The sequence below is a fragment of the Neohoeflea coraliihabitans genome (assembly GCF_019334345.1).
Taxonomy (GTDB): domain Bacteria; phylum Pseudomonadota; class Alphaproteobacteria; order Rhizobiales; family Rhizobiaceae; genus Pseudohoeflea; species Pseudohoeflea coraliihabitans.
Genome location: NZ_JAHWQX010000003.1, coordinates 171,645 through 285,365, shown reverse-complemented (window position 1 = coordinate 285,365; position 113,721 = coordinate 171,645). Strand labels below are relative to the sequence as shown.

101 protein-coding genes, 1 tRNA gene and 3 pseudogenes (2 of these 105 running past the window's edge) are annotated in these 113,721 nt (G+C 63.5%); 50 read left to right on the top strand and 55 right to left on the bottom strand.

The features are described 5' to 3' along the window. The 3 genes from KY465_RS12410 to KY465_RS12400 all read right to left on the bottom strand — a co-directional run. A protein-coding gene (locus KY465_RS12410) for a GMC family oxidoreductase (RefSeq protein WP_219202023.1) crosses the window boundary here: on the bottom strand, positions 1-1,395 show its 5' portion. It extends 213 nt beyond the left edge of the window; the window shows 1,395 of its 1,608 coding nt (coding positions 1-1,395); the start codon lies at positions 1,393-1,395; its stop codon lies beyond the left edge, outside the window. A 177-nt stretch (positions 1,396-1,572) separates the two neighbouring features. Next, the gene (gene murI, locus KY465_RS12405; RefSeq protein WP_219202022.1) at positions 1,573-2,388 is read right to left on the bottom strand and encodes a glutamate racemase; all 816 of its coding nucleotides are present in this window, start codon (positions 2,386-2,388) and stop codon (positions 1,573-1,575) included. Then, positions 2,381-3,235, bottom strand: coding sequence for an RNA methyltransferase (locus KY465_RS12400; RefSeq protein WP_219202021.1), 855 nt, complete (start codon positions 3,233-3,235; stop codon positions 2,381-2,383). The genes murI and KY465_RS12400 overlap by 8 nt, the downstream gene beginning before the upstream one ends. A 240-nt stretch (positions 3,236-3,475) precedes the next feature. Between KY465_RS12400 and KY465_RS12395 the strand changes: the two genes are divergently transcribed. The 3 genes from KY465_RS12395 (at position 3,476) to KY465_RS12385 (ending at position 5,858) form a co-directional block, all read left to right on the top strand. Then, complete coding sequence (locus tag KY465_RS12395) at positions 3,476-4,687, top strand: NADP-dependent isocitrate dehydrogenase (RefSeq protein ID WP_219202020.1); 1,212 nt, start codon at positions 3,476-3,478, stop codon at positions 4,685-4,687. A 131-nt stretch (positions 4,688-4,818) separates the two neighbouring features. Continuing rightward, a complete protein-coding gene (locus tag KY465_RS12390) occupies positions 4,819-5,250 on the top strand; it encodes a hypothetical protein (protein WP_219202019.1) in 432 nt (143 codons plus the stop codon). After that, positions 5,247-5,858: a DedA family protein gene (locus KY465_RS12385; RefSeq protein WP_219202018.1), complete on the top strand. Its 612-nt coding sequence runs from the start codon at positions 5,247-5,249 to the stop codon at positions 5,856-5,858. The genes KY465_RS12390 and KY465_RS12385 overlap by 4 nt, the downstream gene beginning before the upstream one ends. 21 nt (positions 5,859-5,879) lie before the next feature. Here the strand turns inward: KY465_RS12385 and KY465_RS12380 are convergent, their stop codons facing one another. From KY465_RS12380 to recA, 3 genes are all read right to left on the bottom strand, one after another. Further along, a complete protein-coding gene (locus tag KY465_RS12380) occupies positions 5,880-6,062 on the bottom strand; it encodes a GyrI-like domain-containing protein (protein WP_219202017.1) in 183 nt (60 codons plus the stop codon). A gap of 570 nt (positions 6,063-6,632) precedes the next feature. After that, complete coding sequence (gene alaS / locus KY465_RS12375; protein ID WP_219202016.1) at positions 6,633-9,299, bottom strand: alanine--tRNA ligase; 2,667 nt, start codon at positions 9,297-9,299, stop codon at positions 6,633-6,635. A gap of 479 nt (positions 9,300-9,778) precedes the next feature. Further along, positions 9,779-10,870: a recombinase RecA gene (recA, locus tag KY465_RS12370; protein WP_219202015.1), complete on the bottom strand. Its 1,092-nt coding sequence runs from the start codon at positions 10,868-10,870 to the stop codon at positions 9,779-9,781. Positions 10,871-11,074: 204 nt separating this feature from the next. Between recA and KY465_RS12365 the strand changes: the two genes are divergently transcribed. Next, a complete protein-coding gene (locus KY465_RS12365) occupies positions 11,075-11,977 on the top strand; it encodes an IS1595 family transposase (RefSeq protein WP_219202014.1) in 903 nt (300 codons plus the stop codon). 20 nt (positions 11,978-11,997) lie between these two features. Here the strand turns inward: KY465_RS12365 and KY465_RS12360 are convergent, their stop codons facing one another. Together KY465_RS12360 and KY465_RS12355 are read right to left on the bottom strand one after the other, a co-directional pair. After that, entirely contained in the window at positions 11,998-12,507 is a 510-nt protein-coding gene (locus KY465_RS12360; RefSeq protein WP_219202013.1) for a hypothetical protein, read from the bottom strand. Further along, positions 12,500-12,790, bottom strand: a complete 291-nt coding sequence (locus KY465_RS12355; protein ID WP_219202012.1) for a hypothetical protein — start codon at positions 12,788-12,790, stop codon at positions 12,500-12,502. The genes KY465_RS12360 and KY465_RS12355 overlap by 8 nt, the downstream gene beginning before the upstream one ends. A gap of 254 nt (positions 12,791-13,044) precedes the next feature. Between KY465_RS12355 and KY465_RS12350 the strand changes: the two genes are divergently transcribed. Together KY465_RS12350 and KY465_RS12345 are read left to right on the top strand one after the other, a co-directional pair. Beyond that, positions 13,045-14,004 (top strand): carbohydrate kinase family protein, encoded by a 960-nt coding sequence (locus KY465_RS12350; RefSeq protein ID WP_219202011.1) that lies wholly within the window; start codon positions 13,045-13,047, stop codon positions 14,002-14,004. A 125-nt stretch (positions 14,005-14,129) separates the two neighbouring features. Further along, on the top strand, positions 14,130-15,041 hold the full coding sequence (locus tag KY465_RS12345; RefSeq protein WP_219202010.1) for a pseudouridine-5'-phosphate glycosidase: 912 nt from the start codon (positions 14,130-14,132) through the stop codon (positions 15,039-15,041). Positions 15,042-15,173: 132 nt separating this feature from the next. On the opposite strand, the gene KY465_RS12340 is transcribed toward KY465_RS12345, so the two are convergent. Together KY465_RS12340 and cckA are read right to left on the bottom strand one after the other, a co-directional pair. Next, on the bottom strand, positions 15,174-15,821 hold the full coding sequence (locus KY465_RS12340; RefSeq protein WP_219202009.1) for a YiaD family glycine zipper/OmpA-like lipoprotein: 648 nt from the start codon (positions 15,819-15,821) through the stop codon (positions 15,174-15,176). A gap of 106 nt (positions 15,822-15,927) precedes the next feature. Beyond that, positions 15,928-18,573, bottom strand: a complete 2,646-nt coding sequence (cckA, locus tag KY465_RS12335; protein ID WP_219202008.1) for a cell cycle histidine kinase CckA — start codon at positions 18,571-18,573, stop codon at positions 15,928-15,930. Between the two features lie 318 nt (positions 18,574-18,891). Here cckA and KY465_RS18800 point away from each other — a divergent pair. Beyond that, positions 18,892-19,167: pseudogene (locus tag KY465_RS18800) on the top strand (flagellar biosynthetic protein FliO); the annotation flags it as partial. Positions 19,168-20,811: 1,644 nt separating this feature from the next. Here KY465_RS18800 and dksA read toward each other — a convergent pair. Continuing rightward, positions 20,812-21,231, bottom strand: a complete 420-nt coding sequence (dksA, locus tag KY465_RS12325) for an RNA polymerase-binding protein DksA (protein WP_219202006.1) — start codon at positions 21,229-21,231, stop codon at positions 20,812-20,814. A 300-nt stretch (positions 21,232-21,531) separates the two neighbouring features. Between dksA and KY465_RS12320 the strand changes: the two genes are divergently transcribed. From KY465_RS12320 to KY465_RS12305, 4 genes are all read left to right on the top strand, one after another. Then, on the top strand, positions 21,532-22,065 hold the full coding sequence (locus KY465_RS12320) for a SixA phosphatase family protein (protein WP_219202005.1): 534 nt from the start codon (positions 21,532-21,534) through the stop codon (positions 22,063-22,065). 112 nt (positions 22,066-22,177) lie between these two features. After that, positions 22,178-23,653, top strand: a complete 1,476-nt coding sequence (locus KY465_RS12315) for a YcjX family GTP-binding protein (RefSeq protein ID WP_219202004.1) — start codon at positions 22,178-22,180, stop codon at positions 23,651-23,653. After that, entirely contained in the window at positions 23,650-24,759 is a 1,110-nt protein-coding gene (locus KY465_RS12310; RefSeq protein WP_219202003.1) for a YcjF family protein, read from the top strand. The genes KY465_RS12315 and KY465_RS12310 overlap by 4 nt, the downstream gene beginning before the upstream one ends. 117 nt (positions 24,760-24,876) lie before the next feature. Then, on the top strand, positions 24,877-25,416 hold the full coding sequence (locus tag KY465_RS12305) for a hypothetical protein (RefSeq protein WP_219202002.1): 540 nt from the start codon (positions 24,877-24,879) through the stop codon (positions 25,414-25,416). A 2-nt stretch (positions 25,417-25,418) separates the two neighbouring features. On the opposite strand, the gene folK is transcribed toward KY465_RS12305, so the two are convergent. The 3 genes from folK to folP are packed head-to-tail and all read right to left on the bottom strand — an operon-like array spanning position 25,419 to position 27,205. Next, complete coding sequence (gene folK / locus KY465_RS12300; protein ID WP_219202001.1) at positions 25,419-25,934, bottom strand: 2-amino-4-hydroxy-6-hydroxymethyldihydropteridine diphosphokinase; 516 nt, start codon at positions 25,932-25,934, stop codon at positions 25,419-25,421. A 7-nt stretch (positions 25,935-25,941) separates the two neighbouring features. Next, on the bottom strand, positions 25,942-26,319 hold the full coding sequence (folB, locus tag KY465_RS12295) for a dihydroneopterin aldolase (protein ID WP_219202000.1): 378 nt from the start codon (positions 26,317-26,319) through the stop codon (positions 25,942-25,944). After that, a complete protein-coding gene (folP, locus tag KY465_RS12290) occupies positions 26,312-27,205 on the bottom strand; it encodes a dihydropteroate synthase (protein ID WP_255561645.1) in 894 nt (297 codons plus the stop codon). The genes folB and folP overlap by 8 nt, the downstream gene beginning before the upstream one ends. A 132-nt stretch (positions 27,206-27,337) precedes the next feature. On the opposite strand from folP, the gene KY465_RS12285 reads away from it, so the two are divergent. Then, on the top strand, positions 27,338-27,955 hold the full coding sequence (locus KY465_RS12285) for a DUF922 domain-containing Zn-dependent protease (RefSeq protein WP_219201999.1): 618 nt from the start codon (positions 27,338-27,340) through the stop codon (positions 27,953-27,955). A 33-nt stretch (positions 27,956-27,988) separates the two neighbouring features. Here KY465_RS12285 and KY465_RS12280 read toward each other — a convergent pair whose 3' ends face one another. From KY465_RS12280 to KY465_RS12270, 3 genes are all read right to left on the bottom strand, one after another. Then, on the bottom strand, positions 27,989-29,014 hold the full coding sequence (locus KY465_RS12280) for an NAD(P)/FAD-dependent oxidoreductase (RefSeq protein WP_219201998.1): 1,026 nt from the start codon (positions 29,012-29,014) through the stop codon (positions 27,989-27,991). Positions 29,015-29,133: 119 nt separating this feature from the next. After that, positions 29,134-29,454, bottom strand: coding sequence for a 2Fe-2S iron-sulfur cluster-binding protein (locus tag KY465_RS12275; protein ID WP_219201997.1), 321 nt, complete (start codon positions 29,452-29,454; stop codon positions 29,134-29,136). A gap of 349 nt (positions 29,455-29,803) precedes the next feature. Further along, the gene (locus KY465_RS12270; protein ID WP_219201996.1) at positions 29,804-30,172 is read right to left on the bottom strand and encodes an Hpt domain-containing protein; all 369 of its coding nucleotides are present in this window, start codon (positions 30,170-30,172) and stop codon (positions 29,804-29,806) included. A gap of 448 nt (positions 30,173-30,620) precedes the next feature. Here KY465_RS12270 and KY465_RS12265 point away from each other — a divergent pair, with 448 nt between their 5' ends. After that, positions 30,621-36,572 (top strand): apolipoprotein A-IV repeat region-like domain-containing protein, encoded by a 5,952-nt coding sequence (locus KY465_RS12265; RefSeq protein ID WP_219201995.1) that lies wholly within the window; start codon positions 30,621-30,623, stop codon positions 36,570-36,572. Positions 36,573-36,672: 100 nt separating this feature from the next. On the opposite strand, the gene KY465_RS12260 is transcribed toward KY465_RS12265, so the two are convergent. The 4 genes from KY465_RS12260 to KY465_RS12245 all read right to left on the bottom strand — a co-directional run bounded on the left by KY465_RS12260 (position 36,673) and on the right by KY465_RS12245 (position 40,834). Next, complete coding sequence (locus KY465_RS12260) at positions 36,673-37,269, bottom strand: ABC-type transport auxiliary lipoprotein family protein (RefSeq protein ID WP_219201994.1); 597 nt, start codon at positions 37,267-37,269, stop codon at positions 36,673-36,675. Positions 37,270-37,371: 102 nt separating this feature from the next. Beyond that, positions 37,372-38,742 carry an MlaD family protein gene (locus KY465_RS12255; RefSeq protein ID WP_219201993.1) on the bottom strand — a complete coding sequence of 457 codons (1,371 nt, stop codon included), beginning with the start codon at positions 38,740-38,742 and terminating at the stop codon, positions 37,372-37,374. Positions 38,743-38,799: 57 nt separating this feature from the next. Next, positions 38,800-39,669, bottom strand: coding sequence for an ABC transporter ATP-binding protein (locus KY465_RS12250; RefSeq protein WP_428983019.1), 870 nt, complete (start codon positions 39,667-39,669; stop codon positions 38,800-38,802). A gap of 1 nt (position 39,670) precedes the next feature. After that, entirely contained in the window at positions 39,671-40,834 is a 1,164-nt protein-coding gene (locus tag KY465_RS12245) for an ABC transporter permease (protein WP_219202725.1), read from the bottom strand. A gap of 115 nt (positions 40,835-40,949) precedes the next feature. Between KY465_RS12245 and dgcA the strand changes: the two genes are divergently transcribed. The 3 genes from dgcA (at position 40,950) to KY465_RS12230 (ending at position 45,767) form a co-directional block, all read left to right on the top strand. Continuing rightward, a complete protein-coding gene (dgcA, locus tag KY465_RS12240) occupies positions 40,950-41,933 on the top strand; it encodes an N-acetyl-D-Glu racemase DgcA (RefSeq protein WP_219201991.1) in 984 nt (327 codons plus the stop codon). Positions 41,934-42,088: 155 nt separating this feature from the next. After that, entirely contained in the window at positions 42,089-44,401 is a 2,313-nt protein-coding gene (locus KY465_RS12235; protein WP_219201990.1) for an NADP-dependent malic enzyme, read from the top strand. 130 nt (positions 44,402-44,531) lie between these two features. Further along, complete coding sequence (locus KY465_RS12230) at positions 44,532-45,767, top strand: DUF2865 domain-containing protein (protein WP_219201989.1); 1,236 nt, start codon at positions 44,532-44,534, stop codon at positions 45,765-45,767. Here the strand turns inward: KY465_RS12230 and KY465_RS12225 are convergent. From KY465_RS12225 to KY465_RS12210, 4 genes are all read right to left on the bottom strand, one after another. Next, positions 45,760-46,980, bottom strand: a complete 1,221-nt coding sequence (locus KY465_RS12225) for an MFS transporter (RefSeq protein WP_219201988.1) — start codon at positions 46,978-46,980, stop codon at positions 45,760-45,762. The two genes, KY465_RS12230 and KY465_RS12225, sit on opposite strands and share 8 nt — an antisense overlap. A gap of 79 nt (positions 46,981-47,059) precedes the next feature. Beyond that, a complete protein-coding gene (locus KY465_RS12220) occupies positions 47,060-48,748 on the bottom strand; it encodes an NAD+ synthase (RefSeq protein WP_219201987.1) in 1,689 nt (562 codons plus the stop codon). Positions 48,749-48,818: 70 nt separating this feature from the next. Next, on the bottom strand, positions 48,819-49,676 hold the full coding sequence (locus KY465_RS12215; RefSeq protein WP_219201986.1) for a DODA-type extradiol aromatic ring-opening family dioxygenase: 858 nt from the start codon (positions 49,674-49,676) through the stop codon (positions 48,819-48,821). Between the two features lie 59 nt (positions 49,677-49,735). After that, complete coding sequence (locus tag KY465_RS12210) at positions 49,736-50,170, bottom strand: GFA family protein (RefSeq protein WP_219201985.1); 435 nt, start codon at positions 50,168-50,170, stop codon at positions 49,736-49,738. A 174-nt stretch (positions 50,171-50,344) separates the two neighbouring features. On the opposite strand from KY465_RS12210, the gene KY465_RS12205 reads away from it, so the two are divergent. Then, positions 50,345-50,854 carry a GNAT family N-acetyltransferase gene (locus KY465_RS12205; protein ID WP_219201984.1) on the top strand — a complete coding sequence of 170 codons (510 nt, stop codon included), beginning with the start codon at positions 50,345-50,347 and terminating at the stop codon, positions 50,852-50,854. A 52-nt stretch (positions 50,855-50,906) separates the two neighbouring features. On the opposite strand, the gene KY465_RS12200 is transcribed toward KY465_RS12205, so the two are convergent. From KY465_RS12200 to rpiA, 6 genes are all read right to left on the bottom strand, one after another. Beyond that, the gene (locus KY465_RS12200) at positions 50,907-52,286 is read right to left on the bottom strand and encodes a class II 3-deoxy-7-phosphoheptulonate synthase (RefSeq protein ID WP_219201983.1); all 1,380 of its coding nucleotides are present in this window, start codon (positions 52,284-52,286) and stop codon (positions 50,907-50,909) included. Positions 52,287-52,446: 160 nt separating this feature from the next. Continuing rightward, on the bottom strand, positions 52,447-53,097 hold the full coding sequence (locus KY465_RS12195; RefSeq protein WP_219201982.1) for a gamma-glutamylcyclotransferase: 651 nt from the start codon (positions 53,095-53,097) through the stop codon (positions 52,447-52,449). An 11-nt stretch (positions 53,098-53,108) separates the two neighbouring features. Continuing rightward, positions 53,109-53,777 (bottom strand): hypothetical protein, encoded by a 669-nt coding sequence (locus tag KY465_RS12190; RefSeq protein ID WP_219201981.1) that lies wholly within the window; start codon positions 53,775-53,777, stop codon positions 53,109-53,111. Between the two features lie 13 nt (positions 53,778-53,790). Next, complete coding sequence (gene gor / locus KY465_RS12185) at positions 53,791-55,179, bottom strand: glutathione-disulfide reductase (protein ID WP_219201980.1); 1,389 nt, start codon at positions 55,177-55,179, stop codon at positions 53,791-53,793. Positions 55,180-55,292: 113 nt separating this feature from the next. Further along, on the bottom strand, positions 55,293-55,829 hold the full coding sequence (locus tag KY465_RS12180) for a DUF2059 domain-containing protein (RefSeq protein WP_219201979.1): 537 nt from the start codon (positions 55,827-55,829) through the stop codon (positions 55,293-55,295). Between the two features lie 15 nt (positions 55,830-55,844). Further along, positions 55,845-56,549 carry a ribose-5-phosphate isomerase RpiA gene (gene rpiA, locus KY465_RS12175; RefSeq protein ID WP_219201978.1) on the bottom strand — a complete coding sequence of 235 codons (705 nt, stop codon included), beginning with the start codon at positions 56,547-56,549 and terminating at the stop codon, positions 55,845-55,847. 248 nt (positions 56,550-56,797) lie between these two features. Between rpiA and KY465_RS12170 the strand changes: the two genes are divergently transcribed. Continuing rightward, a complete protein-coding gene (locus KY465_RS12170) occupies positions 56,798-57,511 on the top strand; it encodes an HAD-IA family hydrolase (protein ID WP_219201977.1) in 714 nt (237 codons plus the stop codon). Between the two features lie 57 nt (positions 57,512-57,568). On the opposite strand, the gene KY465_RS12165 is transcribed toward KY465_RS12170, so the two are convergent. Continuing rightward, positions 57,569-57,643 (bottom strand) — tRNA-Val (locus tag KY465_RS12165). A 218-nt stretch (positions 57,644-57,861) separates the two neighbouring features. Between KY465_RS12165 and pxpA the strand changes: the two genes are divergently transcribed. The 6 genes from pxpA to KY465_RS12135 all read left to right on the top strand — a co-directional run bounded on the left by pxpA (position 57,862) and on the right by KY465_RS12135 (position 64,342). Further along, on the top strand, positions 57,862-58,599 hold the full coding sequence (pxpA, locus tag KY465_RS12160; protein ID WP_255561644.1) for a 5-oxoprolinase subunit PxpA: 738 nt from the start codon (positions 57,862-57,864) through the stop codon (positions 58,597-58,599). Then, complete coding sequence (locus KY465_RS12155) at positions 58,596-60,080, top strand: hypothetical protein (protein WP_219201975.1); 1,485 nt, start codon at positions 58,596-58,598, stop codon at positions 60,078-60,080. The genes pxpA and KY465_RS12155 overlap by 4 nt, the downstream gene beginning before the upstream one ends. Before the next feature lie 46 nt (positions 60,081-60,126). After that, positions 60,127-61,224 (top strand): ABC transporter ATP-binding protein, encoded by a 1,098-nt coding sequence (locus KY465_RS12150; RefSeq protein ID WP_219201974.1) that lies wholly within the window; start codon positions 60,127-60,129, stop codon positions 61,222-61,224. A gap of 28 nt (positions 61,225-61,252) precedes the next feature. After that, a complete protein-coding gene (locus KY465_RS12145) occupies positions 61,253-62,458 on the top strand; it encodes an ABC transporter substrate-binding protein (RefSeq protein WP_219201973.1) in 1,206 nt (401 codons plus the stop codon). A 94-nt stretch (positions 62,459-62,552) separates the two neighbouring features. After that, positions 62,553-63,488 carry an ABC transporter permease gene (locus tag KY465_RS12140; RefSeq protein ID WP_219201972.1) on the top strand — a complete coding sequence of 312 codons (936 nt, stop codon included), beginning with the start codon at positions 62,553-62,555 and terminating at the stop codon, positions 63,486-63,488. A 2-nt stretch (positions 63,489-63,490) separates the two neighbouring features. Continuing rightward, positions 63,491-64,342, top strand: coding sequence for an ABC transporter permease (locus tag KY465_RS12135; protein WP_219201971.1), 852 nt, complete (start codon positions 63,491-63,493; stop codon positions 64,340-64,342). Between the two features lie 68 nt (positions 64,343-64,410). On the opposite strand, the gene KY465_RS12130 is transcribed toward KY465_RS12135, so the two are convergent. After that, the gene (locus KY465_RS12130) at positions 64,411-65,070 is read right to left on the bottom strand and encodes a GntR family transcriptional regulator (protein WP_219201970.1); all 660 of its coding nucleotides are present in this window, start codon (positions 65,068-65,070) and stop codon (positions 64,411-64,413) included. A gap of 154 nt (positions 65,071-65,224) precedes the next feature. Between KY465_RS12130 and KY465_RS12125 the strand changes: the two genes are divergently transcribed. The 5 genes from KY465_RS12125 to KY465_RS12105 are packed head-to-tail and all read left to right on the top strand — an operon-like array spanning position 65,225 to position 69,819. Then, positions 65,225-66,133 (top strand): 5-oxoprolinase subunit B family protein, encoded by a 909-nt coding sequence (locus KY465_RS12125; RefSeq protein WP_219201969.1) that lies wholly within the window; start codon positions 65,225-65,227, stop codon positions 66,131-66,133. Beyond that, on the top strand, positions 66,130-67,113 hold the full coding sequence (locus tag KY465_RS12120; protein ID WP_219201968.1) for a 5-oxoprolinase subunit C family protein: 984 nt from the start codon (positions 66,130-66,132) through the stop codon (positions 67,111-67,113). Before KY465_RS12125 ends, KY465_RS12120 begins: the two co-directional genes overlap by 4 nt. A gap of 10 nt (positions 67,114-67,123) precedes the next feature. Continuing rightward, entirely contained in the window at positions 67,124-68,221 is a 1,098-nt protein-coding gene (locus KY465_RS12115; RefSeq protein WP_219201967.1) for a phosphotransferase, read from the top strand. After that, complete coding sequence (locus tag KY465_RS12110; RefSeq protein ID WP_255561642.1) at positions 68,218-69,546, top strand: aspartate aminotransferase family protein; 1,329 nt, start codon at positions 68,218-68,220, stop codon at positions 69,544-69,546. The genes KY465_RS12115 and KY465_RS12110 overlap by 4 nt, the downstream gene beginning before the upstream one ends. Positions 69,547-69,579: 33 nt before the next feature. After that, complete coding sequence (locus tag KY465_RS12105; protein ID WP_255561641.1) at positions 69,580-69,819, top strand: biotin/lipoyl-containing protein; 240 nt, start codon at positions 69,580-69,582, stop codon at positions 69,817-69,819. A 91-nt stretch (positions 69,820-69,910) separates the two neighbouring features. On the opposite strand, the gene KY465_RS12100 is transcribed toward KY465_RS12105, so the two are convergent. From KY465_RS12100 to arsB, 5 genes are all read right to left on the bottom strand, one after another. Next, positions 69,911-70,306 (bottom strand): hypothetical protein, encoded by a 396-nt coding sequence (locus tag KY465_RS12100; RefSeq protein WP_219201966.1) that lies wholly within the window; start codon positions 70,304-70,306, stop codon positions 69,911-69,913. Between the two features lie 301 nt (positions 70,307-70,607). Then, positions 70,608-72,347 (bottom strand): hypothetical protein, encoded by a 1,740-nt coding sequence (locus KY465_RS12095; protein WP_219201965.1) that lies wholly within the window; start codon positions 72,345-72,347, stop codon positions 70,608-70,610. Positions 72,348-72,430: 83 nt separating this feature from the next. Next, positions 72,431-73,426: an extensin-like domain-containing protein gene (locus tag KY465_RS12090; protein ID WP_255561640.1), complete on the bottom strand. Its 996-nt coding sequence runs from the start codon at positions 73,424-73,426 to the stop codon at positions 72,431-72,433. Positions 73,427-73,496: 70 nt separating this feature from the next. Further along, on the bottom strand, positions 73,497-75,443 hold the full coding sequence (locus KY465_RS12085) for a L,D-transpeptidase family protein (protein WP_255561639.1): 1,947 nt from the start codon (positions 75,441-75,443) through the stop codon (positions 73,497-73,499). Between the two features lie 220 nt (positions 75,444-75,663). Beyond that, a complete protein-coding gene (gene arsB, locus KY465_RS12080) occupies positions 75,664-76,719 on the bottom strand; it encodes an ACR3 family arsenite efflux transporter (protein WP_219201964.1) in 1,056 nt (351 codons plus the stop codon). Positions 76,720-76,930: 211 nt separating this feature from the next. Between arsB and KY465_RS12075 the strand changes: the two genes are divergently transcribed. The 3 genes from KY465_RS12075 (at position 76,931) to KY465_RS12065 (ending at position 80,575) form a co-directional block, all read left to right on the top strand. Beyond that, positions 76,931-78,538, top strand: a complete 1,608-nt coding sequence (locus tag KY465_RS12075; RefSeq protein ID WP_219201963.1) for a fumarate hydratase — start codon at positions 76,931-76,933, stop codon at positions 78,536-78,538. 185 nt (positions 78,539-78,723) lie between these two features. After that, complete coding sequence (locus KY465_RS12070; protein ID WP_255561638.1) at positions 78,724-79,797, top strand: GGDEF domain-containing protein; 1,074 nt, start codon at positions 78,724-78,726, stop codon at positions 79,795-79,797. 157 nt (positions 79,798-79,954) lie between these two features. Further along, positions 79,955-80,575: a L,D-transpeptidase gene (locus KY465_RS12065; RefSeq protein WP_219201962.1), complete on the top strand. Its 621-nt coding sequence runs from the start codon at positions 79,955-79,957 to the stop codon at positions 80,573-80,575. Between the two features lie 58 nt (positions 80,576-80,633). On the opposite strand, the gene KY465_RS12060 is transcribed toward KY465_RS12065, so the two are convergent. After that, entirely contained in the window at positions 80,634-81,311 is a 678-nt protein-coding gene (locus KY465_RS12060; protein ID WP_219201961.1) for a pyridoxamine 5'-phosphate oxidase family protein, read from the bottom strand. Between the two features lie 51 nt (positions 81,312-81,362). Continuing rightward, the gene (locus KY465_RS12055) at positions 81,363-82,304 is read right to left on the bottom strand and encodes an alpha/beta hydrolase (protein ID WP_219201960.1); all 942 of its coding nucleotides are present in this window, start codon (positions 82,302-82,304) and stop codon (positions 81,363-81,365) included. A gap of 46 nt (positions 82,305-82,350) precedes the next feature. Here KY465_RS12055 and KY465_RS12050 point away from each other — a divergent pair, with 46 nt between their 5' ends. Continuing rightward, the gene (locus KY465_RS12050; protein WP_219201959.1) at positions 82,351-82,836 is read left to right on the top strand and encodes a MarR family winged helix-turn-helix transcriptional regulator; all 486 of its coding nucleotides are present in this window, start codon (positions 82,351-82,353) and stop codon (positions 82,834-82,836) included. A 50-nt stretch (positions 82,837-82,886) separates the two neighbouring features. On the opposite strand, the gene KY465_RS12045 is transcribed toward KY465_RS12050, so the two are convergent. Next, a complete protein-coding gene (locus KY465_RS12045; protein ID WP_219201958.1) occupies positions 82,887-83,252 on the bottom strand; it encodes a gamma-butyrobetaine hydroxylase family protein in 366 nt (121 codons plus the stop codon). 148 nt (positions 83,253-83,400) lie between these two features. Here KY465_RS12045 and moaA point away from each other — a divergent pair, with 148 nt between their 5' ends. After that, positions 83,401-84,420, top strand: a complete 1,020-nt coding sequence (gene moaA, locus KY465_RS12040) for a GTP 3',8-cyclase MoaA (protein WP_219201957.1) — start codon at positions 83,401-83,403, stop codon at positions 84,418-84,420. 98 nt (positions 84,421-84,518) lie between these two features. Beyond that, positions 84,519-85,433 carry a DMT family transporter gene (locus tag KY465_RS12035; RefSeq protein WP_219201956.1) on the top strand — a complete coding sequence of 305 codons (915 nt, stop codon included), beginning with the start codon at positions 84,519-84,521 and terminating at the stop codon, positions 85,431-85,433. Here the strand turns inward: KY465_RS12035 and KY465_RS12030 are convergent. Then, on the bottom strand, positions 85,430-85,651 hold the full coding sequence (locus KY465_RS12030; RefSeq protein ID WP_219201955.1) for a hypothetical protein: 222 nt from the start codon (positions 85,649-85,651) through the stop codon (positions 85,430-85,432). The genes KY465_RS12035 and KY465_RS12030 overlap by 4 nt on opposite strands. Positions 85,652-85,866: 215 nt before the next feature. Here KY465_RS12030 and KY465_RS12025 point away from each other — a divergent pair, with 215 nt between their 5' ends. From KY465_RS12025 to KY465_RS12000, 6 genes are all read left to right on the top strand, one after another. Continuing rightward, positions 85,867-87,057, top strand: a complete 1,191-nt coding sequence (locus KY465_RS12025) for a multidrug effflux MFS transporter (protein ID WP_219201954.1) — start codon at positions 85,867-85,869, stop codon at positions 87,055-87,057. After that, positions 87,054-87,722 carry a molybdenum cofactor guanylyltransferase MobA gene (gene mobA, locus KY465_RS12020; RefSeq protein WP_219201953.1) on the top strand — a complete coding sequence of 223 codons (669 nt, stop codon included), beginning with the start codon at positions 87,054-87,056 and terminating at the stop codon, positions 87,720-87,722. The genes KY465_RS12025 and mobA overlap by 4 nt, the downstream gene beginning before the upstream one ends. Positions 87,723-87,912: 190 nt before the next feature. Next, a complete protein-coding gene (locus KY465_RS12015) occupies positions 87,913-88,707 on the top strand; it encodes an ABC transporter substrate-binding protein (protein WP_219201952.1) in 795 nt (264 codons plus the stop codon). Positions 88,708-88,823: 116 nt separating this feature from the next. Then, positions 88,824-89,621: an ABC transporter permease gene (locus KY465_RS12010; protein WP_219201951.1), complete on the top strand. Its 798-nt coding sequence runs from the start codon at positions 88,824-88,826 to the stop codon at positions 89,619-89,621. Next, the gene (locus KY465_RS12005; protein ID WP_219201950.1) at positions 89,621-90,451 is read left to right on the top strand and encodes an ABC transporter permease; all 831 of its coding nucleotides are present in this window, start codon (positions 89,621-89,623) and stop codon (positions 90,449-90,451) included. The genes KY465_RS12010 and KY465_RS12005 overlap by 1 nt, the downstream gene beginning before the upstream one ends. Positions 90,452-90,558: 107 nt before the next feature. After that, positions 90,559-91,386, top strand: coding sequence for a class I SAM-dependent DNA methyltransferase (locus KY465_RS12000; RefSeq protein WP_219201949.1), 828 nt, complete (start codon positions 90,559-90,561; stop codon positions 91,384-91,386). A 16-nt stretch (positions 91,387-91,402) separates the two neighbouring features. On the opposite strand, the gene KY465_RS11995 is transcribed toward KY465_RS12000, so the two are convergent. Continuing rightward, a complete protein-coding gene (locus KY465_RS11995) occupies positions 91,403-93,883 on the bottom strand; it encodes a penicillin acylase family protein (protein WP_219201948.1) in 2,481 nt (826 codons plus the stop codon). 86 nt (positions 93,884-93,969) lie between these two features. Here KY465_RS11995 and KY465_RS11990 point away from each other — a divergent pair, with 86 nt between their 5' ends. Then, positions 93,970-94,845, top strand: a complete 876-nt coding sequence (locus KY465_RS11990) for an NAD(P)-dependent oxidoreductase (protein ID WP_219201947.1) — start codon at positions 93,970-93,972, stop codon at positions 94,843-94,845. A gap of 9 nt (positions 94,846-94,854) precedes the next feature. Here KY465_RS11990 and KY465_RS11985 read toward each other — a convergent pair whose 3' ends face one another. After that, the gene (locus KY465_RS11985) at positions 94,855-95,877 is read right to left on the bottom strand and encodes a glycosyltransferase family 2 protein (protein ID WP_255561637.1); all 1,023 of its coding nucleotides are present in this window, start codon (positions 95,875-95,877) and stop codon (positions 94,855-94,857) included. Positions 95,878-96,004: 127 nt separating this feature from the next. Between KY465_RS11985 and KY465_RS11980 the strand changes: the two genes are divergently transcribed. From KY465_RS11980 to KY465_RS11970, 3 genes are all read left to right on the top strand, one after another. After that, on the top strand, positions 96,005-97,255 hold the full coding sequence (locus KY465_RS11980) for a glycosyltransferase (RefSeq protein WP_219201946.1): 1,251 nt from the start codon (positions 96,005-96,007) through the stop codon (positions 97,253-97,255). 191 nt (positions 97,256-97,446) lie between these two features. Next, positions 97,447-98,220 (top strand): WecB/TagA/CpsF family glycosyltransferase, encoded by a 774-nt coding sequence (locus KY465_RS11975; RefSeq protein ID WP_219201945.1) that lies wholly within the window; start codon positions 97,447-97,449, stop codon positions 98,218-98,220. A gap of 25 nt (positions 98,221-98,245) precedes the next feature. Then, positions 98,246-99,154, top strand: a complete 909-nt coding sequence (locus KY465_RS11970) for a DUF6492 family protein (protein WP_219201944.1) — start codon at positions 98,246-98,248, stop codon at positions 99,152-99,154. Between the two features lie 18 nt (positions 99,155-99,172). Here the strand turns inward: KY465_RS11970 and KY465_RS11965 are convergent, their stop codons facing one another. The 4 genes from KY465_RS11965 to KY465_RS11950 all read right to left on the bottom strand — a co-directional run bounded on the left by KY465_RS11965 (position 99,173) and on the right by KY465_RS11950 (position 101,604). Then, entirely contained in the window at positions 99,173-99,670 is a 498-nt protein-coding gene (locus KY465_RS11965; RefSeq protein ID WP_255561636.1) for a DUF302 domain-containing protein, read from the bottom strand. Between the two features lie 86 nt (positions 99,671-99,756). Next, the gene (locus KY465_RS11960; RefSeq protein ID WP_219201943.1) at positions 99,757-100,236 is read right to left on the bottom strand and encodes an Lrp/AsnC family transcriptional regulator; all 480 of its coding nucleotides are present in this window, start codon (positions 100,234-100,236) and stop codon (positions 99,757-99,759) included. Positions 100,237-100,333: 97 nt separating this feature from the next. Then, complete coding sequence (locus KY465_RS11955) at positions 100,334-100,975, bottom strand: uracil-DNA glycosylase family protein (protein WP_219201942.1); 642 nt, start codon at positions 100,973-100,975, stop codon at positions 100,334-100,336. A 17-nt stretch (positions 100,976-100,992) separates the two neighbouring features. After that, the gene (locus KY465_RS11950; RefSeq protein ID WP_219201941.1) at positions 100,993-101,604 is read right to left on the bottom strand and encodes a glutathione S-transferase family protein; all 612 of its coding nucleotides are present in this window, start codon (positions 101,602-101,604) and stop codon (positions 100,993-100,995) included. Between the two features lie 190 nt (positions 101,605-101,794). Between KY465_RS11950 and KY465_RS11945 the strand changes: the two genes are divergently transcribed. Next, the gene (locus KY465_RS11945; RefSeq protein ID WP_219201940.1) at positions 101,795-103,330 is read left to right on the top strand and encodes a sensor histidine kinase; all 1,536 of its coding nucleotides are present in this window, start codon (positions 101,795-101,797) and stop codon (positions 103,328-103,330) included. Between the two features lie 33 nt (positions 103,331-103,363). Here the strand turns inward: KY465_RS11945 and cobT are convergent, their stop codons facing one another. Next, positions 103,364-104,380, bottom strand: coding sequence for a nicotinate-nucleotide--dimethylbenzimidazole phosphoribosyltransferase (cobT, locus tag KY465_RS11940; protein ID WP_219201939.1), 1,017 nt, complete (start codon positions 104,378-104,380; stop codon positions 103,364-103,366). A 125-nt stretch (positions 104,381-104,505) separates the two neighbouring features. On the opposite strand from cobT, the gene KY465_RS11935 reads away from it, so the two are divergent. The 3 genes and pseudogenes from KY465_RS11935 to KY465_RS11925 all read left to right on the top strand — a co-directional run bounded on the left by KY465_RS11935 (position 104,506) and on the right by KY465_RS11925 (position 106,344). After that, positions 104,506-105,294 (top strand): adenosylcobinamide-GDP ribazoletransferase, encoded by a 789-nt coding sequence (locus KY465_RS11935; protein ID WP_219201938.1) that lies wholly within the window; start codon positions 104,506-104,508, stop codon positions 105,292-105,294. Between the two features lie 49 nt (positions 105,295-105,343). After that, positions 105,344-105,565: pseudogene (locus KY465_RS11930) on the top strand (DUF1289 domain-containing protein); the annotation flags it as partial. A 77-nt stretch (positions 105,566-105,642) separates the two neighbouring features. Next, complete coding sequence (locus tag KY465_RS11925) at positions 105,643-106,344, top strand: TIGR02281 family clan AA aspartic protease (protein ID WP_219201936.1); 702 nt, start codon at positions 105,643-105,645, stop codon at positions 106,342-106,344. Between the two features lie 13 nt (positions 106,345-106,357). On the opposite strand, the gene KY465_RS11920 is transcribed toward KY465_RS11925, so the two are convergent. Together KY465_RS11920 and KY465_RS11915 are read right to left on the bottom strand one after the other, a co-directional pair. Further along, on the bottom strand, positions 106,358-107,176 hold the full coding sequence (locus tag KY465_RS11920) for a sulfite exporter TauE/SafE family protein (RefSeq protein WP_219201935.1): 819 nt from the start codon (positions 107,174-107,176) through the stop codon (positions 106,358-106,360). A 187-nt stretch (positions 107,177-107,363) separates the two neighbouring features. Further along, positions 107,364-108,194, bottom strand: a pseudogene (locus KY465_RS11915) (extensin-like domain-containing protein); the annotation flags it as partial. 320 nt (positions 108,195-108,514) lie between these two features. Between KY465_RS11915 and KY465_RS11910 the strand changes: the two are divergent. Continuing rightward, positions 108,515-108,919 (top strand): acyl-CoA thioesterase, encoded by a 405-nt coding sequence (locus KY465_RS11910; RefSeq protein ID WP_219201933.1) that lies wholly within the window; start codon positions 108,515-108,517, stop codon positions 108,917-108,919. 25 nt (positions 108,920-108,944) lie between these two features. On the opposite strand, the gene dusA is transcribed toward KY465_RS11910, so the two are convergent. From dusA to KY465_RS11890, 4 genes are all read right to left on the bottom strand, one after another. Next, the gene (dusA, locus tag KY465_RS11905) at positions 108,945-109,901 is read right to left on the bottom strand and encodes a tRNA dihydrouridine(20/20a) synthase DusA (RefSeq protein WP_428983018.1); all 957 of its coding nucleotides are present in this window, start codon (positions 109,899-109,901) and stop codon (positions 108,945-108,947) included. Between the two features lie 425 nt (positions 109,902-110,326). Further along, complete coding sequence (locus KY465_RS11900; protein WP_219201932.1) at positions 110,327-111,310, bottom strand: hypothetical protein; 984 nt, start codon at positions 111,308-111,310, stop codon at positions 110,327-110,329. Then, the gene (locus tag KY465_RS11895; protein WP_219201931.1) at positions 111,310-112,464 is read right to left on the bottom strand and encodes a hypothetical protein; all 1,155 of its coding nucleotides are present in this window, start codon (positions 112,462-112,464) and stop codon (positions 111,310-111,312) included. The genes KY465_RS11900 and KY465_RS11895 overlap by 1 nt, the downstream gene beginning before the upstream one ends. A gap of 90 nt (positions 112,465-112,554) precedes the next feature. After that, a protein-coding gene (locus tag KY465_RS11890) for a TIM-barrel domain-containing protein (RefSeq protein WP_219201930.1) crosses the window boundary here: on the bottom strand, positions 112,555-113,721 show its end. The gene runs 2,223 nt beyond the window's last position; 1,167 of the gene's 3,390 nt are visible here — the last part of the coding sequence; the start codon falls outside the window, past its right edge; the stop codon is at positions 112,555-112,557.

The following is a 113,721-nucleotide window of genomic DNA, read 5'->3' as shown; positions in this document are numbered from 1 at the left end:
ATCGCCGGCCGCCTGCGCCAGCTCGGGTTCACTCTGAAATTCCGCCCCCGGCTTGATCTCGCGCGGCCGGTAGCGCTGCATGGGCTGTTGCGCAACGATGTGCCGCGCCAGCCTTATGGCCCGCCCGGCGACCAGCCGATCCCCGGAGGTGGCGAGATAATTGGGTGCAATGCGCGGCGGCGTGCGCGGATCGCTGTCGACCAGCCCCACCGTGCCGCGGCTTTCCGGCCGCAAATGGCAGATGCTGGCGGTGAAAGCGGGAAAATCGTGCAGCGGCTCCCCGAAGGCATCGAGCGACAGCGGCTGCACGTGAAACTCGAGATCCGGCGTCGCGACATGCTCGGCCGAGCGGGCGAAAACGCCGAGCTGGCTCGGCGCCATCGACAACGGCCCCGAGCGTTTCAGCGCGTATTCGAGGCCGATCATCGCCTTACCCCACAGGGTCGAGGCCATCATGTTCAGGGTCGCGACATTCTCGACACGGAAGGCGCAGCGCAATTGCAGGTGATCCTGCAGATTGCCGCCGACCCCGGCTGCCTCGTGCACCACGTCGATCCCGGCCGCCGCCAGCATCGCCCCCGGCCCGATGCCCGACAATTGCAACAGATGCGGCGAACCGATGGCGCCGGCGGAAAGGATCACCTCGCGCCGGGCCTGAATGCGCCGGATGCCACTCTCGCGCAGCAACTCGACGCCCGTGGCGCGTTTTCCATCGAAAAGCAGGCGCCCCACCTGTGCCTCGGTCAGCACCCTGAGATTGCGGCGCCGGCGCGCCGGGCGCAAAAATGCCTTGGCGGTGTTCCAGCGCCAGCCGCCCTTCTGGTTGACCTTGAAATAGCCGGCACCGAAATTGTCGCCGCGGTTGAAATCATCGCTTTCGGGAATGCCGGCCGCCACGCAGGCCGCCTTGAACGCATCGAGTATATCCCAGCGCAGCCGCTGCCGGTCGACGCGCCATTCGCCCCCCGCCCCATGCGCTGCGTCGGCGCCGTCAACATAGTCCTCGGACTTCTTGAAGTAGGGCAGAACGTCGTCCCACCCCCAGCCGACATTGCCCATCTGCCGCCAGCCGTCGTAATCAGCCGCCTGGCCGCGAATATACAGCATGCCGTTGATCGAGGAGCAGCCGCCGAGAACCCGGCCGCGCGGATACCCCAGCGAACGGCCGTTCAAGCCCGGCTCGGCGGCGGTCCTGTAGCACCAGTCGGTGCGCGGATTGCCGATGCAATACAGATAGCCGATGGGAACATGGATCCAGTGATAGGTGTCGCGGCCGCCGGCTTCGAGCAGCACCACCTGGTTGCGCGGATCCTCGCTGAGCCGATTGGCCAGCGCGCAGCCCGCGGTGCCGGCACCGACGACAAGATAGTCGCACTGAAGGTCGAAATCTGTCATCGCCTTCCGCGTCCCTCCCCGGACTGAGCGCCCGCCGCGACCTGGCGATCGCAACGCGCCCCGCGGCCTCTCGGAGACCGGTTATGACGGCCCGCATTCAGACTGCCAAGTCCGGCCGGCGCGGTAAACCCCGCCGAGCATCGACTTTCGCCGCAAGCGCTCCGTTCAGTGCAGCCTTCAGGGCCGCGACGCATCGGCGATCAGCCCGAAGCCGCGCACCAGGCGGATGAGCGCCGGATCCGGCCGGCCGGTGGTGAAAACCGCCCTGTCGAAGATGCGTTCATTGTCAGCCGGCGCCAGAACGGGCTCCGGCGTCTGCTGCGATACCGCAAGTGCCCGCCGGGCAATCGCTTCCGCCGGATCGATCCAGTCGACCGGCCACGGCGCCGTCTTGCGCATTCGGTTGGCCAGGAACGGATAATGCGTGCAGGCCAGCACGACGATATCGGTGCGCCGGCCGTCCTGCTCGACAAAACAGGGTTCGATCTCCCGATGCACCGCCGCCTCGTCGACATGGCCGCTGCGCATATAGGTCTCCGCCAGACCGGCCAGCGTCTGGCTGCCGACGAGCCGCACATGCACCTGGCCCCCGTAATCGCGAATCAGATCGCGCGTATATTGCCGCCGCACCGTGCCGGGCGTTGCCAGCACCGAAACAAGACCGCTGCGCGTGCGCTCCGCCGCCGGCTTGATCGCCGGCACCGTCCCGACAAAGGTTTCGCCCGGATAGGCCTGGCGCAAGGCGTCGATCACCAGGGTGGACGCGGTGTTGCAGGCAATCACGCTGATCTCCGGCCGGTGCGCCTCGATCAATCGGCCGAACAGCGCGATCAAATGCGCCTTCAGTGCGTTCTCTTCCCACGGACCGTAGGGAAAGGCGGCATCGTCGACCGCATAGACAAAGCGCCGCGTCGGCATCAGCACTCGCGCCTCGCGCAACACGCCAAGGCCGCCAATGCCGCTATCAAAGATCAGGATCGGTGCCTCAGTCATCGCCTCGCGCCACCGCCTCGCGCTCGCCGCCCGCATCACCTGCCGCATCACCTGGCGCGTCACCACCCAATCGCATTTGCCCGTCGCGCCGCATGAAGCCGTCGAGCGACCGCACCACCCCGCGCAACACATCGATCTCTGATTGCGAGAACTCCGGCCGGGTCAGCACGGCGCGCAGATTGGAGATCATTTTCGGCTTCTTGTTGGCCGAGCGGAAATAATTGCGCGCTTCCAGGGCCTGCTCCAGCTGATCGAAGAGTTTCACCAGCATGTCCTTGCGCGCCGGCTGCCGCGCCGGGCCGCTGAACGGTGTCGCCGCTTCCGTCCCGAGCCCCGATTTCAGCCACTCATAGGACATCAGAAGCACGGCCTGCGCGATGTTCAGCGAAGCATAGGCCGGATTGACCGGAAAGGTGACGATGGCATCGGCCAGATCGACCTCTTCGTTTTTCAGTCCGGTGCGCTCGCGACCGAACAGGATGCCGATCCGTTCGCCCGTCTCGTGGCGCCGCCGCAGATCGCGGCTTGCCTCCACCGGCCCGAAAACCGGCTTGAAGCCATCGCGGGCCCGCGCCGTCGTCGCCACGCAATAATTCAGGTCGCCGATCGCCGCCTCCAGCGTGTCGAACACCCGTGTTGCGGCAATGACATGATTGGCATTCGAGGCGGCGCTGGCGGCCTTGGCATTCGGCCAGCCTTCGCGCGGCCGCACCAGGCGCAGATCGGCCAGCCCGAAATTGGCCATTGCCCGCGCCACCATGCCGATATTCTCGCCGAGCTGCGGCTCCGCCAAAATGATCGCCGGACCCTCGGCGATCAGCGCCTTGTTCTTGTCTGTGCCTGCCATGCGCCGCTTTTATCCAGTCCCGCTGCACCGGTAAAGCAGGCAAACCCCGCGACGAGCGCGCAGCATCGCGGCAGGCATCGCGGCAGGCACTGGGGCAGGCCCCCGGTGCGGGCCCCGGGGCCGTCCCTGTGGAAGTGGCCCCCGCTCCTTTGCACTTGCCGCGCAGGGTGCTATAGGGCTGCAAAATCGTGCCGGGGTGCCCCTCCGGTCTCCCTCATTGAAACGAAAGCGGAGCTTTTCATGGCCAAGATCAAGGTTGCCAACCCGGTCGTCGAACTCGACGGCGACGAGATGACGCGGATCATCTGGCAATTCATCAAGGACAAGCTGATCCACCCCTATCTCGACATCGATCTCAAATATTTCGATCTCGGCATGGAGCACCGTGATGCCACCGATGATCAGGTCACCATTGATGCGGCCCATGCGATCGCCGAATACGGCGTCGGCGTCAAATGCGCCACCATCACCCCGGACGAGGCGCGCGTCGAGGAATTCGGCCTGAAAAAGATGTGGCGCTCGCCGAACGGCACCATCCGCAACATTCTCGGCGGCGTTATCTTCCGCGAGCCGATCATCTGCAAGAACGTGCCGCGCCTCGTCCCCGGCTGGACCAAGCCGGTGATCGTCGGCCGTCACGCTTTCGGCGATCAGTACCGCGCCACCGATTTCCGCTTTCCCGGCAAGGGCAAGCTGTTCATGAAATTCGTCGGCGAGGACGGCAAGGAGCAGGAATACGAGATCTTCGATGCCCCGGCCGCCGGCATCGCCATGGGCATGTACAATCTCGACAAGTCGATCGAGGATTTCGCCCGCGCCTCCCTCAATTACGGCCTGCAGCGCAAGGTCCCGGTGTATCTGTCGACCAAGAACACCATCATGAAAATCTATGATGGCCGCTTCAAGGATATCTTCCAGGAGATCTACGAGAAGGAATTCGAAGCCAAGTTCAAGGAAGCCGACATCTGGTACGAACACCGGCTGATCGACGACATGGTGGCCTCCAATCTGAAATGGTCCGGCGGCTATGTCTGGGCCTGCAAGAACTATGATGGTGACGTGCAGTCCGACACCGTCGCCCAGGGCTTCGGCTCTCTCGGCCTGATGACCTCGGTGCTGATGTCGCCGGACGGCAAGACCGTCGAGGCGGAAGCGGCGCATGGCACCGTGACCCGCCACTATCGCCAGCATCAGAAGGGCGAGGAAACCTCGACCAACTCGATCGCGTCGATCTTTGCCTGGACCCGCGGTCTGGCGCACCGCGCCAAGCTCGATGAAAATGAGGAACTGGCCGCTTTCGCCGCAACCCTCGAAAAGGTCTGCATCGACACCGTCGAAAGCGGGTTCATGACCAAGGACCTGGCGCTGCTGATCGGTCCGGATCAGCCCTGGCTGTCGACCACCGGCTTCCTCGACAAGGTCGACGAGAACCTGCAAAAGGCGATGGCCTGACCGACAGGCCCGGCAGCATTGCTGCCCCATAATCAGAAACCCGAAAGGGGCGCGGATGGTATTCGCGCCCTTTTTATTACCCGGCCGGCGTGGCAGGCTTGCCGCCGAGGTAAGCGCAAAGGAGCAGACCGATGCGGCGGCTAAGCGCCACATTCATGGCCCTGTGGCGGTCCAACCGGTGGCTGACCGCGACCTTCGTCATCGCCCTCGCCTTCGCCATCTTCTTCTCGCTGCGCGCGGTCGCCTTCTTCATCTACTGGCACAACCATTACGAGGAGCCGATCGAGGGATGGATGACCGTTCGCTACGTCTCCCATTCCTATCGCCTGCCGCCGCAGGTCATCCACCAGGCCATCGAGCTGCCGCCGGACGTGCGCGACCATCGCATGCTCGTCGAGATCGCGCGGGAGCGAAACGTGCCGTTCGAGACCCTGCGTCAGACCGTGCTGGACGCCATTCTGCAGTGGCGTCAGGACAACCCTGAGGCCGGCACCGGCCTTCCGAGGCCACCGCCCCTGCTCGGCACGCGGCGACAAGATCCGCCGCCCGGCGCGTCCCCATGATCGACGCCGCACTGCCGCTTTTCGAATATTACGGGTTGCCGGCGGCCGCCCTCCTCCTGGCGCTTGGCCAGTTCGGGGTGCCGTTGCCGACATCCTTCGTCCTGTTGATGGCTGGAGCGCTGGCGGCCCAGGGCGATACCAGTCTCCTGACCGCCCTGATCTGGTGCGTCGCAGCCTGCGTGGCTGGCGACCAGGCCGGCTATGCCGTCGGGCGCCTTCTCTCATCGCGTCTTGCCGGCACATCGACCCGCTGGAGCCGCCGCATCCATGCCGCCATGCGCAGGGCCCGCCCGAGCCTCGACCGCTGGGGCTGGCTCAGCGTTTTTCTCAGCCGCTGGCTGTTCACGCCGCTCGGCCCGCCGATCAATGTCGCCGCCGGTGCCGCATCGATGACCTGGCCGGTCTTCACGCTCTGGGATGTCGCCGGCGAGCTGCTGTGGGTCAGCCTGTATCTCGGCCTCGGCCATGTCTTTTCCAGCAATATCGCAACGCTCGCCGAGGCGCTCGGCAACGCCTCCCTGGCGCTCCTCTTCCTTGCCATTGCCAGCATCACCGGATGGCAGCTTTATCGCACCCACGGCCAGCACAAGCCGCCGCAGCCCTGGTAGGGCCCCGGCTAGCGGCACCTCTCAGACGAGAGCCACCATGATTTCGGTTTCAAGGTTTTGCGGCGCCGTATCGGCCGGCGTGTTGAGATAGCGCTCGAAGGCCGGCACACGCTTCGGGTTCTCGCCGCTTTCCACCAGCCAGTTGCCGAACAAAAACCGGTAGGCCTTGTGCAATTCCGCATAGGGGCCGGTGTGCGTCAGCACCGCTTTATTTTATCCTTGGTTTTTCTCGAAACATGGCGAAAAGGGGGCTGAAGCCCCCGCCGGATGTTACTCAATTAATACGAGTATTAACTTTAACAATACAATTATAATTTGTTTAATAGGCATTTATTCCTCCTTTCTAGGCCCACGTAGGGTGTGGGGTATGGCTATTTAGTTAGCCAGGAGGTGCCGATCGGAGGCTTGCAGGATTATTTTTCGCAAACCTTGTCGACGAGGGATGGTCGCGCTCGGACCAAGCGACTTTCATCTAATCGATCCGCGTCAATTGAATCCGTGATTTTCATCAGCTTCGACTCGACCTCGGCCAGCAACGTGTGCAACAGAACATGGGCAAGCTTTAGCTCCCCTGGCGTCAGATCGCGCAGCACGCAGACCAGACCCGGAGACCCGGGCGAAACGTCCGCGATGATCGGATCTGACCGGCTTGTCCACGATGATTTACCCGCCTTCACGTTGTCACGAAGAGCACACAACCACGCGCAGGATACATAAATCTTGCTGTTCTGAAATAATCCGGCTTGCTGCGGCTTTCAGCATTGCCGCGATCCGTCAGGCGCCGGGCAGCGCCGCCAATTGCGCCTTGACCGCCTCCAGCGCCGCCTCCGCCTTGCCAGCATCCGGGCCACCGGCCTGCGCCATGTCTGGCCGCCCGCCGCCGCCCTTGCCGCCAAGCGCCTGAGACGCCGTGCGCACCAGATCCACCGCGCTGACCTTTTCGGTCAGATCATCGCTGACGCCGACCACCACGCTCGCCTTGTTGTCCTCCCCGCGCGCGATGAAGACGACAACGCCGGACCCCAGGCTCTGCTTGCCGGCATCGACGAGCCCCTTCAGCTCCTTGGCCGGCACGCCATCGACGACCTTGCCGAGAAAGCCGATCCCGGCGATCGTTTCGCTCTCCGAACCGCTGCCGCCGCCGCCGAGAGCCAGCTTCTTCTTGGTCTCGCTGAGTTCGCGTTCCAGCCTCTTGCGCTCGTCGACCAGGCTTTCCACCCGCGTGACAAGATCGTCCGGTCCCACCTTCAGCATCGAGGCCAGACGGCGCACGCGCCGATCCTGCTCGTCGAGATAGGCGCGCGCCGCCGCCCCCGTCAGCGCCTCGATGCGCCGCACGCCGGCGCTGACCGCGCTGTCGGACAGCACCCGCAACAGGCCGATATCGCCGGTGGCCTTGACATGCGTGCCGCCGCACAACTCGATCGAATAGGGCCGATTGGCCTTCTCGCCGCGCACCCCGGTGCCCATCGACACGACGCGCACCTCGTCGCCGTATTTTTCGCCGAACAGCGCCATGGCGCCCTCTTCGATCGCCTCGTCAACCGCCATCAGGCGCGTGGTCACCGGGCTGTTCTGCTCGATGATCTCATTGGCCATGGCCTCGACCTCGCGCAGTTCCTCGTCCGTCATCGGCTTCGGATGCGAGACATCGAAGCGCAACCGCTCGGGCGCCACCAGCGAGCCCTTCTGGGCCACATGCGAGCCGAGAACCTCACGCAGCGCCTCATGCAGCAGATGCGTCCCCGAATGATTGGCGCGGATCTTCGAACGCCGTGCCTGGTCGACCGAAAGTGTTGCCGTGGCGCCGACCGTCACGGTCCCCTCGATCACCCGCGCGTGGTGGACGAACAGCCCCTCGCCGCGCTTTTGCGTATCGCGCACCTCAAGCTTGAAATCCTCGCCGGAGATCGTTCCGGCATCGCCGACCTGGCCGCCGGATTCCCCGTAAAACGGTGTCTGGTTGACGATCACATCGACCGTTGCGCCGGCCCCGGTGCTCTCGATCTCACCGCCATCCTGCACCAAGGCCGTAATGACGCCCTCGGCGGTCTCGCTGTCGTAACCGAGAAATTCGGTGGCCCCCAGCCGGTCGCGCAATCCGAACCAGATGGCATCGGTCGCCGCATCGCCGGAGCCCGACCAGTTCGCGCGCGCCTCGGCCTTCTGCCGCTCCATCGCCTCCTTGAAGCCGCTGACATCGACCTCGACGCCGCGCTGGCGCAGCGCATCCTGCGTCAAATCAAGCGGGAACCCGTAGGTGTCGTAGAGCTTGAAAGCGACATCGCCGCTCAGCCGGTCGCCCTCGCCGAGGCTGCCGCTGGCTTCTTCGAGAAGCCCGAGGCCACGCTCCAGCGTCTTGCGGAACCGGGTTTCCTCGAGCTTCAATGTCTCGGAGATCAGGCTTTCGGCGCGGCCAAGCTCGGGATAGGCGCGCCCCATCTCGGCAATCAGCACCGGCAAGAGACGATACATCAGCGGATCGCGCGCCCCGAGCAGCTGCGCATGCCGCATGGCGCGCCGCATGATCCGGCGCAGCACATAGCCGCGCCCCTCATTCGACGGCAGCACACCGTCGGCGATCAGGAACGCCGCCGAGCGCAGATGATCGGCGATGACGCGATGGCTGGCGCGATGCTGGTCATCGGCCGGCACGCCGGTCGCCTCGACCGAAGCGGCAATCAGCCGCACGAACAGGTCGATGTCGTAATTGTCATGCTTGCCCTGCAACAGCGCCGCGATGCGCTCGAGCCCCATGCCCGTATCGATCGACGGGCGCGGCAAGGCGTTCCGCTCGCCGGCGCTGACCTGTTCGAACTGCATGAAGACGAGATTCCAGATCTCGATGAACCGGTCGCCGTCTTCCTCGGCCGATCCCGGCGGCCCGCCCCAGATATGATCGCCATGATCATAAAAGATTTCCGAGCAGGGACCGCACGGCCCGGTATCGCCCATCGCCCAGAAATTGTCGCTGGTCGCAATGCGGATGATGCGATCTTCGGGCAGCCCGGCGATCTTCCGCCACAGATCATAGGCCTCGTCATCGGTATGATAGACAGTCACCAGCAGCCGGTCCTTGTCGATCCCGAATTCCCGGGTGATCAGGTCCCAGGCCAGTTCGATGGCGCGATCCTTGAAGTAATCGCCGAACGAGAAATTGCCGAGCATCTCGAAAAAGGTGTGATGCCGCGCCGTATAGCCGACATTGTCGAGATCATTGTGCTTGCCACCGGCGCGCACGCATTTCTGCGACGACACCGCCGTCGAATAGGGCCGCTGCTCGAGCCCGGTGAAGACGTTCTTGAACTGCACCATGCCGGCATTGGTGAACATCAATGTCGGATCGTTGCGCGGCACCAGCGGGCTCGAAGCCACCACCTCATGACCGTTTCGCTTGAAATAGTCGAGAAAAGCCGACCGGATCTCGTTTACGCCACTCATCGCAAAACCCTTGATGCTGCCTGAACCATCTGCGGCCCGCGGATGGCCCCGAGGCGGCATGATCGTGCGCCGGATCGGCCCTGGCCCGGCGCCTGCCGCTTTTATCGTCGCGCCTGAACGCTGTCTACCCGCCACGCGCGCCGCCCTTGCCGGCCACCCGGACGCCACGCAAGCGCCCGTACCGAAAGCGCTTCGGGCGAAAGACGATCTTGGTCAAAACCAGTTCAAACCCCCTGCTCAAACCGCGGGTTCAAAACCCTGCTCAAACCGCATGCACAACAAACAGCCGCCGGACCCGCCGGCGGCTGAAAATCATGAAATCAAGAAAGCGGATCACGGCGCAATGCAGACAGGCCGATGCAGACAGGCCGATGCGGCCCGGCTGATGCGGTCAGACCAAAGGTTCGGCGCAACGATGCAGCACCGCGCCCGACCGGCTGCCCGATTCCTCGCAGGACCGCACGAAGACGCCGCGCGGCTTAAGAGCCCGCCGCCTCATCGGCGTCGCCGAAATCCTCGTCGCGATCACCTTCGAGAAATTTCTCGGCGATCAATCCGGCATTCTGCCTGAGCGCCAGCTCGATCTCGTCGGCAAGCGCGCCATTGTCGCGCAGGAACTGCTTGGCGTTCTCCCGGCCCTGCCCCAGCCGCTGGCTGTTGTAGGAAAACCATGAGCCCGACTTCTCGACGATCCCGGCCTTGACGCCGAGATCGATCAGCTCGCCGGTCTTCGACACGCCCTCGCCATACATGATGTCGAATTCCACCTGCTTGAAGGGCGGCGCCATCTTGTTCTTCACCACCTTGACGCGGGTCTGGTTGCCCGTCACCTCGTCGCGGTCCTTGACCGAACCGATGCGGCGAATGTCGAGCCGCACCGAGGCATAGAATTTCAGGGCATTGCCCCCGGTCGTCGTTTCCGGCGAACCGAACATCACGCCGATCTTCATGCGGATCTGGTTGATGAACACCACCATGCAGTTCGAGCGCGAGATCGACGCCGTCAGCTTGCGCAGCGCCTGGCTCATCAGCCGCGCCTGCAGGCCGGGCAGACTGTCCCCCATCTCGCCCTCGATCTCGGCGCGCGGCGTCAATGCCGCCACCGAATCGATGACCAGCACGTCGAGGGCGCCCGAACGCACCAGCGTATCGGTAATCTCCAGCGCCTGCTCACCCGTATCCGGCTGTGAGATCAGAAGATTTTCCAGATCGACACCCAGCTTGCGGGCATAGACCGGATCAAGCGCATGCTCCGCATCGATGAAGCCGCAGATGCCGCCCTTTTTCTGCGCCTCGGCGATGGTCTGCAGCGCCAGCGTCGTCTTGCCCGAGCTTTCCGGCCCGTAGATCTCGATGATGCGCCCCTTCGGCAGACCGCCGACGCCGAGCGCGATATCCAGCCCCAGCGAGCCGGTCGGAATGGTCTCGATCTCCACCACCTGATCATTGGCGCCGAGCTTCATGATCGACCCCTTGCCGAACGCCCGTTCGATCTGGGAAAGTGCGGCGTCGAGCGCCTTGCCTTTGTCCACCGCTTTGTCCTCTACCAACCGCAAAGAGTTCTGTGCCATTCCGTCCACCTTTAGGTTATCATGCCGCATCACACAATGCATGCTTTCATGGCTCATATGTACCTGATTTGTTCCGCTCGCACAACCCCGACACAACCCCCTGATTCACTGGAGTTTTTTCGCATTTGTTCTGTTTATGTCTGCAACGGCAGGCTGCGAATTTATCCCCTTGAAACATGTAAGGGGAATGCGTATATATAATTCATGAGCAAGAACCCGAAACTCCCCACGATTCGCCAGTTCCTTGACCGCTTCCCGGATGATGATTCCTGCTTGGATCATCTCATGGAAACCCGATACGGCAAGCGCCACACTTGCGCCAAGTGTGGCAAGGAGGCCAATTTTCACCGGGTTAAGTCACGTCGCTGCTACGAATGCGACTTCTGCGGCTATCAGATTTACCCAACCGCCGGCACCCCGTTTGAGAACACCCGCACACCATTGCGCGACTGGTTCCATGTGATGTTCATGTTCTGCGCTTCCCGCAATGGCGTGTCTGCCAAGGAAGTTCAGCGCACCATTGGCGTGACCTATAAAACCGCGTGGCGCATGTGCAACCTGATCCGCCAGTATATGGGTTATGTCGACGGCGAAGGCCCGCTTGGCGGCAAGGGCGGCGGCATCGTAGAAGTCGATAAGGCGTTCTTTGGCGGCCACGACAAGCGCGGTGAGGATGACAAGGCGGTTGTGATCGGCGCAACCGAGCGCGGCGGCGAGACGATTACAATGGTCATTCCCGGTCGCACGCGCCGCCATGTCATGCCTGCCATCTTCAAATGGGTGAAGCCCGGATCGCGTGTTGCAACCGACGAAGCCCGCGTCTTTGGCGAACTGTCAGAGCTTGGCTATAGGCACGGGACCATCAACCACCGCGCTGGCGAATATGTGAACGGCGACGTTCACACCAATACAATCGAATCATTCTGGAGCCATGTTAAGCGGTCCCTCGCCGGAACCTACGTCACCGTTTCGCCGAAGTGGTTGCAGACTTACCTTTGGGAGTTCGAGTTCCGTCAGAACCTTCGGAAACAGCCGCATTTGATGCTGGAGCTTCTTTTGCAGGCTTTCCCCCGTCCGGTTTCGAAAGGGAAAGAGGAGGCTGCGTAAGCATCGCACTCAAAAGGTTATCAAACCTCTTTAGCGGTTGTTCCAACTTTTTTTGCCGTTCTCTCTCGGATTGATTTCGCAAGGTCGGCAGCGCCTGTTTTCTTTGGCTTCCGTGATATCAGAATAACCATGATGATCGCCACGATGGCACCGCATGCAAAAATAACACATTCTGCCAAATCCCAGAAACCAAAGTTTGGCATTTCACTTGTAAGCCCATGAACGGCTTGAATCGCAGGCGCGATAGCGCCAGCCGCTGTTCCTATTGCCGCCCAAAGAATATCTTTTTCGAATGGTCTGCTATCATCCCCGATGAGCACATCTAGCTCCTCATCAGAAATATCGTGTCGAAGAAGCGACTCGGGCGCCGTCCGCGTAATTGTGTAGTCAAGGCTATCGCCGCCGCCGCCGACCAAAACTGGGGCGTGCGAAGAGCGGGGGCCACCAGAACCACCGGCTCTTGAGGGTGGAGAAAAAGTCCCTCCGGCGCCAGTGGTATCGCCAGACGTTGTTGTCCATTTTTCAGGCATCTGGAGATTTCTGCTGCGGAATGAGTTGTACGTTGTCGTCTATCGCCTTTTGAAGCAATTTGGATAGCTGAAGCGCGTCTTGATAAGGCAAGACAACAGCCGTCCGAAACTGGGCTGGCAATGCCTCCCCATTCTGTTCCGCGAATGCTACCCGCAGTCCCGAATGAGTTATAGATAAGAAAAACTTGTTCGAGAAAACAGCTGGCCCCTGGTACGCAATCTCTAATTCTTCTTGCGAAACCTGCCGAACTTCCGTGTCTTCGAGTTGTTTCTTTTCTGCCATACCAAAGCGCTCCCTGAATCATTTTTGCAGAGAGTGACAGGAATCGATTAGCGTGTGGAGTCATTATCATTTTGGAAACTCCACATGACGAAAAGCCCCGAAACACTGAATCGCTTAACTAGCCGAATCAGCGCGTTGCCCGGCCTACATGGTTCAAGGGGATACATCCGGCAGGCTGCAGGGGCCGACGGGGCTGCTCAACACCGGCCGCAGGTGCGCATGATGACGCCGATTCGCCGGCACCTGCCGCAGCCATGACCCGCATTCTCGCCATTGGCGGTGCCCATATCGACCGCACCGGGCGCCTTCACGCCCGCCATATCACCGGTGCCAGCAACCCCGGCGCCTGGCAGGAGGCGGCCGGCGGCGGTGTCTTCAATGCCGCGCGCAATCTGGCGCGGCTCGGCCATGCCGTCACGCTGGTCTCGCTGCGCGGCGGTGACGCAGCCGGAGAACAGGTCGCCGCGGCGGCGGAAGACGCCGGTATCATCGATTGCCCGATCACTTTTCTCGACCGCGCCACCGCCTCCTACACCGCCATTCTCGAGCCCGACGGCAATCTCGTCACGGCGCTGGCCGATATGGCGATCTACGATCTGCTGTCGCCGCGCCGCATCCAGTCAGCCCGCTTCCAGGCGCAACTCGACGCTGCCGAGCTCCTGCTTTTCGACTGCAATCTGCGCTCCGAAACGCTGCTGGCGCTGAGCGAACAAGCCCGGGCCCGCAACCTCATCTGCGCCGCCATTGCCATTTCCCCGGTCAAGGTCATGCGTCTGCGCCCGCTGCTCGATCGCCTTGACTGGCTGTTCATGAATGCGGCCGAGGCAAACGCCCTTGCGCGACCGGGGGGTGAATCCGGCGAGGCCGACCGCCCGACCGCAGCGGATGACGAACTGGCGGCATTGTGCGGCCTCGGCCTGAAAGGGGGCACGATCAGCCGCGGTCCGCAGCCGCTCAGCGCGTTCAACGGCCAGCAGATGATAAACGCCAAACCACCGCCGCTGCCCGACCTTGCCGATGTCACCGGCGCCGGCGACGCCCTGGCCGCCGGCTTCATCGATGCCTATCTCACCGGTGCGCCACTGTCCGAATGCACACGCCGCGGCATGGCCCTGGCGCGCCTCACCCTTGGCGTGCGCGGCCCGGTCGTTGCCGATCTGACCCGCCAGCGGCTCGACGAGGCCGTAGAGGCCACACCGCAACCGGATATGTGAAGCGCCAGCGCATACAGCCGCACCGCCCGGCGGTCAGCCTTTCCGTCCGCCCGGCTTGCGCCTTGCCTTTCGCCTGGCCTTCATGGCATGGGCGAACCCCCTGCCCTCAAGCCAACGGATTTGTCATGGCCGCACACAATTTTACGATGACCGCCGAGGTTGGTGACGCGCTCGCCGCCGGCAAGCCGGTGGTGGCGCTCGAATCGACCATCATCACGCATGGCATGCCCTGGCCCGGCAACCGCGACATGGCGCTCAAGGTCGAAGCAACAATCCGCGAGGCCGGCGCCGTACCGGCGACCATCGCCGTCATCGATGGTCAGTTGCATGTCGGCCTGAGAGAAGAGCAGATCACCGCTCTGGCGCGCACCGAAGACGCCATGAAGCTCTCGCGCGCCGATCTCGCCTTTGCCATCGCCGAGGGCCGCACCGGCGCCACCACCGTCGCCGCCACGATGATTGCCGCGCATCTTGCCGGTATTGCGGTCTTTGCCACCGGCGGCATAGGCGGCGTGCATCGCGGCGCCGAGCACAGCTTCGATGTCTCCGCCGATCTCGATGAACTGGCGCGCACGCCGGTAATCGTCGTCTCGGCCGGCGCCAAGGCGATTCTCGATATCGAGAAAACGCTGGAAGTGCTTGAGACTCTTGGCGTTCCGGTCATCGCCTATGGTCAGGACAGCATGCCGGCTTTCTGGTCGCGCAGTGCTGGCCTGCCGGCGCCGCTGCGCCTGGACAACGCCGCCGCCATCGCCCGGTTCGAGCGCGCCCGGCGCACTCTCGGAAACCATGGCGGCCTGCTGGTCGCCAATCCGCTGCCCGCTGAAAACGAGATCGCCCGCGAGCGCATGGAAGACTACATCGCCGCGGCCCTGGCCGACGCCAGCGCCGAAGACATCGGCGGCAAGCAGGTCACACCCTTTCTGCTCGATCGGATCTTTCAGCTCTCGGGCGGCGCCAGTCTCGATGCCAACATCGCCCTGGTCATCAACAATGCCCGCCTCGCTGCTGAAATCGCCATCGAACTGGCCGATTGAGCAGGACCGATGGTCGAAAGGCGCCGGGCCCGTCGCAGCCGGCGGCCTGACGCAAACCCTCGCGAAAGACAGGCAGGAAAAGCCCGGGCGGCAAACCGTCCGGGCTGTATCGGCGAGAAAGGCGTTCTGGCTCTAGCTGAGCGGCACGATCCTGATCTCGACGCGCCGGTTGGCGGCGCGGCCTGCTTCGCTGCCATTGTCGGCAATCGGCTGCGATTCGCCTGCCCCGCGCACGTAAAAGCGCTGCGGATTGTTGCCCTGGCTGACCAGATACTGGAACACCGACTGCGCCCGGCGCTGCGACAGGCCAAGATTGTAGCTGTCCGAGCCGGTTGAATCCGTGTGGCCGGTGACATCGACCAGCGACTGGTTGAACTTCTTGAGCACCAGCGCCACCGAGTTCAGCGTGTTGTAGAACTGCGGCTTCACGTCCGACTCATCGGTATCGAAGGTGATGTTCGACGGCATGTTGAGCACGATCGAATTGCCGACACGCGTCACCGACACGCCGCTGCCCTGCAATTGCGCCCGCAGCTCATTCTCCTGGCGATCCATGTAATTGCCGACGGCACCGCCGGCCAGCGCGCCGATACCGGCGCCGATCAGCGCATTGCGGCGATCATCGCCGCCGGCCAGCGTACCGAGCCCGGCACCCGCCAGCGCGCCGAGCGTCGCGCCGCCGGCCGTGTTGGAGATTTTCTGCTGACCGGTATAGGGATCGGTCGTGCAGGCGGCAAGAAAGATGGTCGTGACGGCCACCGTGGCAAGTTTCAGTTTCATCGGACTGTGTCCCCTCAAATGGAATCGCTGGCGATTGTAAAATCAATTGCGGCAGCATTGGGTTCTTGATGCGGCGCTGCAAGGCGCCGCTGCGAGCCTGGCGGGATCACTCCTCCCCCTCCAGCATTTCCTTCACCGCGATCGCCAGTTGCTTGAGCGAGAACGGCTTGGGCAAAAAGCCGAATTTGGCGTCCTCGGGCAGGTTTTTCGCGAAGGCGTCCTCGGCATAGCCGGACACGAAGATGAACTTCATGTCCGGATAATCCTTGCGCAATTCGCGCAACAGGGTCGGGCCGTCCATTTCCGGCATCACCACGTCGGAGACCACGATATCGATGGCGCCGTCAAGTTCCGCCAGAACCTCCAGAGCCTCGACGCCATTCTCGGCCTCGTGCACGACATAGCCGCGCGCCTCCAGCATCCGCTTGCCGCCGCGCCGCACCGCCTCTTCATCCTCGACAAGCAGCACCACCGCAGACCCGCCGGTCAGATCGCCCGGCTCCGTCGCCGCTTTGGCCGCGCCGCCCGGCGATGCCGCGCCCCTGCCCGCGCTCTCGCCATTTGCCACGGCCATGGCGGCATCAGCGCTGCCGGACCGCTGCGTGCCGTCGGCCTCGCCGTCGCCCGCCTCGTCGATGTGGCGCGGCAGGAAGATGCGGAATACCGTGCCCTCGCCCACATTGGATTCGGGGAAGATGTAGCCGCCGGACTGCTTGACGATGCCGTAGACCATCGACAGTCCGAGACCGGTGCCCTTGCCCACCTCCTTGGTGGTGAAAAACGGCTCGAAAATCTTCTCGAGGACATCGGGGGCAATACCGGTGCCTTCGTCCTGCACCTCGATCAGCACGAAATCCCCCGGTTCCATGCCGCGGTAATTGAGCGCCTCGCTCTCCGCCCTGTCGACATTGCGGGTCCGCACCGTGATCGTCCCGCCTTCCGGCATGGCATCGCGGGCATTGACGGCCAGGTTGATCAGCACCTGCTCGAACTGACCCAGATCGGTCTTCACCGGCCACAGATCGCGCCCGAATTCGAGCGCCAGCTTGACATGCGTCCCGGTCAGCCGGTCGATCAGCATGCGCAGATCGCCGATCACGTCGGTCATCGACAACACGGTCGGCCGCATTGTCTGCTTGCGCGAAAAGGCCAGGAGCTGGCGCACCAGAACCGCGGCGCGGTTGGCATTGCGCTTGATCTCCATCAGATCGGCGAAGCTGGCATCCGATGGCCGCAGCGACAGCAGGAGATGATCGGCCGACAAGAGGATGGCCGTCAGCACATTGTTGAAGTCGTGCGCAATGCCGCCGGCCAGCGTGCCGACAGCATTCATCTTCTGGGTCTGCGCCATCTGCGCCTCGAGCGCCTTCTGCTCGGTGGTCTCGACCGCATAGATGATCGCCGTCTCTTCCGGTGTCTCCTCGTTGTGATCGATCACCGCATTGACGTAATAGCGAAAATGCCGCTCGTCGCTGGCCGGATCACGGCCATCGATCGGGGCGATCTTGCCTTGCTTGTCCGCTGCCTGCGCCAGCGCCTCACGGAACGACGGACGGTCGCCGTCGCGCAAAACGTTTTCAAACAGGACACCGCGATCGAGATCGTCGCGCCCGACGACACCCGAGAACATCTGCAGGAAGGGGCCGTTGGTGCGCAGGATCCGCCCGCCGCCATCCACAGAGGCGATGGCCATCGGCGTGTTGTTGAAGAACCGCGTGAACCGCATCTCAGCATGCGCTGCATCAAGCCGGTTCTCGCCTTCCTCGCGCGAGATGACGATCGTCCGGCTCTCGCCCGGCGCGCCGTCACGCGCTGCGGTGACGCGATGGATCATCCGCACCGGAAGGCTCTGGCCGTTGGCCTTGAGAAGATCGAGATCAAGCTGCGCCGTCCGGTTCAGCCCCGGCTCGGCCTGCACCGATTCGATCAGCGCCATGCCCGAGCCCGCCACCAGATCGCGCAGCATCACCTTGCCAGGCGCAAACGCCGTCAGGTCGATGCCCAGCCAGTCGGCGAGCGTGGCATTGATATAGGCGATGCCGCCGTCCCGGTCCGCCGAGAAAAAGCCGACCGGCGCATGATCGAGATAGTCGATGGCGTGCTGCAGTTCCTTGAACACCAGCTCCTGTTCGGTGCGTTCGCCGGTAATGTCGGACAATTGCCATCCCAGCAGGGATTCCCCGCCTTCCGGATTGGGAAATGGCCGCCCGCGCAACCGGTACCAGGCCGGCCGCCCCTGGCCACCGCCGGCAAGCGGCTGCACCATGCGGAACTCTTCCTGGCCCGATCCGCCGGCCCGCATCGCATTGGCCAGCCGGTACACCGCTTCCGACGAGTCCTTGAACCGCGCCAGCAGCGCCTCCACCGACTGCACGTCGGTGTTTTTCGTCTGGCCGGTCAAGGCGCCATAGGCCGCATTGGCGTAGATCACCCGGTCACGGCTGTCGGTGACCAGGACACCTTCCGTGTGCGAATCCATGAAGGCGCGCGCCAGTGGATCGCTCTGGGATTTCGGCGTGATGGCGATGAACCCGATGACCATCGACACCAGGAAGAAGATGCCGATCACGGCGAGCGCGCCGAGAATGGCCAGCATCATCTCATTGTCGAGCCGATCCTGAAACAGGAAGAAGAAGATCGACGTACCGATCATGATCGCGGCCAGCAAAAGCAGGCGCAGGATCGAGCGCGGCTTCGTGCCCCGGTCGACCAGCGGTGTTATCGGCCCGGGACTTGGCGTCGTCTCGTTCATTCTGCGGCTTGCCCTGTCAATCCAATGGTGGGATTCGAATCATATTCCTGAACCCGGTGGTAGCGCAAACAGCCCTTCACAAACACATGTGGACAGCTCTGCCGCCTCATTTCCCAATAACGGCGGCCGCAGAGACCATAAAAAAAGGCCAATTCAAGGCAAATCGTGACGAAATCGTTAAGCTGTGGCCCCGTAACCCTTGCCGCCTGCGTCAAAAAATGTGTCAATACCGTCACAGGGGCAAAAAGGGTCGGGTTGTGGCCGGGTGACATGTGTCACGCGACGGCAATCCAATAACCTGGGGAGAGATGCACGGTGCTGGAACAATTTGGCGGCGAGCAGGCAATCAGCTTCGCTCTGGCGGTCGGGGCAGTGGCCATCGGTCTGCTGGTGCTCGTAATCGTTCTGCGACTGATACGGGCTCGTTCGAATTCGACGTTCATTCGCGGCGGCAACAATCGCAAGCCACGCCTTGCCGTCCTGGACGCCGCAGCGGTCGATACGCGCCGCCGGCTTGTTCTCGTGCGCCGCGACAGGGTTGAACATCTGATCCTGATCGGCGGCCCGACAGATGTCGTCATCGAAAGCGGCATTTCGATCGCCGCGCCGGGGGCCCACCTTGCCCCGACAAATGGCGATGGACCTCTCGCCACCCGTCCCTCGTCGGGAGAAAGCCTCACGGCACGCGCGCAGGCCATGGCGCAGCCGGCACGGCAGCCCCAGCCCCAGCCCCAGCCCCAGACCCAGCCAAAGCAGCAACCCCGGCCGCATACCCATGAACGTCCGGCGGCCCATGCCCAATCGGCAGACCTTGCCCAGTCTTCAGAAAGAGCGGAACCGCTGCAGCCTGTCTTCCCGCCGAAAATGCCGGCGGCAGCCACGCTGGAAGCCTGGCCGGACGACGAGCAGACCCGCTCGGCGCCGCAGCAGGCCCGCCCTGCCCCGGTCCCAGTGCAGACTTCAGTGCAGAGCGCTCCTCAGAGCGTGCCGCAGCCAGAAGTCGAGGCGGAGGCAAAGCCGTCCGATTCGCGCTGGGGAGACACTCCGGAACCGGCGCCGCAACCTGCGCGCGCCGCCGCCCCGACCCGGGATTTCCTGCACCCCGCCGCGCCGACGGTTCAGCTGCGCTCACACCAGTTTCGCCAGGAAAGCGCCGCTGCGAGAGAAGCCGAAAGGCAGCGCGCCAATAGCGCCATCGCCGGACAATACGCCGTGCTGCACAATTCATCAGGCGCGCCCGCGGCCACGAAGGCCACTGACCAACGCTGGCAGCAGCCGCACCCCGCGCCAGATGCTGCACAGGGCTTCGCACCGCAGGCTTATCCGGCACCGGTCCAGCAGGCAGCGTCCCAGCCGCACGGCATGACCCAACAGGATCTCGACGACCGGCAACTCGCAGAGGATTTCGCCGCAAGCATGGCCGAGGCCGAGGCGGCGCAGGCGCACGCAGATCAGCAGGGCCATTCACCCGCATCCGAGCAGGGCCGGCACGCTGCACAAGCGCCGAGCACGGCCGAATTTGCCTCCATTCTCGAACGAGAGCTCGCCGAGGAAATTAGCCAGGACGGCCATGAGCAACAGGCGGCCCGCGATCAGCATCAGCAATATCCGGCGCCCGTCCACTACGCCCAGAATTCCGCTCCGGTCCAGCATGCGCAAACCCCGCAACTTGCGGCGGTCTCAGGCTCGCAATTCAGCCAGGTGCCGGCCACAGCGGAACGCAACCTGCCGAACTCCCGGTTCGATCAATCCTTCCCGACCGCCGACTTCACAACGGTTGCACCCGCCAACGATCATCGCCGGGACATGTCGGCACGCCCCACGCCGCTGCGCCCGAACCGGGCACCAGAACGTCGCTCGGAGCGCCCGCAGGATCGTCTGGAAGAGGAAATGAGCCGCCTGTTGGGCGATCTCGCCCGCCATTCCTGAACAGGAATGCGGCCCGAGCCTGACACCGGCTCGAGACAATCATCCGCCGCCGATCTGCCAATGCAGTTCGGCGGCGGTTTTGTGTGTGCAGTGCGATGCACAGATCGAGCCGGCACAGCTGCTCCGCACGAGCGCGCAGCCGTAAGGATGCATTCCGCAAGACTGATCTGATCAGGTGGGGTGAGAACTGCGAGGGCAAGCCGCCAAGAGACAAGCCGTTGCCTGAAAACGCCGTCGCGAAGGGGCGTATTGATCGAACATCAAATCAAGGCAAGCCAAACGCCATCCATGGCGTCGGACGAAACCGCATTATTCGTCGCGGTAAACCTTTTCCCGCCGCTCGTGACGCTCCTGCGCCTCGATCGACAAGGTTGCGATTGGTCGCGCGTCCAGCCGCTTCAGGCTGATCGGTTCGCCGGTTTCCTCGCAGTAACCATAGGTGCCCTCGTCGATCCGCGACAATGCCGCATCGATCTTCGAAATCAACTTGCGCTGGCGGTCACGCGCCCGCAATTCGATCGCCCGGTCACTTTCCGATGAGGCCCGATCGGCGATATCGGGATGATTGGCGCTTTCTTCCTGCAGATGATCCAGGGTCTCGCGCGCCTCGGCGAGAATATCGTTTTTCCATGCAATCAATTTCGCCCGGAAATAGGCGCGTTGCTTGAAATTCATGAAGTCCTCCTTGTCAGAAGGAACATAAGAGGAAAAATCGATTTCTTCACACATAGCGATTCCTCCGCTACTGACAGTGCGCGTGGTGTATAGCGATACGAACCCGTTGAAACAAGCCTTAAACGCCGGCGCGCGAGAGTTTTAAGCAGTTTTCCGTTTTCGGCTAATCTGTTGAAGATTATGACGATCCCGGTGCATGCAGGGGTGACAAGCATCCTTGCTGGCGTGCATAAACAGGCAAGCTGACGCCAATCTGGTGCGCCGGCAGCGAGCGCCGACGTTACGTGGCAACCGCTTGCGACCAAGGATTGAGAAGGCGGACCGGCAAGGGGCGGCGCAGGCGGAATGCAACAGATGAGCGAAAACGACAAGACTCTGACCATCGGCCTCCTGCGCCATGCCCACGCCGGCTGGTCGCTGCCCGGCCAGCGCGATTTCGATCGCACCCTCAACGCGGAAGGCCGCGCCGAGGCGCAACGACTGGCAGCGCGCCTCGCAGACCACGCCTTTCGGCCCTCGCATGTCTATTGTTCGCCGGCGGCCCGTTGCGTCGAGACGTTCGAGCTTGTTCGCAGTGCCCTTCCAGCCAATGCCGAGATCATCTTCCATCCGCCGCTGTATTCCAGTTCCAGTGACACCTATCTCGATCTTCTCGACACGCATGCCGGACCCGGCAGTGCCGCAAGCGCGATCCTCTTGATCGGCCACAACCCGATGATCGGCGAAACAGCCGAAGCACTGTTCAGCCGCGACGACACATCCGCGCGCCAGGCGCTCGAAACGGGATTTCCGACCGCCGGACTGCTGCTCGCCGCATGCCCGCTCTCGGCGACCGGCATTCGCGGCACGGCCACGCTTTCAGCCTTTCTCACGCCGTCAAACTCCTGAGGACAGAACTTCGCCACCGGCGCATTCTGCCGGCCGCCTCGGCCACCCGCCTTTGGCATTGCCCGCACCCGAACCTATATGAGAATCTGTTCCAGACGGAGTTCCACGACGCGTGCCCCCATCGATTACCAGCCTGTCCGACGAAGCCCGCATCGCGCTCGGCACTCTTGGTGAACGCGCCGGCGGCATCTTCAATGCGCCATCGCTACGGCTTGGCGTGACCGGCCTGTCGCGCGCCGGCAAGACCATCTTCATCACCTCGCTGGTGCACAACCTGATCCACGGCGGGCGCCTGCCGATGTTCGAAGCCGCCTGGGAAGGCCGCCTGTCGAAAGCCTATCTGCAACCGCAGCCCGATGATGCGGTGCCGCGCTTTCAATACGAAGACCACATCGCCCGGCTGGTCACCGATCGTCTCTGGCCAGCATCCACGCGCGCCATTTCGGAACTCCGGCTGGTCCTCGAGTTCGAATCGGCCAGCGGCTGGGGCCGTCTGTTTTCCGGCGGCAAGCTGAATCTCGACATCGTCGACTATCCCGGCGAATGGCTGCTCGATCTGCCGCTGCTCAGCCAGGATTACCGCAGCTTTTCCGAACGCGCCGTTGCCCTGGCGCGCTCGCCGGCGCGCAGCGATCTGTCCGGCGCGTGGCTGGCTCAAGCGGGCGAGATTGCCGCCCACGCAGACGCCAGCGAGGAAAAGGCGCGAGCCCTCGCCGGCGCATTCACCAGCTATCTCGCCGCTTGCAAGGCCGATTCGCGGGCCCTGTCGACCCTGCCCCCGGGTCGTTTCCTCATGCCCGGGGATCTGGAGGGATCGCCGGCGCTGACCTTTGCGCCGCTGCCCGACCTGCCCGATGGCCGCGCGCCCTCCGGCAGCTTTCAGGCGATGATGGAGCGCCGCTTCGAGAGCTACAAGACCGCCGTCGTCAAGCCGTTCTTCCGCGATCACATTGCCCGCCTCGACCGGCAGATCGTCCTGATCGACGCCATGCAGGCGATGAATGCCGGCCGCGATGCGGTGATCGATCTCGAGCGCGCCCTCGGCGAAGTTCTCGAATGTTTCCGCCCCGGCCGCGCGAACCCGATCACGCGCCTGTTTGCGCACCGGATCGACAAGGTTCTCGTCGCCGCGACCAAGGCCGACCACCTGCATCACGAAAGCCATGACCGGCTCGAGGCGCTGGTGCGCCGCCTGGTCGAGCGCGCCGCGCAGCGTATTGGCGCCTCCGGCGCCGGTTTCGAGGTGATGGCCATGGCCGCCGTGCGCGCCACGCGTGAAGCGCGCGGCGAAAGCGACGGCGAGACCCTGCCCTTGATCGTCGGCACGCCGCTCGCCGGCGAGACCATCACCGGCCAGACCTTCGATGGCGCGACGAAAACAGCGATATTTCCCGGGGACTTGCCGACCGATCCGGATTCATTTTTCCAACAGCTTGAATCATCCTCTCAAGCCAGCATTCCGCCGATCAACATCGTTCGCTTCCGCCCGCCGCGCATCGAGACCGATGATCAGGGCGTGAAACTGTCCCTGCCGCACATCCGGCTGGATCGTGCCCTGCAATATCTTTTGGGAGACCGGCTCGAATGACCGCCGACCATGATCCTGCGAAACGGTCCGCCGCCGATGCGCCGCGCGCGCCGCGCGCCTTTGTCCCAACGGACGATGAAGCGCGGCAAACGGCGAGACCCGAAACCGCGCCGCCGCGCCGGCCGACGGTCGTGTCGGGGGCCGTCGCGCTGACCGAGGCCGAGGACGATCCCTTTCTGCGCGAGGCCCTGGAACTGCCGCCGGCCGCCCCGCGGCGCCGCCGCCGTCTGACGCCCGGCAAGATCCTGCTCTCCGCTCTCGGCCTGTTGCTCTCGCTCGCCATTGGTCTCTGGGTCGATCAATTGGTGCGCAGCCTGTTCGACCGTCTTCCCTGGCTCGGCTGGACCGCCCTTGGCCTTGCAGCCATTGCACTCATCGCCTTCATGCTGCTGCTCTGGCGCGAGATACGCGGTCTGATGCGCCTTGCCCGCGTCGCCGAACTGCGCGCCGAGGTTGACAGCGCCGAGGTTGACGGCGGCGGGCCGGTGACAGCCGCCGAGGCGCGCCGGTTAAGCCACCAGGTCAGCACCTTTCTCGGCAACCGGGCCCAGACGGCGCGCGGCCGGGCGGCGCTCAAGGCGCTCGACGGCGAAATCGTCGATGGTCCGCAATTGCTGGCCTTTGCCGAACGCGAACTCCTGGCGACGCTCGACCGCGAGGCGCGCAAACTCATCGTCAACGCCGCACGCCGCGTCTCGCTGGTGACCGCCATCAGCCCGCGCGCCAGCCTCGATATGCTCTATGTCGCCTGGGAGGCCCTGCGCCTGGTGCGCGCCATGGCCATCCTATACGGCGGACGCCCCGGCACGTTCGGCCTGTTGCGCCTGTTCCGCGACGTCATCGCCCATCTCGCCGTCACCGGCACGGTGGCCGCTGGCGACAGCATCCTGCAGCAGGCGATCGGCACCGGTGTCGCCGCCAAGCTGTCGGCCCGCCTCGGCGAAGGCGTCATCAACGGCCTGATGACAGCGCGCATCGGCATTTCGGCGATGGATCTGTGCCGGCCGATGCCCTTCAAGGCGCTGCGCCGGCCGCGCGTCAGCGAATTCTTCACCGACCTCAGTGCCTTCGCCGCAAAAAATTCGGGAACGAAATCCGCCCCCTAACGTCATCGATTGCAATTTTGGGACGCATGGACGATCCTCGGAGAGCAAGCCGTAACGCGCCGTTAACCATCGGCGCGGCATGATCCGGCTTCCTTTTTGTCTCGTACAGGTGTGCCCATGTTTGCACGTATCTCGTCAGTGCCGCTCGCCATGATCGCCGTTCTCGCCACGGCGCCCCTCGCCCCGGCCATGGCGGCCAGCGACGCGGTCTTTTTCAAAGCCGTTGCCGGCGAGTGGAAGGGACCGGGCGAGATCGTCGCGGGGAAATACAAGGGCACGCGCTTTTCCTGCAATCTCGAGGGCTTGCCGGAGTCCGGCAAGCGCGCCGGCATCTCACTCGACGGCAATTGCCGTGTCGGCGTGTTCTCCCAGAAAATGTCTGCGGTGATCACCCGCAAGGGGCGCTCTTATTCGGGCCGCTTTCTCGATGGCGCTGCCGGCGAAGGCCTTGATGTCGTCTCCGGTCGCATCAGCAGCGAGCAGGCCGTCGTCGCCATCAAGCGCAAGAAACTCGACGGCGCGATGGTCGCCAAGCTCCTCGACCCCGAAACACTGAACGTCTCGATCTCGGTCAAGGTCGGCGAAACCATGGTTCCGGTCATCGGCATGACCTTGAAGCGCTCGCAAGGGCGCGTTCAGACCGGTTCGCTGCGCTAGCGTCAGTCAGCGCCCGTCTCGTCACGCCACCAGCGTCCATCCGGCGTCAGTTGCTCTATCCCCTCGCTCGGCGCCTGCTGCGCCCAGGCATCGATGCTTTGCAGACCGACAATGGCATCAGGTGCGATGTCACTCAGCGGCACCATGACAAAGGCACGCTCGGTCATGCGCGGGTGCGGCACCGTCAACTGGTCGGTGTCCGAGCGGACATCGCCATGCAAAAGCACGTCGAGATCGATCGTGCGCGGCCCCCAGCGATCGCCGCGCACCCGGCCGAGCTGCCGTTCGGTCTCGAGACAGCAATCGAGCAATTGCTGCGCATCGAGCTCGGTTTCCACAAGCGCGCAGGCATTGAAGAACCACGCCTGGTCAGTCTTGCCCCAGGGCGGCGTACGGTAAAGCGGCGAGACCCGCACAACGGAGACATCGTCGCGCGCATCGAGCAGTTTCAGCGCCGCTGCCATGCGCTTGCGTGGCGCGCCGATGTTGCCGCCCAGCCCGATTGCCGCGATCGCCATGCCTTGATCAGCCTCCGGTCCGTTCGCTGACCACGGTCACTTCGGCATGATCGAGAATGCCGGCAATCGGCACATTCGGTTTGCGTATCGTGATCTCGGCAGTCTGCACCGGTGGAAATTCGCGCAATACGGCGAGACCGATATCCCTTGCAAGCGCCTCGATCAGGGCCCGCCGCTCACCGGTCACGGTTTTCTCCACGACCTTGAACACCGCGCCGTAATCGACCGTCGAATCCACATCGTCCTCGATCAGCGGCCGCTCCGAGCGAACCGTCAGCTCAGCATCGACGAAAAACCGCTGGCCAAGCTTTTCTTCGGCCTCGTACAGCCCGTGACGGGCGAAGAAGGCGCAATTGACCAGCTTGATGACATAGGTCTCAGACATTGTTTTCTCCCTCGCCACCCGACCGCGCCAGATGCGCCGCGATGACCGCATCCGCCATCTGTAACGCCTGCCGGTTGATCGCCGTTGCATGAACACGAAACACCGCCGCGCCCGCCAGCCGCAAAACGACACTCGATGCCGCCGTGCCGACATCGCGGTTTGCCGCCACCTCTTCGCCGGTCACGGCGCCGATGAAGCGTTTGCGCGAGGTGCCGGCCACCAACGGCAGACCATAGCGGTGAAGCGCCGCAAACCCGGCCATCACCTCGAGGTTCTCATTGACATCCTTGGCAAACCCGAAGCCCGGATCGAGCAGGATATGCCGCTGGTCAAGCCCGGCGCCGGCGGCGATCTCCAGCGAGCGGTCAAACCAGGCGAATTGATCGTCGATGGGATCGGCCAGTTTCTGCCGGTCGCGTCCATTGTGCATCAAAACGAGCCCGGCGCCCGCCTCGGCCGCCACCGCGGCGATCTCCGGGTCCTTCTGCGCGCCCCATACATCATTGATGATCGCGGCACCGGCTGTAAGCGCCTTTTGCGCGGTGTCGGCCCGGTAGGTATCGATCGAGAGCAGCACATCGTCCTGCCCGGCCAGCGCCTCGATCACCGGCAGAACCCGCCGTTGCTCTTCGGCAGCGGACACGGGATCGGCCCCCGGCCGCGTCGATTCACCGCCGATGTCGATGATCTTTGCGCCGGCCTTTACCATCTCACGCGCCGCGGCGATGGCCGCATCAGGCGTGGCGAGGCGCCCGCCGTCCGAGAACGAATCCGGCGTCACATTGACAATGCCCATGATCACGGACCGTGCCCCGACCTCGAGTTCCCGCTGGCCGGCGAGCGGCACGTTTCGGCAGTGGAAACATTCGGCTGTGGCAATGAACAAGTGGCGGCCCCGAAGCGTTGTGGTTAAGTGAGGGTCAATCGGATGCCTGTGGCGATCGCGACCCTTTTCGCGGTTCGTGTTGCATCAGCGGCGCCCATTGCGCAAGATCGAAAGTCTCATGGAGCGAAATGAATGAATCGCCTGGCACGGCCCGCACTGGCGGCGCTCCTAATCCTCGCTCCCGCACCCGCCAGCCACGGCGAGGTTCTGATTTCCAAGTCCTATCAGTATTTTAGCATTGGCGGCCGGACGGCAATGGAACTCGATGAGGAACTGGCGCGCCGGGGCCCGAGCACCAGCAATACGAACACCCGTCATCCCGGGGCCACGCAGATGACCTTCAAGGGAACCGTGAACTACAAGAGCACGGAGGGCGGCCGTTGCCGGATCGACAGTGCCGATATTTCTCTGCACACCAAGCTCATCCTGCCGCGCTGGCGCAACCGCAAGGGGGCAAGTCCCGACCTTGTGACAATCTGGGACGTGCTTTCGCGTGACATCAAGCGCCATGAGGAACGGCACGCCGAGATCGCCCGCCAATATGCGCGCAAGCTGGAAAAAGGCCTCATGGACCTGCCACCCCTCAAGGAATGCAGCGCCATGGAGGCCGCCGCCAACAAGCTGTCGGACAAGATCCTGGATCGTCACGACAGGGCGCAGGCGCGCTTTGACCGGGCGGAAGCGGCAAGCTTCTCACGCCGCATGGCGCGCATGCTCCGCTTTCGCAGCGAATCGCAGGACACCCCTTAGGAGCCGCACCCTGGACCCGAATGCGCGCGCGCCTTACGCCACTCCAAGCTTCTTTTGCAGATTGGTTGACGAGGTGGTGTACTGAAACACCACTTTTTCGCCCGGCGAAACGATACGCTTGACGGCTTGCGTCGCCAGCGCCGCTTCATGGAAGCCTGAAAGGATCAGCTTCAGCTTGCCCGGGTACCAGTTGATATCGCCAATCGCGAAAACGCCGGGAATGTTCGTCTCGAATTTTTCGGTGTCCACCTTGATCAGATTTTCGTGCAGATTGAGACCCCAGTCGGCAATCGGGCCGAGTTTCATGGTCAGCCCGAAGAACGGCAACAGGCGCGTGCACGCAATCTCGACGTCCCCGTCCGGACCCTTGACCAGCGCCGATTGAAGCACGCCGTCCGAGCCCGTCAGTCCCTTGACCTGGCCGATCTGGAAATCGAGCTTGCCCTCTTCCTGCATGGCGAACATCTTGTTGACGCTGTCGGGAGCGGCGCGGAACTCGGCGCGCCGGTGCACCAGCGTCACCGACCGTGCCACAGGCTGCAGATTGAGCGTCCAGTCAAGGGCCGAATCCCCGCCGCCGACGATCAGCAGATCCTGATCGCGAAATTCCTCCATGCGGCGCACGGAGTAGAACACGCTCTTGCCCTCATACGCCTCGATGCCCGGAACGGGCGGCCGCTTGGGCTGAAACGAGCCGCCACCGGCCGCGATCACCACTGCCGGCGCCAGAAACACCTCGTCATCGTCGGTGGTCACTTCGAAGCGGCCATCATCGAGCTTGCGGAAGCCGGTGATCATCCGGTTGAAATGAAACTCGGGCTTGAACGGTTCGATCTGCTCGAGCAGCCGATCGGTCAGTTGCTGGCCGGAAATCTCCGGCCAGGCGGGAATGTCGTAGATCGGCTTTTCCGGATAGAGTTCAGCGCACTGGCCGCCCGGCTTGTCGAGAATGTCGATCAGATGGCATTTGAGATCGTAAAGGCCCAGTTCAAAGACGGCGAACAGGCCAACCGGGCCGGCGCCGACAATCACCACATCGGTTTCGATCGGGCTTGTCATCTGTTTTCTCCGTAGATTCTGCAGGAAGGCGCAACCGGCCACCGCCTGTTAATGGAATGCCGCTCAGACGGCCTCGTTTCAGATCGCAGCCGGCGAAGGCATCGCCCGGCGGTCAGGCCTCACGCCTGGCGCTCGGGCACCCGCACGACAAGGCCGTCCAGCGCATCGGTCACCTTGATCTGACAGGACAGCCGAGAGGTCGGCCGCACGTCATAGGCAAAATCAAGCATGTCTTCTTCCATCGGCTCCGGCGCTCCGACAGTTTCGGCCCAGGCATCGTCGACATAGACATGGCAGGTCGCGCAGGCACAGGCGCCGCCACATTCGGCTTCGATGCCGGGGACCGACTGACGGATGCCATTTTCCATGACCGTCGAGCCATTTTCGGCATCGATGTCGAATTGCGTACCGTCGAACGCAATGATTGAAATTTTCGTCATAGTGAACTCTGCCTGCGCTTGGGGATGCTGTTGGCTGGTTAATTACACTCTCGCCGCCATGAAACAAGGTCGAAAACCACGCCTTCACCCCGCGCGCAGGGAAGGATTTTGCGGCGACGCTGACAAACCTTGTGCCGGTGCGCGATCAGTTCACCCCGGCGCACACCCTGCCACGGGCAGCGAACGAGCCGTCAGGATAGAGAACAGGATCGAGAATATGATGAGGCGTAAATCCATCCGCTCAGGATGGTCGTTGCCAGCCAGCGCGTGAAAGCAATCGGTCTGCGACGGGCGGGCTTCGTTGATGCAAGAGATCGTTGCAGCCCGGGCCCGGACACCGGCCTCAGCCTTAGCGGTCGAGGCCGAGAATGAAATTATCCGCCTCGATGGCAGCCTTGGTGAACGCGGCCAACGCCTTCTTGTCCGAGGGACGGGTCTCCAGCTTCTCCGCCGCGCGTGCCACATCGAACGCCCCGACCCCTTTCGCCGAGCCGCAGATCTTGTGCGCCAGGGCGGTGCGGGCCTCGCCGGCCAGTCCTGCAACTTCGCAGGTGGATTTGCGCAATTGCCGGGCGAACAACGCAAGCACCTCGCTTTCGAGATGCTTGTCGCCGCCGGTTTGCCGCGCCAGATGGACGAGATCGATTGGCCGATGGCCCGAAGGTCGTGCGGAACAGTCCGTTTGTGGAGCTGCAAATGCAATGTTCGGTTCCGACATTGCGCTTCCTTTCTGTGTCACAACGAGAATAGTGTGACCCCTGCCACGCTGACGCCTGGTAAATGCCGGACCATTGTGAGCGCAAGATTCTGAAAGGATGGTTAACGCTGTCTAAATATGGCGTTTCATTGGCATATTCTGAAAATATCACCTTTCTTTTAAAGCCGGGGATAACGCTTCGGCGCTACACCTGTCGGCCATAGAATTGTTAAACTCCAAGGCTTGTGGCACTAGTGGTGTTGATAAGATTGGATTTTTGCCGAATTTGCCGATGAAAGCGAATGCGAAAAATCAGCAAACTGTCCTGCCCGCCACCTGTCCATGATTGGGGCAGTTTGAAAAGCGGACAGAAAATAACGCGGCATCGGCAGCAATTGGCGAAGATCGACCCGGACGGACAGGGTGCGCAACGGCAACAGGGCCGGCAGGGGCATGAAGGCGAAGTATGATGAGTAACAAACCCGCAGACACGAGCCTTGACGAGAAAGCATTCGAAGCGCTGGAGGACGCGCTTCGGCTTGACGACGGCTCCCCGGCCAGCAGCGAACAGTATGAAGCGCAGGTCTCCCGCGCTGCGCGCGACCTCGCCAAAGCCAACGGGGAACCCGGCGGCCGCCGCGCTCGCAAGGCCAAGACGCCGCCGCCTTTCGCCCCCCCGGGCGCCCTCGCCCCGGCCAATGACGACGACCGCAAGACAACCGCTGCCCTGCTGCGCGCTTTCGAGATCCGCTCGAGCCGCGGCGCCATCCGCAATGCCACCGTGCTGTCGGTCATCTGGACCATTGGCTGCCTCGGCCTCGCCAACCTGATGTACGGCCCCGAGATCTGGCAGATCAGCAGCTTCGATGACATGCTTGCCATGCCCGCCTCCATTGCCTTCGCGGCGGCGATCATCGTTCCGATCCTGATCTTCTTTGCCTTTGCCACCATGATGGCACGCGCCCGCGAAATGCGTTCGGCTGCCCGCTCGATGGCCGAGGTGGCCCTGCGCCTCGCCGAACCGGAAGCCGTCGCCAGCGATCAGATCATCTCGGTCGGCCAGGCCGTCCGGCGTGAAGTCTCGGCGATGAACGAGGGGATCGAACGCACGATTGCCCGCGCCTCGGAGCTGGAAACCCTCGTGCATGCCGAGGTCAACGCCCTGGAACGCAGCTACTCGGATAACGAGCTGCGCGTGCGCACGCTTGTGCAGGAACTGGGCAGCGAGCGCGACGCGATCGTCACCCATGCCGAGCGCATCCGTGCATCCATCACCGGCGCGCACCAGCAGCTGCGCGACGATCTCAGCCATGCCGGCGAGGACATTGCCACGCGGCTTTCGACCTCCGGCGAAGCTGTGGCGCAGATGCTCAACACCCGCGCCACCCAGCTGCAGAGCCAGACAACCGAGTCCATTCAGGCGCTCGAGCATCTTGTCGGCAACAGCACCCAGACGCTGCTCAAGACACTGAAAGTGTCGGGCCAGGAATTCTCCGACGAGTTCGACACCCGCATCGAAGTGCTGCGCGCTCAGCTCGACCATCGCGGCCGTGCGCTGCTCAGTGAATTCGAAACCCGTGCATCGACGCTCGACAGCAACACCGAAAAGCTCAACGCCGCCCTGTCCGATCGCGTCCGCGAGCTCAACGAGACCCTGCTCGCCCGTACCCGTGACATTTCCGAGAGCATCGGCATCGGCCAGCAGGCCATCACCTCGGGTCTGGAAGACACGCTGGAAACGCTCAATGCCTCGCTCGACGCGCGCGGCGCAGCCTTCCGGCAGGCCCTCAAGTCCAGCACCGACGATGCCATCATGGATCTCGACCTGCGCTCCGGCTTCGTCGAGGAGAAGCTGCTCACGTCGGTCTCCAGCCTCAATTCGGCGTTCGACGCCCGTATTTCCGAGTTCACCGAGGCGTTCGACAGCCGCGCCGGAACGCTCGATACCAAGCTCAGCGAAAGCCTGGAACGCATCGACAACACGCTTGGCGGTTCAAGCAGCGCCATCGACGGCATTCTCGCCACCAGTCTCGAACGCCTCAGCGCCGCTTTTGCCGAGAACACCTCGAAGATCGGCGCCACGATCAACGATGCCTCCGAGCATGCCATCGAGACCCTTGGCAATCGCACCGCGGCTCTCGAGGAATCCGCGACGGCCTCCGCCAATCGTCTGGAAAAGATCGCCGGCATCACCTCGCAGTCGATCGATGCCGCTATCGCCTCGGCCGAATCCCGTGTCGAAGCGGCCCTTTCGTCGCGCTCCGGTGCCCTGTTCGGCAAGTTGCGCGAAGCCACCGAGGATCTGCGCTCCGATCTCGACATTCGCATCGGCACATTGAACTCGACCCTCGATGAAAAGACCGAGGCGCTGACCGGCGGTTTCGACGAGCGCGCCGGCCGCTTGCAGAGCAGCCTCGACAACGCCACCATCCGCCTCAACAGCGAGCTCGACGAGCGCGCCCAACGGTTGCAAAACAGCATCGACGGGGCCACCGTCCGCCTCAACAGCGATTTCGACGAACGCGCCGAGCGGCTGCACAGCAGCCTCGACGGCGCCACCACCCGCTTCAACAGCGATTTCGATGAACGCGCCGAGCGGCTTAACAGCAACCTCGACGGTGCCTCCGAGCGCCTCAACAGCGGCATCGACAGCCGCGTCGAGGCTCTCGAGAGTGGCCTGGAAGCGGCCGCCGAGCGGATCATTGGGGGTCTGGACAGCCGCACCAGCACGCTGCAGTCGGGCATCGAGACGGCCACCGAGCACCTTCATTCCGGCATCGACAAGGCCACCGAGCATCTGCACACCGGCATTGACGAGCGCGCCACGGCCTTCCGTGACAGCATCAACCAGGCGAGCGGCGTGTTCACCGATGGTCTTGACCAGCGCACCGGCCGCATCCGCTCGGACATCGAGGAAGCCACCGAGCGTCTGCACACCCTGCTTGATGATCAGACCGGAAAGCTCTCGCAGGCCAGCGAGACCGCCGCACAGCGGTTCGACGAGACCTTCGAGAAGGGCAATGGCCGTATCGAAGAGCGCCTGAGCACCATGAACCTGATGCTTGGCCAGGGCCTCGAGACCGTCAGCAAGACGATCGAGGGTTCCGCCTCCGGCCTTGCCGCCAAGCTGCGCGAAACGGTCAGCCAGGCCGCGATCGAGCTCGACACCGAAGCACTCAAGGCCGGCGAGACCCTGGAAAACGTCTCCGCCAGCTTTGCCGAGCGCCTCGATGCGCAGAGCAACGAATTCATGGACCGCCTCGGCCAGCACATCGAGGAGCGCACCGCCGGGCTGACCGCCAAGGCCGACGACGTCGCCCGCGACGTGGCGGCCAGCGCCGATGCGCTGAAGCAGGAAGCCGCCCGCATGGGTGAAATCGCCACCGGCGTCGGCCTGACGGTCACCGAGCAGGCCGCCTCGATCGGCCAGCTGTTCAGCGACAGCGAACAGCAGCTCTCCGAGCAGGCAAGCCGCATCTCGTCGCTGATCAGCAGCGAGACCGGCGCGGCCGCCATCCGCATCGGCGAGACCGCCGAGAGCCTCGCCAGCACGCTCGATGCCAAGACCCGCGCCCTCGCCGCCCGACTGGCAGAGGTCGGATTGTCGCTCGAAGGTGCCGCCGACAGCATTTCCGGACGCCTCGAGGAGCGCACCGAGGCTCTTGCCTCGCGTCTGGTCGAAGCCGGCATCACGTTCGATGGCACCACCGATGCGATCACCTCGAAACTGGACGAGCGGACGGCAGCGCTTGCCGCACGCCTGTCGGAAGCCGGAATTTCGCTTGAAGCAACCGGCGACGCCTTGAGCGACAAGCTCACCGAAAAGACCGACGCCTTTGCCGCGCGCCTCGCCGAAGCCGGGATGACGCTGGAAAGCACCAGTGATGCGGTGACGGGTCGCTTCTCCGACTCCACCGAAGCGCTGGCCGCGCGGCTGGCTGATGCCGGGAGCCATCTTGAAACGACGGGTGATGCCGTCAGCAGCCGCTTTGCCGAGCGCGCCGAAGCGATTGCGGCACGTCTGGCGGAAGCCGGGATCAGCCTGGAGAACACCGGCGAGACGGTTGCCGGCCGCTTTGACGAACGCACCGAAGCCCTGGCTGCACGGCTTGCCGAAGCCGGCATGACGCTTGAAAACACCGGCGATACGGTTGCCGGCCGGTTTGACGAGCGGGCCGAAGCCATCGCCGCTCGCCTCAATGAGGCGGGCATCTTGATCGGCAACACCGGGGATGCGATCACCGACAAGCTCTCCGAACAGACGGACGCCTTTGCGGCCCGCCTGGCGGAAGCCGGACTTACCCTCGAATCCACCGGAACGGCCATTGCCGGAAAACTGTCCGAGCAGACCGGTGCACTCGCCGCGCACATGGCGGAGGCCGGCACTGCGCTGGAATCCACCGCCAGCGCGATCGGCAGCCGGCTTGACGAGAAGACCGGCGGAATTCTCAAATCCCTGGAAACGGCAGAGCAGGCGATCGACGTCCGTGCCGTCGCGGTCAGCTCGACGATCGACGACCGCACCCGCGAGCTCAACTCGATGCTGGCCAGCCGCTCGACAGAGCTCTCGCGCGTCATCGACGACGAGGTACGGCCGCTGATCGACCGCTACTCGGAAGACGGCGAGAATTTCTCGCGCAAGATTGTCGAGGTCACCCGCGAGGGCACCGAACGTCTGCAGGCGGAAAACGCCACGCTGATCGAAGCCCTGACGAGCCGCACCAGCGAAACCCTCTCGGCCATCGAGTCCGCCAAGCGCGGCCTTGTCGAAAATGTCGAGGAATTGCTCGCCCGCTTGTCCGAAAGCAACGAGGGCATTTCCGGCCTGGTCGCCACCGCAAGCGGTTCGATCGCGGAAGCCACCGGCAATCTCTCCGAGATCTCGCAGAGCTTCGAGGCATCGACCCAGAAGGCCACCGATGTCATTTCCACCTCGGGCCGCCTGCTCGACGGCAAGGTCGAGCGTCTCAACGACATCTCAAGCCATACCCTCTCGCAGATCGGCCAGATCGCCGGACGCTTCGAGGAGCATTCGAAGGTGCTCGCCTCGGCCACCGATCTGCTTGGCGCGGCGCAATCGAACCTTGCCTCGACTCTCGAGGAGCGCCAGCAGGCCCTGCAGGAACTCTCGGTGGGCCTCGTCGGCCGTTCCGAGGAAATCGAGAAGGTCATGCATTCGCTTGAAAGCGTTGTCGCCAATGCCTTCACCGAGGCCGATGAACTGGCGCGCCGTACCGCCGGCAAACTGGAAACAAGCTTGCGCACCGCCGCCGCCGAGGCTGGCAAGGCGCTGCACCAGACCGAGGAAGAGGCTGATCAGGCCGCCGCGCGTGTTCGCGAAGCGATCCAGTCCGCCGTCGGGGACGCCGCGACGCGCTTTGCCGAGGCCACGCAGGAGATCCGCGACGCCGCCGGCGAAATGCGCAAGGAACTGGCTGATACCCGCGCCGACCTCAAGAAGGGCGCCTTCGACCTGCCGGAAGAAACCCGCGAAAGCGCCGCTGCCATGCGCCGCGCGGTCGGGGATCAGATCAAGGCCCTGCAGGATCTTTCCGCCCTTGTCGGTGAGACGGCACGCCGCAATGAGGTGACCGAAAGGGCTGCGCCGCAACGGCCGAGCCAGCCCGCGCCGGCCCCCGTTGCTCCGTCGCAGCCTGCCGCCAGCAGGCCGGCACCGGCGGCGCCGACACCCGCGCCACAAGCCACCACCGCCGAGATGGTCCGCAAGACCGTGCTGTCGGCAACGGCCCAGGCCGGTGACGTCAAGGCTCCCTCAAGGGGTACGGCCCAGGCCCCGGCTGCAAACAAGCCGGCAGCCCCGGCTTCGGCCCCGGCCGCCCCGGCCGCAACAACGGCGACGCCGCCGCTGCGCGGCAGCCTTGCCGCCACCGCCAATGCCACGGCGACGCCTGCCTCTCCCGCCCGCAAGCCGCAGGCTGAACGGCAGGAGCCGGGCAATTCCGGCGGGTCGAGCTGGGTCGGCGATCTTCTGCGCGGTGCCAGCAAGGAAGAGCAGCGCGCATCGGCAGCCCCGCAGCAGCGTCAGGCGCCGCCGCAGCGCAATCCGCGCCATGTCGTCGAATCGCTGAATTCGCTGTCCGTCGACATTGCCCGCGCCATCGACCACGACGCCTCGGTCGACCTGTGGCGCCGCTATCAGCGCGGCGAACGCGACGTCTTCACCCGCCGGCTGTACACCCTGAAGGGCCAGCAGACCTTCGACGAAATCAAGACGAAATACACCCGCGAACCGGAATTCCGGGCCGCCGTTGATCGTTACATCGCCGATTTCGAGAAGCTGTTGTCGGATGTCTCGCGCAACGACCGCGACAATGTCGTGACGCAGACCTATCTGACCTCAGATACCGGCAAGGTCTACACCATGCTGGCGCATGCCAGCGGCCGCTTCGAAGAAAAATGACCTGAAGGTCCGAATGCGCAATCCATGAAAAACCCCGCCTCGCAGCGGGGTTTTTTGTTTGCACCGTAGCATTGAGGGTCTTTACTACCGCCGCCCGTCCTCAGCGGAACCGGCTGAGCGACCAGGACACCAGATCCTCGGTGACCGCCTCGAAGGCCGCATCGAGCGCCGCGACATAGGCGACATTGCCGCTGCCGATCACCGGCGAGCTGGCCTCGAAGATGCGCGCCGCAATCACCGTGCCGTTGCGGTCATTGATGATCTTGGTCGAAATCTCCACATGCGCCGTCTCGGCCACATCGACGCGGATCTCGAAGGCGCGGATCGATGTGGCGATCTGGTAGTCGATCGCCAGCCCCTCGCCCGGACGTCCGACGCCGCCAACGCGGCCTGAATTCTCATAGGCCTGCACCAGCTTGGCCTGGACGATCTTCGGCAGGCGGTCGGCCCATTGCGAATCCGCCAGATATTGCACCGAGGCCGGGGTCGGCTTGATGGCGATGCTCTCGCTGTCGAGCACTTTCAGTGCCAGCGGCTCGACGACCAGGATCTGCCGGCGCGGCGCGGCGCGGCCCTTGACGACGGGCGCGCTCGACAACTCGTAGGTATCGGGCGGCGTCTTGCCCAGGCCCGCCAGACTGCCGCAGCCAGCCAGCAGCGCACTCAGCCCGATTGTCAGCAAAAATCCTGCCCGCATGGTGTGGGATCCCCCTTCCGGCCGCATATCCGCCGGATCAATCCACTCTGTCTTGCTTGCATCGCCGTGCGGAGTCAACGCCGGAAACCCAGCGCTGCGAACTCAGCGCCGTGTGCGCCCGTCATACTGCTTGACCGTGTCGCCGCCGAACAGGATCCGCTGCGGATCACTCTCGATGCTGGAGATGCTGCGTTCGATCCGCTCGATCGAGCGACGCGCATCGCGCACCAGCGCTTCCACATCGTTCAGCCCGGACGAGGAAAAACGTTGCAGATTGTCGGCAATCGGCGTGATCCGGGCATTGAGATTGTCGGCCACCGACCGGAAGGATTGCAGCGTCGCGCGCGCATCCGCCATCAGGCTCGACGAATCGTCGCTGCCCAGCAGGCTGTCGAGCTTGGCCAACACGCCATCGACCCGCGTCGAAGCGGCGTTGAGGCGATTGGCGATCTGCTTGACGTCGGTGACGATCTGATCGTAATCGGCATTGCGATCGCTGAAGGTCTTGGCCACCGAGCGCGCATCCGACAGGGTCTGGCGCGCATCGGCACTGGCTGCCGAGACATCGTTGATCACCTGCTGCACCTTCTCGGGATCAACGGCTTCCATCACCGCGTCGATGCGCTCGAGTGAAACGCTCGCCTGCTCGCCAAACGCCTTGAAGCTTTCCACCGCCTCGCCGAGCTGGGTCACCGTCTGGCCGATATCTCCCGACGCTGCTGCAACGTCGCCGGTGACCTTTTCGACATTCTCGACGATCGCGGTAATCCGTTCCGGCGATGCCGATTCCAAGAGGTCCTGCGCCGCTGCAAGCGTCGTGTCGAGGCGCGCCGACACGCTTTCCAGTGTCGTCGACAGGCTGGACACGCTTTGCAGGAACCTGTCGATGCCCTCGGCGTTGCGGGCCAGCGACCCGGAAAACTCCTCGGCGTTGCGCAGTGTCTGCGTCAGTGGCTCCCGCGCCTCGCCGACAAAACTCTCGATCTGCCCGACCACGTTGTTGGCGCGGTTGAGGATCTGGTCGGCCGTCGCCAGGATATTGGTGATGTTCGACGGCTCAGCCTCGATCACTGGGATCCGCCCCTCCTGCAAGGCTTTCTGGATCACAGTCTCCTGCCCCGGCGTGCCGCCGCGCAGCTCGATATAGGCCGAACCGGTCAATCCCTGCACCTCGAGGGCAGCCTTGGTATCGGGAAAGATCGGTGCATTGATCTGCACTTCGGTTTGCGCAACGACGTAATTCGGACTGTCGCGGTCAATCGCCAGGCGCCGGATACTGCCCACCGCGATGCCGTTGAAGCGCACCGGCGAGCCGACCGACAAGCCGTTCGCCGATCCGGGGATGCGCACCATCAATTGCGCCATTTCACCGCCGCCGCCCACCCGCGCCATCCAGTAGACGAAGCCGAAGGCCGACAGGATCACCAGCACGGTGAACAGCCCGACTATCGCGTAATTGGCGCGGGTTTCCATTAAAACGGCATTCCCTCGAAATGTCTTGACCGCGCTTTGTTACAAGCGCTTCTCGCCTCAAGCCGAATCAGGCCGCTGCGACGGTTGATGATCGATCATACGGGCTCGTTTACCCTGAAAATAGGACTGAACCCAAGGATCACCGAATTCAAGCATATCTGTGATTGTTCCGGTGATGAGCACCTTTTTCTGGCCGAGGACGGCAATTCGGTCACACACCGAAAACAGGCTGTCGAGATCGTGCGTCACCATATAGACCGTCAGCCCGAGCGTGTCGCGCAACTGCACGATCAGCTCGTCGAACTCGGCGGCACCGATCGGATCGAGCCCCGAGGTCGGCTCGTCGAGAAACACCAGATCCGGATCGAGCGCCAGCGCGCGCGCCAGCGCCGCCCGCTTGATCATGCCGCCCGACAACTCGCTCGGATACTTGTTGCCGGCAGATGGGTCAAGGCCGACCATGTCGATCTTCACCGCCGCAAGCTCGTCCATCAGCGATTGCGGCAGATCGAGATATTCACGCATCGGAACCTGGATATTCTCCTTGACCGTCAGCGCCGAGAACAAGGCGCCATGCTGAAACAGCACGCCGAGCTTCATGTCGAGTCGCACGCGCTCGGCTTCCTTGATCGTGTCGTAATCCTGCCCGAGCATGCGGATGGTGCCCGACTGTTTCGGCAACAGTCGCAATATCGAGCGCATCAGCACCGATTTGCCGGTTCCCGATGCCCCGACAAATCCGAGGATCTCACCGCGATAGACCGTCAGGTCGAGCCGGTCGAGCACGACATTGCTGCCGAATGCCACCGTCACATCGCGCGCTTCCAGTATCGCTTCATTGTGCCCGGCAGAACCCGGATCACCCACTGCCGGCTGTGTCGCGTGTTCGTCGGGGGCATTGCTGTCGATGTCGCTCACCATCACGATCCTAAAAATCAATCGCCGCGTAGAACATCGCGAACAGGCCATCGACGAGAATGACGACGAAGATCGATTTGACCACCGAGGAGGTCACCCGCCGACCGAGCGATTCGGCGCTGCCGCCGACCTTCATTCCTTCCACCGCCGCGACAATCCCGATGATCAGCGCCATGAACGGCGCCTTGATCATTCCCGAAAGGATCGTCGAAAGGTCGATCGCCTCGCGCAGGCGACCGAGGAACACGTCGAAGGTTATACCGGAATAGACCAGCGCCACCACCGCCGCACCGAACAGCGCCGAGAAATTGGCCACCACCGTCAGCAGCGGCAGCGCCAGCACCAGCGCCAGCAGGCGCGGAAAGACCAGCACGCCGATCGGGTTGAGCCCCATAACCTTCAGCGCATCGACCTCCTCGCGCATTTTCATCGAGCCGATTTCCGCGGTGATCGCGCTGCCTGAACGTCCGGCAATCATGATCGCGGTGAGCAGCACGCCGATCTCGCGCAATTGCAGGATGCCGACCAGATCGACGACAAACACTTCGGCCCCGAAATAGCGCAGTTGAAAGGCGCCCTGCTGCGCGATGATGGCGCCGATGAGGAACGACATCAGCATGATGATCGGCACCGCCCGCACGCCCATGTGATCAAGCTGGCTGATCACCGAAGCCGGCGACACACCGGCCTTGCGGCCAAGTTTCATCTGCGCCCCGCGCACGGCGGAGCCGAGAATGAAGGCTGCCGCCACCAGATCGCTGGCCAGTTCGATCATCGCCTTGCCGGTCGGCGCGAACACCCTCTCGAACAGCGGGCCGCGGTCCGCCCGAACCGTTTCGCCGCGCGCCACCAAAGGCACCGAACGCACCAGGGCCTTGTGCCCATCGCTGCCGGTCAGCGCCACGTCGATGTTGCGGGTTTCGGCCTTGCCGATCAGTCGCCGGATCAGCCAGGCCCCCGCCGTGTCGAGATGCGTGACCGCCGTGAGATCGAATGCGATCTTCTGCTCTGACAGATTGTCCTCTGCCGTCTTCATCTCGGCATGGACGGCATGCACCCCCTCGTGCCGCCAGTCTCCGGACAGGACGAGCGACAGCACCTGGCCGTCCGAGTGCCGGTCAAGCCGTGCATCCCCGTCCGCCGCGCTTGCCTTTTTTGCCCGCTCGCCCAACATGGCCAATTACATAGCCGCTTGTACTGTCCCTGTCATCGACGCGGCGGTCGAAATATGCAAAGCCTGCAGCCGTCGATGCCACCCCGGCGCAACCGGCAGACGCGAGAGGAAATTCATGGCGCGCACGCTCAAGGTCATCACGGAAAGCTTCCCCACCGCCCGTCCCTTCACCATCTCGCGCGGCGCCAAGACCTCCGCCGAAGTCCTCACCTGCATCATCGAGGACAACGGCCGCATCGGCCGCGGCGAATGCGTCCCCTACAAGCGGTATGGAGAAAGCCTTGAGGGCGTCAGATCCGATATCGAGGACCTGGCCGATGCCCTGGCGAGCGGACTGAGCCGCGACGAGCTGCAGGAAAAGATGAAGCCCGGTGCGGCGCGCAACGCGCTGGACTGCGCGCTGTGGGATCTCGAGGCCAAGCTCACCGGCCGGCCCGTCGCCGACTACGCCTGCAAGATGCTGCCCCGCCCGGTGCCGACCGCCGTGACGATTTCGCTCGGCGATGTCGCCGACATGGCCGACGCGGCACGCGCCCATGCCTCCCAGAAGGTCTTGAAGGTCAAGGTCGGCACTTCCGATGACCGGGCCCGCATCCATGCCGTCGCCAGCGCGGCACCGAATGCCGAGATCATTCTTGACGCCAATGAGGGCTGGACCGAGGACAATCTGCGCGATCACCTTCTCGTCGCCGCTGAAATGCATATCGGCCTGATCGAGCAGCCGCTGCCGGCCGGCCGTGACGACATTCTTGCGCATGTGCCGCACCCGGTTCCGATTTGCGCCGATGAAAGCGTGCACACCAGCGCCGATCTTGAAGGGCTTGTCTCACGCTATGATGCCATCAACATCAAGCTCGACAAGGCTGGCGGCCTCACTGAAGCTCTCAAAATGCGTGACCAGGCACGACAGATGGGATTCGGCGTCATGATCGGCTGCATGCTGGGATCTTCGCTGGCCATGGCACCCGCCGTGCTGCTCGCCCAGGAAGCCGACTGGGTCGATCTCGACGGTCCGCTGCTCTTGAGCGCCGACCGCACGCCCGCCCTGTCCTACACCAGTTCGATGGTCTCGCCGCCGAAACCGGAACTTTGGGGTTAACGAGCACGCAATCAGCAGAATGATCGGCGCGGACTTTCGTTTGCCAGGGGAGTTGGCTAGATCATAGCGCCAGGACAAGCGACAAGGGTCGACCGCCGCCGCGATGATGTCATGATATGCGGCAGCAATCGCAGCGCTCGATCGGGGATGGGGAAATGACGAAGAACGAAAAAGACGACGGGTCCAGCGCCGAACTCGAACAGAGCGCGCTGTTTTTCCACAAATATCCCCGGCCGGGCAAGCTGGAGATCCAGGCGACCAAGCCGCTCGGCAACCAGCGCGACTTGGCAATGGCCTATTCGCCGGGCGTGGCTGCCCCTTGCCTTGCCATCCGCGATGATCCCGATGCGGCCGACGACTACACCGCCCGCGGCAATCTCGTGGCCGTCGTCTCGAACGGCAGCGCCGTGCTCGGCCTCGGCAATATCGGCCCCCTCGCCTCCAAGCCGGTGATGGAGGGCAAGGCGGTGCTGTTCAAGAAATTCGCCGGCATCGACGTCTTTGACATCGAAATCGACGCGCCGGATATCGAGCGCATGGTGTCCGTCGTCTCGGCGCTCGAACCGACCTTCGGCGGCATCAATCTCGAAGACATCAAGTCGCCGGAGTGTTTTGTCGTCGAGCGCCGGCTGCGCGAGATGATGGACATCCCGGTCTTCCACGATGACCAGCACGGCACGGCGATCATCGTCGCCGCCGCCGTTCTCAACGGGCTGGGCCTGGCCGGCAAGCAACTCGACGAGGTCAAGATCGTCACCTCGGGCGCCGGTGCGGCCGCCCTGGCCTGCCTCAATCTGCTCGTTGAACTCGGTGCGCGCCGCGAGAACATCTGGGTGCATGACATCGAGGGGCTCGTCTATACCGGCCGCGAAGTGGACATGGACGAGTGGAAGGCCATCTATGCGCAGCCCTCCGACCACCATCAGCTCGCCGACAATATCGACGGAGCCGACGTGTTTCTCGGTCTGTCGGCGGCGGGTGTCCTGAAGCCGGAACTGCTGGCGCGCATGGCCGACAAGCCGCTGATCATGGCGCTTGCCAATCCGACCCCCGAAATCATGCCGGATATCGCGCGCGCCGCTCGCCCCGACGCGATGATCTGTACCGGGCGTTCCGACTTCCCCAACCAGGTCAACAACGTTCTGTGCTTTCCCTACATCTTCCGCGGCGCACTCGACTGCGGCGCCCGCACCATCAACGAGGAGATGAAGACCGCCGCCGTGCGCGCCATTGCCGATCTGGCCCAGGAAGAGGTGTCCGACGTCGCCGCCCGCGCCTATTCCGGCGAAACACCGGTGTTCGGCCCGGACTATCTGATCCCCTCGCCGTTTGATCCGCGGCTGATCCTGCGCATCGCGCCAGCCGTGGCCAAAGCGGCGGCCGACAGCGGCGTTGCCCGCCGTCCGATCGCCGACATGGAAGCCTATGTCGACCGCCTGTCGATCTTCGTCTTCCGCTCCGGGCTGATCATGAAGCCGCTGTTCAATGCCGCCAAGGTGGCCAGCCGCAAGCGGGTGATCTTCGGAGAGGGCGAGGACGAGCGCGTCCTGCGCGCCGCCCAGGTGCTGATCGAGGAAAACATCGCCACCCCGATCCTCATCGGCCGCCCGACGATCATCGCCTCCCGTCTCGACCGCTTCGGTTTGAAGATCCGCCCGGGCACCGATTTCGAGGTCGTCAATCCGGAAGACGATCCGCGCTTCCGCTCCTATGTCGATGATTACTTCGCCCTGGTCGGCCGCAAGGGGGTGATCCCGGAGGCGGCGCGCACCATCGTCCGCACAAATTCGACGGTCATCGGTGCCCTGGCGGTGCGGCGCGGCGAGGCCGACGCCCTGATCTGCGGCGTCGAGGGCCGCTACCAGAGGCATCTGCGCGACGTCTCGCAGATCATCGGTCCGGCCGAAGGTGTCATCGATTTTGCCGCTCTCAGCCTGCTGATCAACCAGCGCGGCGCCACTTTCTTCGTCGATACCGCCGTCAGTCTCGATCCGACCGCCGAGCAGATTGCCGAGGTCACGATCCGCGCTGCCGCCGAGATCCGCCGCTTCGGCATCCGCCCGCGCGCCGCGCTGCTGTCGCACTCCAATTTCGGCTCGCGGGATTCCGACAGCGCCCTGAAGATGCGCGAAGCCGCCCGCCTGGTGCGCGAAAAGGCTCCCGAACTCGAAGCCGACGGCGAGATGCACGGCGATGTGGCAATTTCCGAGCTACTGCGCCAGCGGGTCATGCCCGACTCGACCCTGAGGGGCGAGGCCAATCTGCTGGTCTTCCCGCATCTCGATGCGGCCGCCATCACGCTCGGTGTCGTCAAGGCCGCCACCGAGGCGCTGCATGTCGGACCGATCCTGCTCGGCGGCGCCATGCCGGCGCATATACTTTCGCCCTCGGTCACCTCGCGCGGCGTTGTCAACATGGCGACATTGGCGGTTGTCGAGGCCTCCTACCCGGCCGAACCCATCTGCTGAAGCGCAGAAAGGAGCGCCGCCGGCCCTGCCTGCGATAACCTTGCCATAAAATGGTCCTCTATACCGGGCCTGTTAACGGCTTGCCGCTAACCTCGCGGCAGATCGATGACGGAGTGGCAGGATACGAGCCATGCGCCTTGCGCTGATTCTAGCATTTCTCCTGGCAATCGCCGCAGCCCCCGGCAGCCCGGCACTGGCCCGGACCTCGGCCCATTGCGCCCAACTGGCCGACAAGCTGGCCGCCGTGTCCGAACTGGGCGGCAATGCGCAGGCGGATGCGCGCTACCGCCGCTATGCGGAAGCGGTGCGCCGCCAGGAGAACGCTTTGCGCCAGCTTGAACAGGACCGGCGCGCCAGTGGGTGCGGCACCGGCAGCCTGCTGATTGTCGGTGGCCCGCAGGCCGCCACCTGCCGCAGGCTCGAAGCCACCGACCGCAAGATGCAAGCCAATCTGCGCGCCCTCGAGCGCAAGCGCGATTCCTACGACCGGGCCAACAGTGCCATCGTCCGGCGCCGCATCGAAACCGCCATGCTGGCCAGTGACTGCGGCCTGCCGGGCGCATCCGAACCGCCGCGTGAAGTCACCGCAAGCATCTCCGGAGAGGTTGAGAACCGGCCGCGCATCGATGCCGAACCGCGGACGCAGCCGGGCACGAATTCCAACATCATCGATATGCAGAATGGCGCGCGCTTCCTCGACGATTCGGGCGGCCAGATGGCCAGCACCAGAGGGTCAGACAGCACCTTGCGGCTGCGCATCGAGCGTCGCTCGCCCTATGGCGGCAATCTGCGCACTCTGTGTGTGCGCACCTGCGACGGCTATTATTTTCCCATCTCGTCGGCGGCAACATCGATGGATTTCGCCCGTGATGCCCGCGCCTGCCAGATGATGTGTCCGGGAACCCCGACCGAACTTTATTTTCACTCGGTGCGCGGTCAGGACAGCGAGGACATGGTCTCGGTAGCCACCCATCGTCCCTACACCGATCTGCCTGCCGCCTTCCGCTACCGCGACACAAAGGCCGCGCCGGTGGCCGGATGCAGCTGCAACATGAAAGCCTTCCACAATGAGATGCAGCGCCGCGAGGCCCTGATTACCGGCCAGGACAGAAGCGAAACCGCGTCACGCGTTCCGGTGCCGGCTTCCCGTCCCGACCCTGGTGAGGACCCCGAGACGATCGCCAATGGCCAGGCCGGCTTCGACAGCCGGACGATTGCCGCCATCACCGCTGCTTCGCAAACCGACCGGCCGGCCCCCGGCAAGCCGCGACCGGTCCGCATTGTCGGTCCGGCTTTCCTGCCCGAATCCAGCGAGCGGCTCGATTTTACCGCCAACACCGAAACGGTCGAAGACCTGTTCAGGTGAGGACCGCGTTGCGCCCGCGCACCCGCAAGCTGACAAACATCATCAGTCCGACTGCGATCAGGCAGTAAACGCCCATGGCGCCAATTTGCGCCGGGTAGGACACGCCGGCATCGATCAGCCAGCCGGTCAGGCCCGGTCCGACGGCGGTCGCCAGCACCATCAGCGCCACCACCACCGCCCGGATCGATCCAAGATGGCGGGTGCCGTATAATTCCGGCCACAGCGCCCCGAACAATGTCGAGGAAAAGCCGTAGGAAATCCCCATCAGCGCCATGAAGACATAGGCGCCCCACGGTGACGCCGTGGTCGCCAGCACCAGGCAGGAGGCCGCCAGCGGCACCAGGAACGACGGCAGGATGCGGATCGCCGAGAAGCGATCGATCAGCTGCCCGGCGATCAGGGCGAAAATGATCGTCATCGACGACATGATCAGATAGGCGCTGGCAAACACCGATACCGGCCAGCCGCGCAACTCGCTGAGATAGACCTGGTGGAAGAACACCGTCGTGCCGATGAAGCCGGGCGCCAGGATCCCCCCAAGGCACAGCCAGAACATCGGGTCGCGCATCACCTCGGCGCGGGTCCATTCATGCGCCACCACCAGGCGCTCCGGCCCGTCGGAGGCACGCGGCATTCGCGCCTGGCGCATCAGCAGATAGATCACCGGCCAGGCGACCAGCGCCAGCACGGCCGCCGAGGCCAGCCAGGTGCCGCGCCAGCCGAGCGCATAGGCGGCAAACACGAATGCCGACGGCAACACCGCCTCGCCGCCCTGGTGACCAAGCGTTGCCAGCGATACGGCGCGGCCGCGCTGGGCGGAGAACCACCGCCCCATCGCCGTCATGGCGATATGCGTCATCATCCCCTGCCCGAACAGCCGCAGGGCATAGATCGTCACGCCAAGCCAGACCACGTTGCTGGCCAGCGCCATCGACACGGTGGCAAGCATCAGCGCCGGAATGACGAAGGTGGCGACCATGGCGATCGAATAGCGATCCACCACCTTGCCCAGCTGCGGCAGCGTCAGTGCGCTGGCCAGCGTCGCGATCATGTACAGCCCGCCGAACTGGCCGTGCGACAGGCCAAATTCCGCACGAATCTCGCCGGCCGACAGGGCGATGAAGAATGTCTGTCCGAAGGACGAGAAGAATGTCAGCAGGAAGCCGCCGATGATCCAGCGGGCATTCTCGCGCAGAAAGTGAATAAGCGGCATGGAGGAATCCAGGTCAAAGGAGTGCGAGCCATGCACCCAGGCCGCCGCACTTGCAAGGCTGCAGCCGCTGCAGGCGCCCTCAATCGCGGTCGCGGAACCGGTTGGTGATCGGATAGCGGCGGTCGCGGCCGAAATTCTTGCGGGTGATCTTCACGCCCGGCGCCGATTGCCGCCGCTTGTACTCGGCCAGATAAAGAAGATGCTCGATCCGGTGCACCACCGCCACGTCGTGACCGCGCGCAACAATCTCCTGCGTGCCCATTTCCTTCTCGACCAGACATTCGAGAATGTCGTCGAGATCGGCATAGGGCGGCAGCGAATCCTGGTCCGTCTGGTCAGGGCGCAGTTCCGCCGAGGGCGCCTTGTCGATGATCCGTGCCGGGATCACCTCGCCGGACGGGCCAAGCGCGCCGGGCGGCAGATGCGCATTGCGCCAGCGCGAAAGGGCGTAGACCTGCAATTTGTACAGGTCCTTGATCGGGTTGAACCCGCCATTCATGTCGCCGTACAGCGTCGCGTAGCCGACGGACATTTCCGACTTGTTGCCGGTCGTCACCACCATCGAGCCGAACTTGTTGGAGATCGCCATTAAGATGGTGCCGCGCGTCCGGCTCTGCAGATTTTCCTCGGTGACCCCCTCTTCCGTGCCCTCGAACAAGTCGCCGAGCGCGTTGGAAAACGCGGTGACCGTTTCCTCGATCGCCACAACGTCGTAGCGGCAGCCGAGCGCGCGCGCGCAGGCCGCGGCATCCTCGATCGATTCCGGCGCCGTATACCGATAGGGCAGCATCACGGCGCGCAGCCGCTCTTCGCCGAGCGCATCAACGCACAGCGCCGCGCACAGCGCCGAATCGATACCGCCCGACAGGCCGAGCACGACATTGCGGAAACCGTTCTTGTTGACGTAGTCGCGCAACCCCAGCATGCAGGCGCGATAATCCGCTTCCTCGGCGCCGGGAATCACCGACATGACCCCGGACTTGCAGGCCCAGCCGTCTTCACCGCGTCGCCAGGTCGAGACCGACACCGCATCTTCGAACTGGCTCATCTGAAACGCCAGCGTATGGTCGGCGTTGAATGCAAAGCTGGCGCCGTCGAACACCAGTTCATCCTGCCCGCCGAGCATGTTGGCGTAAATCAGCGGCAACCCGCTCTCGATCACCTGCCGCAGCACCACCTGCTGCCGCACGTCCACCTTGCCGCGGTAATAGGGCGAACCGTTCGCCACGATAAGCAGTTCCGCACCGCTTTCAGCCAGCGTCTCGCACACGCCGAGATCGCCCCAGATGTCCTCGCACACCGGCAGGCCGATGCGCACCCCGCGCACCATCACCGGACCCGGCATTTCGCCGGCGTCAAACACCCGCTTTTCATCAAATTCGCCGTAATTGGGCAGATCGACCTTGTCGCGTACCCCGACCACGGCGCCACCATCGAGCACCGCTACCGAATTGTAGCGTTTGCCCTCCTCGCCGCGCGGATAGCCGACAATCACCGCCGGCCCGCCATCGGATGTATCCGCTGCAAGCTCGGCAACCGCCCTGGCGCAGGCCTCGAGAAAGGCCGGACGCACGACGAGATCCTCGGGCGGATAGCCCGACAGGAACAGTTCCGGAAACACGACGATATCGGCACCGTGCCGCGCCGCGTCCTCGCGCCCGGCCCGCACCTGCGCAACATTGCCGGCGATGTCGCCGACGGTCGGATTCATCTGCGCGACGGCAATACGCAGCACATCCGGTGTGCCCTGTTGAGTTTGCTCTGCCATGACTTCGGAATTAGCCTATCAGCCGCAAATTGCAAATCGCAATCTACGCGCGCCGATCACCGGGACGCGCCTAACGCTCCGCCGGGGCCGGGTCGAACCGCCACATCGCCATCGACAGGACGCCGAACTCGTCGCTGCGATGCAGTTGCGTTGCTGCAAACCGGTCTCCGGCAACCCCCATCGCAACAAACAGCGGCATCAGATGCTCGTCGGTCGGGTGATTGCGGCTCGCATGCGGGGCGCGATCGCGGTAGGCGAGCAGCGCATCGAGATCCGCCGCCGAGATGCGCTCGCACATCCAGTCGGCAAACTCCTGCGCCCACGCGGGCACCGCCGCATCGCGCGCGCCCTGGCGCACATTCACGAACGCCTCAGGAAGATTATGCGTAAACGACCCGGACCCGACCACCAGCACGTCTTCACGCGCCAGTTTTGCCAGCGCCCTGCCGAGCCGCAAATGGTGCTCTGGCCCGCCCTGCGGATCGACGGACACGACCACCACCGGGATGTCGGCCTCGGGATACATCAGGATCAGCGGCACCCACACGCCGTGATCGAACCCACGCTCGACCAGCGTCCGCGCGGTGAACCCCTGCGCAGCAAGATCTGCTGAAATCTGCTCTGCCAGTTCCGGTGCACCGGGGGCCGGATACTGCATCTCGTACAGCTCTTGCTGGAAGCCGCCAAAATCATGGATGGTCTCCGGCGCCGCGTCAGCGGTGACCCCGACAAGGTCCGGAAGTTCGAAATGCGCGCTGACCACAACGATGGCTTTGGGACGTGGCAATGACGATGCGACGTCGCGCAGAAAGGCGTTCGCCGGAGTGCGTGCGATCACCGTATCGGGCGAGCCATGCGAGATGAACAGGCTCGGCAGAACCGCTCCCTGGCGGGCCTGCGGCTGCGGGGAAACGAAAACTTCGGACATTGCGACACTCCTTTGTCGTCAGATGGTGCGACACGTCCTGCTCTGCAAGCGCGCCACCCTCATTCGGTCTCGTCGGAGTGCTCCGCTGGCAAATCCCGCGCATGCTGCGGCAGCCCGTCTGCGATCGTGTAAAAATCACCCTTGTCGGCACAATAGATGTGCGCCGCCATCTGCAGCCCGGTCGGCGGGTCGAAGGCGCCGGCAAGTATCGAGGTGCGCTCACGTTTCCTGGCGCGCCAGAACAGCGCCGACCCGCAGCGCTTGCAGAAGCCGCGCGCCGCCTGATTGGAGGAATGGTACCAGCACAGCATTCCCGCCTGGTCATCAATCGTCAGGCATGTGTCATCGACATCGGTGGCCGCATAATAAAGGCCCGATTGCCGGCGGCACTGGCCGCAATGGCAGGCGATGACCGCGCGCAGTGGGCCCTCGGTGCGAAAACGCACCGCCCCGCAAAGACAGCCTCCGGTGTGAGAACCGGCGATGCCGGTCATTTTGGTTCTTCCCCTGACATTGGGCCCGGTCCCCCTAGATAGATCATCTCTACGCATTCCCGCACAATGTTGCGCACATATGAGCACAACGTTCGTCCGCCGGAAAGTCGTTTCCGGTCAAGGACGACCAGGCCCGCGACCGCCAGTGGCTGAAGATCAAGGAGCACTCTGCCGATGACCCCCGTCTCCCTGCGCCGCGCCGAAATCAGTGATGCCGCGACGATCCATCGGGCCTTGAAGGCGTTGGCAGAGCATTTGCACGAGAACGATCAGTTTCACCTGACCATTTCCGACCTCGAGCAGCACGGATTCGGTTCGCAACCGGCCTTTTCCGTGCTGATGGCCGAAAAGGCTGACCGGTTTGCCGGATTGTGTCTGTATTTCACCATCTTCTCGACCTGGTACGGCAAGTGCGGCGTCTATGTTCAGGATCTGTATGTGGCGCCGGAATTTCGCGGCCAGCGGGTTGGCGAAGCACTGCTCGCCCGCATAGCCGCCGAGGAGCGCGCGGCGGGCGCCACCTATATGCGCCTGTCGGTCGATCCGTCCAACATGCAGGCGCAGATCTTCTATGACCGGCTCGGTCTGGCTGCCTCGCCGAAAGAGGAAATCCGCATGGCCGCGCAGGACGCCTTTGTGGCACTCGCCGAACGTGGCAAGCATCTTCTCGGCGATCGCGCATGAAAAAGGCCGGGTGAAACACCCGGCCCGATCGGTATGTAGTCAGCCCTGAGGTTCAGCCGCTGACGGCGGCCGCCGACTTGCTGGCTTCGCGGCTGCCCTTCAGCAGTTCAGCCACCAGGAATGCCAGTTCCAGAGCCTGGCTGGCATTGAGGCGCGGATCGCAATGGGTGTGGTAGCGATCCGACAGGCTTTCGGCTGACACGGCGCGCGCACCCCCGGTGCACTCGGTCACATCCTTGCCGGTCATCTCGATGTGGATGCCGCCGGGATGCGTGCCCTCGGCACGATGGATCTGGAAGAAGCTCTCGACCTCCGACAGCACCCGCTCGAAGGGCCGCGTCTTGTAGCCGTTCAGCGAAATCGTGTTGCCATGCATCGGATCACAGGACCACACGACCTTCTTGCCTTCGCGTTCGACGGCGCGGATCAGCTTCGGCAGATGGTCAGCGATCTTGTCGTGTCCGAACCGGGCGATCAGCGTCAGCCGGCCGGCTTCGTTGCCGGGGTTGAGGATGTCGATCAGGTTGAGCAGATCATCCGGGTCCAGCGTCGGGCCGCATTTCAGGCCGATCGGGTTCTTGATGCCACGGCAGAACTCGACATGCGCATGATCGGCCTGGCGGGTGCGGTCACCGATCCAGATCATGTGACCCGACGTGGCGTAATAGTCGCCACTGGTCGAATCCGTGCGCGTCAGCGCCTGCTCATAGCCGAGCAGCAAGGCTTCGTGGCTCGTGAAGAAATCGGTCTCGCGCAGCCGCGCATGCGTTTCCGCCGTGATGCCGATGGCCTTCATGAAATCGACCGTCTCGGAAATGCGGTCGGCGAGTTTCTGGTAGCGTTCCGCCTGCGGGCTGTCCTTGACGAAGCCGAGCATCCATTGATGCACATTGTCGAGCTTGGCGTAACCGCCCTGGGCAAAGGCGCGCAGCAGATTGAGCGTTGCCGCCGACTGGCGGTAGGCCATGATCTGCCGTTCCGGGTCCGGAATACGCGACTTCTCGTCGAAATCGATGCCGTTGACGATATCACCGCGATAGCTCGGCAGTTTCGTTTCACCCTGCGTTTCGAAGGCGGACGAACGCGGCTTGGCGAACTGGCCACCGATCCGGCCGACCTTGACCACCGGCTGCTGCGCGCCATAGGTCAGCACCACTGCCATCTGCAGGAAGACCCGGAAGAAATCGCGGATATTGTCGGCCTCGTGCTCGGCAAAGCTTTCCGCGCAATCGCCGCCCTGCAACAGGAAGCCCTCGCCGCCCGCCACCTTGGCAAGCGCATCGGTCAGCCGCCGGGCTTCACCGGCAAACACCAGCGGCGGAAATTTCGCCAGGCGCTGTTCCGTTGTCTGCAGCGCCTCGGCATCCGGATAGTCGGGAACCTGCTGGATCGGCTTGTCGCGCCAGCTTGATGGTGTCCAGTTCTGTGCCATGGTTTAAACCCTGTTCTGTGGCCCCGCCCGGCGCAATGACCGGCGGCGGGAGCGTAAACTGTGCTGTTGGCGGCGGCTTATAGCGCCAATGCCGCCGCAATGAAAGCCGCAGGCGGAGCGTTTCTCGTCCGGCCGCCGTCCCGCTCCCAGCCTGTTCGTCTCAAGCTTGGCTGCCCAGACCATGTTCCGCCAGCACCCGCGCGAACAGATCTGCCTCGCCGTCAGCGAGGCGAACGGCCCGCGGATAAAGCGGCGTATCGCGGTCTTCGTGGATCGCATGCCCTGCAAATCCCTGGGTTTCCGCCATGAAGCGCTCGACGCCGTCGGCCCCGAACACCTGGTGAAATCCTTGCAGCACCGCATCGAGATAGCTGCGCAGGATCGGCGAGCGAGAAGCATCCTTTTCCGGCTCGTAGCCGCGTTCGTAGATATAAAGCGCATCCGGCAGGTGGGCCGGCGCCGGGCCCTCGAAGGCAAGCGCCTCGCGCGGCAATGCCACCCGCCGGTAGAGATTTTCACGCGCATCCACCGACGGCAGGCTGGCCAGCCGGTCGATGATCAGCATGCCGTCCATCGCGGCATCGGCGGCCGCCTCGGCGGTCAGAACCGCCGGTCCGACGCCTGCGTATTTCGGTGCCTGCGCCGGGCGCGGCCGCCACAGCCTCTGCCAACCGGTCACCCGCGCCGGATAGGCAGCGACGATCTGGGTGCGCAGCGTCGCGCGGTTGACCAGCGACCCGTAGCCGAAATACGCAATCCGTGCCTCGGGGTCGCCACGTGGCGCATCCGTCATATCCAAACTGGTCGTCACAACACCTTCCTTCACTTCGCCCGGCCCCGCTGAAACCCGCCGCCGGCCCGCAAGGCCGCCGCGTAGATCTCGCAGTTGCGCACGATCTCGTCGCCGATATGCGCCCCGTCACCATTGACCACGTCGCGCGCCGCACGATAATCGAGGCGCCCGTCACCGGCATCGAAATCAGCCAAGCGGCAGGGCCGGAACCAGCCCTCGATCATGCCGCAAAAGGCCACATGCGCCGAGACGACCGGATCGAGGATACGGTCGTAATCCGCGGCCAGACCGCAGGCAATGCCGCGTTTAGCAAGCTGCGCCTCTGCCTTGAGATAGTTGCGCCGATGCGTGAGCTGGATGTCACCGCCACCGACCGCGATCTGCCCGCTCTCGTCGGCCTGCCAATAGGGCGTTTTCACCCAACTCAGCCGCCCGCTGTCGAATGCGGCCTGCAGACGCTGCGCCGCCTCGCTGCGGTCTGCCGCAAAGGCCTCGAGCACCGGCTCCATCCGGCCGCCGGTCTCGCGGTGGATCTGCCCGAGCGCCGCCGCCAGGTAGCTGTCGGGATAGGCTGAGTAATGCGCGTCCCAGATCGTCAGCTTGACCGTCAGCCCGCGCTGCTGCGCATCACTCATGCCGTCCGGAAACAACCGCGCATCGACCTCGGTGAGGTAGCGGAAGAAGGCGCTGCGATCCATGGCGGCAACTCTGTCAGACCCGCTCGCCGTTCTTCACCCGGTAGCTTGGCTGATACATGGTCACCAGTTCCTCCGCCGCCGTCGGATGCACCGCCATCGTCCGGTCGAAATCGTCCTTGCTGCAGCCGGCCTTCAGCGCGATGGCGATCACCTGCGCCATTTCACCCGCATCGGCACCGAGAATGTGCACGCCGAGCACGGTCCGGTCGAGCCCGTTGACGACGATCTTCATGATCATCTTTTCCTGGCGGCCGGACAGCGTGTTCTTCATTGGCCGGAACTCGGCGCGGTAGATTTCAAGCGCCTCATACTTGGCTGCGGCCTCGTCTTCGCTCATCCCGACCGTGCCGATTTCCGGCTGCGAGAATACGGCGGTGGCGATCAGTTGGTGGTCCGGCGCCGTCGGGCGATCCTTGTAGACCGTGTCGACAAAGCACATCGCCTCGTGGATCGCCACCGGCGTCAGTGCCACCCGGTCGGTGACATCGCCGACCGCATAGATATGCTCGACATTGGTGCGCGAATAGGCGTCGACCGGAATGGCGCCCTTGTGATCGGTCTCGACGCCGGCCTTGTCGAGCCCCAGCGTCTCGGTATTCGGATCACGCCCGAGCGCCAGCATCACCTGGTCAACGACCAGCTCGTCGCCGTCCGACAATTCGGCACGCAGGCGCCCGTCAGCGGTTTTCTCGATCTTGTGAAAGACCTGGTGGCACAGGATCTTGATGCCCTTGTTCTCCATCGCCGTGTGCAGGCCGCGGCGCATGTCCTGGTCAAAGCGCGACAGGATCTCCTGACCGCGATAGACCAATGTCGTCTCGACGCCGAGGCCGTGAAAGATATTGGCGAATTCCACCGCGATGTAGCCGCCGCCGGCGATGGCGATGGCTTTTGGCAAGCTCTCCAGATGAAAGGCCTCGTTGGAACTGATGCACAGCTCATGGCCGGGCAGCGCCGCATGCGGATTCGGCCGCCCGCCGACGGCGATCAGCACATGCTCCGCCGTCACCGTTTCGCCCGATGCGGAAATTCGGATTTCGTGCGGCCCGACGAATTCGGCGCGGCTTTCGATGATCGTCGCCCCCGCCGTCTCCAGTCCCTTGCGGTAGAGCCCCTCGAGCCGGTCGACTTCCCGGTCCTTGTTGGCAATCAGGGTCGGCCAGTCGAAGGAGGTTTCGCCCACTGACCAGCCAAATCCGGCCGCATCCTCGAAATGCTCCGAGAATTGCGAGGCGTAGACGAACAGCTTTTTCGGCACGCAGCCACGGATGACACAGGTGCCGCCGAATCGATACTCCTCGGCAATGGCCACCTTCTTTCCCAGCCCGGCGGCAAGCCGCGCCGCGCGCACGCCCCCCGATCCGCCTCCGATGACGAAGAGATCGTAGTCATAACTGGCCATGCCCGTTCCTTTCTTCCAATTTGCGCTTTGCATATAGTCAGCCGCGGCAAAGAAAAAGCCCCGGGCGACGGCCCGGAGCTGCAATTTCTGCCAATGCGGCGCTGCCGAGCGTCTTACTGCTCGGTCTTCGGCACCACCTTGTCGCGCTGGCCAAGTTCGGCGCGCAGTTTTTCCGCCACCTGCTCTGCCATGTCGCGTTGAATGCCATTTGACCAGATTTCCGCCGCCTTCAGCAGTTCGCGCGTGGCCAGCGGACCGCTTTCCAGAAGCTTGACGCCGGCCGGCGAGGTGTAGAAGTCCGCAATCGCCTTCAGCTCTTCTTCGCTGAAGGATTTCGCATACACCGCTGCCGCCTCGCGCTCGAGATCGCCGCGCCGGCTGGCCAGCGACAGCGCCACCTCGTCAACGGCCGCATCGATCTCAGGCTGGATGTCCGGCGTCGACTGGATCAGATTGGCTTTCAGCCGCGCGGCAGCGCCCGGCAGGATGGAATCGAATTGATCGGTCTGTTTCAGCGCCGAAATCGCACTGCGCGCCGCCGCCAGATGCGAATCGCTCGGCTCCTGTGCAAAGGCGGTCGCTCCGCTCGCCAGCACCAGCGCCAGGGCGGCACCGGCACAGGCAAATTTCAATCGGGGAAGTATCAGCATTCGAAGGAACTCCTGTCAGATCTTGGCAGTCAGCGTTCGCACACCCGCCGGGGCGGCGATAATGGCGGCGTCGGCCATGTTGAGAAACAATCCGTGTTCGACCACGCCGGGAATGGCCGCGAGGCCTTCGGCCAGCGCTTCTGCCTCCGGAATACGGCCAAATGATGCGTCGAGCAGGAAATGGCCGCCATCGGTGATATACGGCTCATCCTTGCCCTGACGCTGGCGCTGCAGAATGGTGCCGTTCAGGCCGAGACGCTCGGCCAGCTTGTCGACCGCGCGCCGCGTTGCCGCCAGGCCGAACGGCATCACCTCGATCGGCAGCGGAAACGCGCCGAGCACATCGACCAGCTTCGTCTCATCGGCAATGACGATCATCCGTTCCGAAGCCGCGGCGACGATCTTTTCGCGCAGATGCGCCCCGCCGCCACCCTTGATCAGGCACAATTGCGGGTCGATCTCGTCCGCCCCGTCGATGGTCAGGTCGAGCTCGGGCAGATCATCGAGCGAAAACAGCGGCACGCCCAGTTCGAGGCACAGGCGCGCGGTTCGTTCCGAGGTCGGCACGCCCTGGACGGCAAACCCGTCCGCCACCTTCTCCGCCAGCAGGCGCACGAATTCATCGGCGGTCGAACCGGTGCCGATGCCGAGCCGCATGCCATGTTCGACATGCGAGAGTGCTTCCTCGGCAGCGGCGATTTTAAGACTTCGGGCGTCCATTCTGGGCTCTGAAACTTGTTGAGGTTCTGCGCTGTTACCATGATGCGCCGCCAACCGCAAAGACCCGCCCCGCCGCTTTCTCCGCCTTTTCGCAGCAAGACTTTGTCGCAATCTGCCTGCCACGCCGGCGGGAGGAACGGAGCAAACCGGCGCACGCTGCGCCGGCGACCCCATTTGCCAGCGCACGCGCCCGCTGCTAAGCCTCGCTGCATCGCCACAGGCCCCCGTCCGAACAACCGGATTTTTGCATGACTTCATCGCCGATAACCGTCGTATTTGATCTCGACGGCACCATGATCTCGACCGCCGACGACCTTCTCGACAGCCTCAACCACATTCTGAAGATCGACGGGTTGCAGCCGCTTGCCGCCGACGATGTCGGATTCCGCCTCGGCCAGGGAGCCCGCGCCATGATCAGCCATGGCTATGCCTCGCAGAATGTTGCCCTCGAAGCACAGCGTCTCTCCACTCTGACCGATCTGTTCGTTGCCCATTACGGCGCCAACATTCCCGGTCGCAGCATCCCCTTTCCCGGCCTGCTGCCAGCGCTCGACCGTCTCGAGGCAGCCGGTTGCCGACTGGCTGTCTGCACCAACAAGTTTGAAGCACTCGCACGCAAGCTGCTTGAGCATCTCGACATGGCGCAGCGTTTCGCCGTGATCGCCGGCTCGGATACCTATGCGACCCGCAAGCCGGACGCCGGCCATATCCTGCAGACCATTGCCGATGCCGGCGGCGATCCGCAGCGGACCGTCATGATCGGAGATTCGATCAGTGACATTAAGGGCGCCCGCAACGCCGGCGTCGCCTCGATCGGCGTGCCCTTCGGCTATTCCGATGTTCCGATTGCCAAGCTCGAACCCGACGCCCTGATCAGCCATTTCGACGAACTGACCATGCCGCTGCTGCATGACCTGCTCGCCGCGCCGAGCAAGGACGCGCGGTCAGGATCGCGCGGCTGAACGCCTGGCGCGTCGCATTGACGCGGCGGATCGACCGAATTCCTATTTGGAAAAAAATGGTGGGCGCGACAGGGATTGAACCTGTGACCCCTGCCGTGTGAAGGCAGTGCTCTCCCGCTGAGCTACGCGCCCGAACCCCTCAATTGGGGGCTTTCGGCGCCTCTATGCCTTAAGCCGTCTTCAGATGCAAGCAGAACGATGGTGAAGTTGCGCGCTGGGTCATCCTCACGGCCGCCAAGCGCGTTTCCCCACACCGGCGGAGGCAAAAACCCCTTGATGATATATCATGTACGATATACCCTCAGCTCGACAATCATAGGGAGCCTTGTGAGGGGACGGATCGGATGGCGATGGCGACGATCAACTGCGATATGGGAGAGGCCTTCGGAATCTATCGTTTCGGCGATGACGAGGCCTGCATGCCCTATGTCACCCACGCGAATATCGCCTGCGGATTTCATGCTTCCGATCCCAACGTGATGTGGAACACGGTACGCGCCGCCAAGAAGCACGGCCTGGCGATCGGCTCGCATCCGGGTCTGCCTGACCGCGAGGGATTCGGACGCCGCGAGATGAAGCTGACCCGCCAGGAAGTGGCCGCCCTGGTCCTGTACCAGACGGGCGCCCTGAAGGCCTTCCTCGACGCCGAGAACATGCCCCTGTCACATATCAAGGCGCATGGCGCTTTGTTCGGAATGGCGCAGAAACAGCGCGACATCGCCGAAGGCATTGCCGACGCGGCGCTGATATTTGATGTGCCGGTGATCGCCTACAGCGACTGCGCCATGTCGGAAGTCTTCACCGAACGCGGCGTCCCCTTCGTCTGCGAGTTCTACGCCGATCTCGATTATGATGATGAAGGGCGCCAGATCATCACCAAGGAACATCACAGTGTCGGGCCCGACGCCGTCGCCCGCAAGGTCACCGACGCGGTGACCCGCGGCGTCGTACGCTCCGTCTCGGGCAAGGAGGTTGCGGTCGTCGCCGATACCATTTGCGTGCACAGCGACACGCCGAATGCCGTCGAGATCGCCCGCGCCGTGCATGAGGCGCTGGCCGGTCTGCCTGCAGAAAGCGATGCGCGATGACGCGGACGCTGGTCGGTGACGCAGCCCAGGCTTGTATCGAACGCTCGCTGCAGGGGATTGCCCGGGCTGCCGGTGCGTCCCTCGGTCCGGATGCGCGCTCCGTCCTCTATGCAAACGGCAGCGCGGTCGATCAGGCGCTGTCCGGTGTCGAGATCGCGCGCAAGATGACCGGCACGAGCGGGCCTGCAACCCTCGCCCCGCGTCTCCTCACCGAAACCCTGGTCAGCGCCGAACGCGACCTCGGCGACGGCACAGCACGCCTGGCCGTTCTCGCCTGCACCACCTTCACTCTGGCTCAACGTTACGCCACCGATCCGCTGCGCCGGCTTGCCCTTGCCGAGCAGCTGGATCGCTTGCGCACCGACATTCCCGCCCTCCTGGAAGACGAGCGCCAGGCCGGCGTCGACGACGTGGCGGTTGCGCAAGCGGCCGGAGCTCCCCCCGCCCTGGCGCACGACCTCGCCGCAGCCTTTCAGAAGGTGGGCGCCGACGGCGGCATCGATGTCTTGATGGAGGGCCGGCCCGGTGAAGTCAGCCTGAACTGCGAAGCGGGATTCACCTTCGATGCCAGCCCCGTGGGATCGGCTGGGTCGGCGGCCCTCGCCGGCAGCCTGGACGATGTGCATGTCATCGCGGCCAATGAGGCGATCTCGGATTTCGGCAAGCTGGTTCCGATCATTGATGGTTTTGCCGCACGTCGCAAGGCGCTGCTGATCGTTGCCCGCCAATTTGACGGCAGCGCGCTGGCGGCAATCGAGCGCAACAGGGACAATGGTGCCTTTTCAATCGCTGCGGTAACACCCGAAGACGCCGGACCGCGCGCCGCCGCGATCATCTCGGATCTGGCGGTCGCTTGCGGCGCCACCCTGGTCGACGAAACCGCCGGCACGAGCCTCGCCAGCCTGAAGCCGGCCATGCTCGGCACGGCAAAACGGCTTCGCTACGATGGACACAGGATTTTTCTCGAACAGCCCGGCGGCGATGCGGCCGCCATCAAGGCGCGACTGGCGGAAATCTCCGATGAGATCGACAAGGCCCGATACCTGGCTTTTGACCGCGCCCAGGCGGAGCGCCGGCATGCCCGCCTGGGCGGAAAATGGGCGGAGCTGCGCATCGGTGAAGGTTCGACACGCCAGGCCAGATGCACCGAGAGTGTGGCCCGCAGCGCCATCGCCTGCATGCGCTCAGCAGCCCGGCATGGGGTGGTCCCTGGGCGCGGAGTGGCTCTGCGCGATCTCGGCAACCGCCTGGCCGCCGAGGCCGGTCCCGGCGTCGACGGGGATGCGCGCCGGGTTCTCAAGGGGGCATTCCGCTCGATCGAGGATCATCTGCTCCGCAATGGCCGCGACGATTCTCAACGCGCCACGGCCAGCGACGCCGTTCAGATCATGGACCCGCTGCGCCTGACCGAGCACCTGATCGGCCAGGCCGTATCGCTTGCCACATCCCTGCTTCGCATCGATGCGATGGTGTACAAATGACGAAGGCTGACAACGCACGATGAAGCATGTTTCGGAGAACGGATTAATGGACGAAACCGTCGAACAGCCCATTCTCGAGGTGGTCGATGTTCTGCACAAATACGGCAGCGTCACGGCGCTGGATCATGTGTCGCTGCAGGCCAAGCGCGGTGAATTTCTGACAATTCTCGGCTCCAGCGGTTCCGGCAAGACGACGATGCTGCGGGTGATCTCCGGGCTGGAGCAGCCGACCCAGGTCGGCAAGCTGGCAATCGGCGGCGTCGACGTGCGCGGCAAACCGCCGTCGAAACGCAACTGCACCACGGTTTTCCAGAATTACGCCCTGTTTCCGCACATGTCGGTCGCCGAGAACGTCGCCTATGGTCTGAAGGTCCGCAACGTGCCGCGCGAGGACGCGCGCAAGCAGGCGATGCAGGCGCTGGCCATGGTGCAGCTGGAATCCAAGTCCGAGCGGCGCATCGCCCAGCTCTCGGGCGGCGAACGGCAACGCGTGGCCCTCGCCCGGGCCGCCGTGACCCGGCCGGCAATCCTGCTGCTCGACGAGCCGCTCGGCGCGCTCGACGAGCGCCTGCGCATCGACATGCAGTCTGAACTGGTCGAGATCCAGCGCGCCCTCGGCATGACCTTTGTCTACATCACCCATAGCCAGGAAGAAGCGCTGACGATGAGCGATCGCGTCGTCCTGATGAGCCATGGGCGCATTGAGCAAAGCGGCCGCCCGGTCGATCTGTTCGACCGTCCCGCCACCTTGTTCGCCGCTGGTTTCATGGGCTACGAAAACATCCTGCCTGGCCGCCTGACCGGGCGCCAGGGCGATCAGGCCACCGTCGAACTCGCGGGCGGCATAACCGTGCGCGGCGTCGCCAGCGAAGCGCTCGGGGCGGTCGGCACGCAAGCGGCGCTGGCCGTCCGTGCTGAGCGGATGGCCCTTCTCGCCACCGCCGACGGGGACGCCGGCAGGGACGGAGCCAACGTGCTTGCAGGCACGCTGCGCAAGCAGATCTACCACGGCAAATACACCGATCAGACAGTAGACACCGCGGCCGGGACGATCCGGCTGCGCAGATGGGATCGCGTCCCGTCGGCCGAACAGGTCGGCGCCGTCGCGTGGCAACCGGAAGACTGCATCGTGCTTCCGGCTTAACGGGGAACATCCATGAAAGGACTGTGCCATGAAGGATAAATTTTCAACGACCTCACAACTCGAACTGACACGGCGAACCATGCTTCGCGCCGCCGGTGGTCTCGCCGGCGCTGCGGCACTGACATCGCTTCCGGGAATGTCCGGCGTCGCACAGGCGGCAACGGCGACCGTCAACGGTTACGGCGTCACCACGGCGCAGCTGAAGGATTGGTCGGTGATGACCGACTCCATCGGCGTCGAGATGGACTTTGCCGGCACCAACAACTCGGTTGGCGTCTTCCTGCGCGATGTCGTCGCCTCGCAATTGGGCGACGAAGTCGACATCTTCATTTTCGAATCCGGCACCGAAGACATTCTCGGCCCGCAGGGCGTGTATCTGCCGATCGATGAAAGCCATCCGGAACTGAGCCTGTGGGAGCGCACCTCCGACGACTGGAAGCGCTCGGCGGTCGTGCAGGATCCGGACGGCAATCAGTGGGGCGTTCCGGTCATCGGCAACGCCGACAGTTTCGGTTATTTCCCGGACAAGCTCGGCGTCGACGCCGACAGTGACGAGGAAATCTCCTGGTCGGTGATGTTCGAGGACGACAACACCCGCGGCCGTGTGGCCTATGACCAGACCTGGACCTATTCGCTCGGCCCCGCCGCGCTGTATCTGCAGGGCAAGGGTGACGCCACATTCGGCGACATCGCCAACCTGACGCGCGACGAAGCGAAAATGGTCGTCGACTTCCTCATCGAGCGCAAGAAGGCGGGCCAGTTCCGCACCCTGCATTCCGCCTTCGAGGAACAGGTGCAATTGCTCGCCAATAAGGAAGTGGATGTCATCAACTGCTGGGAACCGGCCGTCCGTGAAGCCAATCTCAAGCTTGGCGATGGCGCCACCAAATACGCCTACACCAAGGAAGGCTACTTCAAATGGGGTCACGGCGCCTACATCGCCTCCCAGGCCAAGGACCGCGACAATCTCGACCAGATCTACAAGGTCCTCAACTATTTCCTCGGTGGTGAGTACCGCGCCCTGCAGGCGCGCGACCGCGGCTATGCCGGCCCGAACATGGATCTCGGTGTCGCCTATGCCGAGGAGCAGGGGTGGAGCGAGGAGGAAATCGCTGCCCTGAAGGCCACCGAAGCCAAGGTCAACCGCAAGTTCGCCAAGCCCTATGTCAGCACCACCACGCCGTCGAACGCGGACGTGATGGAAGAGGAATGGCAGCGGTTCCTGAACGCCTGATCACGCAAAACACACCGGCCCCGCCCCATTGGCGCGGGGCCGGTGACACCAATGGACCGCTCTGCAATGAATTCGAGCAAGGGATGACAGACGAGTGAGCGCTGCACTGAAAGCAGAGGCCGGATCACCGGCCGGCACAACGCGCTGGACCGGCGGACTGGCGGCGATGTCGGGACGCAACTGGGTCGTTCCGGGGTTTCTCGTTATCTGGACCCTGATCGTCATCGTGCCGCTTGTCGTGCTGTTTTCCTACAGCTTCTTCGAGACCAAGCACTTCCAGACCGTCTACGATCCCTCCTTCGACACCTGGATCTCCCTGTTTCAATCGGGACGCTTTGAGGTGACGCTGCGCTCCCTGCGCATCGCTTTGACCGTGACGGCCATCGAATTGCTGATCGGCTATCCGTTCGCCCTCTGGCTCGCCAAGGGCGGCACCACCAAGACGACCAAGGCCGTTGTCCTGGCTCTTTTGACCATCCCGTTCTTTCTCGATCTGTCCTCGCGCACCATCATCTGGCGCGCCATTCTCGGCCAGAACGGCCTCGTCAACTCGATCCTGACCGGAACAAACCTGATCGATGCGCCGATCGAATGGATGCTTTACACCGAGGTCTCGGTGCATTTCGGCATGATCATCGCCTTCTTCCCGACCATGGTCCTGCCGGTCTATCTCGCCATTAATGTCATCGACGAAGCGCTGATCGAAGCCAGTGAGGACCTCGGCGCCACACCGTTCCAGACACTGAAGAACGTCATTTTCCCGCTGTCGCTGCCCGGCGTATTGGCCGGCATCGTCTTCACCCTCGGGCCGGCGCTCGCCGCCTGGGTGGAACCGAGCATGCTCGGCGGCGGATTTGTCAATCTGCTCAGCAACTCAATCGAGAGCGCTTACACGGCACTCAAATATCCGGTGGTTGCGGCGCTCTCGACATTCATCATCCTGCTGCTTGCGGTGCTTCTGATCATCATGCTGCTGATCGCCCGCCGCTTCGGCGACCTGTCTTCAACCTTCCGCGTTCTCAAGAGCTGACCATGGCGATTTCAGAGCACACGCATTTGACCAGCACGACAACGCCGCAGGACCGCGGCGAGTGGAGCTATTGGTCCGGGTGGAAACCGCTGGGCAAATGGGGCGGTCTGTTGATGCTGTTTTGCATCTACTTCCCGCTGGCCTGGCTGGCCTTGATGTCGATCAGCGAACGCCCCCTCTCGGGCATTCCGCTGCCCTTCTCGCTGCAGCACTACCGCGCCCTGTTTGCCGACACCAAATGGGTCGAACCTTTCGGTGCCAGCATTCTCATCGCCCTGCTGGTCGGCATCGTCTCGGCCACCGTCGCCACGCTGGTCGGCCGCGCCCTGCCCCGCACCCGCAATCCCGGCGGCCTCTTGCTGCTGTTCCTGCTGCCACTGTTCGTGCCCGGCATGTCGCTGGGCGCAGCGCTGTTCATCTTCGCCCGCTCGGTGCTGGAACTGAAACTCGGCTTCTGGTCAATCTTCATCGGCCATTTCGTCTGGGCCTTCCCGTTCTCGCTGCTGATCATCCTGGTGCTGACGACACGCTTCGACAACCGGCTGATCGAGGCGGCCTCCGATCTCGGCGCCTCGTCCTGGCGCAGCTTCTGGGACATCGAGTTCCCGCTGCTGATGCCCGGCATCATCGGCGCTGGCCTGTTCGGCTTTCTGCTGTCCTTCAACGAGGTGCTGCGCACCATCTTCCTGCGCGGCACCGAGAAGACCATGCCGGTGTGGAACTGGATCATGGCCGCCTCGCAGCAATCGCAGGTGCCGATCATCTTCGCCCTGGCGACGATTGTGCTGCTCGTCACGCTGCCTCTGCTGGCCGGGATGTTCTGGCTGGTCTTCGCGCGGCTCGACAAATCCTGAGCATCGCGACGAGACGAGGGTCTTGCCGCCTGCCGGCCTCCTGCGGGCCGCAGGCACCTCTCGGATCGTCAGTCGTCCTTTGCCGCGATCAACGGCATCAGCGCTTCGGCGGCGACCGTGATGTCCTTGATGATGTGCGTGCGCACGCCCTCCCGATCGCCCTGCCGCAAGGCGTCGACGATCAGCCGGTGCTGCTCGTTCGACTTGGCGAAATAGGTGTCATCCTCAAACAGCCGGTTGAAGAACGGACCGACCTGCCCCCACAGATCCTGGATCAGCTGCAGAAGATAGGGCGAGGAGGCCCGGTCATAGATGTAGAAATGGAATTTCTGATTGAGCGCCAGATAGGTCCGCGTCGCGCGACGGTCAACGGCGACATCGATTTCCTGCAGCATGGCATCCAGCCGCGCAATATGCGACGCCGAGAACTGATCCGCCGCCAGTTCGCCGGCCAGTCCTTCCAGCGCACTGCGAATGCGCAGGAGTTCGGTGAATTTTTCGGCCGTCGGATTGGGCACCGCGATCGACCGATTTGGCAGCAGGATCAGAAGCCGTTCGGCCACCAGCCGCTGCAGCGCTTCGCGCACCGGCGTCGTGGAAATTCCGTAGCTTTCCGCGAGCGACCGGATCACCAGCGGCTGACCGGGCGTGAATGTGCCGGTGATCAACCCTTCCTTGATCGCCGCATAGGCCTGATCGTTCAGCGTGCGGTATTCGATGCGGCTCATGACAGCCCCTTTTCCTCCAGACCTCGCCCTCTCCATTCCAGAAATTCTGCCGCGTGTCGAGGGCTTGACGCACTATATGATATATGATGTACCAGACAAAAGCCTGCAAAAAGATCGGTCCCGTTCATGACCGGCCAGAATTCGGGAGATCGCCATGATTTACCAGACACCGCGCTTCCTTCCGGGCGGCGACCGGTTCATGGAAGTCGAGCTTGGCGACGGCATGGATTTCGTCCTGAATTTTCGCGTTCACAGCCTCGCCTCGGCGATCCGTGAAGAGAAGATCAAGGGCGTCATCGAGCTTGTGCCCGAACTTGCCTCGATGATGGTGTCCTATGACCCAGCGCAGATCTCCTATGACGACTTGAGCAAGGAAATCACCCGCCTGCACGAAGCGGCGGGGCAAGGTGAAATCGCCGACCTGCCGAGCCGGCTGTTTTCCATACCGGTGCTGTATTTCGACCCGTGGACGGACGAATGCATCGAGGACTACCGGGCCAAGGTCGCGGCCAAGACGCCCGATCCAGATCTGATCTGCGAGCTGAACAATGTCGCCGACCGCGCCGCCCTGCGCCGACTGCACGCGAGCTCTGAATACTGGGTCGCAGCGCTCGGCTTCTGGCCGGGTCTCTGTTCCCTGATGCCGCTCGATGACCGTGCCCGACTTGTCGCTCCGAAATACGATCCGCCCCGCACCTGGACACCGAAGGGCGCCATCGGGCTCGGCGGCGCCCTCACCTGCATCTATCCCGACCAGACTCCCGGTGGCTATCAGCTTCTGGCGCGCACACCGGTGCCGACCTTCGATCGCGAACAGCGCCTGAGCGCCTTCAAGGACAGCCTGGCTTTGTTCCGGCCGGGAGATCGGGTCCGCTTCCAGCCGATCGAGCGTGAGGAATATGACTGGATCGAAGCGCGTGTCGAAGATGGCTCCTACCAGCACTCCATCATCGAATATCAGATGTTCTCCGTCGATCGCTACCAGAGCTGGCGCAGCGACATTTCGCGTGGACAGCAAAGCGACATTTCGCGCGGGCAGGAACAAGTGGAGATGGCGCAATGAGCAGCGATTCCGTGCATGTGCTGGAGCCGGGGCTGGAAACCGCGGTGCAGGAACTGCCCGGCAGGATCGGCTACTGGGAACAGGGATTTCCGCCGTCGGGACCGGTCGATTCCTGGTCCTTCCGCCTCGCCAATCTGCTTGTCGGCAATGCGCGCGATACTGCGGCCCTCGAATGCCAGTTCCTCGGTCCGACCTTGCGCCTCGAGCGCGACGTGACCCTGGCCGTCACCGGCGCTGACATGTCGCCGAAACTGGATGATCAACCGATTGCGATGTGGACCTCGGTCAAGGCCCGCGCCGGCCAGGTTCTCGCCCTTTCTGCGGCGCTCAGCGGGGCGCGCAGCTATATCGCTTTCTCCGGCGGCATCGCCACCGAGCCGGTTCTGGGCTCGCGCGCCGTCTTCCACATGGCGCGCATCGGCGGCACTGCCCTCCAGGCCGGAACGACCCTTCCGCTTGGGACACACGGTGATCCGGCCTTCGCTCCCAAGACGGTCGCCGAGGACGCCCGGCCGACCCTGTCGACCGACAGGCTCTGGCGCGTCGAATGCGTCCCCGGTCCCAATGATGACTGGCTCACGCCCGATTTCAACGAGGCGTTTTTTGCCGCCGAATGGATCATTCAGGGCAAGAGCAACCGCACCGGCATCCGCCTCACCGGCCCGGAATTCCAGTTCGCCGAGCGCGCCTTCGACAAGAAGCCCGAGCACGGCCAGGATCCGTCGAACATCCTTGATCACGGATACCCGCTCGGGGCCGTCAATCTTGCCGGCCAGACGCCGATCATCCTGATCAACGATGCCCCGAGCACGGGCGGCTTCATCAACCCGTTCACCGTGCCGAGCGGCGCCTTCTGGAAGCTGGGTCAGGCCCGTCCGGGCGAAAAGATCAGTTTTGTGCGGACTTCCGTCAGCGAGGCGCAGGACCTGGCCCGGAGACTGGATGGCTACGCCTCGCCCGCGAGCCTTCGCGATGTCTGAGGAGACCGGTGTGAGCAAGCCTGCAACCAAGCCCGGCGCGAGTGCAGCCGAAACCGCGCCGTTGATCGGCGAACTCCTCACCTGCCCGCCGCCGCCGATCACCGACGCCGAAGCGCTGCAATTGGCGAAGGATGCCTTTGGCCTGTCCGGCTCTCTCAAGCGCCTGACCAGCGAGCGCGATGCAAATTTCCTCGTGCACGACGCGGCCGGCTCGGCCTGCGTTCTCAAGGTAACCAATGCCGCGGAAGACCCGGCGGTGACCAATTTACAGACCGAGACTCTCCTCCACCTGCAGCGCACCGCGCCGCAATTGCCCGTGCCGCGCGTGCACCAGGCCATCGACGGCAGCTTTGAGCTGCGCCGCAGCTTCGACGGCAAGACCGAGAGCACCATACGCGTGCTCACCTATCTCGCCGGCGAACCGCTGCACCGTGTCGACACAACGGCGCATCAGCGCAGAAATGTCGCCGCCGAACTGGCCCGGCTCGACATCGCCCTGAAGGATTTTCACCATCCCGCCGCCGATCACGACCTGCTGTGGGACACCAAGAACGCCGCCCGGCTCCGTCCCTTTGCCGCCGATATAGCCGATCCCGCTCTGCGCAGCCTGGTTGAGCGGCAGTTGGATGTGTTCGACCGGCACGTCGCGCCGGTGCTCGCTGATTTGCGCGCCCAGCCGATCCACAACGATCTCAACCCGCACAATGTGCTGGTCCATCCGAATGACCACACCCGCGTCACCGGCATCTTCGACTTCGGTGACATGGTGCACACGCCGCTGGTGATCGATATCGCGGTTGCCGCATCCTACCAGATCGGCAGCCAGGATGATCCGCTCACGCCAGTGGCCGAATTCGTCGCCGCCTATCACGAGGTGTTGCCTCTTGCCGCCGACGAGGTGGCGTTGCTGTTCGATCTGATCGCCGCACGCTTGCTCACCACCGTGGTGATCACCAACTGGCGCTCGCTGCGCCATCCCGAGAACCGGGAGTATATTCTTCGCAATCACGGACGTGCCGCAGCCGGCCTGCAGGCATTCGCGCCGATTTCCCGCGCCGATGCCGAACGCATTTTCCGAACCGCCTGCAAATTGGAGCCACACCGATGAGCACCGAGAACTCGATGGTGAATGCCTATGTGCCCGGTGCCGCGGAGCTGGCCGAGGAAGACGAGGCGCTGATTGCGCGCCGGCAGCGTCTTCTCGGTCCCGCCTACCGGCTGATGTACGCCAACCCCGTCCACCTCGTGCGCGGCGAAGGTGTCTGGCTCTATGACAACAAGGGCGACGCCTATCTCGACGTCTACAACAACGTCGCCTCGGTCGGGCACTGCCATCCGCGCGTCGTCGAGGCGATGAGCCGTCAGGCCGCCACGCTGTCGACCAACACCCGCTATCTGCACGAAACCATCCTCGACTATTCCGAACAGCTGCTGGGGACCTTCCCTGAAGAGCTGCAGCACGTGATGTTCACCTGTACCGGCAGCGAGACCAACGATCTTGCCATGCGCATTGCCCGTGCATTCACCGGTGGCACCGGCTTCATCGTCACCGAGACCGCCTATCACGGCATCACCCACGCGGTGTCCGAGCTGTCGCCCTCGCTTGGCCGGCACGTGGATCTCGGCGTCCATGTCCGCACGGTCCCGGCCCCCGATCTGTATCGCAGCAACAACGGCGATGTGGCCGGCAAGTTTACCGCCGATGTCGCCGCCGCTGCTGAGGATCTGTCCCGCCACGGCATCAAGCCGGCGGCCCTGATCGTCGACACCATCTTCTCGAGCGATGGCGTCTTTCCCGAACCGAAGGGCTTCCTTTCCGGAGCAGTGGACGCCATCCGCGCCGCCGGCGGGCTTTTCATTGCCGATGAGGTTCAGCCGGGCTTTGGCCGCACCGGTGATACGCTGTGGGGATTCCAGCGCCACGGCGTCGTCCCCGACATGGTCTCGCTCGGCAAGCCGATGGGCAATGGCTACCCGGTCGCCGGACTTGTGATGAAGCCGGATCTGATCGAGGATTTCGGCGCCCGGGCGCGCTACTTCAACACCTTCGGCGGCAACACGGTCGCCGTGGCAACAGCCAAGGCCGTTCTCGATGTCATCTTTGACGAGGGCCTGCAGTCGAATGCCGCATCGGTCGGCAAATATCTGCACGACGGCCTGAACGCGATTGCCGCAAACAGCGAGATGATCGGCGATGTCCGCTCCGCCGGACTGTTTCTCGGCGTCGAGATCGTCGAGGACCGCACCACCAGGGCGCCGTCAGCCGACCGCGCTGCAAAACTGGTCAACGGCCTGCGCAAAAAACGCGTTCTGATCAGCGCCACCGGTCCGAACGCCAATGTACTCAAGGTGCGTCCGCCGCTGGTCTTCACGAGGGACAACGCCGACTTTTTCCTCGAGCGTTTCGAAGCGACCGTCCGCGAACCGAATTAACCGCATCCGTCTGCTCCACACAGGGAAACCCGCATGTCCAACAGTCAAGTCATGGCCACCGTGCCGGGCGTCGTCTACCTCAAGCCGTCGCCGGAAGAAGAGTATTTCAAGTCCGCCGGAGATGCAGTCGCTGCCGGCGACACCCTCGCCCTTGTCGAGGTGATGAAGTCCTTCATCCCGCTCACCGCCCCCTCTGACGGCACCTTTGTTGGCTATCTGGTCGAAAACGAACAGCCGGTCGATCCCGGCCAGGCAATTGCCGAGCTCGGATAAACAGGCTGCCTGAGGGCTTTTGCAGGCGGTATGCATGATGCCGGAAGCGCGCGGGATCTCGCCCGGGCGCCCATCGGCTTCATTGCGAATTTCAACGCGTCGGGTGGTCGAAGAACCGCTCGGCAAAAGTCCCTTGGCAGCGCTCCTGCAACGCATCGTAATTCAGGATCGCCTCGCGCCGGGACAGCTCCCGCTGCCTTTTGAACGGCGAAACCGTGGAGACATTGCTGATGCGCAGAAAACGGCACAAGGCCGGCCATTCGGCACCGCTGAGCAATCCTTCATAGCTCACCACATGGGTTTCAAACGGTCTCGACCGTTCCGCCAGCTCAGCATCGGCGGCCTCGAATCCTGCTCCGACCTTGAGGAAGTGCTCCGGGTCGAGTGCGATGTGGTGCTGCTGGAATCGTCCCCTGTCAGACCGCCAGATCCCGTTCACCTGCGCCAGCCGCATCGAAAGATACTGGTCGAGCTTGTTGTGGCGCACCAGCCGCACGATCTTGAAGCTGTTCTCGAGGAGATAGGGTTCAAGCTCGGCAATGCCGTTGAGATGTTCATAAGGACATTTGAAACCGCTGGCCGCACGCCGTCGAGGCTCACTTCGGCGTCGAGAACAGACCGGGCTGTCGGGCCCTTTTCACCACGGTACTGCGGCCACAGGATTTCGCCAAGACACCGTGCTTCCGGATGCTCGTCCAACATCCCGCGCAGGAAGCTCGATCCGCTGCGCCCGAGAAACCAGATCGCAAAACGGCGCGGGGCGTTCCGCTGGCGCCAGCGCTTGAACATCACTGGCCTGCCTCTGCCAGCGCCGCCGCAGGGCTATCTGGCTTCAGCAGCGCGTCGTAGCAGGGCGTCAACGCCACCTTCGCCCGCCCTTCGAGCGCCGGTGTGTAGAGATCTTGCAGCTGCAGGCGGGCGTGGTGCACCGGGCATTTCGGCACTAGTATCAAATCCGTATTTGCCACAGCATCCAGTGTCCGCTCATCAGGGTCCGGCACGGCCCGCGACGGATCGGCGCCGATCATCACATGCGCTGCGCCGGGCCGCTGCAGGACATAGGGAAACGGATTGGCAAAATCCACAGTGAAAACAGTGTCAAAGCGCGTTCCGGACCTCGCCTCGAGATCCAGAACAGCCGCGGCGGCGACCCCCATCTCCTGCAAGAGCAGATATTGATAGTCATGCTCGGAAAACATCCGGAATGAGGGCAGCGAACCCGTCTCGGCGATGGCCCGCATCGTCTCGGGATGGAAAAGGTAGATCGTCCGCATCCGCTCGGCCTGCTCGATATGCACATCCTTGGCCGACACCCGGCCGAGCGGGCCAAGCACCGGCTGGTTGAGCGCCACATAGCGCGGCGCCAGGGCCGCGGCGCGCGCCGCCTTGTGCAGCATCGTCGAAACCACCGGCAGGGCCATGGCGGCAACGAGCACCAAGACGGCCAACCGCATGCGTCCATGCGCAGCGGCCTCACGCAGGAGAATGCGCAACAACACCGGCCAGACGATCAGATAGGGATGGCTGCCCGTATTCTGCGTCTCGAAAAACAGACCGCACAACAAGGCCAGTCCGAGCCAGATCCAGTCGCGGTCAAGACCTGTCTCGCGCCCCGCGTCCGTGCCGGCTCGCGCAGCGCCATCACGCGAGCGCCGCAGATCGTTCAAGATCAGCGCGCCGCCCAGCAAAGCGCCGGCCGCAAGCACATCGAAGCGCAGCGATATCGCCGTGAGAAAGCGCGAGATCAGCACGCTTTCATTTGCCGAAACCAGGTCCGCAAGCACAAGCAGATAGCCCGACACCATCCCGGTCACCACTTCGAGCAGAGCAGTGACCGCCAGACACAGCGCTGCGGTGACAGCAGCCACCGGCACCGCGATATGCCGGGTCAGCAACCCGAGGATCAGCAGGGGCCCAACCGCCACGAATGCCGTGATCTTGCAAAGGGCCAGCGACAGCAACAGCACACTCAAGAGAACCGTCTGCATGGCCCGCGCGCGCACGAACAGCACCGTCGCCGCCGTCAGATACATCAGATGCGAGCCATGCCGGTTGTAGATGCCGTAGGCATCCGTGCCGGCAAATTCATTGTAGGTGAGCAGATTGAAGGGCAGCAGCGAAAACAGCATGAAGGGCAAGAGCAGCCCCCACGCACTGGCCGGATTTCGCCGCCCGACATCCCAGACAATTGCGGCCATCACCGGCACCGTGACCGGCAACCAGGCCAACTGCGTCAGCACCACCGGATGCGCGGCACCGAAAAAGCGCTCCGCCAGCCACACAAGGTAATATTCAAGCGGCCCGGCGGGGATCATGAAATCAAGGATCGGCCACTGCCCGGCATTCATGCGGCCGATGGCGTCATAATAGACCAGCACGTCCCAGTACATCGGACCGATCGGAAGCGTCAGCGGCAAGATCAGCAACACCACGGCAAGAGCGAGGAAGGCGCCGAGCGCCAGCAGCGGCAGGGAGCGGCTGTTCACTCTCCCACTCTGCGCCATCCGCCCGTCTTCCGCGATCGTCATCGCACTCTACCCCCAGCTGCGCACGCAAACCCGCGCAAAAACTAGCAGGCAAGTGTAAATAGCGGGTTAGAGACCCGGAAAGCTCACTGGCAGATGCGATAACCGCCGCGCCGCGGCGCCCGGTCGAGATGCAGGTGATCGGAGTGATAGGCATCACTGCCCGGACCAAGCACGGTCGTGAAGTAAAGACATGCCCCGCCCCGCACAGCGCGCTGGAACGCCATGTCGAGCGTATGTTCATCGCTGCGCGGAGTGACCGGCAGCCGCGTGCCGTCGGCGAACGTGAAGGCCGAGATATCGATCGCCCGGCCGTAGGAGTGCTCGCTCATCTTCTTGACCGCTGCGCCATTGTTGCGCGACCGGCAGACATAGCCCGAGGCATTAACCAGGGCGGCGAGAGAACGCCCCTCGGCCAGCGGCTCGTTCGCGTCTGCCGTTGTGCTCGCCGCGGCATTGATCACCGCCCCGGACGCCAGATCGACCTGCCCCGACGCCCGCCGCGCGGCCGCCGGCTTGACTTCATCCTCGATCCACTGTGCCAGCGCCACCGCGGTCTTGCAGCCGATCATCGCCGGCGGATCAAGTTGCACGCCGTCGGCAAAGCCACTGATCGTCAGGGGCTGGGAAATGCCGCAGCCATTGGCTTCGCGCACCGGATCGGCCGCTTCGAAGACCACGCCGAGGCTCGTCAGCGCGCGCAGGCAATTGGCCTGCCCTGCTGGCGGTGCCGCATCCCGCACCCGCTCGACAATGGTCTCTTTTGGCGGAATGATCCGTCCTGACACCGGCCTTGGCATCGGCATCGGGCCCTGCAGCGGCAGAGCGAAAGGTCCAGTCCCGGTCTCGGTGACGGGCGTAACTTTGCCGTCCGCGGCAGCGTCGCCCGCCGCCTGGTCAGCGCTCTCGGCGACGGCGGTCTCGGGCGCAATCTCCGCCGCTGCGGCGACTGGCAGGCCGGCCAGCCCCGCACCGACGACAGCATTGAGCAGGCCGCGGGCGCATCGGCGCAATCGCCGTCCGCCGGCCGCCAGATGGCACGCCTCTGCAAGGTCTCCTGCGGATATTCGCTGCAGTTTCATGACACGACAACGCCGCGCCGCCGCGCCATGTTCCAATCAGAATGCGCCCCGGCCGAGGCTCAGGCCCACCTTAACTTGCGGCCTGACGCTCGCTCTCGGTCGCCTCGATCGCCTTTTGCAGATAGCGGTCGCGGTCGTAGACATCGGCAAAATACTGCATCTCGCCGCTCTCGCTCGGCCATGCCGTGAAATAGGCGACATGCACCGGGATTTCTTCGGGCACCGGAACCGGCTTGTTCTGTCCACCGGCGATCTCGGCGCCAATCTGCTCGACGCTGGTACCGAGCACGCGCGCCGCCATGCCGCGCGGATCCTGCAATCGCACGCAGCCATGGCTGAAGGCACGCATGTCCTTGTTGAACAGCGACTTGGCCGGTGTGTCGTGCATGTAGATGGCATGCTTGTTGGGGAACATGATCTTCAACTGCCCGAGCGCATTTTTCGGGCCCGGCGGCTGGCGCACGCCGACCGTGCCATAGCCCACCGAGTACCAGTTGACGGCACTCGAGGAGACGGACCGGCCATTATAGGTGACGCGGTAGCCGAGGCGATCGAGATAGGACGGATCACGGCGCAGCCGCGGCATCATTTCATTGAAGATGATCGACTGCGGCACGCCCCAGGAGGGATTGAATTCGACGCGTTCGATCTTGTCATCGAAGAAATAGGTCTGGTTGGCAGCTGTGCCGACGACGACCCGCGTTTCGAAATCCTTCTTGCCGTTCTCGTAATAGGATGCGGTGTAAGCCGGCTGGTTGATGAAGACGCGGCGATCAGCCAGCCGCCCCGGCAGCCAGCGCGCCCGCTCCATCGCCAGTTTCAGCTTGGTGATCTTCGCTGCACTGCTCTCGCCCATGATGGCCTGCACGGTGCGCGGGCCGACAATACCATCGACCCGCAGCCCGGCTTCCTTCTGGAAGTCGCGCACGAGCGCCACGATGTCCGGATCATATTCCTCATTGTCGATATAGCTCGCCAGCAGCAGCGCGTGCGTGCTCTTCAACTGCTCCGAGCCGCGCTGGCGCAGCGCCGCGACCACGTTCTTCGTCTCGGAACTGGCCTGACCGGGCTTCAGCAGCAGTCCCGGATCGATCGAAATGCTCTTTTCGGCGTCCAGCTGCCGCAAGCGCTCGAGTTCGACGACCATCGCCGCGAAATGATCGCCCTGCGGATTGAACGCGCGCAGCGTGGCCGCGGCATCGCCGGATGTTGCGACCTTCTTCAACTGCGCCACCAGATCCGGCTGCTTGCGCTTGAAGTCGTGATAGCCCGAGATGCGGTTCGGGTCGACACGGCCCCGGCTGGCATCGAGGATGTAGTCACCCACCGCCGCCGACAGGGCCATTTCGAACCGCATCAACTCGCGCTGGCGTGCCGAACCCAGCCCGATGTCGAACGAATCCGCCGGCACCGCGACCTGGTAATCCTGTGCGGAAAGACCGACTGCATCGGCATCCTGCAGAACAGCGATGGCAGCGCGCGCCGCATCGTTCAGCCCGGTACCGGCCACCCACAGATATTCGGGTTCGGATGAATAGATTTCGATCACCGCCTTGGCGGTTTCGGGCAAGGCGCGCAGCTTGATGTCGGCGAACGCTTGGCGACCTTCCTCGAACGGACTGAAGCCGAGCGGCGGAAAGCCCGCCGTCGAGGTCGAGGCTGTCACCATCGGATCACTGATCTGCGACAGATCAATGCGCACCAGACGGTCGGGCGCGTAGGTCTTGTAACTCGGACCGCTGACCGTCTTGATCGGCGCCTGCGACGAATAGGTCGGCTTGTTCGACCGCGACCGCGACCGTGTCTCTGAACGCCGGCGCTCGATCCGGCGTTCACGCCACCGCCGATCCTGCCGGCCGTCCTGTTGCGCGTTGAATTCGCGGATGCGCTGCTGCGGTGTCTTGATGAAGTTGGCATCGAGCGCGCCGGCCGCGACCTGCGGCGGCGCAATCGTCAGCCCGCTGACGCCCATCATCAAGGCCAACAAAGCGGCGCTCAAACCCTTACCCGAAACCATACGAACTTTTTCCCTTCTGGCGGAGACCCGAGCCGCTGCTCTGCCGAGCAATGGGCTGAGGTTTGCAATACCGAGCGTCCATGACCGCGACGCAGCTGAATCAGCTATATGCCAAAAGGTAACAAAGCCCTTGCGCAAAGCAAGCGACCGTACCGCGTGTCACCCGTTTGTGAACGGCTGTTGCAAAGCGTCAACACCCTGGCCGCTCGGACGCGAGGAATTACGGATGAGCCCGGTTGCGACGCGCCTGTGCAGGTCCGACATCATACCAGCCCTTCGAGCGGTTGACGATCCACACCAGCGACAGCATCACCGGAACCTCGATCAGCACGCCGACCACTGTTGCCAGCGCGGCGCCGGAATTGAAGCCGAACAGGCTGATCGCCACCGCCACTGCAAGTTCGAAGAAATTGCTCGCCCCGATCAGCGCCGACGGACCTGCGATCACATGCGTCTCGCCGACAGCCCGGTTGGCGAAATATCCCACTCCGAAGATCAGATAGGTCTGGAAGATGATCGGCACCGAAAGCAGAACGATGATCATCGGCTGCGCCATGATCGCCTGGCCCTGAAACGCGAACAGGACGACGAGTGTCGCCAGCAATGCCAGCATCGAAAGCGGCTGCAGTCTTGCCAGCAACCCCTGCAGCGCGGCCTCGCCGCCGGCCGCCAGAAAGCGCTTGCGCAACAGCTGGGCGATGACCACCGGCACGACGATGTAGAGCGCAACCGACAAAAGCAGGGTCTGCCACGGCACCGTGATCGCGGAAATGCCGAGAAGGAGCGCGACAATCGGCGCAAAGGCGACGACCATCACCAGATCGTTCACCGTGACCTGACTGAGCGTGAAAAGCGGGTCACCCTTGGTGAGATTACTCCAGACAAAGACCATCGCCGTGCACGGGGCGGCGCCAAGCAGGATCAGACCGGCGATGTAGCTGTCGATCTGAGCTTCCGGAAGCCAGGGCGCAAAAAGCCATCCGATGAAAACCCAGGCCATCACGGCCATGGTGAACGGCTTGATGGCCCAATTGACGAGCAGCGTTACCGAAATGCCGCGCCAGTGGCGACTGACCTGGCCCAGAGTGGCAAAGTCGATCTTGACCAGCATCGGAATGATCATCATCCAGATCAGCACCGCCACCGGCAGATTGACGTTGGCGATCTCGGCCGAACCGATCATCTCGAAGAACGCTGGAAACACGTATCCGAGCGCGATGCCGGCAATGATGCACAGGGCGACCCAAAGAGTCAGATACCGCTCGAAAATCGACACTTCACGCTCCTCTTCCTTTGGACGCGGCGCCCGCTGCGCGAAGCGGCGGTACGGGCGTTACGGTTTTCGATCTTAATTACCTCGATAAATCATGAAGTATTGAATTATTCAAGGCCGCCCGCCACCGATTCCGTGCAATTGCATTTGCCGGGCCTTGCCCCTAAGACCGTGGCCAAGTTCTGCGACCGACATGTGACTGGAAAGGTATTCCGTGGCTGACGATCTTTTTCCTCTGGGTCCCGACACCACCCCCTGGCGCAAATTGAGCGACGCGCACATCACGACCGAGCGATTCCGCGACGAGGATCTGCTGGTCGTTGACACCGAGGCCTTGCGGCTTCTCGCCGAAGCGGCCTTCGCCGACATCAATCATTTGCTGCGCCCCTCGCACCTGCAACAGCTTGCCAGCATTCTCGATGATCCGGAAGCTACCGAGAACGACCGCTTCGTCGCCTTCGACCTCTTGAAGAACGCCAACATAGCCGCCGGCGGCGTGCTGCCGATGTGCCAGGACACCGGCACGGCGATCATCATGGCGAAAAAGGGCCGTCGCGTCTGGACCGAAGGCGGCGATTATGCGGCGCTGGCCGCCGGCGTCATGGACGCCTACGAGAAGAAGAATCTGCGCTACTCGCAACTGGCGCCGCTGAAGATGTTCGAAGAACGCAACACGCGCAACAATCTGCCGGCGCAGATCGACATCTATCAGGAGGGAGAGGACGCCTACGACTTTCTGTTTGTCGCCAAGGGCGGCGGCTCGGCGAACAAGACCTTTCTCTATCAGGGAACGCCCTCGCTGCTGACCCATGACCGCATGATCGAGTTTCTTCGCGAAAAGATCCTCACGCTCGGCACGGCCGCCTGCCCGCCCTATCACCTCGCCATCGTCATCGGCGGCACCTCCGCCGAGATGAACCTCAAGACGGTCAAGCTCGCCTCGACGCGGTATCTCGATGCCCTTCCCACTGAAGGCTCGGAGACCGGACATGCATTCCGCGATCGCGAAATGGAAGCCGAGGTGCACAAGCTGACGCAGCAGATGGGCGTCGGTGCGCAGTTTGGCGGCAAGTATTTCTGTCATGACGTGCGCGTCATCCGCCTGCCGCGTCACGGCGCCTCGCTGCCCATCGGACTTGGCGTCTCCTGCTCCGCCGACCGGCAGGCCAAGGGCCGCATCACGCGCGACGGAATCTTTCTAGAGCAACTGGAAACCGATCCCTCAAGATATCTGCCCGACATCGACGAGGAAAAGCTCTCCGAACACGTCGTCAAGATCAATCTCAACCAGCCGATGCCGGAGATCCTCGCCGAATTGTCACGCCATCCGATCAAGACGCAGCTGTCGCTCAGCGGCTCGATCATCGTCGCGCGTGACCTTGCCCACGCCAAGATAAGAGCACGGCTCGAGGCCGGCGAGCCGATGCCCGACTATTTCAAGAATCATCCGATCTACTACGCCGGGCCCGCCAAGACGCCGGCCGGCTATGCCTCCGGTTCCTTCGGCCCGACCACGGCCGGGCGCATGGATTCCTACGTTGATCAGTTCCAGTCTTTCGGCGGGTCGATGGTCATGCTGGCCAAGGGCAATCGCTCGAAAGCGGTGCGCGACGCCTGCGCCCGGCATGGCGGTTTCTATCTCGGATCGATCGGTGGTCCGGCGGCCCGCCTGGCGCAGGACTGCATCAAGAAGGTCGAGGTCGTCGAGTATCCCGAGCTGGGAATGGAAGCGATCTGGCGCATCGAAGTCGAGAACTTTCCTGCCTTCGTCGTGGTTGACGACAAGGGCAACGACTTCTTCCAGTCTCTTAACCTCGGTTAACGCGGCAGGCTGATTGCGCAACGAAAAGTCGGGCCTGTTTCCTGCCGCGCAACTTTCCGCCGCGGCGGCATTATTTTTTCCGCAATTTTTCAGGTCAACGGCCTTCGTGGGGGCCAGTGTTAATCTTTCTCCAAGGTTTGCTGCCCTATTGTTTTCACACACTCGAGGGGCCCTGGGGAATTCGCATGACGATGCCGACCGGCGGCAAGAAGGTACGGATGCTCGACGCCGCGACGATGGTGCTTGCCACCATGCGACGCAGCAATATTGCCGGCATTCCGCGCAACTATGAACTTGTCTACGAAGCGCTCAACGCGTCCAACGCGCAGCTCACGCGAGAGTTCGAAGCGCTGGGGCCGACGCCGACGCAGCAGCAACTCGATGATCTGGGCCGAAAATATTTCGCCCATCACTACAAGACGACCGTGGTGGACGGCGCCCATGAGCGCATCACCGAAGAGGTGCAGTCCATGTTGCGCCTCCTCAAGCAGGAGCAGTCATCGCTGGAAAGCTATGCGCGCCTGCTCAACGAGACCTACAGCCGGATTTCCTCCAAGAACCACGCCAGCGCCGAGATTCTCTCGAACATCGTCAACACCTTGAGCTCGGCGACCGGCGACACGATGGAAAAGGGCGAAGTCGTCGTCAAGCACATGGTGGAGCGTGCCTTCGAGATGGAGCAGGTCAAGCTCGAACTCGATGAATACAAGCGCATTGCCCATACCGATCCGCTGACCAGGCTGGCCAATCGACGCGCCTTCGACGACAAGATCACCGAAATCTACAGTGACGCGCGCGACGCGATGTACCATGCCCTCATCGTCTGCGACGTCGACAACTTCAAGCAGTTCAATGATCAGTACGGCCATCCCGTTGGCGACCGCGTCCTCGGAGTTGTGGCAGCGGTGATGCGCTCCAACCTGCGCAAGGATGTGTTCCTGGCCCGCACAGGCGGCGAGGAATTTGCCGTCATCCTGCAAGGCACCAGCATGGACATCACGGTCGAGGTTGCCGAGCGCATCCGCCAGGCCATCCACGCCACGCCGTTGCGCAACCAGAAAACCGGCGTCGACTACGGGCCGATCACCATTTCGCTCGGCATCTGCATGGCGTCCGACGCCGACGATGCATCCGAACTCTACAACAATGCCGATATAGCGCTCTATCTGGCCAAGAATCGCGGGCGCAACCAGGTCCAGTTGTATACGCCGGAGATGCAGGGCGAGCTCGAGAAGAACTGGATGATGTACAGGAAGTAGCGCGCCGCGGTGGCGCAAGCGGGCCACAGGCGCACAAATTCTTGCCTTCGGCGCGCCTGCCGGCCCGCTGTTTCACTTGCGGCAATCGGGATAGGCCGCTACGGCAAAATCACCATCGGACCGGGGCATCCGATTTCTAGATCTGGGGAACATCAGCATGAAAAAAATCGCAATCGCAGCAGCTATCGCCCTTCTTGTCACGGCGCCGCTCGGCACCTCGATGGCGCACGCCGCGCCGGACGGCAATCAGAGAAGCCTGCTGCAGATCCTTTTCCCGCCTTCGAAGAATTTCGGTCGCACGCATCGCAATTCCGACAAGTCGCCCATTCCACGCCGTACGATCCGCTTCGCCGAGAAGCACGCCAAGGGCACGATCATCATCGACACGTCGGACCGCCGCCTCTATCACGTCCTCGGCAACGGAAAGGCCATGGCCTATGCCATTGGAGTCGGACGCGAGGGTTTCACCTGGCAGGGCACCAACCGTATTACCCGCAAGGCCGAATGGCCGGGCTGGACGCCGCCGCAGACCATGCGTGATCGCGTCAAGCGCCAGGAAGGCCGCATACTGCCGGCCTACATGAAGGGCGGACCCGACAATCCGCTCGGCGCGCGCGCCCTGTATATCGGCTCGACCATCTACCGCATCCACGGCACCAACCAGCCCTGGACGATCGGCAAGGCGATGTCGTCGGGCTGCATTCGCATGGCGAATGAAGATGTGATCAATCTTTACAACCAGGTGGGTGTCGGCACGCGGGTGATCGTTCGCAACTGACTGCGCGCATTCACCTGTCACACCGCCTGATACACCGGACCAATGGCGCGCCGCGCCCTCACCAGAGAGCCTGGCGCGCCCGCTGCGGCCATTCGCGGTCGAATTCCTCTGCATCGAACGAGGCCTCGATCTCGCGCAGGATCTCTCCCATTTTCGGCAGGCTGTCCGCGTCGACACGACCTTCCGGCTCCCACATGCGCGCCCGCAGCAACGCCCGCGAACATTGCGCATAGACCTCATGTATGGACACAACGATCACCAGCCGCGGTCGCTTGCCATCGATCGCCAGCCGGTCGAGCAGATGCGGCGCCACCGAGAGTGTTGCCGAACCGTTGACGCGCACCGTCATGTCGAGCCCCGGTGTCAGGAACAACAGGCCGATGCGGTCGTCGTGGACGATATTGCGCAGCGAATCCAGCCGGTTGTTGCCCGGCCGGTCGGCAATCAGCAAGGTCCGGTCATCGGCAATCGTCACGACGCTGCCACGATCCCCGCGCGGCGAGCAATCGAGGCCGCCGGGGCCGGCGGTCGCCAGCGCCACGAACGGAGCCGCGGCAATGTGTGTGCGATAGGCCGGCGTCAGTTGCGGCACCACCTTGGTCAGTGCTGCGCCGCCCGCGGCGGGATAGAGCCGTTCCAGCGCCGCGATGCTGGTAATCGTCAGCTCCTCGCCATCGTCTTGCTCCGCGGTGCCAGCCTTTGAAGGCACCTCAGTCGCTGCATCCCCTACCGCCATGCCGTTCCCCCTATTGCTGCCGCATGCGAGCCGCGCGGCTCTGGCGACCGCTCAGGCCGCAGTGGACCGCGCTGCCGGCGTCCCGGTCTGGTCCGCCGTAGCCGCGGGCGCATCGTTCAGGAAGCCGGCCAGCGCGTCAAGCATGAGCGGCGCGCGCAGGATGCGGCGGTGGCCCGCGCCCCTGACCGGCACCAGCCGCACATGCGGCCCGGCAGCGGCGAGGCGCTCGGCTTGCCCGAAATCCACCTCCTTGTCATCTGGGGCATGCAGCACCAGAACTTCGGCCCGCAGGCGCTTCACATCATTGGCCGCGTCATAGGCGGCAAGCGGTTTGCCGGTCTGCTGCAGAACCTCGCCTTCGAAGGCGGCCTGCACCCGCGCCGACAGGCCGACGCTGGCTCCGATCCATTCGAACAGGGCGGCAAGCCGGGTCGGCGCTGCGATCACCGCCAGCTTGTAGGGCCGCCGACTGGCAAGGCCGGGAACGGCACCGGCGGCCGCTGCCAGGACAGCGGCGCCGCCGAACGAATGCCCGACCATCGCATCAAAAGGTCCGAACTCGCGCCACGCCGCATCGATTGCCTGCACCGATGCCATCAGATGGCTGGTCTGCCCGCGTGACCTGCCGTGACCGGGCAGGTCGATCGCCACCGGCCGAAAATTCTCGGCTTTCAGCCGGTTGATGATCGGCAGCATGTGTTCGCTGCGCGAGCGATACCCGTGCACCACCAGAACCCGCCTGCCGCCCTTTGCCGCTGGCGTCGGCGCAAAATCATAGGCGGCAATCAGCCCGTCATGCGTGCGCAGCCACACGGTTTTCGCCGCCTTGAAAGCGGCTGCGGCCCGCGCCAGCACTTCCGCTTCGCGGCGCGACGCCGGTGCGCCGCTCGGAGCGCGTGAAGCCAATCGAAAGGCCAGCCGCCCGGCACGCGCCGTGCCGAACAGCGACACCAGACCGATCAGGACGCCTATGGACTTCAGGGCCAGGCTCATCGTACAGATCCTATAAGTTCAACCATGAACAGATGATTGTACAACCATGAACAAAAATCAAGCCCTCCCCTGGGACAATCCGAGGTTTCGCAACTGGGTGGCGGTCGCCCGTGCCTGTCAGGTCATGGGTCTGACCCTGGCGCGCGCCCTGCAGGGGCTGGATCTCAAGCCGCCGCATCTCGACATCCTGGCAAACATCTATCGCCATCCCGACATCTCGCAGCAGGAGCTTGCGCACAAATTGCTGGTCGGGCGCTCGAATCTCTCGATGCTGCTGCCGCAGCTCGAACAGCGCGGTCTTGTCGCGCGCGCCATTGATCCCGCCGACCGGCGTGTTCTGCGGCTCGCTCTGACCCCTGCCGGCCGCTCGCTGACCGAGGAAGCCCTGGCCATCCAGACGGCGGTGATCGAACGGTCGATGGCAACGGCATCGATCGAGGAGTGTGATCTCGTCGGCGACGTCATGCAGCGCCTGATTGCCGCCCTGACCCAGGGCAATGACGATGACGGTGGCGAAGCCAATCAGGCTTAGCGCCGCCGAAAGCCGCGCATCCTGTTCCCTTGGCAAGGCCTGCTGCCGGACTATGGCTCGCGGCGCAGGCCCTTTTCCGTCAGTTCGGTGAGGTAGCCCTGCCAGACATCATCCTGGGTTTCGCCGATCTCGCTGAGAAACGCCCAGGTGAAGATGCCGCTGTCGTGGCCGTCATCGAAAACAAGCCGGACGGCATAATGGCCAACCGGCACCACATCCGAAATGGCCACGTTGCGCTTGCCCGGCACCGTCACACGCTGCCCCGGCCCGTGCCCCTGCACCTCGGCCGAAGGTGAGCGCACCCGCAACAGTTCCGCCGGCAGCTCATAGCGCCGTCCATCATCAAATGCCACGGCGAGGTTTGTCCCCGTGTTCGTGACCTTCAATTCTGTCGGCCAGGCGTCTTCGTGCCGCATTGCAATATCTCCCGCTGCATGAGCGTTCTATGTTGTCTGGCACAGCAACGGCAAGCGCCGATGCGCGGGGACTTGGCGGCAACGGCTTGAAATTGCCCCCAATCGTCTCGACATTGTTTTGTACCACGTTCCGTGAGATAGAGGCCTGATGCTGCACACTTCAACGCCATTGCCGGCCATGATCGATCCCTTCGGGCGCGCCGTGACCTATCTGCGGGTCTCGGTCACGGACCGCTGCGATTTCCGCTGCACCTATTGCATGGCCGAGCACATGACCTTCCTGCCGAAGAAGGACCTGCTCACGCTCGAGGAACTCGACCGCGTCTGCTCCGCTTTCATCGCCAAGGGCGTGCGTAAATTGCGGCTGACCGGCGGTGAGCCGTTGGTGCGCAAGAACATCATGCAACTGATACGCCAGCTTGGGCGCCACCTCGACAGTGGTGCGCTCGACGAATTGACCCTGACCACGAATGGCTCGCAACTGGCCCGCTTCGCGCCGGAGCTCTTCGAGTGCGGTGTCCGGCGCATCAATGTCTCGCTCGACACGCTTGACCCCGAAAAGTTCCGCACCATCACCCGCTGGGGCGATCTCGACCGCGTGCTTGGCGGTATCGCCGCCGCCCGCGATGCCGGGCTTCAGGTTAAGATCAACGCCGTCGCACTGAAGGACTTCAACGAGCACGAAATCACCTCGATGCTTGAATGGGCTCACGGCGAGGGGATGGATCTGACGCTGATCGAGACGATGCCGATGGGGGAGATCGAGGAAGATCGCACCGACCGCTATTTGCCGTTGTCCAAGGTTCGCGCCGATCTGTCCGAGCGGTTCACGCTGACCGACATCCCCTACAAGACCGGTGGCCCGGCGCGCTATGTGCAGGTGGCTGAAACCGGCGGGCGTCTCGGCTTCATCACGCCGCTGACCCATAATTTCTGCGAGAGCTGCAACCGCGTGCGTCTGACCTGCACCGGCCGGCTGTACATGTGCCTCGGGCAGGATGACGAGGCGGACCTGCGCGCCCCGTTGCGCGCCTCCGATGCCCCCGGTCCGCTGTCAGATGCCATCGACGAAGCCATCGGGCGCAAGCCCAAGGGTCATGATTTCATCATCGAGCGCGGCCGCTCGCAGCCGGCGGTCAAACGCCATATGAGTGTTACCGGCGGCTGAGCCCGGCGCGATTTTTCGGCTGCATGCGCGGCGTAAGAGCGCCAGATATTTGCCTTTGGCGGGCCGCGTGCCAACGCCGTTCAGTTTCGGATCGTCCCATGCCCCTTACTTCCAATCAACGCGGCGCGCTTTTCATGTCGCTCGCCCTGTTCGGCTTCACGTTCAATGATACCCTCGTCAAGGCGATGTCGGCCGACATGGAGATGGGCCAGATCATCTTTGTGCGCGGCGTCATCGCCTCGCTGCTGATCTATCTGCTGGCCCGCCATCGCAGGGCAATGCGACCGCTGCGTCTTTCCCTCTCGCCCTGGTTCGCCCTGCGCGTCATCGGCGAGGTCGGCGGCACGCTGACCTTCCTGACCGGACTGGCCCAGATCCCGATCGGCACCGCCACCGCGATCCTGATGGCGCTGCCCCTTGCCGTGACCATGGGGGCGGCCTTGTTTCTCAACGAGCCGGTCGGCTGGCGACGCTGGAGCGCGATCGCCGCCGGCTTCCTCGGGGTCCTGATCATCGTCCGTCCCGGTCTCGAGGGATTTTCCCCCTATGCGCTGCTGATCGTCGGCACCGTGCTCTTTGCCGCCTCACGCGACATCGCCACGCGCAAGCTCGACAGCTCCATCCCGCCCCTGTTCATTTCGGTGGTCACTTCGCCCTTCGTGGCGCTGGGCGGCCTGCTGATCGATCCGCCCTTCGCCGGCAACTGGATCGCCCTCGATATCGCCACCGTGGCGCTTCTGGCCCTCGCCGCCGGTTCGCTGCTGTTCGGCTATCACTTCATCATCCTGTCGATGCGGGTCGGCGACATCTCGGCCGTCGCCCCGTTCCGCTACACCGGCTTCCTTTATGCCGTCATTCTCGGATTCATCTTCTTCGGCGACGTGCCGGACCTGTTCATGATCATCGGCGGCACGATCATCATCGCTTCGGGCCTGTACACGCTGTACCGCGAGCACGTGCGTGCCGACGCCGGCAGCGTCGCCGCCGAATCGCCGGTCCGGCATACCCCTTAGTCGGAGAGGGCGGAAGAAGGGTCTGGCCCCGCTACGGCAAGCGGCATTGCCCGCCTGTCAGCGCGCATGTGCGACCGGCGCTGCGGGCCCAGCTGGGCCTCGCCGCCTTCCATTGCGGCAGCGCTTTCTTCCCATTCGGCGAGCACGTCATAATGCTCGCACGTCCCCCACAGGGCCGCACAGAAGGGACAGGTCTGGGGAGTCGCCGTGTCGCTCATTCCTGCCTCCTGTGTGTCTGAGTTTGCCAAAGCGCCTGAGAATGGATGCCGATGAAGATGCCATCCGACCGGTTAAGAATCCGGTTGCCGAATAGCTAGAATGCTCCTCAATTTGCTTGGTTCGGTGTGAGGAAATTGCACAAGACGATTGAAATCACTTAGGTAGGTGCATGTCTCGCCCCGATACAGCGTTGCCCCGCACTCCGCCCCATTTGATGACCCTGGTTCTTGTCACCGGGCTTGCCGCGCTCAATCTCAACATTTTCCTGCCTGCCCTTCCCGCCATCGCCGAGCATTTTCGCGCCGATTACGGGCTCGTGCAGCTGATTGTCTCGGGCTATCTCGCCGCCACCGGGATCCTGCAACTGTTCATCGGGCCGCTGTCGGATCGCTACGGCCGGCGCCCGGTGCTGCTCTGCAGCCTGGCGATCTTCATTCTTGCCACCATCTTTTTGCTGATCTCTCCGACCATCGAGATGTTTCTTGCAGCGCGCATGCTGCAGGCCACGGCGGTCGCCGGATTGATCCTGCCGCGGGCCATGATCCGCGATGTCGTTGATATGGATGAAGCCGCGGCGCGCATTGGCTATGTCACCATGGGCATGGCCGTCGTCCCGATGCTTGCGCCGGCGCTTGGCGGCTTTCTCGCCGGTCTTTTCGGCTGGCAGGCGACCTTCATCTTTGCCCTGGTCTACGGGATCGCGGTTTTCGCTCTCTGCCACCACGATGTCGGCGAAACCAATACCCACCGATCCACCAATCTGAGGCAGCAAATTGCGGCCTATCCCGAATTGCTGGGCTCGCGGCGGTTCTGGGGCTATGCGCTGACGTCAACCTTCACCGCCGGCACATTCTATTCCTTTCTCGGCGGCGCGCCCTACGCCGCAAGCACCGTGCTCGGCCTGCAGCCCCAGGCCATCGGCCTGTGGTTCGCCCTGATCGCGCTCGGCTACATCCTCGGCAATTTCCTGTCCGGCCGATACGCCCGGCGCCTTGGCATCACGCGCATCATGGTGCTCGGCTGTTTCGTCTCCATCATCGCAACGCTGCTGCCACTGTTGTTCTACAGCGCCGGCTGGATTTCGCCGCTCGCCTTTTTCGGACCGACCTTTCTGCTCGGCGTCGGCAACGGCATGACAATGCCGGGCGCCAATGCCGGCATCGTCAGCGTTCGTCCGCATCTGGCCGGCTCGGCATCCGGACTTGGTGGCACGATGATGATCGGCGGCGGCGCCATCCTCGCGTCCTGGGTCGGGATGCTGCTCGATGCCGACAGCAGCCTGCTGCCGCTTCTCTTGATCATGGTGGCAACGACCCTGTTCGCCATTGCCGCCGCGCACTATACCGGACGCATCGAGCGGCGCATCGCAAGCGGTCTGGATACGCCGCGCGGCAGCGTCCAATGACCGCGCGCAATCGCCCGCATGATCAGGCCGTAAACCCGCCGCCCGGCGCCGCCATCGCCGCTGCGATCATTGCCGGCGGTGCGGGCCGGCGCATGGGGACCAGTGCCGAGGGGCGCGACAAGCCGATGCGCCTGCTCGCCGGCCGTCCCCTGATCGAACATGTCGTCGCACGGATGCAGCCGCAGGCGCGCCTGGTGGCCATCAACGCCAATGGCGACCCGGACCGCTTTGCCGGCATGGCCGTGCCCGTCATCGCCGATCGGCCCGGACCCGGGGCCGGTCCGCTGCGCGGCATCGCCACCATGCTCGACTGGGCCGCGGGGCAACCGCAAATCACGCATCTCGCCACGGCTCCCGCCGATTGCCCCTTCCTGCCGCGCGATCTTGTCGAACGGCTTGCCGCGGCTTGTACATCGCCTGGCTGCGCTGCCGTCGCGGCTTCCGGCGGCCGCACTCACCCTCTCTGCGGCCTCTGGCCCGTCACGCTTGCCCCGCTTCTTGAAAATCACCTGCACAGCGCGGCAGATCTCAGCATTCGTGCCTTCCTCGATCGTATTGCCTGCGCGACGGTCGAGTTTCCCTTCGCCAATAGGGCCGATCCATTCTTCAATATCAACCGGCCGGAAGATCTCGAGACCGCCGAGCGGATTCTCGCAAATCGCTGATCAAACCTTCGCCGGCAGGTGCCGTTACGTCATTGTAATGGCTAATATAATTGCGCATCCACGGTGAAATTCGCAATTGCTTTTCTCGACGAAACAGTGGGAATATTCCCGTTTTCGTCGTCCCGTTTGGGATCATCCACATCGACCAACACGCAGCCTCGGGCTGCAAATCTGAACTGAGGGGAAATCAATGCAACTGTCAAAAACGATCACCACCGCCGTTTCGGCACTGGCTCTTGTTCTGGCGTTTGGCGCCACGCAGGGCATGGCCCAGGACGGCCTGAAGCAGATCACCATCGGCACGGAAGGCGCCTACCCGCCCTTCAATACCCTGGAATCCGACGGAACTCTGACCGGTTTCGACATCGATATCGCCAAGGCGTTGTGCGAGGAGATGAATGCCGAGTGCACTTTCGTCACCCAGGATTGGGACGGCATGATCCCGGCCCTGATCGCCGGCAAATATGATGCCATCATCGCCTCGATGTCGATTACCGAAGAGCGCAAGGAAAAAGTCGACTTCACGGAGAAATACTACAACACGCCGCCGGCCATCGCTGTCGCCAAGGACTCGGACATCAGCGAAGCCTCCGATGCGGCGCTTGACGGCAAGCTGCTCGGCGCCCAGTCGTCGACCACCCACTCCAACTACGCCGAAGCCAAGCTGCCTTCGGCCGAGTTGAAGCTCTATCCGACCGCCGACGAGTACAAGCTCGACCTGGAATCCGGCCGTGTCGATGCTGTCATCGACGATGTCGTGGTGCTCAGCGAATGGGTCAATTCCGATGAGGGATCCTGCTGCAAGATCCTCGGCACCCTGACGCCGGACCTCGAGATCAACGGTGAAGGCGCCGGCATTGCGCTGCGCAAGGGCGAAGATGAATTGCGCGAGTCCTTCAACGCAGCGATCGCCGCGCTGCGCCAGAACGGCAAATACAAGGAAATCAACGACAAATATTTCGACTTCGACGTTTACGGCGAATAAGCTGAGCGCACAGCAACGCGCGGCGCCTGCCTCGCGCATCGTCACACCACCGGGCGGCGATTTTTCGCCGCCCGGTCTGGAAAGGCCGGGTCGTCCGGCAGACTTGTGGGGACTCAATGCCTGACCCGACGGCGCCGCCGCTGGTGGCAGCTTCGGTTCTGTCTTCCTTCGATCCGCTATGCGGGCCGATCGGTCTGCTGCAATTGCTGCCCGATGCGTCGCTTCTCGCCTGCGGCGCCGAAGGTTGGGGCGACGAGATCGCGTCCGGCTTCTTCATCACGGTCACCCTGTCGCTCGCCACCCTGCCCGTCGGGCTGACGCTCGGCTTCTTTCTGGCGCTTGCCAAGATCAGCGCCGCTCCTTCCCTGCGCCTAGCCGCCAACATCTACACCACCATCTTCCGCGGCCTGCCGGAACTTCTGACCATCTTTCTGATCTTTTACGGCCTGCAGATCGGCCTGCAGCAGCTTGCCGTCGCCCTCGGCATCGATGCGACCTTCGAGATCAACGCCTTCTTCGCCGGTCTCATTGCCTTGGCGCTGGTCTTCTCCGCCTTCGCCTCCGAAGTGCTGGCCTCCGCCTTCAAGGCCATCCCCGCGGGTCAGTATGAGGGGGCAGCCGCGCTTGGCTTGCGCTCACGCACCGTCATGCGGCTGATCATCCTGCCACAACTGATCCGCATCGCCCTGCCCGGACTCGGCAATCTGTGGATGAATCTCCTCAAGGACACGGCATTGATCTCGGTCATCGGCCTGTCCGACACGCTGCGCCAGACCGGCATTGCCGCGCGCATCACCAAGGAACCGTTCTTCTTTTTCGGCATTGCCTGCCTGCTCTATCTTGCCCTCGCCATGCTGTCCTCGCTCGTCACCAGCCATCTTGAAAATCGCTACAAGCGGGCGGAGCAGCGCTGATGAGCCATGTCACCGAACTGTTGCCGCCGGCGCCGCCGCCGCCCGAAACCAAAGGCCGCGTCACGCCGGCCAAAATCATCGGATGGGTACTCGTGGCCGCCTGGTTCTTGGCCGGCGTCGCCCTCGCCGCCTGGCTGATCGGCGCCTGGGACATCGACAAGATTGCCCTTTACGGACCGAAATACCTGTCCGGCCTGTGGGTGACGATCGAATTGGTGGTCATCTGCATCCTGCTCGGCGCCATCATCTCGATCCCGGTCTGCTACGGCCGCATGAGCCAAAACCGCGTCCTGTCGGCCTTCGCCTATGCCTATGTCTACTTCTTCCGCGGCACGCCGCTGATCGCCCAGCTCTTTCTCATCTATTACGGTTTCGGCTCCTTCCGCAGCGAACTGGAAGCCATCGGCCTGTGGACGATCTTCCGCGACGCCTGGAACTGCGCCCTGTTCGCGTTTTCGCTGAATACGGCGGCCTACCAGGCGGAAATTCTGCGCGGCGCCATCGAAAGCATACCGCGCGGCCAGTTCGAGGGCGCCAAGGCCCTCGGCCTCAACCGCTTTCACACCTTCCGCAAGATCATCCTGCCGCAGGCGATGATCGTCGCCCTCAGGCCTTATGGCAACGAGATCATCCTGATGATCAAGGCCTCCGCCATCGTCTCGATCGTCACGGTCTTCGACCTGATGGGCGAGACCCGCCGCGCCTTCTCGCGCACCTTCGATTTCCAGACCTACATCTGGGCAGCCGTGTTCTACCTCGTCATCGTCGAGATGCTGCGCAACATCTGGGTCGTGCTCGAAAACCGCCTCACCCGGCATCTCAAGCGCTGAGCCGCGACCGCAAAGACAGTATCAACCGCTGGGCGCCGCTTGCTGCGAGCCCGCAAAACATCTAGGACGGCGCAAAGTCACCCAAGCAGCAATGAACGGTTCCGAGCATGGCCAAGATCGACGAAGCGGCGCTGGCCGAAGCCTATAACCGCGCCCTCAAGCTGGAAAAAGCAGGCGATCACGATGCCGCCGCCGCGGCCTATCAGAAAGTGCTTGCGCTTGATCCGGAGGATCATGGCGGCGTCGCGGTGCGGCTTGCCAGTCTCGGCCGTGGCGGCACCCCGCAGCGCGCGCCGGAAGCCTATGTCACCACCTTGTTCGATCAGCATGCCGAGGTTTTCGACAAGGTGCTGGTCGAGGATCTCGGCTACCACGTGCCGCTTCTGCTGCGCCAGCGCCTCCTTGACCTCGGCCTCGGTCCCTTCGACCGCCTGCTTGACCTTGGCTGTGGCACCGGCCTGACCGGCGGCGCGCTCGAAGATATGGCCGACGATGTCACCGGCGTCGATCTTGCCGAGAACATGGTCGAGATCGCCCATGAGAAGGGCCTGTATGACACGCTCTATGTCGCCGAGGCGGTCGATTACCTCGAGGACAATGACGATGAGCCTTTCGATCTCATCGCCGCCACCGACGTACTGCCCTATCTCGGCGACCTGACGCCGCTGTGCCGCGCCGCCGCCGCAAATTGCCGGCCGGGGGCGCTGTTCGCCTTCTCGAGCGAAACCCTGCCTGACAACGTGATGCAGGGCCGCGCCTTCATGGTCGGCCCCTTCCAGCGCTTCGCACATGCATCAACCTATGTCGAACAGCAGCTGGCCGCCGCCGGCTTCGCGCTGCTTGAGGCCGGTGACATCATCGTGCGCTACGAACAGGGTCAGCCGATCGCCGGCCACCTCTACCTTGCCCGCTTCACCGGCCCCGACGCGGCATGAGGCCAGGGTCCTGTTCCTAGTCGGGCTTCGGCGTCAGCCGCCATGTTCCCTTGACATCCTTGACCGGACCGGTCGGGATCTCGATCGCTTCGACCCGCGCCCAGCGCTCCGCCATGTCGCGGTAGTGGCGTGAGAACACATTGCCGGACTGGCCCGTCGTCTGGATGAAGGTCGAGCGGTTCAGGTCAGCGAGATCGTAAATGCCGCGAAAGCTCGCCGCATGCGTGTTGGTGTAGGGCTGATCCGCATCGTTCAATGTCGTCTGGCCACGATCGAGCGTGAACGGCCCGCCCTGATGCGGCACGCTGACATCGAAGAAGCGCGCCAGGAGGTCGACCTGCGAGAACGGCCGGTGCGCGCCGCGCGCCGTGTGGACCTCGGCCCAATCCCAGGCTTCTATGTCCGATCCATAGCGGCGCTTGAGATCGGACAGCGCGTTGCCCAGCGCCAGCTGCGCAGTGTCGGCACAATCCTCACGCTGATCCGTTCCTGTGCGATCGCACCAGTCGCGTGCCGCGCTGCCGTTGAAATTGCGCTCCAGCGTGTCCGGCCGAATTTTCAGCCAGTCGTCAAAGGCTGGTCCGAGATCATCCGCATAGGTCTCGATCATCATCTGCCGCGCCCAGCCCATCATCAATAAAGGCTCGGACCGGCCTGCCGCCATCCTCCCGTCCCAGCGTTCGAGCCGGCGCAGCACGCCCTCTTCTTCCACAGTCAGATCAGCATCTTGCAGCAATTGGGTGAATCGATCTCGCAGCCGCACCAGTCCCGGCGAATAGACATCCGCCTGCGCCTCGCGCGACAGTTCCGGCGTGTGCGGCGCCTCTGCATCGATAATCAGCGCATCGACGCGCTCCTGGCGGAAACCCCGATCCCAGTCATAGGTCAGGAAATGCGGATAGGTTGCCGAAACAATCTTCGTGTTCGCCGTGCCGATGGCGCCTTTGTCCGGGTTGGTCTGGCGCGGCAGTTCCGCAAATGGCAGATAGCCCTGCCAGTCATAGATTTCATCCCAGCCGGGCACCGGCGCCCGCCCTTCAACCAGGTTGCGCGGATCTCGCACCGGCGCCCGCCCGGGTGCGATGAACCCGATATTACCGTCTATATCGGCGACCACCATCGACTGCATCGGCGTCAGGAACGGCTCCATCGCCGCCTGGTAATCAGCCACACTCTCGACCGTGAACAGGCGCGGGCCGGCATTGGCCGTGGTGTCATCATGCGCCAGAGCCACCCATTGCAGGGCCGCCACGCTGTTCTCCGGCAGATAAGCCGCGATGTTCTTGTAGCTTTCCGGCAGGACCGGACCGTGGCGGGTCCAGCGTCGCGTGAAGACGACGTCCGCCCCCCCTTTGACCTTGATCGTCTCGCGCGCCGAACCGAACGCCGCCCAGCCTGTCGGCGTCAGATACTCCTCCGGATTATCGGGGTTGACCCGCTCGATGAAGATGTCCTGCACATCGGTGGCCGTGTTCGTGTAGCCCCAGGCGGCAAAATCATTGCGCCCGAGGAAGACGAACGGCGCTCCGGCCAGGCTGGCGCCGACAAGATTGCGCGGAGCACCGAATTCCTCGGTCACTTCAAGATGCGCAAGATACCAGATGGAGGGCGCCGTCAGTCCAAGATGCGGATCATTGGCCACCACAGGCTTGCCGGACGCCGTGCGCGCCCCGCCGACCACCCAGTTGTTCGAAGCCCGCTCGGCGGTGATCTCGTCGAAGAATGCTCCGACCGGCGACAGAGACGCATTCTGGCCATCCTGGGCCGTGCCCTTCTGCAAGGGTCCCGCATCAAGTCCGAGCAGCTCGGCGAGTTCGGGAAGCGGCGGCGGCGCGTCCGCGGCAACCGGCGGCATCAGATCTTCGATCTCTGCTGGCGTCAGCCCGAGCCGCGCAAAGCTCAAGCGCTGCACCTCGTGGCCGACATTATTGGCCAGCGAAACCGACATCATCTTGATCGTGATCAGCGTATCGAGCGGCGACCACGGTTCCGGCGCCACGCCGAGAATGCTGAATTCGATCGGCAGCGGCGCGGCGAATGTGCGCCCGTCTTCGGCAAGCCAGGCATTGACGCCGCGCGCGTATCCCTCAAGCATGGCCTGCGTCGGCGGATCGATCACCGCCAGAGAGCCCTTCGCCGCCTTGTCGATCGCCATGGTGCGCAGCCAGCGGTCGGTACCGATGGTCGCCGCGCCGAACAGCTCGGACAGACGGCCTTTGCCGGCCATGCGGCTGACATGCATCTGCCAGAGCCGGTCCTGCGCATGCGCGAAGCCGAGACCGGCAGCCGCATCCGACGCGTTTCCAGCGCTGATATGCGGCACCCCTTCACGGTCCCGCGTGATCGTCACCGGCCCCGCCAGGCCGGCGATCTGCACTGCCCCGTCCCGTTCCGGCAAGGCCCGTGAGAAATAGAGGAACGCCGCGCCGGCTGCGAGCAGAACCACAGGCACGAGAACAAGCAACCCACGGGCCAGGCCTTTGATGATCCTGCGCATTGGTTTATGTCCCCCTGAACGGTAAAAAACTCCCGGCGGTTGCATCATGCCGCCAGGAAGGCAGTTGTGGCAGAAGGACAGGCAGAATGGCAACAGTCGCATTCATTGGATTGGGCGTAATGGGCTACCCCATGGCGGGACATCTCAAAACGCGCGGCGATCACACGCTCCGGGTCTACAACCGCACCGCCGCCAAGGCGAGGCAATGGGCGGAGGAATTCGGCGGCACGGCCTGCGAAACACCGGCCGAGGCGGCCGAGGGAGCCGAGTTCATCTTCACCTGCGTCGGCAATGACGATGATCTGCGATCCGTCACGCTCGGCGACAGCGGGGCCATTGCCGGCATGTCCGGCGACGCCATCCTGATCGACAACACCACGGCCTCCGCCGAGGTGGCACGGCAACTGGCCGAGGCCTGTGCAGAAAAGGGCTGCGGTTTTCTCGACGCGCCGGTGTCCGGCGGTCAGGCCGGTGCCGAGAACGGCGTTCTGACCGTCATGGTCGGCGGCGAGCAGGCGATCTTCGATCGCGCCCGGCCGGTGATCGACACCTATGCACGCATGGTCGGGCTGATGGGGCCGGTCGGCGCCGGTCAATTGACCAAGATGATCAATCAGATCTGCATTGCCGGACTGGTGCAGGGTCTTGCCGAAGGCATCCATTTCGGCAAACGCGCCGGTCTCGACATCGAAAAGGTCGTCGAGGTCATTTCCAAGGGCGCCGCCGGCTCCTGGCAGATGGAAAACCGCCACAAGACCATGAATGCTGGCGAGTATGAGCATGGCTTCGCCGTCGACTGGATGCGCAAGGATCTCAAGATCGTGCTTGATGAGGCTGGCCGCAATGGCGCGCGTCTGCCGGTCACCGCTCTTGTCGACCAGTTCTACGCCGACGTCCAGGCCAATGGTGGCAACCGCTGGGACACCTCGTCATTGCTCACCCGCCTCGAAAGCGGAAAATAAGGCGGACGTTCAGTTGGCTTCCGGATTGCGGTATTGCTCATTGACCAGGCCGAACTCGGCAAGCAGCCGCCCGATCGCCACCTGCAGATGGTAGAGCCCGATTGTCGCGGACCCGGTGGCCGCGCCAAGCCGCACGCCGCGAAACGGCGATGCCGCGAGCAGGGCCAGCGACTTGCCGACAATCCTGAGGCGCGATCGCCAGCCGGGCGCCTCGCGCCGCTCGATGATCGCCGAGATGGCGCCATTGCGCAGGCTGCGCGCATTCAGCCAGGAAAATTCGGCGCGCCGGCTCGGCACCGTTTCCAACACCTTCGCTTCCGCACTCCAGGCAAAGCGAAAGCCCGCCTTGCGGCAGCGGCGGTAAAAGTCGCTGTCGCCACCGCCGATGAAGTTGAAGGCGGGATCGAGAAAAGGACGCGGCATCGCCTCGATCACCCGCCGGGCGATCAGCACATTGCCGGAGGAATACAGGATCGGCACCGGCCCGCTTTGCGTGTAGTGCGGCTGAAAGGCCGGATGGCGCGCCCATGGCGAGAGCGCCGGATCGTCAAAGACCGGCACCTGCGGCCCGCCGACCAGATCGGCGCCGCTCGCCGCCGCGACGGCGCGCAGATTGCCGAGCCAGCCGGCATCCGCAAGTTCGTCGTCATCGAGAACAGCCAGTTGGCGACAGCCGGGAAAGGCCTGCAGCGCTGTCTCCCAGCCGGCATTATACGCATGACAATTGCCGCGCCGGTGCGCGACGACCACGAGGCCCCCCGCCACAGCCGCATCGGCTGAGAGTGCCTCGAACCAGCGCCGCGCCGCGTCGGCGCCGGCCCGGCCCTCGGCATCGTTTTCCATCACGATGACCGCAAAAGGAGCAACGCCCTGCTGCCGCGCCAGCGAATCGAGTGTGGCCACCAGATGCTCGGGGCGGCGGAAGGTCGGGACCGTCACCACCGTCTGCGCGCTCTCGGCCGCCAAATGCGCCGATCGATAGGCGATGGTGACATCGGCAGGCATGGCAGCTTTGGCGGCGATCTCTGGCATGGAGCGATCTGGCCAGAAAATCTTAAAGATTGCCTGAAAGTCCGGGCGAAACATCTCGCCGCACCGTTAACGGCAATTTCAGTCCCGGCGCCGATGATCAGGCGGCCTTTCAACGTGGCCGGGTGTCATGCATATCGTTTTCGTCACATCGCTGGTTCCGGTTGCCGAGCCCCGCTCGGGCTATGACATCGCCAACCGGGTCATCGTCGATGCGCTGCGCGCGCTCGGCCACCGCGTCTCGGTGCTTGGTTTCCTGCAACCCGGCAACACCCCCGCCGAGGCCGCGCACACGCGGGTTTTGCGGGAACTGGAGGTCACCAATGCGCGGGTCGGACGAGGCCGCAAACTCGCCTGGCTGAGCCGGGCACTTCTCCGCGGTGAGCCGGTATCCGTGACCAAGATGCATGCCGTCAGCCAAAAAGATGTCGCCGCGGCTTTGGCTGCGTTCGGCCCCTATGACCTCCTGTTTCTCAATTCCGTGCAGCTGCCGGGCGCCTTTCTCGACCTGTTCACCGCCCGCCCCTATCTGTTCGTCGCCCACAATGTCGAAGCCCGCTCCGCCCGTGACAACGCGTCAACCGCCTCGAGCCCGCTGCGTGCGCTGCTTTTCCGCCGCGAGGCACGCCTGCTCGCCGCACTCGAGAGCCGGCTGTGCCGCGATGCCGGCTTCGTTTTCACGCTTGCCGACGCTGACCGGCCGGTCCTCGGGGTCGACAGCGAGACCCGCTCCGCCACCTTGCCGCTGGTCACCGCGATCGAGCCGCCCCCGGCCCCCTCGCCGCGACAGCCGCGCTATGATGTTGGCCTCATCGGGTCGTGGAGCTGGGCGGCCAATCGCGCCGGCCTCGACTGGTTTCTCACCGAGATCGCGCCGCGCCTGCCTGCGGATTTCAGCATCGCAATTGCCGGGGATCTCGAAGACCGGCCCGCATCCATCCCCGCCAATGTGCAATTTCTCGGACGCGTGCCGGACGCCCGCGAATTCGTGCGCTCCGCGCGTGTCATTCCCCTGATATCGCGCCTTGGCACCGGTGTTCAGCTCAAGACGATCGAAACCTTCGAAATGGGCCTGCCCTCGGTCGCCACGGCCAATGCGTTGCGCGGCCTGACCACGCGCCCGGACAATTGCACCGTCAGCGATGATCCCGCCGCCTTTGCGGCGGCGCTCGTGCACACCGTCACGCAAGCGCGCGACAACAGCATTGACGATCGTGACGGCAGGGCCTTTCACCAGCGCCAGCTCGACGGTCTTCTGGCCGCGTTGAGAACCGGAATTGAGCGGGTCGCCGCGCGCGCCGAGCGCAGCGAAAAGCCCAAAGAAGAACCGAGAGAAGACCACGCGGAGAGCGCGCCGCCGGACATGCTTAACAAAGAGTAAATCGCCGCTTAACCGCTCCGATGCTTTCCCGGTGCGTTGCCCGCTGCACCGTGCTATCTCGGATGCTGACATTGCATTTCCCTGCGCAGCACACTCCGCGGCGCCCCTGTTTTTTCATGAGCATCTGTTGGACCGGAATTAACTTGTTTTTCGTCATTTGAGCGACGCGACCCCTTCGAAGGTGACTGGACATGACGCAGCCCGTATCGACCTTGGATATTCTCGGCATCAAGGTGCGATCGCTCGGCTTCGAGGAGGCTTTGGCCGACCTTGAAGCCACGCTGCGAGACGCCCCGGCGCAGCGGCGCATCAACTTTCTCAACGCCAACAATTCCAACCTTGCCGCCACCAATAAGGCCTATCGCGCTGTCTTGTCGCGCAGCGAGGTGCTGGCCGACGGGGTTGGGGTCGACGTCGCGGCGCAACTTCTCGAAGGGTGCAAATTTCCCGCCAATCTGAACGGCACCGATCTGGTGCCGGCCCTGCTCGTGCATCTGAAAGACCCGTGCCGCATCGCCCTGATCGGCGCCGAGCAGGCCGTCCTGGAGAAAGCCTGTGCCAATTTCCAGCAATTGGCGCCCTGGCATACCTTTCGCGCGCTCTCCGATGGCTATTTCGATCGCAATGCGTCAGAAAATCTGCTGGCCGAGCTGGCCGCATTCGAGCCGGACATCACTCTGGTCGCCATGGGCAGTCCCGCCCAGGAGCTATGGATCGACCAGCACTTCGAGCCGCGGCATGGACGTCTTGTGTTTGGCGTCGGAGCGCTGTTCGACTTCGTCTCCGGCAAGGTGCGCCGCGCCCCGTCGCTGATGCGCGAATTGCGGCTTGAATGGCTCTATCGTCTGTATCTCGAACCCTCACGCCTGTGGCGCCGCTATATCCTCGGCAATCCGGTTTTTCTCTTGCGCGTGCTTCGCTATAGACTGAAACGCCCAACGCCGCGTCCAGCTGCGACCGCCTGACGTCTCTTAAGAACGGACACCTTCGATGCGAACCGCCATTCTGACGCCTTCCTATGTCGGCGACTTCGACCGCTGCAAGCTGATGTGCGAGACGGTCGACCGCTTTTTCACCGGCGACTGGCATCATTATATCCTTGTCGAGCGCAACGACATCGCCCTGTTCTCGCAACTGGCCGGACCGCGCCGGACCATTCTCGGCGAGGATGCCCTGTTCCCGGCATGGCTGCGCTCCTATCCCGACCCGCTCGCGCGGGGTCGGCGGCGCATCTGGCTGAGCCCCTTTTCGCGGCCGTTGCGCGGGTGGCATGCCCAGCAATTGCGGCTTCTGGCAATGGCCCGCCACGTTGACGCGGATGCCTTTCTGACCATTGATTCAGACAGTCTGGTGGTGCGGCCCTACGATCCCGCCAGCCTCTGGACGGATGGGGACCTGCGCTTTTATCGCGTCGACAACGCGGCCACCACCGCCGCTTCGGGTCACCTTGCGTGGATCGCCCATGCCGGCAATCTGCTCGGCCTGCCGCGCCGGCCGGATCCGGCGCATGACTATGTCTCCACCTTCCTGCCCTGGCGTGTCGACACCACGAGGGCGCTGCTCGACCACATCGAGAAAACGACAGGCAAGAGCTGGCTGCGTGCCGTGACATCGTCGCGCGACATTTCCGAATGCATGATTTACGGCCGCTATGTCGATGAAGTGCTCGATGGGGCCGGGCACCGGAGAACCGACAAGTCCCTGGCGCATGTCCTGTGGACGCGCGAAGCCTTTCCGGAGACGGCGGAAGGACTGGCGGATTTCACCCGCGGCATCGCAGGCCACCATGTCGGCATCTGCATCCAGTCCTTCGTCGATCATCCGATCGAAGATGTCCGGCGACTTGCGGCAACCTTCTACGAGGACGACGGCGCTCAAGGCCGCGCAGCGGTCAGCTGATCTTTCAGAACGCCGCCGCTAAAACCCTTCGGCTGCCGTATCGACCAGAGAACCGAGCAGTGCATTGACCTCATCGCGCCCGGCGCCCTCGGGCAGCGTGCGATGGCCGATCGTCACCTCGCCGGGATTGCTGGCGTCCTCGTAAACGAAGATGACATAGGGACAATAGGCGATGTTGCCGATATCCGCCTCCATCGCCGTACGCGACACGACAGCCGAGCAGAAGGTGAAGAATTCGGCATCCTTGTAGAGCTTCTGCGTCGCGCCGACATCCTCCGCCGTGCGCTTCAGCATCTCCCCGAGAAAGCCGTGATAGTCGACCTTGTAGCCCTTGTTGATGATGGCATCGTTGACGCCTTGCGCGGCATCTTCGAATGACATCTCTGATGTCGTGACGCTGTAGACATCAGACCCTTCGGCCTGAACCGGCCCGATCACCAGCGCAAGACCGCCCGCCACCAGAGCGCCAAGCGCGGCTCCCTTGAGGGACGAAGTGCGTAGAAAGTTGGGTGTCATCACTGTTCCTCCCGACATTCGTCCGGCAACGCCCGGACACATTGAAACAATTGCATGTTCCAGCCGCGAAGAACAGTACGCTGATATCAGCCCGAATCCTTGCTCAGCACCATGTAATCGAGCGGCAGCTCGGTGGTGTACTTGATCTGCTCCATCGCAAAGGCCGACGACACGTCGCGGATTTCGATCTTGCCGATCAGCCGCTTGTAGAAGGCATCATAGGCCGCGATATCCGGGACGACGACGCGCAGCAGATAATCGACGTCTCCACTCATCCGGTAGAACTCGATCACCTCGGGAAAGTCGGCGATCACCTCCGAAAAGCGCTTCAGCCATTCCTGCGAATGCGAATTGGTGCGGATCGAGACAAAGGCCGTCACCCGCGTGTTGACCGCCACCGGGTCAAGCAGAGCCACCCGCCGGCGGATGACACCGTCTTCCTCAAGCTTCTGGATGCGCCGCCAGCACGGTGTCGTCGAAAGTCCTACCTTCTTGGCGACCTCAGCCACCGCCAGGGTGGAATCTTCTTGCAATAGCCGCAGGATCTTGCGGTCGAGACGATCCATGAGATCCTCCAATTATGAACCTGTTCCACTTAGCGCAGGAAATGGGAGCCCACAAAGAAATTATACCCTCAATCAGGAAGAGTACGAGTACAATATTCTAGCGCTCCAGCAGGGCCGCCACCCGGCGCTGCAGTTCCGGCACCACTTCCGCCTCGAAGAAGGGATGCCGTTTCAGCCAGCCGGAATTGCGCCAGGACGGATGCGGAACCGCAAAGACCGGCGTCGTGCGATCCGTCGCCTCCAATATGGCTTTCCAGTCCATCACCGTTTCGGTCAGGGTGCGGCGCTTCAGGGCCCCCAGGTGCCAGGCCTGCGCGTGGCTGCCGATCGCGACCACCAGCCGGATCTGCGGCATCCGGCGCATCAGATCGGCGCGCCATGTCGGTGCACATTCGCGGCGCGGCGGCAGATCGCTGCCTTTGGCATCAAGGCCGGGGAAACAGAACCCCATTGGCGCGACGGCAAAGTTGCGCAGATCATAAAATGACGCTTCATCGACCCCCAGCCACTGCCGCAGCCTTACGCCGGAAGGATCGGTGAACGGGCGCCCCGACGCATGCACCCGCGTTCCCGGCGCCTGACCGGCAATCAGGATCGGCGCCACGCTGGAGGCTTCGCAGACCGGCCGCGGTTCGTGCGGCAACATCCGCGATGGCCCACCAAGCGGCGCATCCCGGCAGATCCGGCAGGCGCGCACCCGGCGCAGAAAAGCTGTCAGTTCCTCGTCGACCGCTGTCATCTGGCTGCGCGATTTCCTCAGGCGCGGGCAGACGGCCGCGCCGAGACAGCCTGATACCAGCGCATCACATTGCCAAGATGTTCGGGCCGCCCGATCCGTGCCGGTTTCATGAATTCGAACGCGATCATGCCGGTGATGTCGGCGATGGAAAACGCTTCGCCGGCAACAAATTCATTCTCCGCCAGATGCGTGTCGAGAATGTCGAGAAAAGCCAGCGCCTTCGGCCGGTTGGCCTCACCCCACTCCGGCAGCTGCGGCACTTCCCAACCGGCCATCGCCGGATGGCAATGGCGGAAAGCCGCGGCGACGCTCGCCATGAAATGAAGCTCCAGACGACGGTTCCACATCTCGACCTGCGCCCGCCCGACCGCACCGCTGCCGAACAGTGCCGGCTCGGGCGTGATCTCCTCGAAATAGCGGCAAATCGCCACCGATTCGGTGATCACCGTCCCATCATCCAGTTCAAGCACCGGCACCCGCTGCATCGGATTGAGCGCTGTCATGTCCGGGCTCTTGTGCGCTTTTTCCGTCAGATCGACAGGAACAAGCTCGACCTTGATGTTCTTTTCGGCGAGAAACACACGCACGCGGCGCGGATTGGGCGCCATGCCGCCATCATAGAGCTTCATTCCGGTCTCCTCTTATCTGCCTGCTGGGTCGGTCGGCTCTTTTCCCATGCTTTCTTATTGCAGCACAATGGTGGCAACCAGCCGCGTGCGACGAAAGAATGATCGCCCGGCAGCGCCGGTGCAAAGGCCTTCTTAAGCATTCCCGCATATTTTAACCGGGACGGAATCCTGACGGAACGCGCGAGCACGAATGAGCCAGCCGGCCACCATATCCGACAAGAATATTGTCGACCGGACGCGGACCCACCGCAACGCGGCTGTGGTGAAGACCGTGCGGACGGCGCGCGACACCTTGCAAAACGGCCGCACCAGCAACACCGGCTTTGATCGTGAGATGCTGATGTTGCACGTCAGCGCCATCCTGCAGGGGGCGGCCGCACCGCCATTCCTGGTGATCATGACAGCGCTCGCCGGTCTTTACTTCGACGCGGCGCTCGATCTTTTCGCCTGGGCGTTCGTGACGCTTTGTGCCTACGCGGTCCTCCTGCTCAAGGCCCGGCGCGCGCCGCGGCACTTCGAGGACGACGCCGACGCCCGGCGCTGGCGCGGCCAGTTTCTCGGAATTCACCTGCTGATCGGCATCTGCTGGGCCATCTTTTCCGTGCGCGATTGCTCGGCGTGCGGGGGTGACACCTACGCCTACTACAAGGCCACAACGCTCGTCGTGGTCATCGCCGCCACCGCCATGGCGACCTTCACGCTGCGCTTCGCGCTGATCTGCGCTGCCCTGCCAAGCGTCGGCATCCTGCTCGTCCTGGCCCTGCTGCGCCCCGACCCGGCGCATTTCTCCGTGCTGGCCATGGTGGCAACGGCCACCGCACTGTTTCTGTTCGTCTCGCGCCGCTTGTATGATTCCAACGTCAAGATGCTGACCTATCAGAGCGAAAAGGACTATCTGATCGCCGAACTGGAAGTGGCCAAATCCGTCTCCGACGAAGCGCGGCGCCGGGCCGAGGAGGCCAACCTTGCCAAATCGAGGTTCCTCGCCTCGATGAGCCACGAGTTGCGCACGCCGCTCAACGCCATTCTCGGCTTCTCCGAGGTCATGGAAGGCGAGGTGCTCGGGCCACTGGAGAATGCGAGCTACAAGGAATATGTCGGCGACATCCACCGGTCCGGCCAGCATCTGCTCAACCTGATCAACGAGATCCTCGATCTCTCGCGCATCGAGGCGGGACGCTACGATCTCAACGAATCATCGCTCTCCCTCGCCGAGATCGCCGAGGATTGCATTGCCCTCGTCCAGTTGAAGGCGCGCAACAAGAACATCCGCATCATCGAGAGTTTTCAGGAGGGCCTGCCGCTCATCTGGGTGGATGAAAAGGCGATCCGCCAGGTCCTGCTCAATCTTCTGTCGAATGCGGTCAAATTCACGCCGCTTGGCGGCGAGATCACCGTCAAGATCGGCTGGACCGCCGGCGGCGGTCAATATGCCGCTGTCAGCGACAACGGGCCGGGCATTCCCGAAGAAGAGATACCGGTCGTGCTCTCGGCCTTCGGCCAGGGATCGATCGCCATCAAGAGTGCCGAGCAGGGCACCGGCCTCGGCCTGCCGATCGTGCAGGCAATCCTTGCCAAGCATGGCGGCGAATTCATTCTGCGCTCGCGCCTGCGCGAGGGCACTGAAGCACTCGCCATCCTGCCGGCCAACCGCATCATTGCCGGAATGGAAGCCGTTGCCGGCGTCCAGACGCCGGAGCAAAAAAAGCGCCGGGCTTTCGCCTGAATTCACGCCCGCCGCGGAGCCCGCGCCCCGGGCTCACGCCTTGCCGCTGACCCCGGCCTCGGCGAAAGTCGCCATCCCCGAATGACACAGGGCTGCCGCCTTGACGACGCCCGCAGCAAGGGCCGCGCCAGTGCCCTCCCCAAGACGCATGCCGAGCGCCAGCAGCGGCGTTTTTCCGAGCCGTTCGACCACCTTCATATGCCCCGGTTCCGCCGAGACATGGCCGATCAGGCAATGATCGAGCGCTTGCGCATTGGCGGCATGCAGGATCGCGGCGGCCGCCGTTGCCACATAGCCGTCGATGATCACCGGGACACGCTCGACGCGCGCCGCGAGGATCGCCCCGGCCATTGCCGCCACTTCCCGGCCGCCAAGCCGCCGCAGGACTTCAAGGGGATCATCGAGATGTCCCCTGTGCAGCGCCACGGCTTTCTCCACCGCCGCCACCTTGCGCGCCAGGACTTCGCCCTCGGATCCGGTGCCCGGCCCTACCCAGTCCGCCGCCGAGCCGCCATACAGCGCATGAAAGATGGCCGCCGCGATCGTCGTGTTGCCGATCCCCATTTCGCCGATGCACAACAGATCCGTGCCGCCGGCGATCGCCTCCATGCCAAAGGCCATCGTCGCCGCACAGGCCCGCTCGTCGAGCGCCGCCTCCTCGGTGATGTCCTGCGTCGGCATGTCGAGCGCCAGGTCGAACACCTTCAGACCGAGATCATGGGCGATGCAGATCTGGTTGATCGCAGCCCCGCCGGCGGCAAAATTATCGACCATCTGCTTGGTCACCGAGGCCGGAAACGGCGTGACACCCTGCCGCGTGACCCCATGATTGCCGGCAAAGACGGCAACCAGCGGCCGGTTGATCTGCGGCGGACGGCCCGACCAGGCCGCCAGCCAGAAGGCGATTTCCTCGAGCCGTCCAAGAGCGCCGGCCGGCTTGGTCAACTGCGCATCGCGCTCGCGCGCCGCTGCCAGCTGCGCCGAATCCGGCCCCGGCAGATTGTTCAGCAGGGCCCGGAAGTCATCGAAGGGCAGACCGCTCGCACTCATCGTCGTTCTCCTTTGCGCGCTCGCGCATGACGCGCGGGCCGCTCGGGTGTAAAGTGAGAATCGCAACAATTCAACGGCGTGCTGCGCCACCCGGCTTCATCTTTTGCGCGAAATCGAGGTGCATCATGTCTGACCCTGTCATTGCCCTGGTACGGAGCGTCGCTTTCCTCAGCCGGCTGCCGGTGCCGGACCGTTTTTTCACCGATGACCCGGGGCGGACGGGCGAATATGCCGGCATCTTTCCTCTGGCCGGCGCCGTGATCGCCCTGCCCTCGGCCATGCTGATCCTGATCTTTGCCGCTCTCGGCGCACCAGACGCGCTCACCGCGTTGCTGGCCCTTGCTTTGATGATCGTACTTACCGGCGCGCTGCACGAGGATGGGCTTGCCGATTGTGCCGATGCCTTCGGCGCGGCCGGCCACAAATTGAGCGAGCCCGGCCGCATCCTGGCCATTCTCAAGGACAGCCAGATCGGCGTCTACGGAGCCCTGTCCCTGATCCTGTCCGTTGCGCTGCGTGCCGTCTGCCTGGCGGCGCTGATTGCCGCCGCATCGCCGCTCCTCAGCGCGCTTGTCTTTCTTGTGACTGCCGCTCTGTCGCGCGGCCTGATGGTCGCGCACTGGTACCATCTCTCCTCTGCGCGCAGCGATGGCGTTGCCGGCCGCGCCGGTGCGCCGGATGCCCAGGCACGCAGCACCGCCCTGATCGGCGGCATCATTCCGGCACTGCTCATCACATTCTGGCTCTCGGGCATCATCGCACTGCTGCTGGTCGTGCCGCTCGCCATCGCTGCAACCTACGCCTGGACGCGCTATGTCGAGCGCCATCTGGGCGGCCACACCGGCGACACGATCGGCGCGACGCAGCAAATCGCCGAGACCGCATTCCTCATCGCCCTTGTTGTCGCCCTTTAAGGACCCGATATAAGCCACTGCCACCGACCTTGGATAAACTCAGGCCTGCATGACCATCGAAACGCCCTGCATTCTGCTCTGCTCGATCGACGAGCGCACCGGCTATTGCTTCGGCTGCGGACGCAGCGGCGGCGAGATCGCCGCATGGATGGAGTACAGCGACGAGGAGCGCCGTGCCCTGATGGCCGAGTTACCGGCCCGCCTTGAAACGATCGAGCGTCGCCCGCGCCGGCAAACGCGCCGCCAGCGCCTCAAGGCGCAGACGACAGCGTCCGGATCTCCCGAGAATGAAACGCTCGAGGATGGGCCAGCCACGCGCGATCAGAGCACTGAAACCGGGAGGACGTCATGAAGCTCGGCCTGAATCTCGTTCTCGGTGCGCTGGGACTTGCGCTTGTTCTGCTGATCATCAACCACGATCGCGGCCAGACCCTCTCGCTGCCCAATGACGAATTCGCCCGCCTTGCCTATCTGGCGACGCTGGGGGCTGTGCTCGCCGCCGGCATCGTCGGGTCGCACCGCCATATCGGCGAATTGATCCGCAATCTGTTTCTCTGGGCGGTGATCATCCTCACTCTGGTCGCCGGCTGGACATGGCGTGATCAGGTGCAGGATTTCGCCGGCGACATGATCGCCAGCCTCGATCCGGCCCGCCCGGTCGTGCTGACCGCCGGGGAGAGCCCGGAAATTGCGCTGCGCAAATCGCTGAACGGCCATTTTGTCACCGACGCGCAGGTGAACGGCACGCCTGTGCAGTTTCTCGTCGATACCGGCGCCACGACCATTGCCTTGAGCTGGCATGATGCTCTCGCGATCGGCATCGACCCGGCGTCCCTGAGTTTCAGCGTGCCGATCACCACCGCCAACGGCAGCGCAATGGCGGCCTCGGTGCGCCTCGAGCGGTTGGAAATCGGCCCGATCGTGCGCACCGATCTGCGCGCCACGGTGGCCCAGGAGGGGCTGCTCGAGCAAAGCCTGCTCGGCATGAATTTCATCTCGTCGCTGTCCTCGTTCGAACTGCGCCGCAACGAGGTCATCATGCGCGACTGACGCCTATGTCGCTTCACAGCAGGCTGTAGATGAACCGTGCGGCGACCGTCAGCAGGAAGATGCCGAAAGCGATCTCCAGGTGCCGCTTGTCGAGCGCATGCGCGACCATCACGCCGAGCGGCGCGAACAGCATCGACAACGGCGCCATCATGGCGACGGCAATCCAGTTGATGAAACCGGTCGACAGCAGCGGCAAACCCGCTTCGCCCCATCCGGCCCAGATGTAGCCCACCAGGCCCGGCGCCGAGATTAGCACCCCGATGCCCGCCGACGTCGCCACCGCCTGATGCACCGGGCGGCCATAGAGCGTCATGAAAGTGTTGTTCATCACGCCGCCGCCGACACCCATCAGCGCCGACACCATGCCGATTACCGCCCCCACAATCGCCCGCCACGGATTGCCAGGCAGATCGTCGCCCAGCCGCCAGTTCTGCCGGTTGAGCACCATGCGTATGCCGAGCAGCAGCGTGATGATCGCGAAGATCGCTCGCATGCCGGCGCTTGACACCGAGGCGGCGATCACGCTGGCAAGCAGCACGCCGAAGGGAACCGCCAGCATCCATTGCTTGAGCAGCGCCAGATCCGCCGCATCGCGCTTGCGGTGCGACAGGAAAGAGCGCAGCGAGGTCGGGACAATCACCGCCAGCGAGGTGCCGACCGCCACATGCATGCGCACCGCTTCGGGCACATCGGCAAGCGCGAAGGCCTGGTAGAACGCCGGAACGAGAATGGCGCCGCCGCCAATGCCGAACAGCCCGGCGAGAAAACCCGCTACTGAACCGGCAAGCGCCAGGGCAAGGAGCAACCAGATCAGCTCGTCATAGGATGGCATAGGATCCCGGGTCGCTTGAAGGGCCGGACGAAACAAGGGCCGTCCCCTGCCCGATGCAGCCGGCAGCGATCATTCCGGTACATCCATCAAGTGCATGGCAAAAAGGACCGGGCAGTGCAAGAGCAGAGCGGTAAATTGACCGGATGATAAAATCAGCGAGGCCGGCTGCGCCCCGCGGCTCAGGACATTAGAGACTGCAATGCCGGCGTCCGGATTTGCGGGCCCTGAGATCGAAGTGAAAGTGATCCTTGTGATAGCGATCACTGCCGGGACCGAGAACCGTGTTGAAATATTTACAGGAATCCTCGCGCACCGTGGTCAGCAGGCTTTTCTCGCGAAACGCGAAGAAGCCCGGATCGCGGACATCGATTGTGTGGCCGTTGTCGAGCGTGACCGCCCCCACATCGATCGCATTGCCCTTGGAATGTTCCGACATCGGCGCGCCCCGACGCGAGTTCATGGTGCGGCAGGAATAGGAGGACATCTGCTTGATTTCTTTGACCCCGCTGAAGTAGCGCGCCCGCGCCGCCGGACCCAGTTCCTCCTTCACCCATTTCGCGAAGGCCAAAGTCATCTGGCAATTGAGCTTGGCCGCCGGCTTGACGCGGATGCCGCCCGACAGGCCAGACACCTTGACCGGATGCGCAATGCCGCACGAGCGCCCGTTGCCGATCGGATCGATATCCTCATAGACGACACCGAGCCGTTTGAGCTGCGCTCGGCAATTGCGCTCCGAGGCTGGCATGCCGCCGGCCCATTCCGGGCGCGCCAGCGGGTTCGAGATGCGCGGCAGCAGCGCCAGGCGCCGCTCCTGGACCGGTTGTGGCTCGGCAATCGGACTGGCCTGCTGCGCCCCGTATTGCACCGGGCCCAGCGGCGCCTCGCTCGCATAGGGGCCCGACAGCGGCGCATCCAGCGGGTAGCTGGCGTCGAGTATCGTCGGCGCGAGGCCCACCGGCGCCATGGCTGCCGGCGCCAGCATTGGTGCCGGTTCCGCCGCGAAGGACAGGACGTCGGTGGGCGGCACCATCTCACCCGAGCACGCCGTCACAAATGCGCCGAGCGCAAATATGGCCACTGCCCGCCCGCCGCGCGCTGAAGCGCCACGCGTCAAATCCTGTCCCTTTTTCACGGCACCTTCACTCCTACGAAAAGACATGCCGCAGCTTACCGGCGAAAGGGTAAAGGAAGCTTGAGCGCACCCCTTAAGAATTTGCGGCACCACCCGCGCTCGCCATCCGCCGCCTCATTCAGCGACACCGAACGGCACCGGCCGATAAATCACTTCAAATCGGATCGCTGGCCCGCTAGCATCCGCGCACGAACAGGGAGTGGCCCATGAGCATACCGACAGGTGAGTTGACGTTGCGAACACTGGCCATGCCGGCCGATGCCAATGCGGCCGGAGATATTTTTGGCGGCTGGGTGATGGCGCAGATGGACCTGTCCTGCGGCATACGTGCCGCCGAGCGGGCGCGCGGCCGGGTCGTCACCGCCGCGGTCAACGAAATGTCCTTTGCCATGCCGGTCAAGATCGGCGACACGCTGTGCATCTACACCGACATCGTCAAGATCGGCAAAACCTCGATGACCCTGCTGGTCGAGGCCTGGGCGCAGCGCTATCTGTCCGACCGCATGGATAAGGTGACCAATGCCCTGTTCGTCATGGTCGCCCTGGACGAGAACGGCAAGCCGACCCCGCTGCCCGTTGATCTTGGCGGCATCTCCGCCCATTCGATGTAGCGCTCCCGATGTAGCGCTCAGGCCGTCAGGCGGGCTGCGCCATCGCCGCGGGCACGACTTCGGCAAAAGCCCGCCGGATCACATCGACGCCCGCATCGGCACGCACCACATCGGTCGAGAGGATCTGCCGGAAACGCCGTGCGCCCGGCTGGCCGGAAAACAACCCCACCATGTGCCGCGTGACGTGGCTGAGCCGCCCGCCCCCGGCCATGTGCCGGCTTGCATGCTCCATCATTGCCTCGCAGACGAAATTCCAGTCGACAGGGCGGTCGGCCGCAGCGAAAAAGCGGCGGTCGACATCGGCCAGCAGGCTGGCATTGTGATAGGCGGCGCGTCCGAGCATCACGCCGTCGCAATGCTCAAGGTGCTGCTGCGCCGCGTCAAGCGTCTCGATGCCGCCATTGATGCCGACAAAGTGCTGCCCTAATGCGCGCTTGAGACGGTAGACGCGATCATAGTCGAGCGGCGGCACCGTGCGGTTTTCCTTCGGTGACAGGCCCTGCAGCCAGGCCTTGCGCGCATGCACCCACAGCCCGTCGCAGCCGGCCCGGATCACCTTTTCCGCCAGCGCCGCAAGCGCCTCCTCCGGATCCTGCTCATCAACCCCGATCCGGCACTTGACCGTGACCGGCAGCGGCGTCGCCGCCTTCATCGCCTCGACGCACCGCGCCACCAGATCAGGTTCGCGCATCAGACAGGCGCCAAACGTTCCCGACTGGACGCGATCCGACGGGCAGCCGACATTCAGATTGACCTCGTCATAGCCGAAATCCGTGGCGATGCGCGCCGCCTCGGCCAGCAATTCCGGCTCCGAGCCGCCGAGCTGCAGCGCCACCGGGTGCTCGACCGCATCGAAACCGAGCAGCTTTTGCCGGTCGCCATGCAAGACCGCGTCAGCGACAACCATCTCGGTGTAAAGCAGCGCGCGCCGCGTCAACAAGCGATGCAGAAACCGGCAATGCCGATCCGTCCAGTCCATCATCGGCGCGACGGCAAAACGCCGAGATACGGTAATCTGCGATTTTCCTTCTTTTTTCACTACTTACGCCTGTCGTTGCTCGTCATTCATGCCTGGTTCCTGTCGCTTAAGCGGCAAATTCGTCAAATTTGGGCACTTGATGTCGGACGAGGCACCGAAAAACGCGTTCACCAGCCGTAGACCCACCACGGTCCTCGGCCCAGGAAGCGTTACGTTATCATTTCAGGACGGACAATGCCTACACCGGTACTCGGCTGCTGGCCGGATCACACTGCATTGCTTGGTCCAACATCTTCAGGTGGGCGCCGCGCCCGTAATGTGCGCTCGGGTTGCTGTCAGCCCGTGACCCGGGCTGACGAGCGCCGTCAGTGGTTCAAAACCAGCCGATGCACAGGCTGTTGACCGACCTGGCCCGATCGTGCCCGGTCTCAGCGGCCACGCCGGCGGGGGCCGCTGTTGTGAGCATCAAGAGGCGTGGTCCCTGGAGCAACGCCGGTATAATAATACCCACCATTGTCCAGCGTCGTGCCGTCCGACAGAGTAAAGTAGTAGGCGTAACCCGCGCCCTCATCCAGACCCGGTTGGTCACGCAGAATGGGATTGTTGGTCTCCCATTGGTACACATAGTAACCTGAGCGCGATTCCGCGGTTTCTTGGAAGCATTCTTCGCCTTCGACAGTCCCCTCTTGCCAAGTATAGGACAGGCGGGGTGAGGATGTGTTGCGGTAATCGATGCAGAAAGCATCGCTGTACGCATCCTTGGTCAGAGGATCCTTGGAGATGACGACACCAAACAGTTCCGCCTCGTCGTCGGGCAGCGTGAGCGTCGCTGTTTCCGGCGCGTTGAAAATATCGAAGTCCGCATTGTCAGCAAGCCATGCATCATTGGGTTCAAGATAGTTGCTCGGATCGGTGGTGTCGCTGCAGGTGGGGTCCGTGCCATTGTCTGATTCCGTGACGTAGAACTCGACGCCCGAAGGGCCGATGTCGTCGCTGTCCTCCGGCGTCATGAGAAACCAGTAGAGATTCTTGTCGGCGAAAGTTTCTGAATCTTCAAGGCGATAGCCGTAGGAGGCAGTTGATATCGTGTAGCTGTCGCCCGTATCGGTCGGCCGCCAGCACAGAGCCAGCGTTTCAGAGCCAATGAAGCTGCTTGCAGCCACGGTGACGCGGCCCCAGACTTCATCAAAGCCTGATATGCTGGTCGGAGGATAAAAGGTATCGGCTTCCAAGACGGTGATATCCGCCCAATCTTGCACCGATTGGCCGTCAGATGCTGCGCGTGTGGGGCCGGGGTCGATGACAAGCATCACCAGGGCCAGGGAATAAGGAAGAATGGAGAAGGAGGAAATATTCATTTTGATCTCTTTTGCTGCTGAAATGGGGTGTGCATTCGGTTTTTTCGCCGGCATCAGCTAATCGGCGTAATTTCCCAGACGACCCAGAGACAGTCGGTATCCGAGTAATACTGGTGCCAGGGGTAGATGAAGTTCATATCGTCATCCACATAGGCGAAGGGCACGTTGGTATCGCCGGGTGCCAGGCGGTATTCCTCGTACATGCCGGGGAACGGCGCCGAGACGATATGCTCGCCCGGAAGACCATAGAGCCCGCCTGCGGGTTCAGGGTTTTGCGCCGGGTTGAGCGGATAGATTTCACTGCCGGTACAGGATGTGTCCCGGGCCTCGCGATCATCGAATTTCTGCATGCGGCCCTGCCCCATCAACTGGGTGTGAACCTCAAGGAAATTCGCCGAATGACAATGGTGGACCGCCGCGTCGGACATCGCCGGGAGCCACCAGAGATTGGTGTTGATGCTGACCTCGACCGTTCCTTTCCCCGAAGGCGTCGCCTGATTGGCCGCGTCCCAGGGATTGAGCGAAATACCGAGATCTGTGAGTTCGCCACGTCCCGACATGAAGAGCGGGAACGGGCCCACGCCTGTCGGCCAGCAGCCATTCTCGGTATAGCTCGCCCAGCTGTCGGTATCGGCGAGAATGTTGGCCAGATCACGGGGCGACGCCGTGCGGATGAAGGCCAGATGAAGGGGCTGCGTGGAATCGCCGCTCGAGGGCGTCTCCTCGGAGGTCGCTTTGCGGACCGACGCCGCGCCGGTGATGATCGTCGCCGTGCGCGGTGGAATGGACTTAGCAATGCCCTCGGTCTGCTCGTCGGTGTCGGACAGATAGACTGTCGCATACGCGCCGCCGAGATTGGTGACGATCGTGTCGCGGCCGGAGAGCAATTGTCCGTTGTCGAACAGGTCGGCCACGCGCACACCGGTCGTATCGTCGACATTGAAGACGGCGAGCGCCTTCACATAGGTGCCGTCGCTATAGGGCAGCTCCTGGATGTCATTGGCCGATCCGGTCGGTATGATCGATGTGGCCGAGGGCGGACAGGAGGCCGAAGCGGAGAGAGGGCCGCCTGCGCTTGCGGGGCGAACAAGCCCCTGCAGACCGGAACCGAGACCGGAAACGAGCCCGGCGCCGGCGACAGCGGCTCCGCCGGCCATCAGGCGGCGGCGGCTGACAAGAGGAGTTCGGGAGGGAAGCCGGAATGTCATGACGAAGTCCTTTCGCAAGTGAATTGATGTGAAAGAGAGGGGGGCGACGCCGGCCATTGGCCGGCGCCGTGGTCAGTCAGGCATGGCCAGTCAGAGAGATTTGGCGATGTTGATTGAGTCGGAACAGGTGACGACGATGTTCTGGAGCTGATTGGCATCGAAAGCCGGTATCCTGATCCAGACGGACCCGGTGGATTCCTCGAGCCAGTATCCCGGAAGATCCGCATCGAGATCGAAGAAGTCCTGCCGCGTCGCGACCGGATACTGGGAAAAGACCCCCCCATTCACCGTAATAGAGTCCAGCGTCCCGACGGCCCGCAGACGAACGTAAACGACCCCATCGAATGTGAAATAGTCGTCGCTGCCATTATTGAGGTAGAAGAGCAGATATTCCGCCGTTGTATCGGTGATCTCGGCCAAGTCGAGCTTCAGAAGGTTCCAGTACTCGTAGCTGCCGGTGTCTTCGGCGTTGGTGGTAACGCCGCCATCATCAAGATAGCACTCCCCCGCATTGCCGAGTTTTGCACCGAACACATCGAACACCAGCGGGTCGGTATCTTCGTAACTTGTGATTGGTTTGACACTGCCATCCAGCGTGTAGCGGGTCGGCAGAACCGCCCCTTCCTGCACGTAGATCGGAGAGTTGGTGACGTCGGCATCCACGGTTTTCTGGGCGCCGCCCTTCTGGTACTCATCGAGATCCTCCGTGTCGCCGGCGAGGTAATAGGGAAACCAGTTGGCGCCATCGGGGAAATAGACCGTGCGGCTGGTGGTGCTTTCATCACAGATCGGCGCGAAGAGAATCTGCTTGCCGTCATAGCCACCTGTGAGGAACTGCGAGTTCAGTCCCGGATAGGTATCGTAGTCGATCGCGCTGTCCTGCGCCCAGGCCCGCATCGGCAGCAGCATTGGCCGGCCGCTGGTGGCGTGCTTGTAGGCGCCGGTGTAGAGAACCTCCTGCCACATGTAGCGCTGCTTGATGACCGTCGCCATCACGTCGGCATAGGTCGTGCTGCCCGACGCGGTGTCGGTGTACATGTAGCACTCCTGGTAAGGCTTGCCGTGCCCTTTCGCTTCCCAGTCATCAGGGTTGGTCGAGGCGTTTGTCGAGGGATCCTTACCGATCCAGCGGTCATAATGATTGCGGAACCACGGCATCATGAAAGCCGCCTGAACCCAGCGGGTGATCATCTCCGATGTCGCCGGCGGCCCTTCGCCGTCATTGCCGTCATAATTGTCGGAATAGCCGAAGAACCC

What these genes read in the sequence shown, in the direction of transcription:
- dksA (WP_219202006.1), bottom strand. Translation starts at nt 21,231, where the DNA reads ATGTGTGAAGAAATCGATTTTTCCTCTTATGTTCCTTCTGACAAGGAG.
- KY465_RS12345 (WP_219202010.1), top strand. Translation starts at nt 14,130, where the DNA reads ATGGCCGCACACAATTTTACGATGACCGCCGAGGTTGGTGACGCGCTC.
- pxpA (WP_255561644.1), top strand. Translation starts at nt 57,862, where the DNA reads ATGGCGACGATCAACTGCGATATGGGAGAGGCCTTCGGAATCTATCGT.
- KY465_RS11965 (WP_255561636.1), bottom strand. Translation starts at nt 99,670, where the DNA reads ATGACACCCAACTTTCTACGCACTTCGTCCCTCAAGGGAGCCGCGCTT.
- KY465_RS12190 (WP_219201981.1), bottom strand. Translation starts at nt 53,777, where the DNA reads ATGGATCGCAGCGCCTTCTTCCGCTACCTCACCGAGGTCGATGCGCGG.
- KY465_RS12320 (WP_219202005.1), top strand. Translation starts at nt 21,532, where the DNA reads ATGAGCGAAAACGACAAGACTCTGACCATCGGCCTCCTGCGCCATGCC.
- rpiA (WP_219201978.1), bottom strand. Translation starts at nt 56,549, where the DNA reads ATGGACGCCCGAAGTCTTAAAATCGCCGCTGCCGAGGAAGCACTCTCG.
- KY465_RS11990 (WP_219201947.1), top strand. Translation starts at nt 93,970, where the DNA reads ATGGCAACAGTCGCATTCATTGGATTGGGCGTAATGGGCTACCCCATG.
- KY465_RS12130 (WP_219201970.1), bottom strand. Translation starts at nt 65,070, where the DNA reads ATGAGCCGCATCGAATACCGCACGCTGAACGATCAGGCCTATGCGGCG.
- KY465_RS12155 (WP_219201975.1), top strand. Translation starts at nt 58,596, where the DNA reads ATGACGCGGACGCTGGTCGGTGACGCAGCCCAGGCTTGTATCGAACGC.
- KY465_RS11935 (WP_219201938.1), top strand. Translation starts at nt 104,506, where the DNA reads ATGTCTGACCCTGTCATTGCCCTGGTACGGAGCGTCGCTTTCCTCAGC.
- KY465_RS12225 (WP_219201988.1), bottom strand. Translation starts at nt 46,980, where the DNA reads ATGCCGCTTATTCACTTTCTGCGCGAGAATGCCCGCTGGATCATCGGC.
- KY465_RS12180 (WP_219201979.1), bottom strand. Translation starts at nt 55,829, where the DNA reads ATGCTGATACTTCCCCGATTGAAATTTGCCTGTGCCGGTGCCGCCCTG.
- KY465_RS12245 (WP_219202725.1), bottom strand. Translation starts at nt 40,834, where the DNA reads ATGTTGGGCGAGCGGGCAAAAAAGGCAAGCGCGGCGGACGGGGATGCA.
- dusA (WP_428983018.1), bottom strand. Translation starts at nt 109,901, where the DNA reads ATGATGGACTGGACGGATCGGCATTGCCGGTTTCTGCATCGCTTGTTG.
- KY465_RS11980 (WP_219201946.1), top strand. Translation starts at nt 96,005, where the DNA reads ATGCATATCGTTTTCGTCACATCGCTGGTTCCGGTTGCCGAGCCCCGC.
- KY465_RS12350 (WP_219202011.1), top strand. Translation starts at nt 13,045, where the DNA reads ATGACCCGCATTCTCGCCATTGGCGGTGCCCATATCGACCGCACCGGG.
- gor (WP_219201980.1), bottom strand. Translation starts at nt 55,179, where the DNA reads ATGGCCAGTTATGACTACGATCTCTTCGTCATCGGAGGCGGATCGGGG.
- KY465_RS11945 (WP_219201940.1), top strand. Translation starts at nt 101,795, where the DNA reads ATGAGCCAGCCGGCCACCATATCCGACAAGAATATTGTCGACCGGACG.
- KY465_RS11950 (WP_219201941.1), bottom strand. Translation starts at nt 101,604, where the DNA reads ATGAAGCTCTATGATGGCGGCATGGCGCCCAATCCGCGCCGCGTGCGT.
- KY465_RS12260 (WP_219201994.1), bottom strand. Translation starts at nt 37,269, where the DNA reads ATGCGGGCAGGATTTTTGCTGACAATCGGGCTGAGTGCGCTGCTGGCT.
- KY465_RS12045 (WP_219201958.1), bottom strand. Translation starts at nt 83,252, where the DNA reads ATGCGGCACGAAGACGCCTGGCCGACAGAATTGAAGGTCACGAACACG.
- KY465_RS12255 (WP_219201993.1), bottom strand. Translation starts at nt 38,742, where the DNA reads ATGGAAACCCGCGCCAATTACGCGATAGTCGGGCTGTTCACCGTGCTG.
- KY465_RS12270 (WP_219201996.1), bottom strand. Translation starts at nt 30,172, where the DNA reads ATGTCGGAACCGAACATTGCATTTGCAGCTCCACAAACGGACTGTTCC.
- moaA (WP_219201957.1), top strand. Translation starts at nt 83,401, where the DNA reads ATGCTGCACACTTCAACGCCATTGCCGGCCATGATCGATCCCTTCGGG.
- KY465_RS12400 (WP_219202021.1), bottom strand. Translation starts at nt 3,235, where the DNA reads ATGGCAGGCACAGACAAGAACAAGGCGCTGATCGCCGAGGGTCCGGCG.
- KY465_RS12360 (WP_219202013.1), bottom strand. Translation starts at nt 12,507, where the DNA reads ATGCCTGAAAAATGGACAACAACGTCTGGCGATACCACTGGCGCCGGA.
- KY465_RS12150 (WP_219201974.1), top strand. Translation starts at nt 60,127, where the DNA reads ATGGACGAAACCGTCGAACAGCCCATTCTCGAGGTGGTCGATGTTCTG.
- KY465_RS12000 (WP_219201949.1), top strand. Translation starts at nt 90,559, where the DNA reads ATGGCCAAGATCGACGAAGCGGCGCTGGCCGAAGCCTATAACCGCGCC.
- KY465_RS12060 (WP_219201961.1), bottom strand. Translation starts at nt 81,311, where the DNA reads ATGGCGGTAGGGGATGCAGCGACTGAGGTGCCTTCAAAGGCTGGCACC.
- KY465_RS12065 (WP_219201962.1), top strand. Translation starts at nt 79,955, where the DNA reads ATGAAAAAAATCGCAATCGCAGCAGCTATCGCCCTTCTTGTCACGGCG.
- KY465_RS12025 (WP_219201954.1), top strand. Translation starts at nt 85,867, where the DNA reads ATGACCCTGGTTCTTGTCACCGGGCTTGCCGCGCTCAATCTCAACATT.
- KY465_RS12390 (WP_219202019.1), top strand. Translation starts at nt 4,819, where the DNA reads ATGCGGCGGCTAAGCGCCACATTCATGGCCCTGTGGCGGTCCAACCGG.
- KY465_RS12385 (WP_219202018.1), top strand. Translation starts at nt 5,247, where the DNA reads ATGATCGACGCCGCACTGCCGCTTTTCGAATATTACGGGTTGCCGGCG.
- KY465_RS12215 (WP_219201986.1), bottom strand. Translation starts at nt 49,676, where the DNA reads ATGTCCGAAGTTTTCGTTTCCCCGCAGCCGCAGGCCCGCCAGGGAGCG.
- KY465_RS12230 (WP_219201989.1), top strand. Translation starts at nt 44,532, where the DNA reads ATGCGCCTTGCGCTGATTCTAGCATTTCTCCTGGCAATCGCCGCAGCC.
- KY465_RS12280 (WP_219201998.1), bottom strand. Translation starts at nt 29,014, where the DNA reads ATGACAAGCCCGATCGAAACCGATGTGGTGATTGTCGGCGCCGGCCCG.
- KY465_RS12220 (WP_219201987.1), bottom strand. Translation starts at nt 48,748, where the DNA reads ATGGCAGAGCAAACTCAACAGGGCACACCGGATGTGCTGCGTATTGCC.
- cobT (WP_219201939.1), bottom strand. Translation starts at nt 104,380, where the DNA reads ATGAGTGCGAGCGGTCTGCCCTTCGATGACTTCCGGGCCCTGCTGAAC.
- recA (WP_219202015.1), bottom strand. Translation starts at nt 10,870, where the DNA reads ATGGCACAGAACTCTTTGCGGTTGGTAGAGGACAAAGCGGTGGACAAA.
- KY465_RS11925 (WP_219201936.1), top strand. Translation starts at nt 105,643, where the DNA reads ATGAAGCTCGGCCTGAATCTCGTTCTCGGTGCGCTGGGACTTGCGCTT.
- KY465_RS12275 (WP_219201997.1), bottom strand. Translation starts at nt 29,454, where the DNA reads ATGACGAAAATTTCAATCATTGCGTTCGACGGTACGCAATTCGACATC.
- KY465_RS11975 (WP_219201945.1), top strand. Translation starts at nt 97,447, where the DNA reads ATGACGCAGCCCGTATCGACCTTGGATATTCTCGGCATCAAGGTGCGA.
- KY465_RS12340 (WP_219202009.1), bottom strand. Translation starts at nt 15,821, where the DNA reads ATGAAACTGAAACTTGCCACGGTGGCCGTCACGACCATCTTTCTTGCC.
- KY465_RS12170 (WP_219201977.1), top strand. Translation starts at nt 56,798, where the DNA reads ATGACTTCATCGCCGATAACCGTCGTATTTGATCTCGACGGCACCATG.
- KY465_RS12210 (WP_219201985.1), bottom strand. Translation starts at nt 50,170, where the DNA reads ATGACCGGCATCGCCGGTTCTCACACCGGAGGCTGTCTTTGCGGGGCG.
- KY465_RS12110 (WP_255561642.1), top strand. Translation starts at nt 68,218, where the DNA reads ATGAGCACCGAGAACTCGATGGTGAATGCCTATGTGCCCGGTGCCGCG.
- KY465_RS11960 (WP_219201943.1), bottom strand. Translation starts at nt 100,236, where the DNA reads ATGGATCGTCTCGACCGCAAGATCCTGCGGCTATTGCAAGAAGATTCC.
- KY465_RS12010 (WP_219201951.1), top strand. Translation starts at nt 88,824, where the DNA reads ATGCCTGACCCGACGGCGCCGCCGCTGGTGGCAGCTTCGGTTCTGTCT.
- folK (WP_219202001.1), bottom strand. Translation starts at nt 25,934, where the DNA reads ATGGCGATCGCGGCAATCGGGCTGGGCGGCAACATCGGCGCGCCACGC.
- KY465_RS11995 (WP_219201948.1), bottom strand. Translation starts at nt 93,883, where the DNA reads ATGCGCAGGATCATCAAAGGCCTGGCCCGTGGGTTGCTTGTTCTCGTG.
- KY465_RS12035 (WP_219201956.1), top strand. Translation starts at nt 84,519, where the DNA reads ATGCCCCTTACTTCCAATCAACGCGGCGCGCTTTTCATGTCGCTCGCC.
- KY465_RS12145 (WP_219201973.1), top strand. Translation starts at nt 61,253, where the DNA reads ATGAAGGATAAATTTTCAACGACCTCACAACTCGAACTGACACGGCGA.
- KY465_RS12135 (WP_219201971.1), top strand. Translation starts at nt 63,491, where the DNA reads ATGGCGATTTCAGAGCACACGCATTTGACCAGCACGACAACGCCGCAG.
- KY465_RS12015 (WP_219201952.1), top strand. Translation starts at nt 87,913, where the DNA reads ATGCAACTGTCAAAAACGATCACCACCGCCGTTTCGGCACTGGCTCTT.
- KY465_RS12265 (WP_219201995.1), top strand. Translation starts at nt 30,621, where the DNA reads ATGAGTAACAAACCCGCAGACACGAGCCTTGACGAGAAAGCATTCGAA.
- KY465_RS11985 (WP_255561637.1), bottom strand. Translation starts at nt 95,877, where the DNA reads ATGCCAGAGATCGCCGCCAAAGCTGCCATGCCTGCCGATGTCACCATC.
- mobA (WP_219201953.1), top strand. Translation starts at nt 87,054, where the DNA reads ATGACCGCGCGCAATCGCCCGCATGATCAGGCCGTAAACCCGCCGCCC.
- KY465_RS12005 (WP_219201950.1), top strand. Translation starts at nt 89,621, where the DNA reads ATGAGCCATGTCACCGAACTGTTGCCGCCGGCGCCGCCGCCGCCCGAA.
- KY465_RS12235 (WP_219201990.1), top strand. Translation starts at nt 42,089, where the DNA reads ATGACGAAGAACGAAAAAGACGACGGGTCCAGCGCCGAACTCGAACAG.
- KY465_RS11895 (WP_219201931.1), bottom strand. Translation starts at nt 112,464, where the DNA reads ATGACATTCCGGCTTCCCTCCCGAACTCCTCTTGTCAGCCGCCGCCGC.
- KY465_RS12305 (WP_219202002.1), top strand. Translation starts at nt 24,877, where the DNA reads ATGTTTGCACGTATCTCGTCAGTGCCGCTCGCCATGATCGCCGTTCTC.
- KY465_RS11970 (WP_219201944.1), top strand. Translation starts at nt 98,246, where the DNA reads ATGCGAACCGCCATTCTGACGCCTTCCTATGTCGGCGACTTCGACCGC.
- KY465_RS12105 (WP_255561641.1), top strand. Translation starts at nt 69,580, where the DNA reads ATGTCCAACAGTCAAGTCATGGCCACCGTGCCGGGCGTCGTCTACCTC.
- KY465_RS12125 (WP_219201969.1), top strand. Translation starts at nt 65,225, where the DNA reads ATGATTTACCAGACACCGCGCTTCCTTCCGGGCGGCGACCGGTTCATG.
- folB (WP_219202000.1), bottom strand. Translation starts at nt 26,319, where the DNA reads ATGTCTGAGACCTATGTCATCAAGCTGGTCAATTGCGCCTTCTTCGCC.
- alaS (WP_219202016.1), bottom strand. Translation starts at nt 9,299, where the DNA reads ATGAGTGGCGTAAACGAGATCCGGTCGGCTTTTCTCGACTATTTCAAG.
- KY465_RS11955 (WP_219201942.1), bottom strand. Translation starts at nt 100,975, where the DNA reads ATGACAGCGGTCGACGAGGAACTGACAGCTTTTCTGCGCCGGGTGCGC.
- KY465_RS12090 (WP_255561640.1), bottom strand. Translation starts at nt 73,426, where the DNA reads ATGAAACTGCAGCGAATATCCGCAGGAGACCTTGCAGAGGCGTGCCAT.
- KY465_RS12070 (WP_255561638.1), top strand. Translation starts at nt 78,724, where the DNA reads ATGACGATGCCGACCGGCGGCAAGAAGGTACGGATGCTCGACGCCGCG.
- KY465_RS12285 (WP_219201999.1), top strand. Translation starts at nt 27,338, where the DNA reads ATGAATCGCCTGGCACGGCCCGCACTGGCGGCGCTCCTAATCCTCGCT.
- KY465_RS12395 (WP_219202020.1), top strand. Translation starts at nt 3,476, where the DNA reads ATGGCCAAGATCAAGGTTGCCAACCCGGTCGTCGAACTCGACGGCGAC.
- KY465_RS12050 (WP_219201959.1), top strand. Translation starts at nt 82,351, where the DNA reads ATGAACAAAAATCAAGCCCTCCCCTGGGACAATCCGAGGTTTCGCAAC.
- KY465_RS12085 (WP_255561639.1), bottom strand. Translation starts at nt 75,443, where the DNA reads ATGGTTTCGGGTAAGGGTTTGAGCGCCGCTTTGTTGGCCTTGATGATG.
- cckA (WP_219202008.1), bottom strand. Translation starts at nt 18,573, where the DNA reads ATGAACGAGACGACGCCAAGTCCCGGGCCGATAACACCGCTGGTCGAC.
- KY465_RS11920 (WP_219201935.1), bottom strand. Translation starts at nt 107,176, where the DNA reads ATGCCATCCTATGACGAGCTGATCTGGTTGCTCCTTGCCCTGGCGCTT.
- KY465_RS11910 (WP_219201933.1), top strand. Translation starts at nt 108,515, where the DNA reads ATGAGCATACCGACAGGTGAGTTGACGTTGCGAACACTGGCCATGCCG.
- KY465_RS12205 (WP_219201984.1), top strand. Translation starts at nt 50,345, where the DNA reads ATGACCCCCGTCTCCCTGCGCCGCGCCGAAATCAGTGATGCCGCGACG.
- KY465_RS12310 (WP_219202003.1), top strand. Translation starts at nt 23,650, where the DNA reads ATGACCGCCGACCATGATCCTGCGAAACGGTCCGCCGCCGATGCGCCG.
- KY465_RS12355 (WP_219202012.1), bottom strand. Translation starts at nt 12,790, where the DNA reads ATGGCAGAAAAGAAACAACTCGAAGACACGGAAGTTCGGCAGGTTTCG.
- KY465_RS12365 (WP_219202014.1), top strand. Translation starts at nt 11,075, where the DNA reads ATGAGCAAGAACCCGAAACTCCCCACGATTCGCCAGTTCCTTGACCGC.
- dgcA (WP_219201991.1), top strand. Translation starts at nt 40,950, where the DNA reads ATGGCGCGCACGCTCAAGGTCATCACGGAAAGCTTCCCCACCGCCCGT.
- KY465_RS12095 (WP_219201965.1), bottom strand. Translation starts at nt 72,347, where the DNA reads ATGACGATCGCGGAAGACGGGCGGATGGCGCAGAGTGGGAGAGTGAAC.
- KY465_RS11900 (WP_219201932.1), bottom strand. Translation starts at nt 111,310, where the DNA reads ATGCCGGCGAAAAAACCGAATGCACACCCCATTTCAGCAGCAAAAGAG.
- KY465_RS12030 (WP_219201955.1), bottom strand. Translation starts at nt 85,651, where the DNA reads ATGAGCGACACGGCGACTCCCCAGACCTGTCCCTTCTGTGCGGCCCTG.
- KY465_RS12120 (WP_219201968.1), top strand. Translation starts at nt 66,130, where the DNA reads ATGAGCAGCGATTCCGTGCATGTGCTGGAGCCGGGGCTGGAAACCGCG.
- murI (WP_219202022.1), bottom strand. Translation starts at nt 2,388, where the DNA reads ATGACTGAGGCACCGATCCTGATCTTTGATAGCGGCATTGGCGGCCTT.
- KY465_RS12055 (WP_219201960.1), bottom strand. Translation starts at nt 82,304, where the DNA reads ATGAGCCTGGCCCTGAAGTCCATAGGCGTCCTGATCGGTCTGGTGTCG.
- KY465_RS12200 (WP_219201983.1), bottom strand. Translation starts at nt 52,286, where the DNA reads ATGGCACAGAACTGGACACCATCAAGCTGGCGCGACAAGCCGATCCAG.